Raw genomic sequence first — 115343 nt, forward strand, 5'->3', positions numbered from 1 at the left:
TCTGGCAGCCTGAGTTCACAGATAAAACACTCTCCAGGAAAACCGGGGCGGTTCAAACAGCCACTGCAAATTTTTGCTGTCGTGCCTGGTCTACTAATCGTAAAAATTGATCGCGGAAATATTCGCCCAGCAGAATTCGCGGTAAAAACTGGCGATCGTGCAAGGTTTCTTTTTTAACGCCATAACGCTGGAGATGGCTGGCTTCTTGCTTTTGTAGCCATTCGAGATATGTACAATAAATCGGCGGTATTTCAATACTGGCAATATTTGCCAGCATCAGTTTTGAGTTTTCCTCATCACTGTATGGCATCCCGACACCGGCTTCGTCAGCCTGCTCGAAGATAGAAATAGAAAGTGGAGTTTGTTGCTGTAGAAGCGAGAATAAGGTGTAGATCCCCGTAGGCCCGGCACCTACAATAGCAATTTTTTTCATTGTTACTTACCTGTACGCATTCTTTCGAATTTAGTGTTATCAGATAAGTTTGGTTGAAATTTTTAGAATTTGTGAAATTTCAGACAGGGATGAAAAGGGCGCTAACCGCCCTTGGTTAAAATCTGTCAGGCGAGTTTTGCCTGATTGATTTGACTCAGTGGCTCATTGACATCGAAAACTTTGGCGACAACTTCCTCAACGCCGAGATTTTTCAGTCGGGCAGTATGTTTTTCCAGATAGGCAAGGGCGCTTTTTTCATCAGTGAAAAGGTAGATCCCACCGGCTTCGTGGTTCTTTTCACTTTCTGTCCATACCTTCCACAGAAAACCAGGTTCCTGATTAATCGACTCAGCAAGCGGTTTAAGCTGCTCAGCCATTGCGTCGCCAAATGGGCCATTAAAAGCAAAATGAAGTTGTAACAAAGTTGCCATAGCGATTCTCCTTCTGATAACGCATACGAAGACAGTGTAAATCTTTTAACGTATTGGATACAGAGAAGAAACAGAGGGAAAAAGGAGAAGACCAGATTAAGAAAATCTGGTGCGTCCGAGTGGACTCGAACCACCGACCCCCACCATGTCAAGGTGGTGCTCTAACCAACTGAGCTACGGACGCAGGATGGTGCGTTCAATTGGACTCGAACCAACGACCCCCACCATGTCAAGGTGGTGCTCTAACCAACTGAGCTATGAACGCAACGTTGTAGGTGACAACGGGGACGAATATTAGCGGCAGAGTGGGAAGGTGGCAAGAGGCAAAACGTATTTTTCTGCGGTATTTCGACCGTTTGCAGAGCTTTTAAGCAAATTGGCTATATTTTGTTGATTTGCAAGGGCGATTTTTATTCAGGATCGCATTTACATCTGACACAACCCAATAATCTGTGTATCAGAGTTTAAACAGAGTTGTTTGCCACTATCTCAAAATCTGTCGTGGATAAATCCTCCGTAGCCTTTACACTTAGTTAGCAATAAAGGCACACAGATGCAGCAAAGGAATAAATCATGGGATCTGATGCGAAAAACTTGATGAGCGACGGGAACGTGCAAATTGTTAAGACCGGCGAGGTCATTGGCGCGACGCAACTTACTGAAGGTGAGTTAATTGTTGAAGCTGGCGCAAGAGCCGAAAATACCGTGGTCACGGGGGCCGGTTGGTTGAAAGTGGCAACCGGTGGGATCGCCAAATGCACACAGTACGGCAACAATGGCACGCTATCGGTCAGTGACGGTGCCATTGCCACAGACATTGTTCAGTCCGAGGGAGGCGCAATTAGTCTCTCTACGCTCGCTACGGTTAATGGCCGCCATCCAGAAGGTAAATTTAGCGTTGATCAAGGTTATGCCTGCGGTTTGTTGCTGGAAAATGGCGGTAACCTGCGTGTACTGGAAGGCCATCGCGCGGAAAAAATCATTCTCGATCAAGAGGGCGGCCTGTTGGTCAACGGGACGACCTCTGAGGTTGTGGTAGATGAAGGTGGTGAATTGTTGGTGTATCCAGGTGGAGAAGCCAGTAATTGTGAGATCAATCAGGGCGGCGTTTTTATGCTGGCGGGGAAAGCCAGTGATACGTTGCTTGCTGGTGGCACAATGAATAATCTCGGTGGTGAAGACTCTAACACAATTGTTGAGAATGGAGCCATTTATCGTCTGGGGACGGATGGCCTTCAGCTCTATAGTTCCGGTAAGACGCAAAACTTGTCCGTTAATGTAGGTGGTCGGGCTGAAGTGCATGCTGGTACGCTGGAAAACGCGGTAATACAAGGTGGGACAGTGATCTTGTTGTCACCCACCAGCGCGGACGAAAATTTTGTCGTAGAGGAAGATCGCGCACCGGTTGAACTGACCGGGAGTGTTGCATTACTGGACGGCGCTTCAATGATTATTGGCTATGGTGCAGATCTGCAACAATCAACGATTACTGTACAGCAGGGCGGCGTGTTGATTCTCGATGGCAGCACGGTAAGAGGTGACAACGTCACTTTAAATGTGGGCAACATTAATCTCGATGGCGGGAAAGTGTGGTTGATCACTTCTGCGGCAACGCATGTGCAACTGAAAGTTAAACGCCTGCGCGGAGAGGGAACGATTTGCCTGCAAACCAGTGCGAAAGAGATTTCACCTGACTTCATCAATGTTAAAGGGGAAGTTAACGGTGATATACACGTTGAGATAACCGATGCCAGTCGGCAAACTTTGTGTAACGCACTGAAATTACAGCCAGACGAAGACGGGATTGGTGCAACGCTCCAGCCTGCGTAAAAACACAGGCGCAACCCGTGAAGGTTGCGCCTTGTCTTTATTAGCGGGACGCTCGTTGCAGAATGATGGCTGACGGCAGACGTTGCAGGAAACGCATTCGCAGCATCATCATAATAGCTGCCGATGTCAGGCCGATAATAAACCCTATCCAGAAGCCTGCTGGCCCCATAGGCTCAACAACCAGATCGGTCAGTGCCAGAATATAGCCGCTTGGCAAGCCCAGCACCCAGTAAGCCGTAAAGGTGATATAGAAAATGGAGCGCGTATCTTTATATCCACGCAAAATCCCACTGCCAATGACCTGGATTGAGTCAGAAATCTGATATACCGCCGCCAGCAACATCAAATGCGCAGCCAGCGTTACAACCTCGGGATTATCGTTGTACAACAGGGCGATTTGCTCCCGCAGTGAAACCGTGAATATGGCCGTCAGGGTTGCCATACAGACACCCACCATAAGCCCGGTCCGCGCAGCGGTTTGCGCATCCAGCGTTGAGCCCTGACCCAGACGATAACCTACGCGGATGGTTACCGCTGCCGCCAGCGACATGGGAAGTACGAACATCAGTGAACTAAAGTTCAGGGCAATCTGATGTCCTGCGACATCAACAATACCTAGCGGAGACACTAACAGAGCCACGACGGCAAACAGCGTTACTTCAAAGAACAGCGCCAGCGCAATTGGCAAACCGAGTTGAATCAGTCGTTTCATAACCGCAGGATCGGGCTTCGCGGTGCCTTTTTCGTTACGAATATCGCGCATCGAGCGGGCGCGTTTAATGTAAGAAACCATGGCAAGGAACATAACCCAATACACCGCTGCAGTAGCCACGCCACAACCAACGCCACCGAGCTCAGGCATACCGAAATGACCATAAATAAAGATATAGTTCACCGGAATGTTCACCAGCAGGCCGATAAAGCCCATCACCATACCCGGCTTGGTTTTTGCCAGACCTTCACACTGGTTACGGGCAACCTGGAAGAAAAGATAGCCCGGCGCGCCCCATAGCAACGCACGCAGATAACCCACGGCTTTGTCCGCCAGAGCCGGATCGATATTTTCCATGGAGCGGATAATGTAGCCTGCATTCCACAGCACCAGCATAATGAGAACGGAAACAAAACCCGCCAGCCAGAAACCTTGTCGCACCTGATGCGCAATGCGCTCACGTCGACCGGAACCATTTAATTGCGCGATAACCGGCGTTAATGCCAGCAGCAGCCCGTGACCAAAGAGGATCGCCGGAAGCCAGATAGAAGTACCGATAGCGACCGCCGCCATGTCGGTGGCACTATAGCCGCCCGCCATCACGGTATCGACAAAACCCATCGCAGTTTGGGCGATTTGCGCGAGAATCACCGGGATTGCTAATGCTAATAACAGACGCGCTTCACTGATATACTTCTGCACGTGAACACCTTTTATTTGTAGTTATATGAGAGACTAAAAAGCCGCCTGAATGGGCAGCAAAAAGAAGAAGCAGGGGAAATTCAGTCTATTGTAGCGAGGATTTATTAATTCTCCAGTGAAAAAATAGCCATTCTTACCCCTTCACTGGTAAGGGCGTTTTCCACCTGCTATTGTGCTGAACAGAATGTCTTAACTGATTTCAGGAGTTGTGAGTATGTTTACGGGGATTGTACAGGGCACCGCAAAACTGGTGTCGATTGACGAGAAACCAAATTTTCGCACACATGTGGTTGAGTTACCTGACTACATGCTGGACGGGCTGGAAACCGGTGCGTCCGTGGCGCATAACGGTTGCTGCCTGACCGTAACGGAAATTAACGGCAACCATGTCAGTTTTGACCTGATGAAAGAAACGTTACGCATTACTAATCTTGGCGATTTAAATGTGGGGGATTGGGTAAACGTTGAGCGTGCGGCGAAATTCAGCGATGAAATTGGCGGACACTTAATGTCAGGTCATATTATGACCACCGCTGAAGTGGCGAAAATATTAACCTCGGAAAATAATCGTCAGATCTGGTTTAAAGTCCAGGATAGTCAGTTGATGAAATATATCCTGTACAAAGGATTTATTGGCATCGACGGTATTAGCCTGACCGTCGGCGAAGTCACGCCAACGCGTTTTTGCGTCCATTTAATTCCGGAAACACTGGAACGCACTACCCTTGGGAAGAAAAAACTCGGCGCACGCGTCAACATTGAAATCGATCCACAAACTCAGGCAGTGGTAGATACGGTAGAACGTGTGCTGGCGGCACGAGAAAATGCCATGAATCAACCAGGTACAGAAGCCTGATCTGAAATCGCCCCCGGAGAGGGGGCGATAGAATAGCCTCTAGCGAGCGACTCGAAGGCCGTTTTCAACACCGCGTGAGAACACGACCTGCCAGAGCTGAATATCACGGGCGCGGAAAGCACCTGCACAGGCATTCAGATAATAGGTAAACATCCGTTTAAAGCGTTCACTGTAGTTATCCGCAATTTCTGGCCATGCGGCGAGGAATCGTTCATACCACGCCATCAACGTAGTATCGTAATCAGCACCGAAGTTATGCCAGTCTTCCATCACAAAGTGGGGTTCGCTGGACTGAGCAATCTGGCGTACAGAGGGCAGGCAACCGTTCGGGAAAATATATTTATTAATCCAGGGATCAACATTCAGATCGGTTTTTTTCGAACCGATAGTATGGAGCAGGAATATACCTTCCGGTTTCAAATTACGATCCACCACCGCAAAATAGGTATCGTAATTTTTCGGTCCGACGTGCTCGAACATCCCCACAGAAACAATACGATCAAACTGGTCGTTCAGGTCACGATAATCTTGCAGCAAAATGGTGACATCCAGGCCTTCACAGCGTTCCTGAGCCATTTTTTGCTGTTCAGCAGAAATGGTGACGCCCACCACGCTTACGTCATAGTTAGACGCCATGTAATGCGCCAGTCCGCCCCAGCCGCAGCCAATATCCAGTACGCGCATCCCTGGTTTTAACTGCAATTTTTCACAAATCATTTTGAGCTTCGCCTGCTGGGCAGATTCCAGATTATCGGCATCTTTCCAGTAAGCGCAGGAATATTGCATGAACGGATCAAGCATGCGACTGAATAAGTCATTACCCAAATCGTAATGCTCTTTGCCGACTATCCAGGCACGTTTTTTACTCTGCAGATTGAAGAGACGAGCGCTGGCAATACGCAGCGTGTCTTTGAAATGATGGGGGAGTTGGTTCTCGAGACCTGCGCGTAAGACTTTGCTAAAAAACATATCCAGTCGGTCACATTCCCACCAGCCATCCATATAACTTTCGCCTAACCCCAACGATCCTTCCTGCAGAACGCGTTTAAAAAAATCGGGGTTTTTGACACGAATATCCGCCGGGGCAGAACCGTTAATGGCTATACCGGCACGGCTAAGTAATTCGTTGGCGATACGGTACCAGTTGTCATCCGGTACACTGACTTCTTCTATACACGATGAACTCATAGTTTCTCCATCACTGGTCGGTGATCAGAACCTTAAAACAGCGTAGACGCTTTTTGGGCTTTGTGAGAAATCTCGCAGAAAAAACCGCGAGTCTATAATCCGACGTAGAACAGAGGGAAAGGAGGAACCCTTGCCGAAATGACCATCCATAGTGAGTCGGGAACGATCCTGTCCCCGTAAAAACATAATATTTATCGTAGCTTTAACAACTCGAAATTAGTATAGGCCGCTAATTTCAATCATACAACAAAATTTTGTTAGCAGCCTAAGTATAAGCATATCGATATAGATCAGTGTGATTCGCTATGAGCGACTTCGGCATTGCCATGATTCTGGCAGTCTACTTCTTCACAACGTTGCATCATGTAACCCAGAGCGACCAGCACTACTGTTGATAACATCACGCTGGTGGTGGTGAGCAATGGCGTGCTGATACTGATAAGCCAGGAAACTACCAGACTTGCGAGGAAGCACAGACCCAGTTGTAGAGTGTTCTGCAACGCTGCGGCGCGACCAGTTGCATGTGGGAAAGGACGCAGTGCCTGGGCGACAACAATCGGGTAGATCGCGCCGTTGGCAATCGCCATCACACAGAATGGGATCAGGATTTCGGCCAGCGACACATGGCTAATGAAGCCCGCAGCCCAGGTCGCAATGACGCTGACAGCAAACAGCACCAGCAACCACGGTAATAACTGCTTGCCTTGCCATTTTTGTAGTGCGGCGCGACAGCCATAGCCACCAATCAGAAACGCGATAGTTTGCGGGACATAACTTAAACCAATCACTGCCGGGCTGTAACCCATTTCGCTAAGGATGAACGGTGAACCGGTCAGCCATGCAAAAAAACTGGCTGAACAGGCCGCGTAAATCAGCACATTGCCACGATAGGTTTTTGAACGCAGTAAGTCGGTAAAGGTCAACGCATCCTGACTATTGTTACGGGCCTTCGTCGTGGGTTTAAGCCAGAAAATAGGCAGAATCAGCACCACGGTAATGGCAAACAGTGTGGCGAAAATCGCCTGCCAGGAAAAATGGACCAGAAGCCAACTTCCTAAAAGAGGAGCCAGTGCCGGAGATAGACCTACTAGCGGCATGATGGTCGCAAAAATACGGTTAACTTTCTGTGAAGGATAATAATCCGTCACTAACGCTTGCCAGATAACCGCCGCGGCGCAGACACCTACAGCCTGTACAAAACGCAATACCAGCAGCGTGGCGGCGTTTTCTACCCACAGCATCCCCAGACTACCTAACGCAAAAATTGTCAGGCCGATTAATAATACCGGTTTACGACCATAACGGTCGGAGAGCGGCCCCCACAGAAGCTGGGCTGCGGCAAATCCGGCAAGGAACAGACTAAGGCTGGCACTGACAGCAGACGCAGGCGTTTGCAGGTCGGCCTGTATGGCGGCGAAAGCAGGCAGATACATATCGGTTGCCAGAAAACCGAGTACGCTCAAACCTGCCAGCCAGACTAAAAATCTTTTCCCAGGTTGCATGTATATTCTCTAAATCTCTCAATTAAACACCGCCGCAAAGTGTAGGGAGTGAAATTAGTGTTGTGAAACGGTAATATTTGATGACTGGTTTCAAAAATTTTGCAGGCAGACTATGTGGTCAGAATATTCACTCGAAGTTGTTGATGCGGTAGCGCGTAATGGTAGTTTTAGCGCTGCAGCCCAGGAGTTGCATCGCGTTCCTTCTGCGGTCAGCTATACCGTGCGTCAGCTGGAAGAGTGGCTGGCGGTGCCGCTGTTTGAACGACGTCACCGTGATGTGGAACTGACCGCTGCCGGCGCGTGGTTTCTCAAAGAAGGGCGCTCTGTTGTCAAAAAAATGCAGATCACTCGGCAGCAATGTCAGCAGATAGCGAACGGCTGGCGCGGTCAGTTAGCTATCGCAGTGGATAATATTGTCAGGCCAGAACGTACACGGCAGATGATCGTTGATTTTTATCGCCATTTTGATGATGTCGAACTTCTTGTCTTTCAGGAAGTGTTCAACGGTGTCTGGGATGCGCTTTCCGACGGGCGCGTGGAACTGGCGATTGGCGCAACACGCGCGATTCCGGTAGGCGGTCGTTATGCCTTCCGGGATATGGGGATGCTAAGCTGGAGTTGCGTTGTTGCCAGCCACCACCCGCTGGCGTTGATGGATGGCCCGTTCAGCGATGATACGTTGCGCAACTGGCCGTCATTGGTGCGCGAAGACACCTCGCGAACGCTACCTAAACGTATTACCTGGTTGCTGGATAACCAAAAAAGACTTGTCGTGCCTGACTGGGAATCATCGGCAACCTGTATCTCGGCAGGATTATGCATAGGGATGGTGCCAACACATTTCGCCAAACCGTGGCTTAATGAGGGGAAGTGGGTAGCATTAGAACTGGAAAACCCCTTTCCGGATTCGGCATGTTGTCTGACATGGCAGCAAAATGATATGTCGCCTGCGTTAACCTGGTTGCTTGAGTATCTCGGCGATAGTGAGACGCTGAATAAGGAGTGGCTGCGGGAGCCGGAAGAGACTCCCGCAACGGGTGATTAACGACGATAGTCTCGGAACGGGCCGTCAGCCACGGAGCGGCGTTCAATCAAGCGCGGATGCACTTCAATGGACTGCGGTTCTTCACGTTTGTTGACGATACGATCCAACAGCATGTTGAACGCTGTTTCACCCAGCGAATCTTTTGGCTGATGGATCGTGGTCAGCGCCGGCGTAAAATAGCGGGCGTTGCGCACGTTATCATAACCGATCAGCGAAACATCCTGCGGGACGCGCAGACCCATTTCATCAGCAGCACAAAGTGCGCCCATTGCCATGATATCGCCACCACAGAAGACGGCAGTAGGGCGATGCGGCTGCGACAGTATTTGCTGCATGGCGCGATAACCGGATTCAGGTTCAAAGTCACCCTGTACAATCCAGCTTTCCGGCACCTTGATCATCGCTTCTTCCATCGCCTTCATAAAACCGGCAAGGCGGCCTGCGCCAGTGTTACGTTCCAGCGGGCCGGGGATAACGCCGATTTCGCGGTGACCGCGTTCAATCAGATAACGCCCGGCCATGTAGCCGCCTTCGAACGCGTTATCAATGACCGCATCGGTGAAGTCAGCTTTTGCTTCACCCCAGTCCATCACCACCATTGGGATATGGCGATACTCTTCCAGCATCGCCAGCAACGGCTCTGGGTACTCAGAACACATCACCAGCAGACCATCGACGCGTTTTTGCGCCATCATCGACAGATAAGCCCGCTGTTTCTCAAGATTGTTCCACGCATTACCCAGAATCAGGGTGTAACCTTTCTGGAAGCAATTTTTTTCAACCGCTTCAATGATCTCGGCAAAATAGGCCGCTTCGCTGCTGGTCGCCAGCAAACCGATAGACTTGGTGTGGTTAACCTTCAGGCTACGCGCCACCGCGCTAGGGGAGTAGTGTAATTCTTTGATCGCTGCCCACACGGCGTTGCGCGTTTCTTCAGCGACGAAACGTGTTTTGTTGATTACGTGTGACACAGTTGTAGTGGAAACGTTTGCTCGTTTCGCTACATCTTTTATTGTTGCCATTCCATTTCACTCCAGACCCTAACTTCAGCTCCTGCAAAATCGCAAGGTAAACGTTTGCCTTTACACACCTTACGCACAACAAAAGTGTTGCGGTACGCCGGAAAAACGACACGGAGCGTCAGGAAGGGGTCAATGGCCAGTACGCAAATAGTGTAAGCGTGGAATTTTGGCCGATCTTGACGAAAAGGGGAAGTGGTAAAAACACTTATCATTATAAATGACGGGAGATTTTTTCATCACAGTGTGTAAAAATGCGTAATATCACTTTTTGTGTGGTAATAAAAAAGGAGAAAACTTGATGAGCACCGACCTTAAATTTTCACTGGTAACAACGATTATCGTCCTCGGTTTGATCGTGGCCGTGGGTTTGACTGCCGCGCTGCACTGATTTCCTCTCGAGGGAGCGCGTTCTCCCTCGCATCTCCTTCCTGTTTGTTAGCAAAATGGCAAAAGTGTTTTCTCTTTTTGTTATTTTCATTTTTTTGTGATTGCTGTCATGCTTTCGCCACTTTAATGAATATCGCGTAATGACGCGAAGAGGTGGAGATAAGGCATGAAAATTAACTATCCGTTGCTGGCGCTGGCGATTGGCGCGTTTGGTATCGGGACAACGGAGTTCTCGCCAATGGGCTTGTTGCCCGTCATTGCGCGCGGTGTGGATGTCTCGATTCCCGCTGCCGGAATGTTAATCAGTGCCTATGCAGTTGGCGTAATGGTTGGCGCGCCGCTGATGACGCTTCTACTTTCTCATCGTGCCCGCCGCAGTGCGTTGATTTTCCTGATGGCGATTTTCACGCTCGGCAACGTACTTTCCGCCATCGCGCCGGATTATATGACCCTGATGCTTTCACGCATTTTGACCAGCCTGAATCACGGAGCATTTTTTGGTTTGGGTTCAGTCGTGGCCGCAAGCGTGGTGCCAAAACATAAACAGGCCAGCGCAGTTGCCACTATGTTTATGGGGTTAACCCTGGCAAATATCGGTGGCGTGCCGGCGGCGACCTGGTTGGGTGAAACCATCGGCTGGCGGATGTCATTTCTGGCAACGGCGGGGCTGGGAGTGATTTCAATGGTAAGTCTGTTCTTCTCATTACCTAAAGGTGGTGCAGGGGCACGACCTGAAGTGAAAAAAGAGCTGGCGGTATTAATGCGTCCGCAGGTGCTGTCTGCATTGCTGACGACGGTGCTGGGAGCTGGCGCTATGTTTACCCTCTACACCTATATCTCTCCGGTACTGCAAAGTATTACCCACGCAACACCGGTGTTCGTCACGGCAATGCTGGTGCTGATTGGTGTCGGGTTCTCTATTGGGAACTATCTCGGTGGCAAACTGGCAGATCGTTCAGTTAACGGCACGTTGAAAGGCTTTTTGTTGCTGCTGATGGTGATTATGCTGGCAATCCCGTTCCTGGCCCGCAATGAGTTCGGCGCAGCTATTAGCATGGTGGTGTGGGGAGCTGCAACCTTTGCGGTCGTACCGCCGTTACAGATGCGCGTGATGCGTGTCGCCAGTGAAGCGCCTGGTCTGTCTTCATCAGTCAATATTGGTGCCTTTAATCTTGGAAATGCGCTGGGAGCAGCTGCTGGTGGTGCGGTAATTTCCGCTGGGCTGGGATACAGTTTTGTGCCGGTGATGGGGGCGATTGTCGCGGGACTGGCATTATTGCTGGCGTTTATGTCAGCCAGAAAACAACCTGAGGCAGTTTGCGTTGCCAACAGCTAATTAAACAAAAACGCAGAAGGATAACCTTCTGCGTTACAGTTGCTGGCAACGTGCGATTTATCTTGCCGGATGCGGTGTTAACGCTTCATCCGAGTTGGCATGGTAAGCGAAGCGCATCAGGCAATGTTGCATTTGCCATCAGTTATTATGCAGCGAGATTTTTTGCTACGAATTCCCAGTTCACCAGCGCCCAGAAGTGCTCCAGATAGCCAGGACGTGCATTGCGATAGTCGATGTAATAAGCGTGTTCCCAGACATCAACGGTCAGCAGTGGAGTCGCATCGGTGGTCAGCGGAGTACCCGCGTTAGAGGTTGAAACGATAGCCAGTTTGCCATCGCTGTTTTTCACCAGCCAGGTCCAGCCAGAACCAAAGTTTTTGATTGCTGCATCAGTAAACTGTGCTTTGAAATCGGCAAAGCTGCCAAAAGATGCGGCGATAGCTTCAGCGACTTTTCCAGTCGGTTCGCCACCCGCGTTCGGTGCCAGGCAGTTCCAGTAGAAAGTATGGTTCCAGACCTGAGCTGCGTTGTTGAATACGCCACCTTCAGAGCTGCGAATAATCTCTTCCAGTGATTTACCTTCAAACGCGGTACCTTTAATCAGGTTGTTCAGGTTAGTGACATAAGTCTGATGATGCTTGCCGTAGTGATACTCGATGGTTTCCGCAGAAATGTGCGGTGCCAGAGCATCTTTAGCATATGGTAGTGCAGGTAATTCGAATGACATTGCTACTCTCCTTTATTATTAATTTGCATACGTACAATAGCCTTATTGTGCGTATGGATAGGGTAGCAAATTAAAAGGTGAGACAAAAGATGAACTTACCCTGTTGCCGTAACAACAGGGTAAAGTTTTAGCGAAGTGTTTTTGGGGTCATTACCCGGCGAGCGCCAACATAGTGGCGCTGCCAGTAGTCTTCACTGAGAGAAGTGATTTGAATTTCCTGACCCGTACGCGGTGACTGAATAAATTTGCCGTTGCCGACATACACGCCGACATGATCGGCTGTACCGCGTCCCTGAGTACGGAAGAAGACCAGGTCGCCGTTTTTCAGTTCACTACGTTCGATAGGTGCTGCATCACGCAGGTGATACATTTCATTCGCCGTACGCGGAATACGAATTTTCACCAAATCTTTATAAGCGTAATAAACCAGGCCGCTGCAATCAAAACCGGTACGCGGTGAGCTGCCACCCCAACGATATGGCTTACCAATTTGCTGCATCAGTTTATTCATTGCCACTTTTGTGGCTTTTTGCACCTTCGCTTTGTGTGCGTCGGCAAGGGTTCCTGACGCGGCATTTTTGACTTTCACACAATGCGATTTATAGCCCTTACGTTTGGTACACTTTTCGGTAAAGCTGGCTGAGGCCGTTTTATTGACGACGTGTTTGCTGCGAGTTTTGGCGTTTTTAGAAGCGGTAATGGAAGATTTTTTAACGGAAGAAGCGGTTTTGCTTTTGGTCGTACTTTTACTGGCGGCTTTTTTCGCTGTTTTCTGGCTGGCTTTCTGGGTCTTTTTGGTGGTTGCCGTACTTTTCTTTTTATCTGCTTTTTTGGTGATATGAGTGGTAGCAGAACTCTCCCTGGCTTGCTTTGAAGCATGGGCCATAGGCGTTAAAGGCAGGGTGGTAAAAAGTAAAGCACAGAGCGTGATCGAAATACGGTTTATCCGCGCCACTGAGCGTCCCTCTGTTAAGGCAGGTCTATCATGCCTGCGTCTGATTTACAAAACTTGATAATTCTAATGCATAGAAGAAGAGAAAGTTAATAGCTTTTATTGTTAAAAAATACGTTTCGTCGGCGAGCGCAAAAAAATGCAGCAGCGGAAGCTAAAAATGGTTATAAATACGCCAGTTTGCCGTGCATAAGGGAAGAAACGAATATTTGAAATGCAACAAATAGAACAAAGGGATAAAATAGCAAAAGCGTGATGAAAATGTTATTTTCCGATGCCGCACTGACCCGCTACAATGTCAGATTACTGCCGTAAAGAAGTTTGAGGAAGCAAGACAATGAGCACCACTATCGAAAAAATCCAACGCCAGATTGCTGAAAACCCGATCCTGCTGTACATGAAAGGTTCACCGAAACTGCCGAGCTGCGGTTTCTCTGCCCAGGCAGTCCAGGCGCTTGCCGCATGTGGCGAACGTTTTGCCTATGTTGATATCCTGCAGAATCCGGACATTCGTGCGGAACTGCCGAAATATGCTAACTGGCCGACCTTCCCGCAACTGTGGGTTGACGGCGAGCTGGTCGGCGGTTGTGATATCGTGATCGAAATGTATCAGCGTGGCGAACTGCAGCAGCTGATCAAAGAAACTGCCGCTAAATACAAGTCTGAAGAGCCGGACGCTGAATAATCCGTCCTGCAATACTGACGGATGCGAACGGGCATCCGTCAGTCCTTTCTCTATCCCCAATCCAGTCCTTGTGGCGAACTTGAAAATCCCGCCTCACGCAGCAGCGTAAACATCGGCGTTTGCCGGACCGGTAGGTCATTCACTTCTGTTAGCGTAAAGCGCAGCCGTGGTTCGCGACGCAGTGCGGTAGTCAGCGCGTGGAAAATCTCTGGGGCGAGTAATTCCTCTTTTTCCTGCCAGACCAGCATTTTTTTGCCACCTTGAGCCAGATAGAGTAACAATTTGCCGCCAGAAACGACCACCAGCGCACCCGCCCGACGCGTTGGTATCAGCGTTGCCGGATGTGCAGGCCAGGGCAGAAGATTTCCCCATGCATTAGCCGGATCGTTGGCAGAGAGCGCCACTGGTGTATAGTGGCGCGTTTGCGTGGCTTGTGTCGCCAGATCGCGCAATCGGTCAATAGTCAGACGTTCAGCGAATTGCGCGCCACCCAGACCTTCTACAAAACGACCTCGCATAATTCGCCCGGAGTCTTCCATACTTCGACAAAGCGTTTGCATCGATGGAAACCCGCCAGGGATATTTTCGGCTATCACCGCCTGACGACTGATGATGCCGTAGCGGTCGAGCATATTTTCCGCCAGCGCCAGCATCCTTTCGGTATCGTTTAGTGGCTCCACCTGCAATAACGACCAGCGTCCAGCCAGATTTGGTGTGTTGTAAGATAGCAGCGGCGAGACGGGTTGCGCATAGACAGGACGTCCACGACGAGCCCGGTGGCTGCGACGAGTTGAGGTGCGTGTGTTGGTACTGCTGCGGGTGAGGGCGCGTAACGGTGCCCAAATGTCGCTGGTGATGACGCCTTGCCAGACCAGCGCCCATAACGCCTCTTGCAGGGCTGAGGGATCAACCGATTCGTCGATTTTATCGCGTATCCGTTGGCTGATTTGTTGTGCAAACCAGGCTCCTCCGTCAGCCAGAACCGTGACTATCGCTTGCTGCAGCGCCGAACGATTCGCCTGATTCGCTTCGGCGGGAGTGAACGATTCTGCGGCATATTCCTGTAGATGCAGTGCCACCAGACCGTCATCTTCACCCAGTTTTTTTTGCCCCGACCAGATAACCGCACCGGTTGCCAGTAATTCATCGAGCATTTCTGGCGAATAGTCGCGTACGCGGGCAGGCAGGATCTGGCTTTCCCAGAGTGAGGCGGGTAAACCGACTCCGGCAAGCTGTTCGATCACCCGCATGACGCCATCCACGCCCTCATAAACGCCTGGCGATGTTGAGGCAAAGAGTGCCGGGCTACCATCGGTGGCGGGTAATACGCCCTGACGTTCCAGCAGCAATCGCGCATAGGTCGTGGCCGCAACGGGACGTGTCGCTTCTCTGGCGACTTGCAGCGAGCGCAAACGCAGACGACGAAATACTTCATCGCTCACCCAGATGTCTTGTTGCAGATTCATCACAAGCCCCTGTTCGCGCAGTTGCTGAAGTTGCTCTTCGACAATGGCAATACCGAGACTAAACTCATGAGCCAGTTGTTCAGACGTGACCAGAGCATGAGCCCGGAGATAGCGCAGAAAGAGGTCGCGAAGCGGGTAACTGACTCGGTGCAAATAAATCTCTGGCAGTGACTCTGGTAGTCGTACGCCGAGGGCATCGCGCAGCCTGGCGGCATCATCCATACAGGCAAGACGCTCCTGCCCGCTAATCATCGTCGGGAAGATTCGTTTAACTGCAAGAAGATTTTCCAGATACGACGCAATCTCTTCACTGCTGCCTGTATGCCGTTGCGCCAGGTCTTCAACGGTCATTGGCCCCAGTTCGCGCAGCAGGTCGAACAATCCTTCTTCACCTTTCGCTCTTCTACCAGAAGCCAGTCGTTGCAACTCTTCTTCCACCTGGCGAATGACCTGCGGGTCGAGTAATTCCCCCGGATCGACCTGTCCGAGTAGATTGCGCAGTAACTCGCTGTCCAGCGACAGTACAGATGCCCGGCGCTCTGCCAGCGGGGCGTCGCTCTGGTACATAAATTCCGCGACATAGCCGAACAATAAACTGGCGGCGAAAGGCGAAGGCGTAGTAGTCGTTACATCGGATATTTGAATTTCGCCACCGTTCAGGCGACGCATCAAACGTTCCAGCGCGGGAAGATCATAAACATCTTGCAGACATTCGCGCAGGGTTTCGAGAATGACCGGAAAATCCGGATATCCCTGAGCGATTTCCAGCAACTGACTGGCGCGCAGCCGTTGTTGCCAGAGCGGGGTGCGATGGCCCGGCGTGCGGCCCGGCATTAATAATGCCCGCGCGGCGCATTCGCGAAAACGGGCGGCGAAAAGTGCCGAGCTGCCTACCGCCTCGCGGACAATTTGCAGCAACTTTTCTGGTTCAAACAAAAAAATCGCGGCATCGGGCAATTTACCATCGGTGTCAGGAATGCGCGCAACAATGCCGTCATCACTGGCAACCACAGACGCGTCAGCGCCCCATAGTGCATGTATTCGCCCGGCAATCGCCAGCGCCCAGGGTTCATGCACGCGTCTTCCATAGGGAGAATGCAAAATAATACGCCAGTCGCCAATTTCATCACGGCACCGTTCGAGGACCAGATGACGACTACCCGGAACAATACCCGTCGCGTTGCGCTGCTCGTCAATCAGCCCCTGAATATTGGCGATCGTATTTTCTTCTGCCAACCACGGGGGAATATTCCCGGAAAAGAACGCGCCATCCGCCAGTAAATGGAGAAAATCGCCGATCATCTCGCCTAATTCTGCCGGACGTCCGTTACCTTCACCACGCCAGAAGGGAAGGCGGGCAGAACGACCTGGAGCAGGAGTCACAATCACCTGATCGCGGGTGATTTGCTGGATCCGCCATGAGGTAGCGCCGAGAGTGATAATGTCGTTCACCCGCGACTCATATACCATCTCCTCATCCAGTTCACCCACCCGCCGCGAACCGGCCTGTTCTTCACCTTCGGGTAATAACACGCTATACATGCCACGATCCGGAATGGTGCCACCGCTGGTAACCGCCAACAGCTGAGCGCCAGGTCGGGCGGTCAATATCCCGGTCTCCCTGTTCCAGACCAGTTTTGGTCGAAAAGCAGAAAAATCGCCAGAGGGATAGCGCCCGGAAAGCATATCCAGCGTGGCGTCAAAAACACGTCTTGGCAGATCTTTCCACGGTGCGGCACGGCGTACGCGGGAGTACCATTCGTCTGCCTGTAATGCATCCATCGCCGCGGCGGCAACGGTCTGCTGCGCAAGGACGTCGAGTGGATTATGCGGTGGCGTCAGGTTTTCCAGCCTGCCTGTTAACATACACTCAACAATGACTGCGGAATCGACTAAGTCACGTCGGGTTCGGGGGAAAAAAAGCCCTTTGGAGATACCACCTACCTGGTGTCCGGCACGTCCAATGCGTTGTAACCCACTGGCAACAGAAAGCGGCGTTGCCACCTGAATTACCAGATCCACCGCGCCCATATCAATCCCCAGTTCGAGACTGGAGGTTGCGACCACGCAGCGTAATTCACCCGATTTCAGCGCCTGTTCGGTGATTGCTCGTTGTTCTTTAGACACGGAGCCGTGGTGTGAGCGGGCAATAAAAATGTCGCTACTTTGTACACGGTTAGAGGTTGCGCCGGAGGTCGACTCGAAATGGGCCGCATCAACGGCGATAGACGGGGAACGCTGTAAGCGTGCGGCGTAAAGCTCATTCAATCGTGCCGTCAGTTTTTCCGCCAGCCCGCGTGAATTAGTAAAGACAATGGTCGAGCGATGGCGCAAAACTTCATCAAGGATACCCGTTTCAATATATGGCCAGATGGAGCCTTCTCGGCCGGCATGGCTGTCTTCGCCGGTGCCGCTGGCAACCGATGAGACATCATCCATATTGGCGACCGGTACGACAATCCGTATCTGCGGATGGCGCATTGCGGGCGGGTTGACTACCGTAACCGGGCGATCGCCACCAAGAAATGCTGCCACATCGCTGGCTGAGCGTACAGTGGCAGAAAGGCCAATTCGCTGTGCTGAGGTGTGGAGCAGCGCATCGAGCCGCTCCAGACTTAACGCCAGATGCGCACCACGTTTACTGCCCGCTACGGCGTGGACTTCATCAATAATTACCGTTTCGACGCCGCGTAGCGTTTCGCGCGCGCGGGAGGTCAGCATCAGATAGAGTGATTCGGGTGTGGTGATCAGAATATCCGGCGGATTACGGGTGAGTTTGCTGCGTTCCTGTGCAGGCGTATCGCCAGTACGGATCCCCACGCGAAGATTGACTTCCGTTTCGCCGCGCCGCCGTCGTTCATCGGCAATACCCTGTAACGGGATCTGCAAGTTGCGCTGAACGTCGGTGCCCAGAGCTTTGATCGGTGAAATATAGAGAATGCGTGAGGTTTTACGCTTATGCGCCTCGCGGGTATCTTCGCCGCCTTCGCGGAAGAGCTGATCGAGGGCGTAGAGAAATGCTGCCAGCGTTTTCCCGGAGCCAGTCGGTGCAATCACCAGCGCATGTTCGCCTCGCGCCGCCACATGCCAGGTTTGCGACTGGACAGCGGTCGGCTGTTTAAAGGCGCGAAGAAACCAGTCGCGGGTCGCCGGTGAAAACACGTCCGGCAGGGGCGATGAAGGGTTTAGATTATCTGCCATTAACGCTATTCCCCGTGAATATCATGCATGATGCGTGGAATAGCCTCACTATAGATGCCTGAATCATTGCATGTCATCAGGCATCGACTCGATTACACCTCTTCGGCGGCAGGTAGCGGCCAGCCTCCCAGACGTTTCCAGCGGTTGACGATTTCACAAAACAGCACAGCAGTGCGTTCGGTGTCGTACAGCGCGGAGTGCGCCTGGGTGCTGTCGAAGTCCATGCCAGCGGTCTGGCAAGCCTTTGACAATACGGTTTGTCCGAGTGCCAGCCCGGCCAGTGCAGCAGTGTCAAAAGTGGCGAAAGGGTGGAACGGGTTACGTTTCAGTGAGGCGCGTTCTGCGGCGGCCATCATAAAGCTGTGATCGAAATTGGCGTTGTGCGCCACCATAATGGCGCGGTTACAGCCGCTCGCTTTAATGCCTTTACGTACAACTTTAAAAATTTCGTGCAGCGCCTCGTATTCGCTGACCGCGCCGCGATCGGGATCGTTCGGGTCAATGCCGTTGAAGGCGAGGGCCTCTGGCTGCAAATTTGCGCCGACAAATGGTTCGACGTGGAAATGTAATGTGGTGTCCGGCATCAGCCAGCCTTGTTCATCCATTTTCAGGGTGATGGCGGCAATCTCAAGCAGCGCATCGGTTTTGGCGTTAAATCCGGCTGTTTCAACATCGATCACAACAGGATAAAAACCACGAAAACGGTCGCACAGACCGGTAAGTTGAGCGTTATCGGACATCTGATTCTCTTAATACGGATAAATTGCAGCGCGCATTATGACAAATATTACTTGTCGATGCAGTAAAGATGCGGGCGCGATGAGTTCACGCCCGGCAGGAGATTAGTTGCCCAGACCGCGACCGGCGTCTTTCTCTTCGATTAATTCAATTTTGTAACCGTCCGGATCTTCCACAAACGCGATAACCGTAGTGCCGCCTTTTACCGGACCCGCTTCACGGGTGACGTTACCGCCGTTCTGACGGATTTTTTCGCACGCTTCAGCGGCGTTATCTACGCTAAGCGCGATGTGACCATAAGCAGTGCCGAGTTCGTATTTATCCACGCCCCAGTTGTAGGTCAGTTCAATCACCGCTTCTTCGGTTTCCGGGCCATAGCCAACAAACGCCAGTGAGTATTTGTATTCCGGGTTTTCGCTGGTACGCAGCAGTTTCATGCCCAGTACTTTGGTATAAAAATCGATGGAGCGTTGCAGATCGCCAACGCGCAGCATGGTATGAAGAAGACGCATCTTTATATCCTCAAAATGGCTAACAGATTCAAAATGTTGTTTTAGTATAGCGGCGGCTTTGCGCCGCTCGCAATGTTGGATTACAGCGTCGGGTAATCGGTATAGCCTTCCGCGCCGCCACCGTAGAAACTTTCGGCACGCTGTGGGTTAAGCTCAGCTTTGCGCTGCAAGCGGGCAACCAGATCCGGGTTCGCAATCCAGTCACGACCAAATGCCACCGCATCAATTAACCCTTTGCCGATCAGCGTTTCAGCTTTTTCTACCGTGTATGCCCCTGCGCCGATAATCGGACCGTGGAAACGGGCACGTACTTTTTCGCGGAACGCATCAGTATACGGTTCACCTCCCGCCCAATCTGGTTCTGACATATGCAGATAAGCAATGCCGCGTTTGCCCAGTTGTTCAATCAGATACAGTGCATCGACTTCTTCATTTGGGCCATTATCCGTGTTCTGGAAAGTACCGATTGGCGAAACACGAATGCCAATGCGATCGGCACCCCATTCTTCAATCCCGGCATCGACCACTTCCAGCACCAGACGTGCGCGATTTTCCACGCTGCCGCCGTACTGATCGGTACGATGGTTTGAAGAAGGAGAAAGGAACTGATGCAGTAAATAACCGTGAGCAGAGTGTAGCTCCACCAGATCAAACCCAGCTTCACGGGCGTTAGCGATGGCCTGGCGGAAATCATTGACGATGCCCGGAATCTCTTCCCGTTCCTGCACGTGGCATGGATGTTTCAACGCGGATCGCCTGACCTTTTTCATCGCGCAGAGAAGTACGCGTTCCCGCGCTAAGTGCAGAAGGCGCTACCGGTGCCTGACCGCCAGGCTGCAGGCTGGCGTGAGAAATTCGCCCCGTGTGCCAAAGCTGCACGGCCATGTGACCATTTTCAGCATGGACTCCCGCGGTGATTTTTTTCCATGCGGCAATTTGCTCCGGGCTATGGATGCCAGGCGCACCGGCATATCCTTTTGCCTGGGCAGAAATTTGCGTGGCTTCGCTAATAATCAAACCGGCACTGGCTCGTTGGCGATAGTATTCCGCCATCAACGGGGTAGGGATGTCACCCGGTTCAATACTGCGCAGACGCGTCAGCGGTGCCATAAAAATACGGTTTGCCGCCGTGATCGCGCCCACTTTCAGTGGGGAATACAGTTTTTCAGATGACATAAAGGCTCCCGGTGGTCTGGTGATAAAAAATGCCTGCTAAACGGCAGGCGTCGCAATAATGGTTTTTACATGGGCCAGCGCGTTTTCCAGTGGCTCGAAACTGCGCGAAATTTTGGCCTGCAAATTCGCGCCAAGCCACAGTGCGTAAAGCACTTGTGCCTGTTGCAGCGGTTCGCCACAAAAGGTTAAACAATGGTTCTCACGGCCATTTTCCAGCGCCTGAGAGAGCAGGGCGATTACGCCGCGAGCCCCTTTATCCATCGCGCTGCGCATATCTTCTGACAGATCGCACACTTCGGCAGAGAGTTTTACTGTCAGGCAACCACTGATGGTTCCATGTTGGCAAAACTGGTTCAGTGTTTGCTGGTAATAAGCCAGTATGCGGTCGCGGTAGTTACCTTCGCCGGATTGCAGCAACTCCGTCAGTCGCTGGTGATATGCGGCGTAATGGCGCTCAAGCATGGCAACGCCAAACGCTTCTTTAGAGTGAAAGTAGTGATAGAAGGACCCTTTCGGCACTTCAGCCGTTTTTAGTAATTCGCTTAGCCCCATCCCGGTGAATCCACGTTGCAAGCAAAGTTGCTCGCCCGTCGCCAGGAGATGTTCGCGAGTATCATGTTCGGTGTGTTTGTTCATGCGTTGGAGTGTAGTAGACCAGTCGGTCTAGTGCAAGCAAAGTTGCTACTTTGGGCATTAACAGCTTCAATAGTGGTAATAATCTTATCTGAGGAGGGCGAAGTGGCGGAGCAATTAGAGTTCTTTCCCGTCCAGAGCCCGTGCCGGGGAATTTGCCAGTCTGACGAACGCGGATTTTGTCGCGGCTGTTTTCGTAGCCGTGATGAGCGTTTTAACTGGAATAAAATGAGCGATGGCGAAAAACAAGAGGTGCTACGTCTTTGTCGGCAGCGGTTAATGCGCAAATTACGTGCAAATAAGCCAGCGTCATCAGACGAACCGGAGCAACCATCACTCTTTTGAGCCTAATCTTGCGTATACTCCTCTCATATCTGATAAGAGGAAGCGATTATGGTTCAGCGTATTACTATTGCGCCGCAAGGCCCGGAGTTTTCCCGTTTTGTGATGGGCTACTGGCGATTGATGGACTGGAATATGTCCGCCCGCCAGCTGGTCAGCTTTATTGAAGAGCATCTGGATCTCGGCGTAACTACCGTGGACCACGCTGATATTTATGGCGGCTATCAGTGCGAAGCGGCGTTTGGCGAGGCGCTGAAACTGGCACCTCATCTGCGTGAACGGATGGAAATTGTCAGCAAATGCGGTATCGCGACGACCGCGCGTGAAGAAAACGTCATTGGTCATTATATTACTGACCGCGATCACATCATTAAGAGCGCCGAACAGTCGCTGATTAATCTCGCGACCGATCATCTGGATCTGCTGTTGATCCACCGCCCGGACCCGTTAATGGATGCCGATGAAGTGGCGGACGCGTTTAAACACCTGCATCAGAGCGGCAAAGTTCGCCATTTTGGCGTATCGAACTTTACGCCTGCGCAATTTGCGCTGTTGCAATCACGCCTGCCGTTTACCCTTGCCACTAATCAGGTGGAAATATCCCCGGTGCATCAGCCGTTACTGCTGGATGGCACGCTCGACCAACTGCAACAACTGCGTGTTCGTCCGATGGCGTGGTCTTGCCTTGGTGGTGGTCGTCTGTTTAATGATGATTATTTCCAGCCTCTGCGTGATGAACTGGCTGTGGTGGCGGAGGAGTTAAACGCGGGCTCTATTGAACAGGTGGTTTACGCCTGGGTTTTACGTTTACCGTCGCAGCCGCTGCCGATAATCGGCTCCGGTAAAATTGAGCGCGTGCGAGCAGCTGTTGAAGCAGAAACCCTGAAAATGACTCGCCAACAATGGTTCCGTATCCGTAAAGCGGCACTGGGTTACGACGTACCGTAAGCACTTTTAGGAATAGCCGCCGTTCAAAAATGTGTCACTGGTTTACACTTATTCAGGAATGCACAATGAACGGAGGTCCTATGAAACGTTTTAGTCTGGCTATTCTGGCGCTGGTTGTTGCTACCGGCGCGCAAGCTGCCAGTGAAAAAGTCGAGATGAACCTCGTCACGTCGCAAGGGGTTGGGCAGTCAATTGGTAGCGTCACCATTACTGAAACCGATAAAGGTCTGGAGTTTTCGCCCGATCTGAAAGCATTACCCCCCGGTGAACATGGCTTCCATATTCATGCCAAAGGAAGCTGCCAGCCAGCTACCAAAGATGGCAAAGCCACAGCGGCGGAATCCGCAGGCGGGCATCTTGATCCACAAAATACCGGTAAACATGAAGGGCCAGAAGGTGCTGGGCACTTAGGCGATCTGCCTGCGCTGGTTGTCAATAATGACGGCAAAGCAACCGATGCCGTCATCGCGCCTCGTCTGAAATCACTGGATCAAGTCAAAGATAAAGCGCTGATGATCCACGTTGGTGGCGATAATATGTCCGATCAACCTAAACCGCTGGGCGGTGGCGGTGAACGCTATGCCTGCGGTGTAATTAAGTAATTAAGAGGCCAGCGTACCTTGCGGCGGAGCTTGCTCAAGTTGCGAAAGCGAGCAGTACAGCCGCCAGACAATTGCCGCCAGCTCCTGGGCGGCAGGTTGATGATGACGGGCAAGGCTGTCGCAAATCCGCTGTAATTCTGCAAGTGTGGCCGCCAGTGATTTTTGCTGAACGCCACGCTCACTCATCACTCCACGTAACAATGAAATACAGTTATCCCGTACTCGCGATAACGGATCGGAACGCGATTCCCATTCGCGCAATTGCCAGACAACATGAGAACAGTTCAACAACACCACCCCCCAGCGTAATAACCAACGGCGAGCCAGCGCATCCTGGCTGTTACTTAACTGACTGACGTGATGATAAGTGAGTGATTCAAAATCGCTTTCACTCAGTGTTGGATGGCGGCTTAGCTGATCGACAAAATCCCGGCGCAGCGCGCGAATATGACGACGGCTTTTACGAGCATCCGACCCTGGACGCAAAATGGCGAACGCTAACCACGCCAGCGCGACACCAACGATTTTTGCCAAATTATCGTTAAGAAAATCAGCAAAATCATACACCGGGGGATTAGTGACAGCGATAAACGACCCCATAAATACAATCAGTTGCCCCCACAGTGCGGCAAATTTGGGCATCTGCAATTTAAGAAGCTGCATCGTCGCCAGCAGTGGAAAGAGAAACAGTAAAAATTGCCACAGATCGCTAATCTGGACCATCAGGCCAAATTTGACCACAAAGCTAAATAGCGAAAGTAACACTAGCGTGCGCATTAGCAGTGACAAGGACTTAAACGGTGCCGTGACGGCGGAGTAGAGTACGCAGCTAATTGCGGCCAGTGTTAATGCATTGGCACCGGCATCCCATTGTGAAGCGATACTCCATGCGCCAATTATCATCAATGTACAAAATGTTCGTAGTCCGCTCCACATAGCTTCGGCGTTATCGGTATGACGTGCCAGGCCGGATGTCCGTGGGAGTTTGGCATGATCATCTACGCCGCTTTGCAGACGATGTAATTCCTGACTGCTTTGCAGATAAAGATGGCAAAAATAGCGTAGTCGCTGCCAGAAGGCGACGTGCCGGTAGTCGGCGACGTTGGTCGGGCGTAGCGGGGCAATAATACGTGCGACGGTGTAAACATCTGTTTGCGAACTGGCGAGCGCCGTCAGCAACTGTTCGAGAATTTCTCGTGTGGCACCTGGCGGTGAGGGCCAGTTGAGCAACATACGTCGCAGGCTGGAAATGACGCTGGTCATACGTAATTGCTGGTGGAGCAGCGCATTAAGGCGCGCGTTTTGCTGGCGAAAACGATAGTGACTCCAGAAAGCCTGGATTCGTAGCAAATTCATGGTCAGTATCTGCCCAATCACCCCTTCATGCGCTGTACGAATGGCATCGGTTGTTTCAGGTTGCCAGAGCAAACTGGCATGTTCCAGTAATCGGGCATGCATGTTTTTCAATGCGGTTAAAAGGGCCGTAGCATCGGAACTGCTCGGCAGGATCATCATCATCATGCCACCGCACAAAATACCGACTATCACCTCGCAAACGCGCGCCTGAGCAATATCCCACAGCTGGCTGGCCTCAGTAATATTGACCATCGGAAAGGCGATGATGGCAGCCGTGTAACCCGCCAGTTGAAATGCATACGCGACGTTATTCGTGAAGTGCGCACAGGCCCAGGTACAAAAGCCAATCCATGCTGACATACTCAATAGAAAAAACCACGGCTCGTTGAGCGTATGTCCGGCAAGAAGCAATGCCGCGATGGCTCCCAGCAAACTACCCGCGATGCGTCCGAGGCTTTTGCTGATGACACCGCCAACGGTGGGGAAGCTAACCACCGCTGCCGAGGTCATCGCCCAATAGGGCTCATCGAGATTTAAATAATAGGCAACTGTCAGCGCCAGACACATGGCAAGGGTATTACGTAACGCATAACGCCATTGCGCCAGCGTTGCCCTGAACCAGGGCAAATTGCGCAAGGACCATGACGATGCGTTCATTATTCACCTACGGCAATGCTACAGGTGGTGCCCGACACCAGCGTGACATCGCCTGGGACTTTGTCCAGCGCAAAGCGGACCGGAACACGTTGGGCGAGGCGAACCCAGGGGACGTTAGGTTTCACATCCGGAATAAGGCTTGAGTCACTTTCAACGCTCTGATCATAAATCGCCCGACCGATACTGGAAACGTGACCCTGTAACGTTTTGTTATCACTATAGAGGGTAATTTGTGCTGGTGCCCCTTCACGGATATGGCGCAATTTGGTTTCTTCAAAATAACCAATGACGTAAAACGAGTGGCTGTCGACAAGGGCAAACAGCGGTTTCCCGGTGTCAGCGTAATCGCCGATGCGGGTAGTAAGATTAGTCACCCATCCGCTCACCGGGGCGCGAATTTCCGTTTGCGCCAGTTGCCATTGTGCCTGTTTCAACGTCGCCTGTGCGGCATCAACACTGGCCTGCATCGCTTTAACATTGAGGTTAGCGGTATCGAGTTCTTCGGCAGAAATAAAATTTTGTGAGAGATGGCGACGACGATTCGCTTCGTTATTGGCTTTTGCGAGGTCAGATTGCGCTTTCGCCAGCTGAGCCTGTGCGTTCAGCTCGGCGATCTGAAAGGGCGTTTTATCGATCGTGAGCAGAAGATCCCCCGCGTTAACCAGCTGGTTGTCTTTTATATTCAGCTCAACAATACGTCCCGACACCTGTGGGGTGATAGAAACCTGTTCTGCGCGTATTTTCCCGTCGCGTGTCCACGGAGATTGCATGTAATAATTCCACAGCCACCATCCGGCAAGAACCGCAACTACCGCTACAATGATTGTTGAGAAATACTTAATTGTTTTAATTGACATAGTTACCACGCAATCAGTATTGCCAGGGCAAGGCAAACGCAAATCGCAAACAGCGATAAATCCATTAACAAGGGATGCCAGATGTCACCGGCGTAGATCCAGCCACGAAGCAGGCGGTGTACGACAAGCCAGATGACGAATCCAAACGCGAAGGCTTTGAAAAACGGAGGAAAGTAGACGGACGCACCGAACACCAGATCTTGTAAGGGCAATCCTGTTGCATTGAGCATAAACTTCACAAAGTAGATTCCTTTACGACCGAATATATTGCGTTAGATTAATAAATATTCTTTAAGTGCGAAAAATTTACGCGCAATTTCTGAAAAATATGTCTGACGGTAACCAAATGCAGCAATACATTTGTTTTAGCAATACAATTGCTGCACACTATTCTAAAAGCCGCATAATATCTTAGCAAGCTAATTATAAGGAGATGAAATTGGAATCGCCACTAGGTTCTGATCTGGCACGGTTGGTGCGCATATGGCGTGCTCTGATAGACCATCGCCTGAAACCGCTGGAGTTAACACAAACCCATTGGGTTACGTTACACAATATCCATCAGTTACCTCCAGACCAGTCGCAAATTCAACTGGCAAAAGCGATTGGCATCGAGCAGCCATCACTGGTCCGTACTCTGGACCAACTGGAAGAAAAAGGGTTAATTTCGCGTCAAACTTGTGCCAGCGATCGTCGGGCTAAACGTATTAAACTGACGGAAAAGGCAGAGCCGCTGATCAGCGAAATGGAAGCTGTTATTAACAAAACCCGCGCGGAAATTTTACATGGCATCTCCGCAGAGGAACTGGAACAACTGATTAAGCTCATCGCAAAACTTGAGCATAATATCATTGAGTTACAGGCCAAAGGGTGAAATAAAGGGGGCGTGTGGTCAGTAACCTGACCACACGCAAACTTATTTAGCGCGGGGAAACGGTCACCTGACTGCCATTGCTGGCCAGTACGACACGTTGGCCCGGAGAGAAACGAGTGTTGCCTTGTTTCTGTACCACCATGATGGTATTACCATCGTCTTTACGAATTTCCAGCTCGACACCCTGCGTTTTGTTCATTGCACTCTGTACGCCCTGACCGGCTACGCCACCTGCAACAGCGCCTGCAGCAGTAGCCAGAGAACGCCCGGTTCCGCCACCAACAGTATTCCCCAGGAAACCACCAAGAACAGCACCGCCAATTGCGCCGATAACGTTGGAATCATCACCGCCCTGAATCTGTACCGGACGTACGTTAACGATGGTGCCATAGCTGACATTCTGTACTTGTTTCGCTTCAGAAGCGGTATAAACATCCCCTGACAGGGTGTCGTTATTAACACAACCGACAAGAGACAGACCTACCATTGAAACAACCAATACGCGTTTAATCATTGAAAAATCTCCTGTTCACCATGAAACGCCACGCAAGCATCCCTCATGGTCAAAGTATATGGCATATGTGAATCCATGGTTACATGTTCTACCAAATATGAGCAAATCATAATGAAAGTAGGATCAACCAATTATAAACAAAACATTCATGATGATTATTGATTTGAAGATAATGTTTTACTACCAACGGTAAAAATCGGTCATTCCGCATAGTATTCACGAAAAGTTTATGTTTGAGTGGTGCGCAAACGTCAGATTGAAAAAGGATGAACTATGAAATCGGGCCGCTTTATTGGCGTTATGTCAGGCACCAGCCTTGATGGTGTTGATGTTGTGTTGGCGACAATTGATGAACACCGGGTCGCACAGCTGGCAAGTTTGAGCTGGCCGATCCCGGTGTCTCTGAAACAGGCTGTACTGGATATTTGCCAGGGCCAGCAGCTTACACTTTCGCAGTTTGGACAGCTTGATACTCAACTCGGGCGACTTTTTGCTGATGCGATCAATGCCTTGCTTAAGGAACAAAACCTGCAGGCGAAAGATATCGTTGCGATCGGCTGTCACGGTCAAACCGTCTGGCATGAACCGACGGGCGTGGCACCACACACTTTACAGATTGGCGATAACAATCAAATTGTGGCACGCACCGGAATTACGGTTGTCGGTGATTTTCGCCGTCGAGATATTGCCTTGGGAGGACAAGGCGCACCGCTGGTACCTGCGTTCCATCATGCGCTGCTGGCTCATCCAACCGAGCGACGAATGGTGCTCAATATTGGTGGCATCGCCAATCTGTCACTGCTCATTCCTGGGCAGCCGGTAGGGGGCTACGATACCGGCCCTGGTAACATGCTGATGGATGCCTGGATCTGGCGTCAGGCAGGTAAACCTTACGATAAAGATGCCGAGTGGGCACGGGCGGGTAAAGTCATTCTCCCACTGCTGCAAAATATGCTCAGCGACCCGTATTTCTCGCAACCTGCACCGAAAAGCACCGGACGCGAATACTTTAACTACGGCTGGCTGGAGCGCCATTTGCGCCATTTTCCGGGTGTTGATCCCCGTGATGTACAGGCGACACTGGCAGAACTCACCGCCGTGACCATTTCTGAACAAGTTTTGTTGAGCGGTGGCTGCGAACGATTGATGGTATGTGGTGGAGGAAGTCGTAATCCGCTACTCGTGGCGCGTCTGGCGGCATTACTGCCAGGCATAGAAGTCACCACCACCGATGCCGTTGGCATTAGTGGCGATGACATGGAAGCATTGGCTTTCGCCTGGCTTGCCTGGCGGACGCTGGCGGGATTACCAGGAAATCTGCCTTCCGTCACTGGCGCAAGCCAGGAGACGGTACTGGGGGCTATTTTCCCCGCTAACCTGTGATATCAGAGTTAACTGAATTTTTCTTACCGCGTCTGCCGTTACACTTGGAACGTTAGGGAGGGCGTATTGCCCTCCGGACCAGGAAAGTCTTCGGGATATGTCTATGAAAAAACTGTTACTGATCTGTTTGCCGGTCCTTCTCACCGGCTGTAGCGCGTTCAATCAACTGGTTGAGCGCATGCAAACCGATACGCTGGAATACCAGTGTGATGAAAAACCGTTGACGGTCAAACTGAATAATCCGCGCCAGGAAGTCAGTTTTGTTTACGATAATCAACTACTGCATCTCAAACAGGGCATTTCTGCGTCTGGTGCACGTTACACCGACGGTATCTATGTTTTCTGGTCGAAAGGCGAGGAAGCGACTGTCTATAAACGCGACCGCATCGTACTGAATAACTGTCAGTTACAAAATCCACAGCGTTGAGATTTTTCCAGGGGCGGCGCACAATAGCGTCACCCACTGACAATCCGTAAAGAAAACCATGTCTGATAACGACGAATTGCAGCAAATCGCGCATCTGCGCCGTGAATACACCAAAGGCGGATTACGCCGCCGCGATCTTCCCGCCGATCCATTAACCCTTTTTGAACGCTGGCTCTCTCAGGCGTGTGAAGCCAAACTGGCGGACCCTACCGCGATGGTGGTCGCTACCGTGGATGAACATGGTCAGCCTTATCAGCGCATCGTTTTACTCAAACATTACGACGAAAAAGGCATGGTGTTTTACACCAACCTTGGCAGCCGAAAAGCACATCAAATCGAAAATAATCCGCGTGTTAGCCTGTTGTTCCCGTGGCATACCCTTGAGCGCCAGGTGATGGTGACCGGTAAAGCGGAACGACTTTCGACTCTCGAAGTGATGAAATATTTTCATAGTCGCCCACGTGATAGCCAGATTGGTGCATGGGTTTCGAAGCAGTCCAGTCGCATTTCTGCCCGCGGTATCCTTGAAAGTAAATTCCTGGAGCTGAAGCAGAAGTTTCAACAGGGCGAAGTGCCATTGCCGAGTTTTTGGGGCGGTTTTCGCGTCAGCCTTGAACAGATTGAGTTCTGGCAGGGCGGTGAGCATCGCCTGCATGACCGCTTTTTGTACCAGCGTGAAAATGATGCGTGGAAGATTGATCGTCTTGCCCCCTGAAAAGATGCAAAAATCTTGCTTTAATCGCTGGTACTCCTGATTCTGGCACTTTATTCTATGTCTCTTTCGCATCTGGCGAAAAGTCGTGTACCGGCAAAGGTGCAGTCGTTATATACATGGAGATTTTGATGGCAAGCAGTAACTTGATTAAACAATTGCAAGAGCGGGGGCTGGTAGCCCAGGTGACGGACGAGGAAGCGTTAGCAGAGCGACTGGCGCAAGGCCCGATCGCGCTCTATTGCGGCTTCGATCCTACCGCTGACAGCTTGCATTTGGGGCATCTTGTTCCATTGTTATGCCTGAAACGCTTCCAGCAGGCGGGCCACAAGCCGGTTGCGCTGGTAGGCGGCGCGACGGGGCTGATTGGCGACCCGAGCTTCAAAGCTGCTGAGCGTAAGCTGAACACCGAAGAAACTGTTCAGGAATGGGTGGACAAAATCCGCAAGCAGGTTGCCCCGTTCCTCGATTTCGACTGTGGAGAAAACTCTGCTATCGCGGCGAACAACTATGACTGGTTCGGCAATATGAATGTGCTGACCTTCCTGCGCGATATTGGCAAACACTTCTCCGTTAACCAGATGATCAACAAAGAAGCGGTTAAGCAGCGTCTCAACCGTGAAGATCAGGGGATTTCGTTCACTGAGTTTTCCTACAACCTGTTGCAGGGTTATGACTTCGCCTGTCTGAACAAACAGTACGGTGTGGTGCTGCAAATTGGTGGTTCTGACCAGTGGGGTAACATCACTTCTGGTATCGACCTGACCCGTCGTCTGCATCAGAATCAGGTGTTTGGCCTGACCGTTCCGCTGATCACCAAAGCAGACGGCACCAAATTTGGTAAAACTGAAGGCGGCGCAGTCTGGTTGGATCCGAAGAAAACCAGCCCGTACAAATTCTACCAATTCTGGATCAACACTGCGGATGCGGACGTTTACCGCTTCCTGAAGTTCTTCACCTTTATGAGCATTGAAGAGATCAACGCGCTGGAAGAAGAAGATAAAAACAGTGGTAAAGCACCGCGCGCCCAGTATGTACTGGCGGAACAGGTGACACGTCTGGTTCACGGTGAAGAAGGTTTGCAGGCGGCAAAACGTATTACCGAATGCCTGTTCAGCGGTTCCTTGAGTGCGCTGAGTGAAGCGGACTTCGAACAGCTGGCGCAGGACGGCGTACCGATGGTTGAGATGGAAAAAGGCGCAGACCTGATGCAGGCGCTGGTCGATTCTGAACTGCAACCTTCCCGTGGTCAAGCTCGTAAAACTATCGCCTCCAATGCCATCACCATTAACGGTGAAAAACAGTCCGATCCTGAATACTTCTTTAAAGAAGAAGATCGTCTGTTTGGTCGTTTTACCTTACTGCGTCGCGGCAAAAAGAATTACTGTCTGATTTGCTGGAAATAATGCATTAAGTGGAAAGGGGGAGTGAGAAATCACTCCCCCTGGTTTTTATACAGGGAACATGATGAAAAATATTCTCGCTATCCAGTCTCACGTTGTTTATGGTCATGCGGGTAACAGTGCGGCAGAGTTTCCGATGCGCCGCCTGGGCGCGAACGTCTGGCCGTTGAACACCGTTCAATTTTCTAATCACACTCAATACGGCAAATGGACTGGCTGCGTGATGCCGCCCAGCCATTTAACCGAAATTGTGCAAGGCATTGCCGCCATTGATAAATTACACACCTGTGATGCCGTATTAAGTGGCTATCTGGGTTCGGCGGAGCAGGGTGAACATATCCTCGGTATCGTTCGTCAGGTGAAAGCAGCGAATCCGCAGGCGAAATATTTTTGCGATCCGGTAATGGGTCATCCGGAAAAAGGCTGTATCGTTGCACCGGGTGTCGCAGAGTTTCATGTGCGTCACGGTTTGCCTGCCAGCGATATCATTGCGCCGAATCTGGTTGAGCTGGAGATACTCTGTGAGCATCCGGTAAATAACGTCGAAGAAGCGGTTCTGGCAGCGCGTGAACTCATTGCGCAAGGGCCACAAATTGTGTTGGTTAAACACCTGGCGCGGGCTGGCTACAGCCGTGACCGTTTTGAAATGCTGCTGGTTACCGCCGATGAAGCCTGGCATATCAGCCGTCCGCTGGTGGATTTTGGTATGCGCCAACCGGTAGGTGTCGGTGATGTGACGAGCGGTTTACTGCTGGTGAAACTGCTTCAGGGGGCAACGCTGCAGGAGGCCCTGGAACATGTGACCGCTGCAGTATACGAAATCATGGTGACCACCAAAGCAATGCAGGAATATGAGCTGCAAGTGGTTGCTGCTCAGGATCGTATTGCCAAACCAGAACATTATTTCAGCGCAACAAAGCTCTGAAATATCTCATTTCGGCCCACAACAACCTGTGGGCCGATGGCTATTACTTTAAGCCTTCCGCTGACAGCGCGTCTTGTACTTCCGGACGTTCAGCCATACGTTGCATAAATGCCGCGATGTGCTCTAACCCTTCCAGATTCAGTTTCACCGCGTATGCCCAGCGCAGAACCGTAAACAGATAGGCATCGGCAATCGTAAATCGTTGCCCGCAGATCCAGTGCTCATCCTTCAGTGCATCGTTCACATATTGCAGTTTCTTCTCCAGCTGCGCGCGAACAGTGGGTTTGTACTCTTCCGGTGTATCAGGACGAAACAGAGGCGTGAAACCTTTATGCAGCTCGGTGGCGATGTAATTCAGCCATTCGATGGTTTTATAGCGGGAAATACTGTTTACCGGTGCCAGCAACTGGCGGTCGGGGACGCTGTCGGCAAGATACTGCATAATTGCTACGCCTTCCGTCAGCAAAGTACCATCGTCCAGCAGCAATGCAGGCACCTGTCCCTTAGGGTTAACGGCAAAGTAATCGTCACCGTTTTCGAGACGTTTTTTCATTAAATCCACACTGACGAGCGTAAAATCCTTTCCGCTCTCACGCAGGGTGATATGGGAAGCGAGAGAGCAGGCGCCCGGTTTGTAGAACAATTTCATCGGTAACTCCTTTTGTCTGTGGTTTAAAGTATGGTAGTGCGTTGCTGAACAAAAAAAAAGCCGCTAACGAAAAGTTAGCGGCTTGTAAAAGAGTTTCCCTGAATTTTACGCTACAGCAGCTTTCGCCGCTTTGTCTGCAGCGTCATCCTGCGTCATGCGGTGCAGTTTCGGCGCGGTCAGCAGCATCAGTACTGCAATAACGGCAGTAGCGACACCAATCTGCAAGAATACGCGACCATAGACTTCCAGTGACATCAGTGGATCGGTAACGTTATCCGGCACAGCCATCATACCCGCAACATAACCACCAATCAGGTTTGCACCGGCAGTGGTCAGGAACCAGCTACCCATAATGAAGCCCATCAGACGCTGCGGAACGAGTTGTGCAACCATTGCCAGACCCAGACCAGAGATCATAAGTTCCCCGATACTCTGCAGGCCATAGCTTGCGACCAGCCAGCTTACAGACACGATACCTGCGTCAGACGCGAATTTTGCACCCAGCGGCAGAATCAGGAACGCACCAGAACACATCACCATACCGATTGCAAACTTAGTTGGCATCGGCAGGGTATCGCCCATCTTGTTATAGATAGCGGCCAGAATCGGGCTACCAATGATGATCCAGAACGGGTTCAGTGCCTGATACTGCTCAGGTTCTACGGCCAGGCCCAGAATGGTGTGTTCAACGTTACGAATCGCAAAGAAGTTCAGTGACGTTGGCATCTGGCTGTACAGCACGAAGAAGATAATGGCTTCGAGCATCAGGATGAAGGCAACGATCATTTTACGACGCGCAGCACCTTTCATCGCGAAGGCTTCTTTACCGAAGATAACCACGATACCAAAGGCAACAACGCCCAGCGCCATACGCGCAACTTCCTGATTGTGCAGCAGCCAGGTGGCGATAGCGATCAGCGCCACAACACCAATAATGGTCAGCAGCAGGTTACGGTAGTTGATAGGCTCGAAGTCTGGTTTTGAACCGTACTGTTTAACCCAGCGTTGGCAGAAGGCGAAGTTAACGATAGTGATCAGCAGACCGACTACGCTCAACGCAAACGCAACACTCCAGCCGTATTTCGCGGCCAGCCACGGGGTGGCGATCATAGAGAAGAAAGAGCCGATGTTGACGGACATGTAGTACATGGTGAATGCACCGTCCAGACGCGGGTCGTTTTTCTCATAGCATGTAGAAAGCAGAGAAGACGGGTTAGCTTTAAACAGGCCGTTACCGACCGCAATAGCCGCCATACCCATATAAACGATACCGGCGTCGTGACCAGACCAGGCAACCAGAGCATAACCAATCGCCAGCACAATAGCGCCAAGCATAATTACGCGTTTAGTACCCAGTACTTTGTCACCTAACCAGCCGCCGATAGCGACCAGACCATAAACCAGAGCACTAAAGGAAGAGAAAAGGGTGATTGAATCCGCTTCAGACATACCCAGTTGTTTAACCAGGTAAACAGCCATAATTCCTTGTAGGCCGTAATAACCAAAACGTTCCCATAACTCAATCGAGAAGATGAGATAGAACGCCTTCGGTTGTTTGAAAGCGTTCAAACTGACGCTTTCAGTTGGTTTTTGGTTTGCAGTGGACACTTTTACCTCTTTTTTTACATCCCATATTAACGGGGGTGCTTTCTCGCGTTATGCCTAAAAAACATACGCGCAATTGTTATAGTGGGAGGGGAAACGGCAGGTAATGTTCACTATCTTGCACTTTCAGACAAGTCCTTTGTAATAATCTGTTACATATAACTGAGGCGGGGAATTCAACCATTCCGGGAAATGTTATCCAGCGTTAAATTTTTCAAAAAACGTAACGGCAGATTTTTTCACTACCCTGAGAGGGGGATGATGGCTTAACGGCGATATGTTCTGCTATTTAGCGTTTTTCCTAGTGAGATAGTCCAGTTTCTGAAAAATAGCCAGTGTAATGTTTTGTAGGTCAATATTTGTTGCGTGTGTAAATTTAAATGATTTTAACCTAGTTCTTGCAATGTTTTTACATTGCCACAGCATCGTGATCTTGATCACGAATGAATAGAAAATTTCGCTATTAAAAAAACAATTAACCTGCATTTTTGGTTATCCGCAAACGGATTACCTGATGATAACGCTAAGCAATGGCATCATTGACGTTAAAAAGATGTTTTAAAAGAGGATAAAGAAAGGTTATCAATGGGGTAATCGGTGTTACCCCTTTTCTTCAGATGTCAACTTTCTCTTTGTATTCACAAAGATCTTCAATAATACAAGAGCCACAGCGAGGCTTGCGGGCAATACAGGTATAACGCCCGTGCAGGATCAACCAATGGTGGCAGTCGACTTTAAACTCTGCCGGAACCACTTTCAGTAGCTTTTCTTCTACCTGTTCGACGTTTTTCCCCGGCGCAAATTGAGTACGATTACAAACGCGGAAAATGTGCGTGTCGACAGCAATAGTCGGCCAGCCGAATGCGGTGTTTAATACGACGTTGGCTGTTTTACGACCTACACCAGGCAGGGCTTCAAGCGCAGCACGATCTTCAGGCACCTCGCCATTATGCTGTTCCAGTAAGATACGGCAGGTTTTGATGATATTTTCTGCTTTGCTGTTATAAAGGCCAATAGTTTTGATATAGTTTTTCACCCCTTCGACGCCCAGCTCAAGCATCGCTGCAGGCGTATTCGCTACCGGGTAAAGTTTTGCCGTCGCCTTATTAACGCTGACATCGGTGGCCTGAGCGGAAAGCAGCACGGCAATCAGCAATTCAAAAGGCGAACTGAAATTAAGCTCAGTAGTGGGATGAGGATTGTTCTCACGCAGGCGGGTGAGGATCTCCAGGCGTTTTGCTTTGTTCATCAGACATTCCCTGTTTCACCGTTTGGCAATGCACCTTCGGCAGCTGCTTCAGCACGGCGCTTTTTCATTCTTTCATCAATCAGGTATTTTCCTGCCAGCATCAGTCCCAGGCCAATAAATGCACCTGGTGGCAGCATTGCCAGCAGGAAAGGGGAGTCGGTGTGGAAAATCTCCACGCGTAATACTTTGGCCCAGCTACCTAACAGCGCATCTGCACCGTCAAACAACGTGCCATTGCCGATAATTTCGCGTAGTGAACCCAGCACGAACATGGCGCAGGTTGCGCCCATACCAATTGAAAAGCCGTCCAGTGCCGAAAGCGCCGGACCTTTTTTTGCGGCGAAGGCTTCAGCGCGGCCCACAACGATACAGTTAGTGACAATCAGCGGAATAAAAATCCCTAACGATTGATACAGACCAAAGGCGTAGGCGTTGATCAGCATCTGTACAGCGCTGACCACCGAGGCGATGATCATCACGTAAATGGGAATGCGGATCTCGGCTGGGGTCCAGTGGCGCAGCGTCGAAATGGTCAGATTGGTCAGCGTCAGCACCAGCGTTGTCGCAAGTCCTAAACCCAGGGCGTTGGTGGCAGTGGACGTGACCGCCAGCAGCGGACAAAGGCCGAGCAACTGGACCAGCGCAGAGTTGTTTTTCCACAACCCCTGAACAATAACGTCTTTAATTTCGCTCACGCTTTATTCTCCACAGGCAGGAAGTTGAGAAAGTTGTGCCGGTAACGTCTGCGCGTACAATCCGGCGCGTTTTACCGCATTTACCACCGCGCGCGGAGTAATCGTCGCGCCGGTGAACTGGTCGAAATCACCACCATCTTTCTTCACCGCCCAGTGCGCATCATCCGCACCACTGATTTTTTTACCCGCAAAATGGGTGATCCAGTCAGAAAGGCGCAGTTCGATTTTATCGCCAAGCCCTGGCGTTTCGTGGTGCTCTGTCACGCGCGTGCCTAGTACCGTGCCGTTAAAATCGGCTCCCACCAGCAGCTGAATCGCACCAGAATAGCCATCTGGCGCGGTTGCTTCCAGAACGGCGGCTACCGGTTTGTCATCCTGTTTGGCGATGTAAACCCGATGCTCACCTTTACCTAACTCTGGCGCAGTTACCAGATAGCAACTCTGTGCCAGCGCATTGTTATAGCGTTCGGCTGGCAGCACCTGATCAAATAACGCCTTTTGTTGCAGACTGGCCTGTTCAGCAATTGTCGTTTTGGTCATCTGGTTGATGGCCGCAGTTAACCCTGTAGAACCCGCTGCAAATAGTGCCAGTGTAATGCCGTGTTTTCGGATAGTTTTCAGCATGGTTTACCCTTTGCGATGGCCGTAGACGCGCGGACGCGTGTAGTAATCGATCAGAGGAACCGTGATGTTCGCCAGCAGGACGGCAAAAGCCACGCCGTCAGGATAGCCGCCGAAACTGCGGATCAACCAGACTAATAAACCCGCCAGCGCGCCGAAAATAAGACGACCACGATTGGTCGTAGAAGCGGTAACCGGGTCAGTCAAAATAAAGAATGCGCCGAGCATGGTCGCTCCAGACAGCAGATGAATTTGCGGTGCTGCCAGTGTTTCTGGTGAGAACAACCAGCCCAACGTTGCGCATAACGCCAGCGTTACTAAGAAGCTGAGGGGAATATGCCAGCGAATCGCTTTCTGCCATAGCAACCACACGCCGCCAGCCAGCCAGGCGAGATTCACCCATTGCCAGCCTGCACCCGCGAGAATACCGCTGTAGATAGGATATTGCATAATCTGTTCAACCGAATGACCGGCGCGGACAGAGGTTTTGAATGTATCCAGCGGTGTTGCCTGACTTATGCCATCAATACCTAAGCGTAGTGTGTTCATATCATTGCCACTGGTGGTATGACCGCTGAAAATAACCTGTACGGCGTCGATAAAACCAGGGATGTTGACCGCAATGTCATGCGGCGGTAACCAGCTGGTCATCTGCACCGGGAAGGAGATCAGTAAGACCACATAACCAATCATTGCCGGATTAAACGGGTTTTGCCCCAGACCGCCATACAACTGTTTAGCGATGATCACCGCAAACACCGTACCCAGTACGACCATCCACCATGGCGCGAGGGGGGGAATACTTACCGCCAGCAATAAGCCTGTCAGCAATGCTGAGTTATCTTTCAACGTTGCGGCTACTGATTGCTTGCGTAGTTTGAGTACGAGAGCTTCGGCTAACAGAGCACTGACCGACGCCAACAGGATCTGAACGAGAGTACCCCAACCAAAAAACCACACTTGCGCTGCGATTCCTGGCACGGCTGCGAGCAACACCAACAGCATAATGCGCGATGTTTGGCGCTGGTTATGGGTATAAGGGGAGCTAGCTATTCTGAATACCATTTAGTCCTCGTTTACAACCTTTTGCTGGGCGGCTTTTTTGGCCTGAACGCGGGCAATAGCCGCGGCAACTGCCGCTTTGCGCGGATCAACCTGTTCTTCTGGTACCGCATTAGCCTGTTGCTGTTCCCGCTTGCGTGCTTTGGCGCGTGCAATAGCCGCTTCGACGGCAGCTTTGCGCGGATCAACCTGTTCTTCTGGCTCCGCATTAGCCTGTTGCTGTTCCAGTTTGCGCGCTTTGGCACGGGCAATAGCGGCTTCGACGGCAGCTTTGCGCGGATCGACCTGTTGTTCTGGTTCCGCATTAGCCTGTTGCTGTTCCAGCTTGCGTGCTTTGGCACGGGCAATAGCGGCTTCGACGGCGGCTTTTCGCGGATCGACCTGTTCTTCTGGTTCCGCATTAGCCTGTTGCTGTTCCAGCTTGCGCGCTTTGGCGCGGGCGATAGCGGCTTCAACTGCGGTTTTACGTGGATCAGCAACGGTTGCTGCGTCGTTAGTTTGCTGCAGTTCTGCCTGTTTCGCTCTGGCTTGCGCTTTACGGGCTTCCCGTGCTGCAATAATTGCGCTGTTATCCGGGCGTTCGCCCGCTTTAATCACAATAGGCTGTGTAGCCTGGGCCTGTTTCTCTTTCACCCGCGCCAGAGCGGCAGCAATCGCATCTTTATCTTTGGCTGCAGGTTGAACGGCTGCGCTCTTATGTCGTTCAAGGCGAGCCGCTTTTTCGCGCTCCAGACGAGCCTGGCGCGCTTCGAAACGCGCTTTGGCTTCTGCGGCGCGCTTTTCTTCCTGACGAATAGCCGCAATTTCAGCTTTTTCCTGACGGAAATATTGCACCAGGGGAATATTGCTCGGGCAAACCCACGCGCAAGCCCCACATTCAATGCAGTCGGCAATGTTATGCGAGGTGGCTTTATCGTGTTGCTGACCTTTGCTGAACCAGTACAACTGTTGCGGCAAAAGATCCGCAGGGCAGGCGTCAGCACAGGCGCTACAACGGATGCAATTTTGTTCTTCCTGTGGTTCGCCAAGCTCATTGGCAGAGGGAGCCAACAGACAGTTGGTAATCTTTACGACCGGGACATCCAGCCATGGCAAGGTAAAGCCCATTAGCGGGCCGCCCATAATCACCATTTGATCGGCAGAGGGGCAGAATCCGGCATCATTCAATAAATGACGCACTGGCGTACCCAGCCGTGCCCAGACGTTGCCCGGGCGTGCGATTGCTTCGCCAGTCAGGGTCACGACACGCTCGGTAATCGGTTCGCCATCGATAACGGCACGTTTCACTGCATAAGCAGTGCCGACGTTTTGCATTAATACGCCGATATCGGATGAACGCCCGCCATGTGGAACCTGCTTCCCGGTCAGAATGTAGGTTAATTGTTTAGCACCGCCAGAAGGATATTTGGTTGGAATCACCCGCAGAGAAATATCGTGAGAGTCCGCCAGCACCGCGCGCAGCATGGAAATCGCCTGCGGTTTGTTATCTTCAATGCCGATAAGAATTTCGCGTGGCTGCAGAATATGCGCAAGAATGCGAATACCCTCTACGACCTGAGCCGCGCAATCCTGCATCAAACGGTCATCGGCGGTAATGTACGGCTCGCACTCAGCAGCGTTGATAATCAACGTTTCAATCTTATCTCCGCCGCCCTGCAATTTAACGCCTGTCGGGAATCCCGCACCACCCAGCCCGGCAACACCAAACTGATGAATGCGCTCGATTAACTCTTCGCGACTGCGAGAGCGATAATCGTCCCAGCCGTCGCGCGGGATCCAGCAGTCTTCGCCATCGGCATCAATAATCACGCTTAATTCAGCTAAAGCTGAAGGATGAGCCGTAGAGTGGGGCGCAATAGCCGTAACGGTACCCGAGGTGGGCGCGTGAACTGGCAGCATTTTGCCGCGTCCACGGGTAAGCGGCTGGCCGCGCAGTACTTTATCGCCGACGCTAACGCACAACTCACCTTCAGCGCCAATATGTTGTTTCAGTGGTATGACAAAACGCTGCGCCAGTGGTACCTGGCGCAGGGGCGTACCGTTGGACTGGGTTTTCATCTCCGGTGGATGGATGCCGCCGTTGAAATCCCAGATTTTATTTTTTCTGAATGCAGAGAATAACTTAAGCATGGTGTTCCACGGGAATGATACGCACGGGAATGGTGTTCAGATCCCATTTCCAGGAGTCAGGTGTTTCTGCAACCGGTTGCAACGAGATGCAGTGCGTCGGGCACGGATCAACACATAAATTGCAGCCCGTACAGAGATCACTCATTACCGTATGCATGGCGCGGGTAGCGCCAACGATGGCGTCTACCGGACACGCCTGAATACATTTAGTGCAGCCAATACAGTTATTTTCATCAATAAACGCCACCATCCGCGCAGGCGTTAGCTCTTGCGCTTCGCCATCCAGCGGCTGTGGCTCGACATTAAGCAACTCAGCAATTTTTAGCATCACAGCTTCGCCACCTGGGGCGCAGCGGTTAATTTTTTCACCGTTACAGCTGATGGCTTCCGCGTAGGGGCGACAGCCGGGATAACCGCATTGACCACACTGGCTCTGCGGTAAGATTTCGTCAATTTTCTCAACGACCGGATCGTCTTCCACCGCAAAACGGCGGGAGGCATAACCCAGAATGGCGCCGAACGCCAGGCCCAGCAGGCTCACGGCGGCAACGGCAATCCAGATAGCATTCATTACAACTTCACCAAACCACTAAAGCCCATAAAGGCCAGAGACATAAGACCTGCGGTAATTAACGCAATGGCATTACCGCGAAAAGGTGCCGGGACATCAGCCACAGCAAGGCGTTCGCGGATGGCGGCGAAGAGCACCATCACCAGCGAGAAACCGACAGCGGCGGAAAAACCGTACAGCGCCGACTGCAAGAAATTGTGCCCGAGATTGATATTCAGCAACGCCACGCCGAGCACTGCACAGTTGGTGGTGATAAGCGGCAAAAAAATCCCCAGCAGACGGTAAAGCACCGGGCTGGTTTTGCGCACCACCATCTCGGTGAACTGCACAACCACAGCAATCACCAGAATAAACGCCAGGGTGCGCAGGTAAATCAGATTAAGCGGGATCAAAATCCACGTATCGATAAGCCAGGCGCAAATAGACGCCAGCGTCATCACAAACGTTGTAGCCAGCCCCATGCCCATCGCGGTTTCCAGCTTTTTGGAAACCCCCATAAACGGACAGAGACCGAGAAACTTGACCAGTACAAAGTTATTGACCAGTACAGTTCCGACAAACAGTAACAGGTAGTCAGTCATTTTTCGGCCTGAAATAAAAAAGCCGCCTATTATCCGTTAATCCAGAGCAGGCGACAACAGGTTAACTGTAAGGTTATTACGGATTCACAAACGTCGCTTTCACCCGCGACGAGCGTTTAAAATAGGGGACGATCAATGCGGTTGCCAACAAAGTAAACAGTAACTGGCGAACGGCTATGCCATCTTCCACGGGTGAAAAAGCGAACGCTTTTACTGCCAGCAATACGGAAATAAGCAGCCAGATAATATAGTGTTTAGGAACACAACGCCGACGTTTAAAGAAAGCGATGGTCAACCACAGTGTGTAATACCACATGGCGATAGCGGTAATAAAAGAAACGCCCCATAAGATTTGTGTCGTCAGTGCTTGTTCGCCGAGCGTTTGAAATGTTTGCGGAGAAGATAACGCAGCGGTATACAGCAACAACGCCAGCGTCGTACTTAACAGAGCGACTAAAAGCCAGGCCAATGGGCCAAGCAACCAGCCTCCAATACGTTGTGGCGTTGTGGTGGTCATAGGTTCTCCATAATAGCGACGCAAACAGGCAAATCTAATTTTAGGGGCGTTATTATAAGGCTTTTATAACCGATCGCTACTTTCTTTATTGGACATAGTGCCAGACGGACTTCGGTACCTGGCCGAGGTCAAACAAACGCCCGCCAGAAACCAGCTCTGCGCGACGGTGATCGGCAGCACGATACATATTGATCAGTTCCTGATCGTCCGTCAGGGTGTAATTAAGATGGTCGTAGAGTTTTTCCAGACTTTCGAGTGAACTGATTTTGCGAAATTTTAATAAGTAGTCCTGAACAGTCATAAAAGGTCCATAAAATAATTAATACCAAAGGGGTAGGTATTATTAGTGATGATAAAATTTCACCAAAAGTGAACGTTTGTATTATTACATTAATAAGAATGCGCTGATGGTAAATATTCAGGGATGAAAAACTGCTCTGAAAAGAGTAACGCGCTTTACTATCCCTGACAATCATCAACAACATCGAACAAGATAATAAATTCCTGGTTTAATATCCGACAAGTTAAAACATGCACCCGGTCGGGCAGCATGTCGCTCTACAAGAGTAGAGCTTACTTGTGTTGTACCGTAGCACTCTGTTCAGGTGGCTGATAGTTGTCAATGTGACTCGCCACGCCAATAAGAATGACTGAAACGACAAGAACGATCCAACCTGTTAATTCAATAAGACGATTCATTACAGCCCACATCTCTGTTGATTGATCCATTAACTTCAGGGGGTAAATGTTACTTAGCAATAATAGCTCCAGCAAGATTTTTACTGAGGTTTTTGCGATATTTAGCTTTTGTCGTTGGAAAATTCGCTATTTTTTTGACTTAAGTTAAACAACATCCCTTATTGCTGGCAGGTTATTAAACTGTTGAGCGAGGGTAAAGGATAGTGTCAAATAGCCATCATACTTCAATGAGAGGCAATGACATGAGCGACAACATCCGTGTTGGGTTGATTGGGTATGGTTATGCGAGCAAAACCTTCCATGCGCCCCTGATTGCGGGCACGCCCGGGCTGGAACTGGCGGTAATCTCCAGCAGCGATGAAACAAAAGTAATAGCCGACTGGCCAACGGTTACGGTTGTCTCTGAGCCGAAGCATCTGTTTAACGATCCCAACATAGACCTGATTGTCATCCCTACACCCAACGATACCCATTTCCCGTTAGCCAAAGCGGCTCTTGAGGCGGGTAAACATGTGGTCGTTGATAAACCCTTTACCGTGACACTGTCACAAGCACGAGAGCTGGAAGCGCTGGCAAAAAGCCTGGGGCGTGTGCTGTCTGTATTCCATAACCGTCGCTGGGATAGCGATTTCCTGACGCTAAAAGGTTTGCTCGCGGAAGGCGTACTGGGTGAAGTTGCTTACTTTGAGTCTCATTTTGACCGCTTCCGTCCGCAGGTGCGCGATCGTTGGCGTGAACAGGGCGGCCCTGGCAGCGGTATCTGGTACGATTTAGCACCGCATCTTCTTGATCAGGCCATTACGCTATTTGGTTTACCGGTTAGCATGACGGTAGATTTGGCACAGTTACGGCCCGGAGCGCAGTCGACTGATTATTTCCACGCCATCTTGTCCTATCCGCAGCGGCGAGTCATTTTACACGGCACCATGCTGGCAGCCGCTGAGTCAGCACGTTATATCGTGCATGGATCCCGAGGCAGTTATGTGAAATATGGCCTCGATCCACAGGAAGAACGTCTGAAAAATGGCGAGCGTCTGCCGCAGGAAGACTGGGGCTACGATATGCGTGATGGCGTACTTACCCGCGTGGAAGGTGAGGAACGTGTCGAAGAAACGCTGTTGACAGTGCCGGGGAATTATCCGGCTTACTATGCGGCTATTCGTGATGCGTTAAATGGCGATGGTGAAAATCCGGTTCCGGCAAGTCAGGCAATCCAGGTAATGGAGTTGATTGAGCTGGGCATCGAATCCGCCAAACATCGCGCGACTTTGTGCCTTGCGTGAAAAGGGGATGGTGCAATTAGCACCATCCATTTTTGTTACTTCGCGGCGACTTTTTCTCGCAGTGCGCGTTTTTCCTCTGGGCTGAGGAAAGCCATTTCCAGACCATTAATCTGCGCCTGGCGGATTTGCTCGCGGGATAACCCAGCAGCTGGCGCGGCAACGGTATATTCGTGAATGATATCCACTCCCTGTACGCCGGGATCGTCAGTGTTAATGCTGGCACGAATGCCATGCTCAAGGAACGTTTTCAGCGGATGTGCCGCCAGCTCTGCCACGGTGCTGGTCTGAATATTGGAGGTCAGACAGGATTCAATACCAATTTCCTGCTCGGCGAGAAAATCCATCAGCGCCCGATCTTCAATGGCTTTTACGCCATGTCCAATACGCTCCGCCCCCAGTTCACGAATCGCCTGCCAGATGCTTTCCGGCCCGGCAGCTTCGCCTGCATGGACGGTAATATGCCAGCCCGCATCACGCGCGCGGTTGAAGTGAGAAAGGAACAGACTTCCCGGGAAACCAAGTTCATCACCGGCTAAATCAAGTGCGGTAATCTGGTCACGGTGGGCTAAAAAGGCCTCCAGTTCTTGCTGACAGGCGGCTTCACCGAAGGTCCGGCTCATAATGCCGATAAGCTTCGCCTGCACACCAAAGGTGCGGCAACCTTCACGTACGCCATCGATCACCGCTTCGACAACACCCGCTACAGGCAGCTGATGTGCCATTGCCATGTAGCCCGGTGAAAAACGCAGCTCGACATAGTGCAGGCCGTTACGGGCTGCATCTTCAATGTTTTCAAATGCCACGCGGCGGCAAGCATCAAGAGAGGCGAGAACTTTAACGCCCCAGTCAAGTTTGGTCAGAAAGCTCACAAGATCGGGTTCGTTGGCAATGACCTGAACGTGGGGAATCAGTGTTTCTAGGGATTGTGCAGGAAGCGAGATATTATACTGGCGGCCAAGTTCAAGAATGGTCTGGGGACGAATGTTGCCATCAAGGTGGCGATGGATATCAGTTAATGGCAGGGTGGTATCAATCATGGTCGCACTCTTTTTCTGGATATAAAAGTGCGCACCATTATAAAAACAAAGCAGGGTAAAAATCCACGATTGCGCAACGATTTTTTACGTTGCGCAATTGGGGTTAACGAACAGCGCGGATGGCGTTAATTAATCCAGCAACACCTTTTTCCAGTTTCGAACGCGGGCAGCCGGCATTGAGACGAACAAAACCACGACCTTCTTCACCGTAGGTATACCCCGGCATGATCGCGACCTTCTCTTGCTCGATAAGCGCTTTTTGCAACGCGTTGTCGTCAATATTCAACGGACGTAGATCAAGCCAGGCCAGATAAGTGGATTGCGGGATCTGCCAATTGAGTTCAGGGAACGCGGCGTTCATTTTATCTGCAATATACGTCAGGTTATCTTTCAGATAGACGCGTAAGGCATCCAGCCACGGCGCGCCTTGCTGATAGGCGGCGATATGGGCAGTTAACGCCAGTACTGAAGGGGAAGAAAGGCCATCACGTCCTTTCAGTGCCGATAAATAGGCATCACGGCTGCTGCTATTTTCTATAATCCCGTAAGCACCGGTCAGGGCGGGAATATTGAAACTTTTCGATCCCGACGTCAGCAACGCCCAGTCTCCCCGCGCCACATTACTCCATGGAATATGCGGCTGCTCGCCCCAGACCATATCCATATGGATTTCATCGGAAATAACCCGCACACCATGACGCTCGCACAGGTCAGCCATGATCTCCAGCTCATCGCACGTCCACACTTTCCCGGTAGGATTCTGTGGGCTACACAGGAGCATAATTTTACATTCTGGTTTCGCCAACACGGCTTCCAGCTTGCCCATATCGCAAAACCAGCCGTCAGCCCGCTTCTCTAAAGCGACGGGCATTACTGTGCGCTGGTTACCTTCAATGGCCTTGTAAAATGCGTCATAGGCGGGTGTGTGGATCACCACACCTTCACCTTTTTCAGACCACTGACGAATCAGTTCCGAGACCATGTAGATAACAGAAGGGCCATACACCACCGACTGCGTATCAATTGCGGTGTAATGCTGGGTGGAAAACCAGTGGGCAATAGCCGCGAGAAACTCATCGTTTTTCCAGCGGCTATAGCCAAACACGCCGTGCATCAGGCGCTGATTCAGCGCCTCGATAATGCAGGGGGCAGTGGCAAAATCCATGTCTGAAATCGTGAACGGTAACAGGTCAGCAGTGCCGAAACGGTCAGCGACATAATCCCACTGCGTACACCATGTGCCATGACGATCCACGACCTTTGAAAAATCGAACATATCTTATCCTTATGCCTGGACAGTATGCATCAGACCGGCCATTTCATCTTTTACTGACTGAACTTGTGGCCCGATAACAACCTGCAGGTTATGTTGATTAAGTTGTACTACGCCAATTGCCCGATTGTCCTTCAGTGCCTGCACATTAACAAGCGACATATCTTTCACAGACAAACGCAGACGGGTAATGCAGTTATCGAGGCTGACAATATTGTCGGCACCGCCTAAGGCTTCGAGGATTGCCGGAACGTTGTAACCTGATTTACCCGGCGCACCGGCAACGGCTTTTTCGATTGAGCTGGCAACTTCGCTATCGCGCCCCGGGGTTTTCAGATTGAAGCGGGTGATAGCGAAACGGAAGATGACGTAGTAAACGACAAACCAGATTGCCGCCACCACTGGCACCATGTACCACTTGGTTGACAGACCATGCAAAATACCGAACACCACGAAGTCGATGATATTGCCGTCGGTATTACCGATGGTGACGCCGAGCACCGACATGACAGTGAAGCCGAGGCCGGTTAACAGCGCGTGGATGACATACAGAACTGGCGCTACGAACAGGAACAGGAATTCCAGCGGTTCGGTCGTGCCGCCAACGACACAGGCGATCAGGCCAGAAATCAGCAGCCCTTTAATTTTATGGCGATTTTCCGGGCGCGCGCAGTGATACATAGCTAACGCTGCACCTGGCAGACCGCCGAGAAACGCAGGCATTTTGCCTTGCGAAAGGAAACGCGTGGCGCTTTCAGAAAAACCGTGAGTGGTCGGGCAACTCAATTGCGCCTGGAAGATGGTCAGTGCGCCGCTGACGGTTTGACCGCAGACTTCCTGCGTGCCGCCTGCGTCGGTAAAGCGAATTAATGCCACCAGAATGTGATGAAGACCAAACGGCAACAGCAGACGTTCACCGGTACCAAACAGCATCGGTCCGAAATCACCCGCGCTGTTTATCATATGGCCTAAGCCGCTAATACCCATGGCGAAAATCGGCCAGACTAACGGAATCACCAGACCGACAAGGCCCATCACCAGCGAGGAGATGATTGGCACGAAGCGCGTACCGCCGAAGAATGCCAGCGCATCCGGCAGGCGGATATTATGGAAACGCTCATGGAGCATCCAGACGATAATACCGGCGATCACCGCACCGAGGATCCCTGTATCGATCGACTGGATCCCAAGAATGCTCTGAATGTTATTGGCTTTCAGAACCGCGGCGTCCGTGGTTGGCAGAATGCCTTTATTGGTCAACCAGAAGTTTACCGCGAGATTCATTACCGCATAACCGACAAAGCCAGCAAATGCCGCTACACCTTTGTTTTCGCGTGCCAGGCCCAGCGGGATGGCGATACAGAACATGACTGGCAGGAAACTAAAAGCAAACGAGCCAATCTTACTCATCCAGGTAAAGATAGCCTGCAACACGGGGTTGCCCAGGACCGGGATCAGGGTGATGACATCGTGGCTACTAAGGGAACTACCAATGCCGAGCATAATGCCGCAGAACGACAATAATGCCACGGGTAGCATGAAGGTTTTGCCTAACTGCTGGAAGAACTCCCACAGCGTGACTTTCGGTGCTGTTTTCGCCGTCATAAAACGACTCCTCGTAGAGAACAATCTGGATTCAGTAAATTGCGCGAGAAGATAAAACGTTTTATCAAATTTTAGTGAGGCACAAATCACATTACGCAACGATAATAGCGGGTATAAGATAAATAAAAGGTAAAACGTTTTATCTGTCACATAATCAGGGAGTAGGTCATCTGCATGGCTACCGCCAAAAAAATAACCATTCATGATGTTGCGCTGGCTGCGGGCGTGTCGGTAAGTACCGTTTCGCTGGTGCTAAGTGGCAAAGGGCGAATCTCTACCGCCACAGGAGAACGCGTTAACGCCGCCATTGAAGAGCTGGGATTTGTGCGCAACCGTCAGGCGTCGGCGCTGCGCGGCGGGCAAAGCGGCGTCATTGGTTTGATCGTCCGTGATTTATCTGCGCCGTTTTACGCCGAATTAACGGCCGGATTGACGGAAGCTCTGGAAGCGCAGGGACGGATGGTTTTTTTGCTTCACGGCGGTAAAGACGGCGAGCAGCTGGCACAACGGTTTTCACTGTTACTGAATCAGGGGGTCGATGGTGTGGTAATTGCCGGGGCTGCAGGAAGCAGCGATGACCTGCGACGGATGGCAGAAGAAAAAGCTATCCCGGTGATTTTCGCTTCCCGTGCCAGTTATCTTGATGACGTTGATACGGTTCGCCCGGACAACATGCAGGCTGCACAGTTGTTGACGGAGCATCTCATTCGCAATGGGCATCAGCGTATCGCCTGGCTGGGAGGGCAAAGTTCCTCATTAACCCGGGCAGAACGGGTGGGGGGCTATTGTGCGACTCTACTAAAATTTGGCCTGCCGTTTCACAGCGATTGGGTGCTGGAGTGCACTTCCAGCCAGAAGCAAGCCGCGGAAGCTATCACGGCGCTTTTACGTCATAACCCGACCATCAGCGCCGTGGTTTGCTATAACGAAACTATTGCGATGGGGGCATGGTTTGGTTTGCTGAAAGCAGGGAGGCAAAGCGGGGAAAGCGGAGTCGATCGTTACTTTGAGCAACAGGTTTCGTTGGCGGCATTTACCGATGCAACGCCAACCACACTTGATGATATACCCGTTACCTGGGCCAGCACGCCAGCGCGGGAACTTGGTACCACACTTGCGGATCGCATGATGCAAAAAATCACCCATGAAGAGACGCATTCACGCAATCTTATTATTCCCGCCCGGCTCATTGCGGCGAAATAATCCTCTCTTTATCTGCTATACCTGGTAGTGTCCTTTCCTCAAGGTTAATGATAAAAAATGTGGCACACAGGCGGTGCCTTTTATTTTTACTGAAGTTCACAGGAGGTTTATGTGTTTAATTCTGACAACCTGAGACTCGACGGAAAATGCGCCATCATTACAGGTGCGGGTGCAGGTATTGGTAAAGAAATCGCCATTACATTCGCGACAGCTGGCGCATCTGTGGTGGTCAGTGATATTAACGCCGATGCAGCTAATCATGTTGTAGATGAAATTCAACAACTGGGTGGTCAGGCATTTGCCTGCCGCTGCGATATTACTTCCGAACAGGAACTCTCTGCACTGGCAGACTTTGCCGTCAGTAAGCTGGGTAAAGTTGATATCCTGGTTAACAACGCCGGTGGCGGTGGTCCTAAACCGTTTGATATGCCAATGGCAGATTTTCGCCGCGCTTATGAACTGAATGTATTTTCTTTTTTCCATCTGTCACAACTTGTTGCGCCAGAAATGGAAAAAAATGGCGGTGGCGTTATTCTGACCATTACTTCTATGGCGGCAGAAAATAAAAATATCAACATGACCTCCTATGCATCATCTAAAGCTGCGGCCAGTCATCTGGTCAGAAATATGGCGTTTGACCTGGGTGAAAAAAATATTCGGGTGAATGGCATTGCGCCGGGGGCAATATTAACCGATGCCCTGAAATCAGTTATTACACCAGAAATTGAACAAAAAATGTTACAGCACACGCCGATCAGACGTCTGGGCCAACCGCAAGATATTGCTAACGCGGCGCTATTCCTTTGCTCGCCTGCAGCCAGCTGGGTAAGCGGACAAATTCTCACCGTCTCCGGTGGTGGGGTACAGGAGCTCAATTAATACACTAACGGACCGGTAAACAACCGTCCGTGTTGTTTACCGGGATAAACTCATCAACGTCTCTGCTAAACAACTGGCAACCAAATCACGGATATTGGTTAACCAATTTACGAGTGAAAAGTATACGAATAGAGTGTGCCTTCGCACTATTCAACAGCAATGATAGGCGCTCACCTGACAACGCGGTAAACTAGTTATTCACGCTAACTATAATGGTTTAATGATGGATAACATGCAGACTGAAGCACAACCGACACGGACCCGGATCCTCAATGCTGCCAGAGAGATTTTTTCAGAAAATGGATTTCACAGTGCCTCGATGAAAGCCATCTGTAAATCTTGCGCCATTAGTCCCGGGACGCTCTATCACCATTTCATCTCCAAAGAAGCCTTGATTCAGGCGATTATCTTACAGGACCAGGAGAGGGCGCTGGCCCGTTTCCGGGAACCGATTGAAGGGATTCATTTCGTTGACTACATGGTCGAGTCTATTGTCTCTCTCACCCATGAGGCCTTTGGGCAACGGGCGCTGGTGGTCGAAATTATGGCGGAAGGGATGCGTAACCCACAGGTCGCCGCCATGCTTAAAAATAAGCATATGACGATCACGGAATTTGTTGCCCAGCGGATGCGTGATGCCCAGCAAAAAGGCGAGATAAGCCCAGACATCAACACGGCAATGACTTCACGTTTACTGCTGGATCTGACCTACGGTGTACTGGCCGATATCGAAGCGGAAGATCTGGCGCGTGAAGCGTCGTTTGCTCAGGGATTACGCGCGATGATTGGCGGTATCTTAACCGCATCCTGATTCTCTCTCTTTCCGCGGGCTGGTGACAACTGAGCCCGCGTTTCATATCGTAATTTCTCTGTGCAAAAATTATCCTTCCCGGGTTCGGAGAATTCCCCCCAAAATATTCGTCGTAGCCATATGTCATGAGAGTTTATCGTTTTTAAGATACTCGAACGAACGTTCGATTGCTTATTTTATGGCTTCTGTCAACGCTGTTTTAAAGATTAATGCGATCTATATCACGCTGTGGGTATTGCAGTTTTTGGTTTTTTGATCGCGGTGTCAGTTCTTTTTATTTCCATTTCTCTTCCATGGGTTTCTCACAGATAACTGTGTGCAACACAGAATTGGTTAACTAATCAGATTAAAGGTTGACCAGTATTTTTATCTTAATGAGGAGTCCCTTATGTTACGTCCTGTAGAAACCCCAACCCGTGAAATCAAAAAACTCGACGGCCTGTGGGCATTCAGTCTGGATCGCGAAAACTGTGGAATTGATCAGCGTTGGTGGGAAAGCGCGTTACAAGAAAGCCGGGCAATTGCTGTGCCGGGCAGTTTTAACGATCAGTTCGCCGATGCAGATATTCGTAATTATGTGGGCAACGTCTGGTATCAGCGCGAAGTCTTTATACCGAAAGGTTGGGCGGGCCAGCGTATTGTACTGCGTTTCGATGCGGTCACTCATTACGGCAAAGTGTGGGTAAATAATCAGGAAGTGATGGAGCATCAGGGCGGCTATACGCCATTTGAAGCTGATGTCACGCCGTATGTTATTGCCGGGAAAAGTGTACGTATCACTGTTTGTGTGAACAACGAACTGAACTGGCAGACTATCCCGCCGGGAATGGTGATTACCGACGAAAACGGCAAGAAAAAGCAGTCTTACTTTCATGATTTCTTTAACTACGCCGGGATCCATCGCAGCGTAATGCTCTACACCACGCCGAATACCTGGGTGGACGATATCACCGTGGTGACGCATGTCGCGCAAGACTGTAACCACGCGTCTGTTGACTGGCAGGTGGTGGCAAATGGTGATGTCAGCGTTGAACTGCGTGATGCGGATCAACAGGTGGTTGCAACTGGACAAGGCACCAGCGGGACTTTGCAAGTGGTGAATCCGCACCTCTGGCAACCGGGTGAAGGTTATCTCTATGAACTGTGCGTCACAGCCAAAAGCCAGACAGAGTGTGATATCTACCCGCTGCGCGTCGGCATCCGGTCAGTGGCAGTGAAGGGCGAGCAGTTCCTGATTAACCACAAACCGTTCTATTTTACTGGCTTTGGTCGTCATGAAGATGCGGATTTGCGTGGCAAAGGATTCGATAACGTGCTGATGGTGCACGATCACGCATTAATGGACTGGATTGGGGCCAACTCCTACCGTACCTCGCATTACCCTTACGCTGAAGAGATGCTCGACTGGGCAGATGAACATGGCATCGTGGTGATTGATGAAACTGCAGCTGTAGGCTTTAACCTCTCTTTAGGCATTGGTTTCGAAGCGGGCAACAAGCCGAAAGAACTGTACAGCGAAGAGGCAGTCAACGGAGAAACCCAGCAGGCGCACTTACAGGCGATTAAAGAGCTGATTGCGCGTGACAAAAACCACCCAAGCGTGGTGATGTGGAGTATTGCCAACGAACCGGATACCCGTCCGCAAGGTGCACGGGAATATTTCGCGCCACTGGCGGAAGCAACGCGTAAACTCGACCCGACGCGTCCGATCACCTGCGTCAATGTAATGTTCTGCGACGCTCACACCGATACCATCAGCGATCTCTTTGATGTGCTGTGTCTGAACCGTTATTACGGTTGGTATGTCCAAAGCGGCGATTTGGAAACGGCAGAGAAGGTACTGGAAAAAGAACTGCTGGCCTGGCAGGAGAAACTGCATCAGCCGATTATCGTCACCGAATACGGCGTGGATACGTTAGCCGGGCTGCACTCAATGTACACCGACATGTGGAGTGAAGAGTATCAGTGTGCATGGCTGGATATGTATCACCGCGTCTTTGATCGAGTCAGCGCCGTCGTCGGTGAACAGGTATGGAATTTCGCCGATTTTGCGACCTCACAAGGCATATTGCGCGTTGGCGGTAACAAGAAAGGGATCTTCACCCGCGACCGCAAACCGAAGTCGGCGGCTTTTCTGCTGCAAAAACGCTGGACTGGCATGAACTTCGGTGAAAAACCGCAGCAGGGAGGCAAACAATGAATCAACAACTCTCCTGGCGCACCATCGTCGGCTACAGCCTCGGTGACGTCGCCAATAACTTCGCCTTCGCAATGGGGGCGCTCTTCCTGTTGAGTTACTACACCGACGTCGCTGGCGTCGGTGCCGCTGCGGCGGGCACCATGCTGTTACTGGTGCGGGTATTCGATGCCTTCGCCGACGTCTTTGCCGGACGAGTGGTGGACAGTGTGAATACCCGCTGGGGAAAATTCCGCCCGTTTTTACTCTTCGGTACTGCGCCGTTAATGATCTTCAGTGTGCTGGTATTCTGGGTGCCGACCGACTGGAGCCATAGCAGCAAAGTAGTGTATGCATATTTGACCTACATGGGCCTCGGGCTTTGCTACAGCCTGGTGAATATCCCTTATGGTTCACTTGCTACCGCGATGACCCAACAACCACAATCCCGCGCCCGTCTGGGCGCGGCTCGCGGGATTGCCGCTTCATTGACCTTTGTCTGTCTGGCATTTCTGATAGGACCGAGCATTAAGAACTCCAGTCCGGAAGAGATGGTGTCGGTATACCATTTCTGGACGATTGTGCTGGCGATTGCCGGAATGGTGCTTTACTTCATCTGCTTCAAATCGACGCGTGAGAATGTGGTACGTATCGTGGCGCAGCCGTCATTGAAGATCAGTCTGCAAACCCTGAAACGGAATCGCCCGCTGTTTATGTTGTGCATCGGTGCGCTGTGTGTGCTGATTTCGACCTTCGCGGTCAGCGCCTCGTCGTTGTTCTACGTGCGCTATGTGTTAAATGATACCGGGCTGTTCACTGTGCTGGTACTGGTGCAAAACCTGGTCGGTACTGTGGCATCGGCACCGCTGGTGCCGGGGATGGTCGCGAGGATCGGTAAAAAGAATACCTTCCTGATTGGCGCTTTGCTGGGAACCTGCGGTTATCTGCTGTTCTTCTGGGTTTCGGTCTGGTCACTGCCGGTGGCGTTGGTTGCGTTGGCCATCGCTTCAATTGGTCAGGGCGTTACCATGACCGTGATGTGGGCACTGGAAGCTGATACTGTAGAATACGGTGAATACCTGACCGGCGTGCGAATAGAAGGGCTCACCTATTCACTATTCTCATTTACCCGTAAATGCGGTCAGGCAATCGGAGGTTCAATTCCTGCCTTTATTTTGGGATTAAGCGGATATATTGCCAATCAGGTGCAAACGCCGGAAGTTATTATGGGCATCCGCACATCAATTGCCTTAGTACCTTGCGGATTTATGCTGCTGGCATTCGTCATTATCTGGTTTTATCCTCTCACGGATAAAAAATTCAAAGAAATCGTGGTTGAAATTGATAATCGTAAAAAAATGCAGCAGCAATTAATCACCGATATCACTAATTAATATTCAATAAAAATAATCAGAACATCAAAGGTGCAACTATGAGAAAAATAGTGGCCATGGCCGTTATTTGCCTGACGGCTGCCTCTGGCCTTACCTCTGCTTACGCGGCGCAACTGGCTGACGATGAAGCGGGACTACGCATCAGACTGAAAAACGAATTGCGCAGGGCGGATAAGCCCAGTGCTGGCGCGGGAAGAGATATTTACGCATGGGTACAGGGAGGATTGCTCGATTTCAATAGTGGTTATTATTCCAATATTATTGGCGTTGAAGGCGGGGCGTATTATGTTTATAAATTAGGTGCTCGTGCTGATATGAGTACCCGGTGGTATCTTGATGGTGATAAAAGTTTTGGCTTTGCCCTGGGTGCAGTAAAAATAAAACCCAGTGAAAATAGCCTGCTTAAATTAGGTCGCTTCGGGACGGATTATAGTTATGGTAGCTTACCTTATCGTATTCCGTTAATTGCTGGCAGTTCGCAACGTACATTACCGACAGTTTCTGAAGGAGCATTAGGTTACTGGGCTTTAACGCCAAATATTGATCTGTGGGGAATGTGGCGGTCACGAGTATTTTTATGGACCGATTCAACAACCGGTATTCGTGATGAAGGGGTTTATAACAGCCAGACGGGAAAATACGATAAACATCGCGCACGTTCTTTTTTAGCCGCCAGTTGGCATGATGATACCAGTCGCTATTCTCTGGGGGCATCGGTACAGAAAGATGTTTCCAATCAGATACAAAGTATTCTCGAGAAAAGCATACCGCTCGACCCGAATTATACGTTGAAAGGGGAGTTGCTCGGCTTTTACGCGCAACTCGAAGGTTTAAGTCGTAATACCAGCCAGCCCAATGAAACGGCGTTGGTTAGTGGACAATTGACCTGGAATGCGCCGTGGGGAAGCGTATTTGGCAGTGGTGGTTATTTGCGCCATGCAATGAATGGTGCCGTGGTGGACACCGACATTGGCTATCCCTTTTCATTAAGCCTTGATCGTAACCGTGAAGGAATGCAGTCCTGGCAATTGGGCGTCAATTATCGTTTAACTCCGCAATTTACGCTGACATTTGCACCGATTGTGACTCGCGGCTATGAATCCAGTAAACGAGATGTGCGGATTGAAAGCGCGGGTATCTTAGGTGGTATGAACTATCGGGTCAGCGAAGGGCCGTTACAAGGGATGAATTTCTTTCTTGCTGCCGATAAAGGGCGAGAAAAGCGCGATGGCAGTGCGCTGGGCGATCGCCTGAATTACTGGGATGTGAAAATGAGTATTCAGTATGACTTTATGCTGAAGTAAGAAATAACGCCGGAGAGAAAAATCTCCGGCATTTTGGCTGTGAATTACTGCTGCGGAATAGCGGGTACAGCCGGAACGTTTAATGCCGGCATCGCAAACATGCCAACAAAATCTTCCAGTGGCATTTTCTGCCCGTTTAACGTGATCTGACCGTTAGCATATTGCAGGCTGGTGGTGATGGTATTGTCCTGCAAGGTGGTCAGACGGAACATCTGCCCCATTGCTGATGCACCTTCAACTTGCTGTTTCGCCAGTTTTTTCGCTTGATCTTCCTGATAACCTTCCAGCTTCGCTACCTGAGTCATCAACTCAGTTGCCATATCCACCGGAATGGTCAGTTTCGCATCCAGAGATTTAACCGAGCGGTCTACTTCCTGTGCCAGCGTTTGCGGCGCTTCTTTTGTCGTTGCCGGATCTTTCAGGAACAGCGACAGATTCAACGCACTTTCACCCTGACTGTTTTTCCAGCTTAACGGCGCGATAGTAATCACCGGATCGCCTTTCAACATCAGCGGCAGGGCGCTAAAGAAGGCTTCCGTCACTTTCTCCTGATAAAGTTCGGGATTGTTGGCAATCTCTGGCTGTGCCAGAAGCGCCTGAGTTTGCGCGTTATATTGCTGACTAAACTGATGCCAGGCTTCGCCATCAATCTGGCCGACTTTTAAAGTCAGCTTGCCGCTGCCCAGATCCTGATTCTGTACCTTAAGGCTATTTAGCGAGTAATCCAGTTGGCTATTGATCGTTTTACCGTCATTGACCAGATCCGATTTACCGCTGATCTCCATGCCTTCCAGCAGTGCCAGTTCTTTGCCTTCCACTGAAATGGTCATTTTCTCCAGCGACAGTTTTTGGTTTCCTACGCGCTCACCAAAACTTGCCAGCGTGCTGGAACCGTCGGTTTTCAGATTATTAAAGGTCAACTGCACTTTCTGGTTGTATTCGTTAACCGCGTCTACCCGACCACTTTGCGCCTCCCCTGAAAGGGAGATAGTTTTACCGTCTCTGTCAGCATTTAACTGGAACTCGCCGCCGCTAAAGGCGACTTTTTCATCCTTTTGCTCGTAATTCAGTGGCTTGAGCGAAATATCGGAACTGGAATCACCGCTATAACCAATGCGGGAGTTAATCTCAAAAGGCGTTTCACCCTTTGCCATATCAAACAGTGGCTTGCTTACTTCGTTATTGACCAGCGTGGTTTGAATTGATGCCATAGACGGGATCAGGTTCAGTTTTTTAAGCTGGGCAAAGGGGAAGGGGCCATGATCAACTGATTCGTTGAAGATGACGCTCTGACCACTTTTAATCCACGGATTTTCTTTTCCGGCAACGGGTTTCACCAACAGCTGCAACTGGCTGCTGAATACGCCGCGATGATAGTTTTGATAACTTACTTCCAGGTTGGATTCAGGAGCTGTCAGTTTGAGTTGCGCGTTCGCCTGCGCGACCATGTCTTCGAGATGGGTTTCTATCTTCTTGCCTGTATACCATGCGCCGCCTGTCCAGACTACGCCTAGCGCAACAATGACGCCTACCGCTACCAGCGATTTATTCATAATGATTATCCATAAAATGAAATCAGGCGGACTGGCCGCCTGAAGGTGTTATAAGCCTTTAATAAGCTTAGCAAGAGATGTTAATTTTTTCAGTAAGCTCTTACAGCTTGTTGTAAACACGCGCTAAACGGCCGTGGCCTTTGACAGTCACCGGTGATTCGTTGGCGGCAATAAACGCTGATTCACCCGGTTTAAGCTGTAACTGCTGAGAACCTTTACACAGCGTTGCATCGCCTTCGACGCAGAACAAAATGGCGGCACTCTGCTGGCTGATGGTGGTTTCTTCTTCGCTAAGGTCATGCAACGAGAAGGCAAAATCATCCACAGGAATCGGGAAGTCCAGTTCTGCACCTTGTTTCACCGGCTGGGTCAACAACTGGTTAGCCGGTTTGGCTTCGAACTTCACGTTGGCAACCAGTTCCGGAATATCAATGTATTTAGGCGTCAGACCTGCACGCAGCACGTTATCGGAGTTCGCCATCACTTCCAGCGCCACGCCTTGCAGGTAAGCGTGCGGCGTTTCAGCGAACAGGAACATCGCTTCGCCAGGATTCAATTTCACCACATTCAGCAACAGCGGGGAGAACAGACCGCTGTCATCCGGGTAAAATTCAGAAATTAAACGAATCGTTTGCCACGGTTCACCCTGCTGACTGTCGAGGGCCGATTTTAAAATCGCCAGCGCGCGGGATTTTTCTTCCCCCTGCATATTCAGCAGGCTGGCGAACAGTTCGCTTAAACGTTCGGCATCAGGCTGTTGTAAAAAGTGAGCAATCGCCGGATGTGCACCTGCGACTGGCTGGAGTAGGGAGACAATCTCGGAAAACTCACGAAACGCGTTCATCGCAAGGAAAGGCGTCAGCGCAAAAACCAGCTCCGGCTTGTGGTTAGGATCTTTATAGTTACGCTCGGCGGCATCCAACGGAATACCTGCGGCATTTTCTTTGGCAAAACCGATTTCAGAATTGCGTTTGTTTGGATGAACCTGAATGGAGAGCGGCTGTGCTGCGCATAATACTTTGAACAGGAAAGGCAGTTCGCCAAAGCGTTTGGCAACGGCCTCTCCGAGCAGAGTCGATTTATCACTCTCAATCACATCACGCAGTGAAACGATATCTCCGGCGGCATTCTGCACTCGTGAACTGCTTTTCGGATGTGCGCCCATCCACAGCTCGGCCATCGGCTGGCTGGACGGATTTTCCATACCATAAAGTTCAGTCAACGCCGTTTTGCTGCCCCAGGCATAGTTTTGCACTGAGTTAATGAGTTTTTGCATGATCAATCCCTGTTTTAATGTGGAAATTAATCCCGCTATTAAAGCAAGAATCCTACGGGAAGTAACCTGGAGCCGCAAAAAGTCGTACTAGTCTCAGTTTTTGTTAAAAAAGTGTGTAGGATATTGTTACTCGCTTTTAACAGGGCAACGGAACACCCGCCCAGAGCATAACCAAACCAGGCAGTAAGTGAGAGAACAATGTCAAACAAACCCTTTCATTATCAGGCTCCTTTTCCACTCAAAAAAGATGATACTGAGTATTACCTGCTAACCAGCGAACACGTTAGCGTATCTGAATTTGAAGGGCAGGAGATTTTGAAAGTCGCACCCGAAGCGTTAACTTTGTTGGCGCGTCAAGCGTTTCATGATGCGTCATTTATGCTGCGTCCGGCTCACCAACAACAGGTGGCCGACATTCTGCGTGACCCGGAAGCCAGCGAAAATGATAAATATGTGGCGCTGCAATTCCTGCGTAACTCCGACATCGCGGCAAAAGGCGTTCTGCCAACCTGTCAGGATACCGGCACCGCGATTATTGTTGGTAAAAAAGGGCAGCGTGTATGGACCGGTGGCGGTGATGAAGCAGCGCTGGCGCGCGGTGTCTATAACACTTATATCGAGGATAATCTGCGCTACTCGCAAAACGCGCCGCTGGATATGTATAAAGAGGTGAATACCGGCACTAACTTACCAGCGCAGATCGATCTTTATGCCGTTGATGGTGACGAGTACAAGTTCCTCTGTATCGCCAAAGGTGGCGGTTCGGCAAACAAGACGTATCTCTATCAGGAAACCAAAGCGTTACTGACGCCGGGGAAACTGAAAAATTACCTGGTTGAGAAGATGCGCACGCTGGGTACGGCGGCCTGTCCTCCGTATCATATTGCGTTCGTTATTGGTGGAACTTCTGCAGAAACGAATCTTAAAACGGTGAAACTGGCTTCCGCTAAATACTATGATGAACTGCCAACGGAAGGAAATGAGCACGGTCAGGCGTTCCGCGATGTGGAACTTGAAAAAGAATTGCTGATCGAAGCGCAAAATCTTGGTCTGGGTGCGCAGTTTGGTGGTAAATACTTCGCTCACGACATCCGCGTGATTCGCCTGCCACGTCACGGCGCATCCTGCCCGGTCGGTATGGGCGTCTCCTGTTCTGCTGACCGTAATATCAAAGCGAAGATCAACCGTCAGGGGATCTGGATCGAAAAACTGGAACATAATCCAGGCAAATATATCCCGGAAGAGCTGCGCAAAGCGGGAGAAGGCGAAGCGGTGCGCGTTGACCTTAACCGTCCGATGAAAGAGATCCTCGCACAGTTGTCGCAGTATCCCGTTTCTACACGCTTATCGCTGAATGGCACGATTATCGTCGGTCGTGATATTGCTCACGCCAAACTGAAAGAGCGGATGGATAACGGTGAAGGGCTGCCGCAGTACATCAAAGATCATCCGATTTACTATGCGGGTCCGGCCAAAACGCCGGAAGGTTATGCCTCCGGTTCTCTTGGCCCAACGACCGCCGGACGGATGGATTCTTATGTCGATCAACTGCAAGCGCAGGGCGGCAGTATGATCATGCTGGCGAAAGGCAACCGCAGCCAGCAGGTGACGGATGCCTGTAAAAAACACGGCGGTTTCTACCTCGGTAGTATCGGTGGTCCGGCAGCAGTATTGGCGCAGGGAAGTATTAAGAGCCTGGAATGTGTTGAATATCCGGAACTGGGAATGGAAGCCATCTGGAAAATTGAAGTAGAAGATTTCCCGGCGTTTATCCTTGTGGATGATAAAGGAAATGACTTCTTCCAGCAGATACAACTCACACAGTGCACCCGCTGTGTGAAATAAACAGAGCCGCCCTTCGGGGCGGTTTTTTTACATGGCACGAAAGACCAAACATTTGTTATCAAATAGTAAATAATGAGTGAGCTAAAAGTTGCTTAACGAAAGCAAAACAGAAAGAAAAAATTAATCAGGTGAGGAGCAGGCCATGAATACAGTACGCAGCGAAAAAGATTCGATGGGGGCGATTGATGTCCCGGCAGATAAGCTGTGGGGCGCACAAACTCAACGCTCGCTGGAGCATTTCCGCATTTCGACGGAGAAAATGCCCAACTCACTGATTCATGCGCTGGCGCTAACCAAGCGCGCAGCGGCAAAAGTTAATGAAGATTTAGGCTTGCTGTCTGAAGAGAAAGCGAGCGCCATTCGGCAGGCGGCGGATGAAGTATTGGCAGGACAGCATGACGACGAATTCCCGCTGGCAATCTGGCAGACCGGCTCCGGCACGCAAAGTAATATGAACATGAACGAAGTGCTGGCTAATCGGGCCAGTGAATTACTTGGCGGCGTGCGCGGGATGGAGCGTAAAGTTCACCCTAACGACGACGTGAACAAAAGCCAAAGTTCCAATGATGTCTTTCCGACGGCGATGCACGTTGCGGCGCTACTGGCGCTGCGCAAGCAACTCATTCCGCAGCTTAAAACCCTGACACAGACGCTGAATGAGAAATCGCGCGCATTTGCCGATATCGTCAAAATTGGTCGTACCCACTTGCAGGATGCCACGCCGCTAACACTGGGGCAGGAGATTTCCGGCTGGGTAGCGATGCTGGAGCATAATCTCAAACATATCGAATACAGCCTGCCGCATGTAGCGGAACTGGCTATGGGCGGTACAGCTGTGGGTACTGGACTAAATACCCATCCGGAGTATGCGCGTCGCGTGGCAGATGAACTGGCAGTCATTACCTGCGCACCGTTTGTTACCGCGCCGAACAAATTTGAAGCGCTGGCGACCTGTGATGCCCTGGTTCAGGCGCACGGCGCGTTGAAAGGGTTGGCTGCGTCACTGATGAAAATTGCCAATGATGTCCGCTGGCTGGCCTCAGGCCCGCGCTGCGGAATTGGTGAAATCTCAATCCCGGAAAATGAGCCGGGCAGCTCAATCATGCCGGGGAAAGTGAACCCAACCCAGTGTGAGGCATTAACCATGCTCTGCTGTCAGGTGATGGGGAACGACGTGGCGATCAACATGGGGGGCGCTTCCGGTAACTTTGAACTGAACGTCTTCCGTCCGATGGTGATCCACAATTTCCTGCAATCGGTGCGCTTGCTGGCAGATGGCATGGAAAGTTTCAACAAACACTGCGCAGTGGGAATTGAACCGAATCGTGAGCGAATCAATCAATTACTCAATGAATCGCTGATGCTGGTGACTGCGCTCAACACTCACATTGGTTATGACAAAGCCGCCGAGATCGCCAAAAAAGCGCATAAAGAAGGGCTGACCTTAAAAGCTGCGGCCCTTGCGCTGGGGTATCTTAGCGAAGCCGAGTTTGACAGCTGGGTACGGCCAGAACAGATGGTCGGCAGTATGAAAGCAGGGCGTTAATCTGCAACATACAGGTGCAGCCGGGGAATGATCAAACGAAGCGGCTGCGCCTGTGGTTTATAACGGTGTTGCACATTGTCGGCATCGTAATTTAACAACTCCCCAACGTCCGGCACGCCCGCGCCATTATCCCGATTAATCAGCGCAATAAGCGGCGTAGGGCAAGCGTGTTGTACTTGTTTTTGATCTCCCTTGTACCAGACGCGGGCAATCGGCTGCACCTTCACCGGACGTTTGATTTTTAACTTCGCGTCCTGTGGCAGGGTAGCAATATCCTGATACTCTCTCTCCAGTTTTCGTTGCCACTCCTCGCGCGTCCACGGTGCGACACTGCGCGGTGATTTCAGGCTTTTTTCCAGCTGTGCCAGGACTTCATCACGATGCAAATTCTTAATGATATGTTTATTGGCCCAGCCAAAACGTAAAGTGGCGGGGTCGTGCAGAACAGTGAGCGTTCGGTAAGCATTAAGGGTGATCAGCCCCGGCAAATGACGATGCACCCATTCAAAACGCGCCGCTGTGGGAAGTTCTGACTCAACCGTGACGATATGCTCGAACGTAGTCTTGAGTTGATTGATGTGCTGAATATGACTGACCAACGCTGCTTGCGAAAGGTTATCGACCTGGTAACACAACACGCCAGGCAGTCGAACAGCAGCCTTGCTGCTGCGATTTTCGGACTGTTGCTGAATAAACAAATGGCGGAAATGACGTATCGCCAGCGCCTGCGCCTCTTTGCCGAGATGTTGCTTTACCTCAATACGATTAAGCGGATTATGCTCATCCTCTTTTTTCACCTCCGGTAAAGAGAACACGCGGGCAACCAGCAATTTGTGCTGTTCTAGCTCAGCGGCAAATGCAGCTAGCTCTTGTTCCATCTGGCGAAAGGTAGTGTTGAGTCGGTCTAGGAGATCGTAACGCGCCATAATATTAACCACTTTAGTTACAACATACTTTATTTTATAACACAGTATCGACAGCCTGACCACCGTGCGCGTAGTGTCAGGCAGAGGTAAATTGCGGGATGTTATGCCATAACGGCCAGCTAAACGAGAAGCGGGCACCCCCCAGTTCGCTGGTGTCACAATTAACCGTACCGCCCATTGCTAGTGCTATAGAGTGGACAATTGCCAGCCCTAGCCCACAGCCGCCGGTTGCGCGATCCCGGCTGGGGTCGAGGCGAACAAAAGGTTCAAAGATGTGTTCGCGATTTTCTGGGGCGATCCCTGGGCCATCATCCTCAACAATTAATGTCGCTCTATTTCCCGACAGTAGTAGGCTAGTTTCAACCGTTGAGTGACAGTAGCGCAGGGCGTTATTGAGCAAATTATCCAGCACGCGCTCCATTAAGCGCATATCCAACGCCGCATAATGGCCTTGCGCGAGCGTTTTAATCCGTACCGTTTTATCGGGCGTTACTGCCTGAATGTCTGCCAGATGCGTTGACAGCCACAACGGCAGGTCTGGTTCGCTAAGATGAAGCTCGTTTTGTGGGCGATCGAGTCGGGCATAAGTCAGCAACTCTTCAATTAAAGCTTCAAGTTGACTGATATCGCGATTCAACGCCTGGGATTCGGCGACGCTCAGGTTATCGCTCATCTCCAGTCGATAACGCAGGCGCACTAACGGTGTTCGCAGTTCATGAGCGATACCGTCGATAAGCTGTTTTTTACTGGCAATCAAGGCGTTGATATTGTCCGCCATCTGGTTAAATGCGACACCAAGTCGTTCAAAGCTTGAACCCTCATCAAAGTGGATACGCTCATTGAGATGCCCATCGCCAAATCGTTGCGCCGCTGCTTCCAGTTTTAACATATCCTGCCAGTGCGGACGCATCCAGATAAACACCGGAAAGGCGAGGGAAATGGCAATAAAAGCGATCAGGGCGATATCCAGTAATCGCATCTGATGGAGGTAATAAAGATAAGGAACAGGACCAACTGCCAGCACGTAGTGGCTGCGCGGGATGCGTTGCAAAAAAGTGTACTGATCGTCCAGGGCGACAATTTCGCCGCCACGCAGCCGGTGCATGGAAATATCATCAAGATGATATTTACTCAGCGGCTCGACACGCAGATCGAAAGAGAGATTTAAATCCATCTCCTTCAGCGTCTTACCCCAATCGTGTGGGGGGATCTCACGCAATTCGCTGCGCATCAGATACAGCGAACTGTTCATCAAATCATCCAGCGACTGTTTGCCCGCGCGTTCGGCGGTAAATTTGTACACCAGCCCAACCAGCAGAGACATCACCAGAAAGCAGACAAACAATAACAGGTAAAACTGGATAAACAGTTTTTTCATCGCTTATTCCCATGCATGAGGCGCAAAAAGATAGCCTTTGTTACGCACAGTTTTAATGCGATAAGGTTCTGCGGCGTTATCGAGCAGTTTTTTTCTTAACCGCGAAATAGCCACGTCCACGCTACGATCCAGTCCGTCATAACTGACGCCGCGTAAGTTCTTCAGCAATGCATCGCGGTCCATGATTTGCCCGGCATGAGTGGCTAATTCCCACAATAATTCGAAATCAGCCGTCGAGAGCGAGATTTCAGCATTAGCCAGAGTGACTACGCGGTTGATGGGATCGATGGTCAACGTGCCGAAATGCAGGGCTTTGTAGGGAGTCAGCGTCGTTTCCTGAAGACCTTTGGTCAGTGTGGCTTGCTCATTCTGACGCAAATGCAAACGTAAACGCGCTAACAAAACAGCAGGGGGCGTCGTTTTGAGAATATAGTCGCAGGCACCCATTTCTAGTGCCAGGATGTGGTTCATATCGCTATCGAGAGAGGTTAGAAGAACAATCGGTCCGGACCACTTTGCGCGTAAATCACGACAAATGGTCATGCCGTCCTTGCCTGGTAGCATGATATCGAGTAACACCAAATCCGGATTTTCTCGCAGAATAGTTTCTTCGGCCTGGTCGCCGCGCGGCTCTACGGTAACCTGCATATCATGTTTTGCCAGGTACGCGGCAATCAGTGAACCGACTTCCGCATCATCTTCCACAAATACGATAGTGTTCATATTATTCACGGTAGATATAAAAACGTCACAATACACCGCGCTGTTTTTACTTACTATCAATCGTTTCTAAACAAGTTTTCATCAGGTATTCTACTGGTGACTTGTTATGGAAGTGTTAAGGTAAAAAGATGGGGCTGGTAATCAAAGCCGCGCTCGGTGCGCTGGTAGTGCTGTTGATTGGTGTATTAGCAAAAACGAAAAATTATTATATCGCCGGACTGATTCCGCTTTTTCCGACTTTTGCGCTCATCGCGCATTATATTGTTGCCAGCGAACGCGGCATTGAAGCCTTACGTGCAACAATCATTTTTAGTATGTGGTCGATAATTCCCTATTTTGTTTACCTGGTGTCGCTGTGGTATTTCACCGGAATTATGCGCTTGCCCGCCGCTTTTATCGGTTCTGTAGTGTGCTGGGGACTAAGCGCATGGGTGTTGATTATATGCTGGATTAAGCTGCATTAACGCAGATGACGACCGCCATCAAGAGGGAAACTGCGTCCGGTGACAAAGCAGCTGGTAAGTAAGTAATCGACCAGGTCGATCACTTCTTTCTCGCCAGGCGCGGTTTTCATCAGTGATTTATTCAGCGCCTGTTGTCGATATTCGGCATCATCATGCTCATTAAACAGGATCAGCGATGGCGCAATAGAATTCACTTTCACTTCCGGTGCCAGCTTGCGGGCAAACGAGCGGGTCATATTATCCAGTGCCGCTTTGCTTGCAGCATAGGCAATATGTTTGTCGCTACCGCGCTCCACCACATAATCGGTAAAGTGAATGATATCGCTGGCGGCGTGTCCGTGCCCACGCAGTAATCTTTCTAGCGCATGGTTGAGCAGGTATGGGGTATTAACGTGGATCTGCATCATGCAAGCCAGTACGTCGGTGAGTGGCATACCTGGTTTTTCTGCCATCCACGCACTGGCATTGTGCAACACCGCACGCAGGCCGTGGGTGCTTTTTAGCACTTCATCGGCAAACGCCATCACACCGTCGTTGGTCGAAAAATCAGCCTGAATACACAGCGCACCCGCATTCATCAGCCCATCAATGGCAGGATAGTGTGTCCGATAGCTGACTATCACCGGTTGCTTTTGATTAATGAAATGCCATGCGAGGGCGAGGCCGATGCGACGGCCGCCTCCAGTAATTAATATTGGCAAGGGCTGGGTTTTACCCATCGTTATCTCCTTTGCTATCCAACGATGGGATGAACGTTATCCCACCAGCATCCAGGTCGCCGGAACTGAGGCAATTAACAGCATGCCAATCAGCACCATTTCCTGACGATTCAGTACATTATCATGTGTATGCGTTTTACGCGCGTACAGGAAGACCAGTAGCCCTGGCGCATACAGAACGACGGACAACAGCAGATGCATTGGACCAGAGGCGTACAATAACCATAAGCCATAAATGCAGGCACCGACACCTACCGCTTTATGCAGTGGACGGGTTGCAATTTTCAGCAAGAACGCGCCGACCAGGAAATAAGGTACCAGAATCATTTCTGAGGCGATGGTCAGCAACGTGTTGTAATCGGAACCGGTCAGCCAGATCAGTACCAGACAAATTTGCACGCAGATATTGGTCAGCCACAGTGAGGCGGATGGCGCGGCTTGTGCGTTCTGGCGCGCAAAAATGCGCGGGAATGCTTTATGGGTGGCTGCCAGGAACGGAACTTCTGCCGCCATGATGGTCCAGCTTAAGTACGCACCGCAAACGGAAACGATCAAACCGGCAGCGATGATGATTTCGCCCCACGGTCCCATCATTTCCACCATCAGACCGGCCATTGACGGGTTACGAATTTCAGCCAGTTCAGGACGTGCTACCACGCCCAGCGAAAGCAGGGTTACCAGCAAGTAAACGCCCAGAGCGGAGAGAACCGCCAGCAGTGTTGCTTTACCTACATCACGTTTATTACGCGCACGCGCCGAAACGACCACAGCACCTTCCACACCAATGAAAACCCACAGAGTGATCAGCATGGTGTTTTTCACCTGTTCCCATACCGGTACGCCAAGTGCAAGGCCAGTAAAGTCGAGCTTGAAGGTGTCCAGTTTGAACATCATCATCGCCAGCACAATAAACAGGCCCAGCGGCAACAATTTTGCCAGTGTCGCCACCAGGTTAATGCTGGCAGCGGTTTGTACCCCGCGCAGGATCAAAAAGTGAACAATCCACAATAAAGCCGAGGCACCGACGATCGATTGCCAGGTATTGCCATCGCCAAACAGACGCAATTCCGGCGTGTCCGTAAAAAAGCTTAACGCGGAAAAAACGATCACCAGATAGGAGACGTTGGCGATAACCGCGCACAGCCAGTACCCCCATGCGGAACAAAAGCCGATTAACTCACCAAACCCTTCGCGGGCATAGGTAAAGATGCCGCCGTCAAGCTCGGGGCGAATGCGTGTGAGGATCAGCATGGCAAAGGCCAGCAATAAAATGCCAGCACCAGTAATGCTCCAGCCGATGAGCAGTGCTGCCGGGCTGGCAACTGCCGCCATATTTTGCGGCAGACTGAAAACACCCGCGCCCAGCATTGAGCTTAATACCAGCGCGGTGAGTGCGCTCAGTCCCAGTTTCTTTTCCATCGATATCCAGTGGTTAAAACGTGATTAGAAGAATAAATATTAGGGCAAAACGCATAAAAATGGAGTTTGCCACTGAAGCGCGGGATTTTACGAAGAGATGTGTCTGCATGCAATGGTCGTGGGGAAATTTGTGACTAAAAATGCGAAAGGCGGCATTAAGCCGCCTTATAGTGGTAACTGAATAGTTATTTATACAGATCTGCGCTAACGGTGAGGTTATTACCACGTTCCTGCCACTGGCGGGTGATGTGGTAATACTTAGCGCCTTTCTTCGCGGCACGTTTCGCAACCTGATAGGAGACTTCGGTCATGTTGCCATAGTTGCCAGAGAATTTGATGCTGTCGAATGGAACCATCATCGCTGCTGTTGCTTTGTTCAGTTCTTCGACTTTGGTACCATCAGGAAGCGTGACAGTGTAACGCCCGCCTTTTGATGACTGGGTTTCAAAGAAGCGACCAACTTCAGAACTTGGTGATGCGGTTGTCGCAACCCCTGGGATCTCTACTTTCTTCGCTGCTTCGCCACCCGCAGCCAGAGCTGCACGTCCCGCTTCGGAATCTGCCGGGATCACATCCGGGCTTTGTACGACGCGTTTCTTAGCATCTTTTTTATAGATGAACGCTGTAATGCGCTGGTTACCGCCCTGGTTAGCATCGATTTGACGAACAATGTAGAAAGCGTAAGCGCCTTTCGCTTTTGCCGCTTTGGTGATGGCGTCATTGACTTCAGGCTGGCTACGATAGAAGCCCTGAACGGTAACCGTATCAAACGGTTCAATCAGAACGGCCTGATCTTTTGGCAGTTCGACAACACCGTTGATAACGCGATTACTTGTTTCTTCGGCTTTTTCAGCATCGGCTTTATAGAGGTCAGCGACCACACGCCAGTTACCGCTGTTACCAAAATCAGAAGTGTCGACAACATAAAAAGAGGCGGCACCTTCTTTATCAGCGCGACGAGAAACGGCTTTCACCGCTTCGCCAATAGCATTAAAACGACCGGTAACCACTACACGGTCAAAAGGTTTAACCGCTGCCGCTTGCTCCGGTGTCAGTTCTGTTGCTGCGTTAACGGAAAAGGCCGTAGCAGAAAGCAGTGCCGACGCCAGGAGGGTGTTCTTAAGCTTCATAAAAATAATCCTTCGCCTTGCGCAAACCAGGTACTGGTATTGTTATTAACGAGAAACGTGGCTGATTATTGCATTTAAACGGTGTAACTGTCTGCGTCATTTTTCATATCACATTCCTTAAGCCAATTTTAATCCTGTTCAAATGACGGTCTATGCTTAAAAAACAGCCGTATCAGCATCAATACTACTGAAGCAACTGAATTGTATAAGTTAATTTAATGTTAAGTAATGATTCGTGCCGGGGCGATATCACGTTTTACCTGTCCACCGAAGATAATTATCAGTCTTTATCTAGCGTTCTAAGGTGTTTATCCCACTATCACGGCTGAATCGTTAATATTTTGCGAGTTCACGCCGAAATACTGATTTTTGGCGCTAGATCACAGGCATAATTTTCAGTACGTTATAGGGCGTTTGTTACTAATTTATTTTAACGGAGTAACATTTAGCTCGTACATGAGCGGCTTGTGTGGATCCTGACACAGGCAAACCATCATCAATAAAACCGATGGAAGGGAATATCATGCGAATTGGCATACCAAGAGAACGGTTAACCAATGAAACCCGTGTTGCAGCAACGCCAAAAACAGTGGAACAGCTGCTGAAACTGGGTTTTACCGTCGCGGTAGAGAGCGGCGCGGGTCAACTGGCAAGTTTTGACGATAAAGCGTTTGTGCAAGCGGGCGCCGAAATTGTAGAAGGGAATAACGTCTGGCAGTCAGAGATCATTCTGAAGGTCAATGCGCCGTTAGATGATGAAATTGCGTTACTGAATCCAGGGACAACGCTGGTGAGTTTTATCTGGCCTGCGCAGAATCCGGAATTAATGCAAAAACTTGCGGAACGTAACGTGACCGTGATGGCGATGGACTCTGTGCCGCGTATCTCACGCGCACAATCGCTTGACGCACTCAGTTCGATGGCGAACATCGCTGGTTATCGCGCCATTGTTGAAGCGGCACATGAATTTGGGCGCTTCTTTACCGGGCAAATCACGGCGGCAGGGAAAGTGCCACCGGCAAAAGTGATGGTGATTGGTGCGGGTGTTGCAGGTCTGGCCGCCATTGGCGCAGCCAATAGTCTCGGCGCGATTGTGCGTGCATTCGACACCCGCCCGGAAGTGAAAGAACAAGTTCAAAGTATGGGCGCGGAATTCCTCGAGCTGGACTTTAAAGAGGAAGCGGGCAGCGGCGATGGCTATGCCAAAGTGATGTCGGATGCGTTCATCAAAGCGGAAATGGAGCTCTTTGCCGCCCAGGCAAAAGAGGTCGATATCATTGTCACCACCGCGCTTATTCCAGGCAAACCAGCGCCGAAGCTGATTACCCGTGAGATGGTTGACTCCATGAAGTCGGGCAGTGTGATTGTCGACCTGGCAGCCCAAAACGGCGGCAACTGTGAATACACCGTACCGGGTGAAATTTTCACTACGGAAAATGGTGTCAAAGTGATTGGTTATACCGATCTTCCGGGCCGTCTGCCGACGCAATCCTCACAGCTTTACGGCACTAACCTCGTTAATCTGCTGAAACTGTTGTGCAAAGAGAAAGACGGCAACATCACGGTTGATTTTGATGATGTGGTGATTCGCGGTGTGACCGTGATCCGTGCTGGCGAAATTACCTGGCCGGCACCGCCGATTCAGGTATCAGCTCAGCCGCAGGCGGCACAAAAAGCGGCACCGGAAGTGAAAACTGAGGAAAAATGTACCTGCTCACCGTGGCGTAAATACGCGTTGATGGCGCTGGCAATTATCCTTTTCGGCTGGCTGGCAAGCGTTGCGCCGAAAGAGTTTCTTGGGCACTTCACCGTTTTCGCGCTGGCGTGCGTTGTCGGCTATTACGTGGTGTGGAATGTTTCGCACGCGCTGCATACACCGTTGATGTCGGTCACCAACGCGATTTCAGGGATTATTGTTGTCGGAGCACTGTTGCAGATTGGCCAGGGCGGCTGGGTTAGCTTCCTTAGTTTTATCGCGGTGCTTATAGCCAGCATTAATATTTTCGGTGGCTTCACCGTGACTCAGCGCATGCTGAAAATGTTCCGCAAAAATTAAGGGGTAACATATGTCTGGAGGATTAGTTACAGCTGCATACATTGTTGCCGCGATCCTGTTTATCTTCAGTCTGGCCGGGCTTTCGAAACATGAAACGTCTCGCCAGGGTAACAACTTCGGTATCGCCGGGATGGCGATTGCGTTAATCGCAACCATCTTTGGACCGGATACGGGTAATGTTGGCTGGATCTTGTTGGCGATGGTCATCGGTGGGGCAATTGGTATCCGCCTGGCGAAGAAAGTTGAAATGACCGAAATGCCAGAACTGGTGGCAATCCTGCATAGCTTCGTGGGTCTGGCAGCAGTACTGGTTGGTTTTAACAGCTATCTGCATCATGACGCGGGAATGGAACCGATTCTGGTCAATATTCACCTGACGGAAGTGTTCCTCGGTATCTTCATCGGGGCGGTAACGTTCACGGGGTCGGTGGTGGCGTTCGGCAAACTGTGTGGCAAGATTTCGTCTAAACCGTTGATGCTGCCAAACCGTCACAAAATGAACCTGGCGGCTCTGGTCGTTTCCTTCCTGCTGCTGATTGTATTTGTTCGCACGGACAGCGTCGGCCTGCAAGTGCTGGCATTGCTGATAATGACCGCCATTGCGCTGGTATTTGGCTGGCATTTAGTCGCCTCCATCGGTGGTGCAGATATGCCAGTCGTCGTGTCAATGCTGAACTCATACTCTGGTTGGGCGGCAGCTGCAGCGGGCTTTATGCTTAGCAACGACCTGCTGATCGTGACCGGCGCGCTGGTCGGTTCTTCGGGGGCAATCCTTTCTTACATTATGTGTAAGGCGATGAACCGTTCCTTTATCAGCGTTATTGCGGGTGGTTTCGGCACCGACGGCTCTTCTACTGGTGATGATCAGGAAGTGGGTGAGCACCGCGAAATCACCGCAGAAGAGACAGCGGAATTACTGAAAAACTCCCATTCAGTGATCATTACTCCGGGGTACGGCATGGCAGTCGCGCAGGCGCAATATCCTGTCGCTGAAATTACCGAGAAACTGCGCGCTCGTGGTATCAATGTGCGTTTCGGTATCCACCCGGTTGCGGGGCGTTTGCCTGGGCATATGAACGTATTGCTGGCTGAAGCAAAAGTACCGTATGACATCGTACTGGAAATGGACGAGATCAACGATGACTTCGCTGATACCGATACCGTACTGGTGATTGGTGCTAACGATACGGTTAACCCGGCGGCGCAGGATGATCCGAAGAGTCCGATTGCTGGTATGCCTGTGCTGGAAGTGTGGAAAGCGCAGAACGTGATTGTCTTTAAACGTTCGATGAACACTGGCTATGCTGGTGTGCAAAACCCGCTGTTCTTCAAGGAAAACACCCACATGCTGTTTGGTGACGCCAAAGCCAGCGTGGATGCAATCCTGAAAGCTCTGTAACGCTGACGGCCTCTTCGGAGGCCGTCACTCTTTATTGAGATCGCTTAACAGAACGGCGATGCTTTGACCTCCTGCTGATTGTTCAAGGGCAATTTTGACAATAATTGTCAACGGCACGGAAAGCAGCATACCCACCGGTCCTAACAACCATCCCCAAAAAATCAACGACAGAAATACCACCAATGTGGAAAGCCCCAGCCCACGCCCCATGATCCGCGGCTCCAGAATATTGCCGAAGACCAGATTAATCAGCAGATATCCCGCCAGCACCAGCAACGCTTCGTAGAAGCCATTAAACACCAGTACCTGAGCGATAGGGGGGATTGCCGCGAGGACTGAACCAATATTCGGGATGTAATTAAGCGCAAAGGCCAGCAATCCCCAGACAAAAGCGAAGCGAACATCGAGTGCGGCGAGCATCGCCCAGGCGACCAGGCCGGTGATGATGCTGATGGCTGTTTTCAGCACCAGATAATGAGACACACTGTCAATCGCACGCTGAATCGCCGCCATCCCTTCAACCGGACGCGCCATCATTTGCTGAAATTTTCCGGGCAATTGTGGCACTTCGAGCAGCATAAACAACACCGTCAGCAGCAATAAAAATATTGATGACATGGCATTAGATAACTGCGTCAGTAGATTGGTGAGCAACGTCATCGCCGCGTTCGGATCAATGTAATGCGCCAGTTGGTCAACTGAGACGTCAATCCCTACGCGTTGCAACAACGGTTCAAGAGCTTGCAGCGGCGTCATAATAGAGTTGCGATATTGCGGTAACGTCCGCGTCAACTCGTTGAGCGCGGAACCCAGATAAGCTAACAGCAACACCATCGCCATCACGATGATGGTCATCAAAATCGACACCGCCAGTACACGCGGCACTCGCCAGCGGACCATGTGTTGCACCAGCGGGTTAAGAATAACAGCAATAAATAATGCGAGAATAAACGGCACGATGATCTCGGCGGCAAAACGGATACCACAGAGAATAATGACCAGCATTCCTAACATAATGACGATTTTTAGACCATTGAGCGTGATGATCGGCTTTGCCATGCTTGTCCCCGTTTTTTCTTCCTTTGCTAATAATAATGTCTTTTTCGTTCCGTCATCATAACGAAAATCAATCCGCTCGGGTAAAGAAGTGAAAATATTTTGAGTTAATTCTTAAGCTATGATACAAATCAGGCGTGTTCAACTACCGAGGACAATTATCATCCGCGATGATGAGAAGCAACACTGCGGATAATTGTAATATTATGGACAATTTGTTCAGGACGTTATTTTCTACATTTACCCATCTTCGTACCTCATCCACTATTTTGCTCGTAGGTGAGCAGCACTGGCGCAACGCGCTTTAGTCCTTTCTTCTGCCTAACCTTGCGCTATGCGCGGGGCTTGATCACTTTGCTCTGGTTTCGCTGAATTGAGCGAAAGATAAAATAATTCTCTTGCAGGAGAAGGACGATGTATATTTATTGGATTTTATTAGGTCTGGCTATTGCTACGGAAATTACCGGCACGCTGTCAATGAAATGGGCGAGCGTCAGTGAGGGTAATGGCGGTTTTATTTTAATGCTGGTGATGATTTCTCTGTCGTATATATTTCTCTCCTTCGCCGTTAAAAAAATCGCCTTAGGCGTAGCTTATGCGCTGTGGGAAGGTATCGGTATTTTATTGATTACCTTGTTTAGCGTTTTGTTATTCGATGAAAGTTTATCGCTGATGAAAATTGCCGGGTTAACGACCCTGGTGGCTGGGATTGTATTAATCAAATCAGGTACCCGTAAAGCGTGTAAACCTGAGCCGGAGGTGAACCATGGCGCAGTTTGAATGGGTACACGCCGTCTGGCTGGCATTGGCAATCGTGCTGGAAATCGTTGCTAATGTCTTTTTGAAATTTTCTGACGGCTTTCGTCGCAAAATCTATGGTTTGCTCTCCCTGGCGGCGGTGTTGGCTGCCTTTAGTGCGCTTTCTCAAGCCGTTAAAGGGATTGACTTGTCTGTAGCCTATGCATTGTGGGGCGGATTTGGTATTGCCGCCACGTTAGTCGCAGGTTGGGTTTTGTTTGGTCAACGTTTAAATCGCAAAGGCTGGATTGGTCTGGTCTTGCTGTTGGCTGGAATGATTATGGTGAAGTTTGCCTGATGAACACGCTGCCCGTGCTGTCGGGCAGCGTTTGAATGCTATTTTTGCAAAAGTTGGTCTAGCTTGTCGCGAAAACCAGTGACAGAAATGGCCCGGTTATCGGCACGCCAGCGATCTTTCGCGGCAGGAGCCGAACTTTGCACGCCAATTAACTGCCAGCCGTCATCGGTATGCAACATCAGTGGCGAACCGCTATCACCCGGCAAAGTATCGCACTGATGCGACATCACCGACGTTTGCGCCCAGCCAGTTACTTCGCAATTTTGATGACTGTATAGCGTATCGAGGTGATCTTCAGGATATCCCGCTTGAGTCACTTTTCGACCTGCCGCTTTTAATGCGGCGGTAAGTGCGGCTTTATCTCCCGCAAATAACGGCAACGGTGTAATGCCAGAAGGGGGATTACGTAGCACAATCAAACCGAAGTCCCACGGCGCAGCTGCGGGAGGAACAATCCAACCATCCCCATCTGCTTTTAACCGCTTTCCCAGTGTCGGGTCAACGCGGCCTTCTATGTCGTGGATCTCATAGCGCCAAAGACCTTTATTTGACACAAAACGCAGCGCCACCGCTTTATCGGCTTTACCCTTTGGCGGCGTCAATAAACAGTGTCCTGCCGTTAATGCCAGATTGGGTGCAATCAGCGTCGCCGTACATAAATTGCCGCTGGCCGTTTCCAGTTGCCCAACCGCATCCCACGGTGATTGGGTCGTGTCATTCACTGGCACACGATCATCATGACCAAAAAACAGGGTGCTGACCTCATCGTTTGCCGATTTGGCAACGTCTGGTTTATCTGCAAACACAAAAGCAGACGTCAAACTAATTGCACCCAACACTACAGCAATGGTTGTACGCATATCACACTCTGGTGGGTAATTATGATTATTAAAAGTAAACCCTCATAAATACTATAGACGGGACGGGATGAAAGTGGGAGTAAAATCAGATAACTACGATCAGGAAAGATAAAAACGGGTGGCAATCAGTGCGCATAAAATAAGGATGATAAGAATGAACTCAAAGCGATAACGGCCCACCATACTACCCTCCGCTAAAGGCGGTGCTAAACGTTACCCGCTTAGCACCGTAATTTTCAGGCGCGAGGGGGCGCGCCAGCATTACTGTTGAAAACTTACGCTGCGGGTTGTGCAGCAGGTTTTGCCGGTTGCTGATGGCTGTGTTTCTTGGCGTGTTTCTTCGCTGCCTGCGCTTTTTGTTCAGGGGCTTTCTGTTCAGCTTTCGCATTTTTATGATGCTTTTTAGCCGCCTGCGCTTTCTGGGCAGGTGCTGCTTTATGCTGTTTTTTATGATGTGTAGTTTTCGCCGGCGCTGCTTTGGTGGTCGTCGCAGTCGGAGCAGGTGTGGTCGCAGTCTCTGCAGCAAAGGCGGCAGAAGACAGACCCATAGCAGCGGCAACAACCAGAGCTAATACTTTTTTCATTGTCATACCCTCAATTTGTTTTTTCATTTAACCCCACTGCGGGGCCGTTGAAATAACTATATCCCTGGGAATGGCAGACTTCCGTGAGTGGTTGGTTTCAGCGTGTAACGATATGTACAATAGCAGAACAAATTACAGAATTGATAATAACGTATTGTGACTTAAGGAAAATTCAGCTACCAATAATAGTAGTCTTGATCGGGTTAACTATTTTACTACGTACAAAGCAGTACAATACCTGCGCATCAGTAATAAATGACACACAGCAAAATGAATCCGTTTCTTTGGATATTTATAATCCTGATGACACTAGATGCGCTGCGGGAATTGGCTGGCGCTTCGTCTATTTTAGGATGGCTATTAACGTTGGTTTGAGCAGGCAATAAGTCCGGATGGGTATTTACCGCAGTCCGGACTTATTTTTAGGCGTGCAGACGACGATGCAAACGCGTCCCGACCAGTAGAGCAATGACCAGCATCAGAGCAATAAATGCGCCGACGCCGTACCAGCCATAGTTATGCCAGAAAACACCACCCAGCGTCCCGGCAATACTCGACCCCAGATAGTAACTGAACAGATACAGCGAGGAGGCCTGGCCTTTAGCGCGTTTTGCGCGGGGGCCGATCCAGCTGCTGGCAACTGAGTGGGCTGCGAAGAATCCGGCTGAGAAGAGTAACATTCCGGCAAAGATTAGCCACAGCGAGCTGAATAAGGTCATCAGTAAACCAAACAGCATAACCCCCGTCGAAAACAACATCACTGGACCGCGCCCATAGCGGGTGGTCATGGTTCCGGCTTTGGGTGAGCTCCATGTACCGGTCAAATAAGCCAGCGATAATAAGCCAACCACGGCCTGACTGACATGCCAGGGGGAAAGCATCAACCGATAGCCGATGTAATTAAACAGCGTGACGAACGACCCCATCAGCAAAAAGCCTTCTGCGAACAATAACGGCAATCCCCGGTCACGCCAGTGCAGACGAAAGTTGATAAATAACGTCTTTGGTCGCAGGGAAGTCGGGCGAAAATGGCGTGATTCCGGGAGGATTTTCCAGAACATCAACGCCGAGGCCAGCGCGAAACAGCCGATAGCCGCCAGAGCAATTCGCCAGTTGAAAAAGTCCGTGAAGACACCGCTAATTAAGCGTCCGCTCATGCCGCCAATTGAGTTGCCGCTGATATACAACCCCATCGAAAAGGCCACGAAACTGGGGTGGATTTCCTCGCTAAGATAAGTCATGCCAACAGCTGCCACGCCACTTAACGAAAGCCCAATCAAGGCGCGCATAATCAAAATGCCGTGCCAGCTGGTCATCATTGTCGAAAGTAACGTACAAATGGAGGCCAACAGTAGCGCCGTGACCATCACTGGTTTGCGACCAATGGCATCGGATAGCGGGCCAGTAAACAGCAAACCGATAGCCAACATCGCCGTTGAAATGGACAGTGAAATACTACTGTTCGCAGGCGTTAAGCCAAACTCCTGCGAAAGCACCGGAAGGATAGGTTGCACACAATAGAGAAGTGCGAAGGTTGCCAGTCCGGCAGAGAAAAGCGCCAGGGTGACGCGCATAAATTGCGGCGTACCGCGTTTAATAAATTGATTTGGCTGAGAAATGCTTTGCTTGTCAGTGACGCTTGCCGGAGCGCCATCAACAGTTGTAGTACGGCTCACTTGAAATCCTTGCTAAATATGCCTGTGGATCAGGCTTATGAATAGATTAGGAAAATCGAATTGTTCTGTCTAATATATTAATAATCTCAAATAAGATGTTTTAAATATGAATATTGAACTTCGTCATCTGCGTTACTTTGTTGCTGTTGCGGAAGAGCTGCATTTCGGGCGCGCCGCTGCCCGCCTGAATATTTCGCAACCACCGCTAAGTCAGCAGATTCAGGCGCTGGAGCAACAAATTGGTGCCCGACTGCTGGCAAGGACCAATCGCAGTGTATTGCTGACGGAAGCAGGAAAACAGTTTCTTGCAGATAGTAGGCAAATCCTGTCTATGGTGGATGACGCTGCCGCTCGCGCTGAAAGGCTGCATCAGGGCGAAGCGGGGGAGTTGCGCATTGGTTTTACTTCGTCCGCTCCTTTTATTCGGGCGGTGTCCGATACGTTATCGCTGTTTCGTCGTGATTATCCCGATGTCCATTTACAAACCCGCGAAATGAACACTCGCGAGCAAATCGCTCCGCTCATTGAAGGAACGCTGGATATGGGATTGCTGCGTAACACAGCGTTACCGGAGACGCTTGAACACGCAGTCATCGTCCATGAACCGCTTATGGCGATGATCCCGCACGATCATCCCCTGGCAAATAACCCGAGTGTAACGCTGGCTGAACTGGCGAAAGAACCCTTTGTCTTTTTTGATCCGCACGTAGGGACAGGGCTGTATGACGATATTCTCGGGCTGATGAGACGTTACAATTTGACGCCCGTCATCACTCAGGAGGTGGGTGAGGCAATGACCATCATCGGTCTGGTTTCCGCTGGTCTGGGTGTTTCAATTTTGCCTGCGTCATTTAAACGTGTTCAGCTCAACGAAATGCGCTGGGTGCCGATTGCTGAAGAGGATGCGGTTTCTGAAATGTGGTTGGTCTGGCCGAAACACCATGAACAAAGTCCGGCTGCGCGTAACTTTCGTATTCATCTGCTGAATGCTCTCAGGTGAGGGAAATTTCAGCGAAAAAGCCCGAAAAATGTGCTGTTAATCACATGCCTAAGTAAAAATTTGACGACACGTATTGAAGTGCTTCACCATAGCCTACAGATTATTTCGGAGCGCGAAAATATAGGGAGTATGCGGTGGTTGCTGAAAACCAGCCTGGGCACATTGATCAAATAAAGCAGACCAACGCGGGCGCGGTTTATCGCCTGATTGATCAGCTTGGTCCAGTCTCGCGTATCGATCTTTCCCGTCTGGCGCAACTGGCTCCTGCCAGTATCACCAAAATTGTCCGTGAGATGCTCGAAGCACACCTGGTGCAAGAGCTGGAAATCAAAGAAGCGGGGAACCGTGGCCGTCCGGCGGTGGGGCTGGTGGTTGAAACTGAAGCCTGGCACTATCTTTCTCTGCGCATTAGTCGCGGGGAGATTTTCCTTGCTTTGCGCGATCTGAGCAGCAAACTGGTGGTGGAGGAGTCGCAGGAACTGGCGTTAAAAGATGACTCGCCATTGTTGGATCGTATCATTTCCCATATCGATCAGTTTTTTATCCGCCATCAGAAAAAACTTGAGCGTCTGACTTCTATTGCCATTACCTTGCCGGGAATTATTGATACGGAAAATGGTATTGTACATCGCATGCCGTTCTACGAGGATGTAAAAGAGATGCCGCTCGGCGAGGCGCTGGAGCAGCATACCGGCGTACCGGTTTATATTCAGCATGATATCAGCGCATGGACGATGGCTGAGGCCTTGTTTGGTGCCTCACGCGGGGCGCGCGATGTGATTCAGGTGGTTATCGATCACAACGTGGGGGCGGGCGTCATTACCGATGGTCATCTGCTACACGCAGGCAGCAGTAGCCTCGTGGAGATTGGTCACACGCAGGTCGACCCATATGGGAAACGCTGTTATTGCGGGAATCACGGCTGCCTCGAAACCATTGCCAGTGTGGACAGTATTCTTGAGTTGGCACAGCTGCGTCTCAATCAATCCATGAGCTCGATGTTACACGGACAGCCGTTAACCGTTGACTCATTGTGTCAGGCGGCATTGCACGGCGATCTGCTGGCAAAAGACATCATTACCGGGGTAGGCGCACATGTTGGGCGCATTCTTGCCATCATGGTGAATTTATTTAACCCACAAAAAATACTGATTGGCTCACCGTTAAGTAAAGCGGCAGATATCCTCTTCCCGGTCATCTCGGATAGCATCCGTCAGCAGGCCCTTCCTGCGTATAGTCAGCACATTAGCGTTGAGAGTACCCAGTTTTCTAACCAGGGTACGATGGCGGGCGCTGCGCTGGTAAAAGACGCGATGTATAACGGTTCTTTGTTGATTCGTCTGTTGCAGGGTTAACATTTTTTAACTGTTCTACCAAAATTTGCGCTATCTCAATTTGGGCCAGGAAAGCATAACTTAGACTTTCAAGGTTAATTATTTTCCTGGTTTATATTTGTGAAGCATAACGGTGGACTTAGTGATGCTGAAGCGTTTCTTTATTACAGGTACAGACACTTCTGTAGGGAAAACGGTGGTTTCCCGCGCATTGCTACAAGCGTTAGCCTCCCAGGGAAAAACGGTTGCGGGATATAAACCCGTAGCGAAGGGGAGCAAAGAGACACCCGAAGGGCTGCGTAATAAAGATGCCCTGGTGTTGCAGAGTGTTTCAACCATCGAACTGCCTTATGAAGCAGTTAATCCTATCGCGTTAAGCGAAGAAGAAAGTAGCGTGGCGCATAGTTGCCCAATCAATTACACCCTCATTTCAAACGGCCTGGCAAACCTGACCGATAAAGTCGATCATGTGGTGGTCGAAGGTACTGGCGGTTGGCGCAGTCTGATGAATGATTTGCGTCCGCTCTCTGAATGGGTGGTGCAGGAACAACTACCGGTGTTGATGGTTGTCGGTATTCAGGAAGGTTGCATTAACCATGCACTTCTGACAGCTCAGGCGATTGCCAACGACGGGCTGCCGCTCATTGGCTGGGTGGCTAACCGAATCAACCCAGGACTGGCGCATTATGCGGAAATCATTGATGTGCTGGGTAAAAAACTTCCAGCACCGCTCATTGGTGAACTGCCTTATTTACCGCGCGCCGAACAGCGTGAACTGGGGCAATACATCCGCTTAGCTATGCTGCGCAGTGTGCTGGCGGTAGATAGAGTCACGGTGTAACGTCCGCGAAATTACCGACGCAATTACGCAGGCAATCAATAAACCGGGGAGTAGCTGATACTCCCCGGTCATTTCACATATCATCAACGTCGACATAATCGGCGCGTGCGTGGTCGCCGCCAACAGTGTCGCCATCCCGGTCAATCCGAGTAAAAGCGTAATTTCTTCGCTATCAGGAAACCATAACCCCAGGCTACGCCCATACAACATGCCAATGGCAAGACCGATAAAGAGTGTCGGTGTAAACACACCACCAGGCGCGCCGGAACCGCTACTTGCCAGAACGGCAAACAGTTTGCAAAGGAAGATCCCGGCAATGATCATTAACAGTGGCGGGGCGGTTAAAAAGGATTGTACGGTGCTATAGCCGTTGCCCCACACGGCAGGGGTGAACAGAGAAAGCAGACCCACGATCAACCCGCCGAGTGCCAGTTGACAGGGGGGCGCAAGTTTGAGACTTACAAATCCACGATGACTGGCGTTCATTAACGTTAACAACACTGGTCCGCATAGACCTGCCAGCACACCTGTACTGATAATCAGCGCATAGTCACGAGCCTGAACCGTCACTGAGAGTTGTACGCTGTAGAGTAACGCGTCGCTATGATTAATCAGATTGCTAACCAGCAACGCCACGACGGCGGAAATAATCACCGGGCCGAGAGAGGCCAACATCATAGTGCCAAACAGCACTTCGGCTATAAATAAACTGCCAGCAAGCGGGGCGCGGTAAGCCGCAGCCATTCCCGCCGCAGCTCCACAGGCAATCCATAATTTCCACTCCTGGCGTGACGTAAAACGCTGAGCAAAACAGGAGGCGGCAAGGGCAGCTAAAAGAATCATCGCACCTTCGCGACCAATTGCGCTGCCGCTAGTTACTACCAGCAGAGAGGCAAGCGATTTAACCAGGCTTGCTGCGTAATCGAATTTACCATCGGTTTGCAACGCTTCCATGTAATCGGTCGGCGCATGAGGGCGTTGCTGGGTAAATTTCTGCCAGCCCATCAGCAACAAACCCGCCGCCAGTCCGCCGAGCGCCGGAGTTAGCAGCCGTCGCCACGGAGAAAGATTCGTCGCTGCATTGACCAGACTGCCGGAGTCATTATTGAGGAACAGCCATTCCAGTAGCAGCATCGCGTGACGAAACGCGGCAACGGCAAAGGCCGCAAGAATACCGACTATTATTGCGATAAGCAGACGGCGGAACATAGTGCGCAGATCCGGATAGCTGTGTAGATGGTGCATGAGCAGAAATGGACAATGAAACACGAGCGACTATTTTGCGGCAAAACAGGTTATCGGCAAAAGCAGTGCGTGCTTAAAGCGATAAAATACGTGACGTTGTAACGTATTGTTGCCGAATAACGCGTGATTGTCGCCATCCGGCAATATTGCGGCAACTTTATCGAAACAGTGGTTTAACCGCGACAGGAATCAACAGTTGTGATTGCCATTGCGCCAGCGTTAAGCGAGCCAGTTCACCCAGCGCACGGTAGAAAGGGTGTTCTGCTTTTTCGATAAAAACGTCAAGAAATCGTGTTGACCACGGAAAAAGGTGCCATGCCAGCAATTCTTCGCATTCTGTCTTGCGACCATTCTCCGCCAACCACGCAGCCATCAACAGCAGTGAACCAAAATGATCTTCCGGTTCGTTTTGCTTCATTTCAAACTGAATGCCTTTCTCGCGCATCCACTGACGAAGTGCCAATGTTGAATCGCCAAACAGCACAGATTCGCGATCCAGCCAGACCGACCCCCACGGCGGAGACGGCAGTGCCCACGGGCCGACAAACAAACGCTGCCAGGCCTGGGCGCGAGTCTCTTCACTCTGTGCCTGAAAAGCCGTCACCAGCGGCGCTAATGACGCTTCTGGTAGAGGCCACTGAGTTTCCCAGCCGTCACTGGTGAGTACCGCAACCAGAGGTGCGGCTTCTGCACTCTCTGGAGCGTAATAAAACAGCGCGCCCAACACGCGCGCCGCGACAGAAAAATTATCTTGCTGTGAAAAATGGGTCATTCCTAACATCCTGAAATGTGCGGGTTGCCCCGCACCAATTTGTTAACCTGCAATAGCCATTCCTACCGTCATGTGCAGGCCATAAAAGAGCACACGCCCGATCATCTCACCGCCGAGTATGAGGATTAGCCCCAGAATAAGTCCGGCAACGTGAGGTTCACGGCGACGAATGAGCGGACAAAGCCAGCATCCTAGACCTGTGCATAACAATACCACACGCCAGACCTGTAAGGAGGCGTAATCTGGTACCAGTGCGCTGGCTTGTTGCACGGATGAGTGAATAGACGCCAGAGACAAACCTTGCAGCACAATCACCCCGGCACAAGCGATCAGCGCCAGAACGCTAATGATGGCAAATGGTGTGGTATTAAATGTAACGCGAGCTGCCCGCAGAATTGCGGCAGCAAGTATTGGACCGCTCAACAATACCGTCAGGAAGAAAGCCAGCGTAGTGTAACCGTTATGCCAGGTTGGCACGGTGTCGATTTGATACACGCAGGTCATCATCCAGACGAAAATGACGCCGAGCGCCATGCTGACAAGTAACCAGAGTTTCCCCAACGCTTGCGGCATTTTACCGATGACCGCCACCAGCCACCATAGTCCGCCAACGGCAAAAAATATGGAACCGGCAGCAATCTCGTTACTCAGACCAGAAGCTCCGATTCGATTCAGCGAGTTAAACGCTCGCAGTGGCGATCCCAGGTGCATGACAGAGGCAATAAACCCGATGCCCATCAACAGCCAGAGGAAAAACATGCCACGGACAATACGCTGACGGTCTGCGTCATTTTTGCTGGCGAACCAGCCAATTCCGCTAACAATCAGCGCGCCTACTACGCATTGGCCCAATACGGTAAAGATAACCAGTGGCCATTCGTGCCATCCATTTCCCATTTTACACTTCCTCCGGATTAGCCAGGTAACCAGTGGTATCGCCGGTCGGGCGGCTGTTGGCGTTAGGTTTGATAACAATATTGGGTTTTGTGAAATGCGCGCGCGGAAGTGGCGCGACGGCAGCCAGAGTGCCGTGCTTCTGGCGCAGCTCTTCAATTGGACCGAATTCAAGTGCACGCAGCGGGCAGGATTCGACACATATGGGTTCTTTCCCCTCGGCGACGCGCGAATAACAACCATCGCACTTCGTCATGTGCCCTTTTTCAGCATTGTACTGTGGCGCGCCGTACGGACAAGCCATGTGGCAGTAGCGGCAGCCGATACAAACATCTTCATCAACCACCACAAAGCCATCTTCACGCTTATGCATTGCGCCGCTGGGGCAGACTTTTGTACATGCGGGGTCATCGCAATGGTTACAGGAGATGGAGAGATAATAAGCGAACACGTTCTGGTGCCAGACGCCATTATCTTCCTGCCAGTCGCCGCCAGCATATTCATAAACACGGCGGAAACTGACTTCCGGGCCAAGATCTTTAAAATCTTTGCACGCCAGTTCGCAGGTTTTACAGCCAGTACAGCGGCTGGAATCGATAAAAAATCCATATTGTGTGGTCATGGGCTACTCCTTAAACCTTTTCGATCTGGACGAGATTGCTGTGCGACGGGTTTCCCTTTGCCAGCGGTGAAGGGCGGTGAGAGGTCAGAATATTGATACTGCCGCCGTGATCGACCCGGTCACCAAACATATCCGCTTTAAGCCACGCACCTTGCCCGATGGCGGTAACGCCAGGCAGAATACGCGGAGTCACTTTTGCGACAATGCGCATTTCTCCATTATTGTTAAATACCCGCACTGTATCGCCATGACGGATACCGCGTGCCTGAGCATCAATGGGGTTGATCCACACCTCTTGTGGGCAGGCCTGCTGTAACACATCAATATTGCCGTAGCTGGAGTGGGTACGTGCTTTGTAGTGGAAGCCCGTTAGCTGCAGTGGATAGGTTTTCCGCAGGGGATCGTCCCAGCCATCAAAACCTGGGGTATACGCAGGAAGGGGATGAATAATTTCATCTTTTTTCAATTCCCAGGTATCCGCAATCGTCGCCAGTCGTTCAGAATAAATTTCGATTTTCCCCGAAGGTGTTTTCAACGGGTTTGCCTGTGGATCTTCACGGAATGCGCGGAAAGCGACGTAATGTTCTTCCGGGCATTTTTTCTTAAAGATCCCGGTCGTTTTCATCTCCTCGTAGTCCGGCATCTCAGGGTTACGTTCCTTCGTTTTCGCATGGAGATATTTGATCCATTCATGCTGGCTGCGACCTTCAGTAAAAGTTTGATAAACGTCTGGTCCTAAGCGTTTCGCGACTTCACTCAGCATCCAGTAGATGGGTTTGCGTTCAAATTTTGCCGAGGTGGCGGGTTGGGCGAGGATCACATAGCCCATATTCCCGGCAGATTCATGAGAGATAAGGTCTTCTTGCTCTGTTGGCATCAGGTCGGGCAACAGGATATCGCAATACTTAGCCGAGGCCGTCATGAAGTGGTCAATGCCAACAATCATCTCGCACTTGCTGTCATCCTGAAGCACCTCATGGGTGTGATTGATGTCGCCATGTTGATTGATCAATGTGTTACTGGCGTAGCACCATAAAAACTTGATGGGGACATCCAGTTTTTCTTTTCCACGAATACCATCACGGGTCGCGGTCATTTCCGTACCGTGGTCGATGGCATCTGTCCATGTAAAGACGGAAATCTGCGTTTTAACAGGATTATCAAGCATCGGGAACCATTCGACCCCCAGATCCCAGCTACCTTCGCGTACACCTGAGTTGCCGCCGTTTATGCCGACGTTACCGGTGAGAACGGAAAGCATGGCAATAGCGCGGGACGTTTGCTCGCCGTTGGAGTGTCGTTGTGGCCCCCAACCCTGACAAATATAAGCAGGTTTTGCTGAACCGATCTCTCGTGCCAACTGGATAATTTTTTCTTCCGGGATGCTGGTGATTTTTGCTGCCCATTCCGGCGTTTTAGCAATGCCGTCAGGCCCTTCGCCCAGAATATAGGCTTTATAATGTGCGTTACGTGGTGCGCTGGGGGGCAGCGTTTTTTCATCGTAACCAACACAATATTTGTCGAGAAATGGCTGATCGATCATATTTTCAGTAATCAGCACCCAGGCAATCGCACAGGCCAGTGCACCATCAGTACCAGGGCGAATGGGCAGCCATTCATCTTCACGCCCGGCAGCTGTGTCGTTATAACGTGGATCGATGACGATCATGCGTGCGTTTGAACGTTCGCGGGCTTGCTCGACGTAGTAAGTGACACCACCGCCGCTCATCCGGGTTTCTGCCGGGTTATTTCCGAACATAACGACCAGCTTCGTATTGGCGATATCATCCGGGCTGTTGCCATCATTGGCACCGAACATATAACTCATTGCGGCACTGATCTGTGCGGTACTGTAGCTGCCATAGCGACTGAGAAAACCACCACAAGAGTTCATCAGACGGTACGGGACGTTTGAGTTGGTGATGTTTCCGCCATCTACGCCTGTTCCGTACAGGACATGTACAGCCTCATTGCCGTAATCTTTTAGGATCCGCCGAAGATTATCACTGATGGTATCCAGGGCTTCGTTCCAACTTATCCGTTCAAATTTACCTTCACCGCGCTTGCCGACGCGCTTCATGGGATATTTCAGCCGATCAGGATGATTCATCCGTCGGCGGATAGAGCGCCCGCGTAAACAGGCCCGAACCTGATGATTACCGTAAACGTCGTCACCTGTCGTATCAGACTCCACCCAGTACACAGTGTCATCTTTCACATGCAAACGTAACAGACAGCGGCTCCCGCAGTTAACGGTGCAGGAACTCCAGACCGCTTTCTCTTCTACCGGAGCCTCTGCCGCTCGGACCATTTGGGAAAATGGCAGTGTGAAAGCACTGCTTGCTAGCGCGAGACTGCCAAGAGCGGAGGTTTTCACCAGACTTCTACGGCTGATTTCAGCCGACATGAGCGCCTCTGTGGTATGGATTTTCATCATTACTCACTTATTGCTTTTCAAGCAAAATGTCATGCCATAATTTATGGTTGTAGTGGGTTATATTTTTTCGATCTCGACCAGATTAGTGTGCTGCGGGTTTCCCTTCGCCAGTGGTGAAGGGCGCAGAGTGGTTAGCGTATTCACACAGCCGCCGTGGTCGATTTTATCGCCAGACATATTGGCCTCGTGCCAGGCTCCCTGGCCCATAGCGCTAACTCCAGGGAGAATGCGTGGTGTCACTTTGGCTGGTAGCCGAACTTCGCCACGATGGTTAAACACTCGCACCATATCGCCGTTGGCAATCCCACGTTTCTGTGCATCTATAGGGTTGATCCACACTTCCTGACGGCAGGCTGCCTTCAGGACATCAATGTTGCCGTAGGTCGAGTGAGTACGGGATTTGTAATGGAAACCAAACAGTTGTAGCGGGAAGGTACTACGTTCAGGGGCGTCCCAGCCTTCAAAGGTTGAGGCATAAACCGGCAGTGGGCTTATCACTTCATCTTTTTCCAGTTCCCAGGTACGGGCAATTTCCGCCAGTTTGCTGGAATAAATTTCAATCTTACCGGAAGGCGTTTTAAGTGGATTTGTCTCGGGGTCGTCACGAAATGCTTTGTAGGCGATAAAATGACCATTGGGATCCTTACGCTTATAGATACCCATTTTTTTCAGTTCGTCGTAAGACGGTAATGCCGGATCTTTGGCAAGCATTTTGGCGTACAGATGTTGTAACCATTGTTCCTGAGTGCGGCCTTCAGTGAATTTTTGATAGACGTCAGGGCCAAGACGTTTCGCGACTTCACTTAGGATCCAGTAAATCGGTTTGCGTTCGAATTTTTCGCTGGTGACTGGCTGGAGGAAAATGAGATATCCCATGTTACCGGCGTAATCGTTAGGAATAATATCTTCCTGCTCAACGGTCATCAGGTCTGGCAGCAGAATGTCGGCATATTTTGCCGATGAGGTCATAAAGTTTTCGATGACCACAATCATTTCGCATTTCGATTCGTCCTGCAGAATTTCATGCGTTTTGTTAATGTCAGAATGCTGATTAACCAGGGTATTTCCCGCGTAGTTCCAGATGAACTTAATGGGCACATCCAGTTTATCTTTGCCGCGGACGCCGTCGCGGATTGCCGTCATTTGCGGGCCATGATCGATAGCATCTGTCCAGCTGAAGCAGGAGATTGACGTTTTGACCGGATTATCCAGCACCGGCAGGCGTTCTATGGTAATGGTATAGGTCGATTCACGCGCGCCACTATTCCCGCCGCTGATGCCGACATTGCCCGTCAGAATAGGCAACATCGCAATAGCGCGTGCAGTCAGCTCGCCGTTTGCCTGGCGTTGCGGTCCCCAGCCCTGGCAGATATAAGCGGGTTTTGCTGTGCCAATTTCACGCGCCAGTTTGATGATACGGTCCACCGGGATACCGGTAATTTGCGAAGCCCACTGCGGCGTTTTCGCTGTTTTGTCGTCTCCTTCACCAAGAATATAGGCTTTATAGTGACCATTTTTTGGTGCATCTGCGGGTAAGGTTTTTTCGTCATAGCCGACGCAGTATTTATCGAGAAAAGGTTGATCAACGAGATTTTCGTTAATCAATACCCAGGCAATACCCGCAACCAGCGCGGCATCGGTGCCTGGGCGAATAGGAAGCCATTCGTCTTCACGACCGGCAGCCGTATCGGTATATCGCGGATCGATAACAATCATTTTTGCGTTCGATTTCTCGCGCGCTTTTTCAAGAAGATAAGTGATGCCACCGCCGCTCATGCGGGTTTCTGCCGGGTTGTTACCAAACATCACGACCAGCTTGCTGTTTTCAATATCCGTGGTGCTGTTGCCATCATTACTGCCGTAGGTGTAGGGCATGGCACAGGAAATTTGCGCGGTGCTGTAGGAGCCATACTGATTGAGTGAACCGCCGTAGCAGTTCATCAGGCGTTTGACCGCCGAGGCTGATGGTGAAGAGCGGGTCATATTGCCGCCAACAATCCCCGAAGAGTACTGAATATATACAGCCTCATTGCCATATTGTTCGACGGTTTTTTTCAGGCTACTGGCGATAGTATCCAGGGCTTCATCCCAGCTAATCCGTTCGAATTTGCCTTCGCCACGTTTGCCCACGCGTTTCATTGGGTAATTCAAGCGATCGGGATGATTAATACGTCGACGGATGGACCGACCGCGCAAACAGGCGCGTACTTGATGATTGCCATACTCGTCGTTGCCGGTGTTGTCAGTTTCCACCCAGGTGACTTCATTATCTTTAACATGTAGACGAAGTGCACAGCGGCTACCACAGTTGACGGAACAGGCACCCCAGACCACTTTTTCGCTGGCCTGTTGTACCGCTGCCGCTGCACTGCGCAGGGTGAACGGTAAAGAAAAACCGCCTGCAGCCAGCGCCAGAGAACCTATCGCGGTAGATTTAACGAGTGTTCTGCGGCTGATGCCCACCATTTGTTCATTTTTGGACATAACTCACTCCCTGTTCTTTATCGTTATATAAAAGTTTATATATTGAATATTTAGCGCGCTAACAATAGAGGGAGTCTACCCATTTTGGGTTAAGAATTATTAATCCATATCAATAGAAGGGTATGAGTAATAAGGAGGGATTATGTTGTATGTTCATATCGCCGGACCTGTTGAATCCGGCGTTCAGTCGATAATGTGTTACTGCGGTTCGGCAGGCGCGCCATCCTGGGTAGACTGCGCGGGAGCAGAGAGGTTACCGCTGGTGGTGCGGGTATAGAGAATTTTATGCGTATCATTAGCACAATGCCCGACGACCTGGGAATCAGGCTGATCAACCTGGTCATTGGGTACAATACTTAACGTGAAGCTGCTTTCAGGTACGCCATTATTGATAATACGCTGTGATATATCGCTCTTTATGCGCTCACAGGAAACCGGGACGGCGAGTACCGCGGGTGAGGCGAGGGCGAGCAGAAGCGCGGCACAGCAAGTTGAGAGTTTCATCATAAGCTCCTTACGCGAATATAACTTCTTTAAGCATAGCATTTAACGTGTAAAGTACTGTATTTGCTACTATGATTGAGAATCATCTCTACTGTCTGGTGACTGTTGTGAAATACAAATTACTACCATGCTTACTCGCGATATTACTCACAGGATGTGACCGCACAGAGGTAACACTTTCATTTACCCCTGAGATGGCCAGTTTCTCTAATGAATTCGATTTTGATCCGCTGCGTGGTCCGGTAAAAGATTTCACTCAGACATTAATGGATGAGCAAGGGGAAGTAACGAAGCGTGTTTCGGGGACTTTGTCGGAAGAAGGCTGTTTTGATTCACTCGAATTATTGGATCTGGAAAATAATACCGTGGTTGCCCTGGTATTGGACGCCAATTATTACCGTGATGCCCAGACACTGGAGAAAAGAGTACGTTTACAGGGAAAATGCCAGCTAGCAGAATTACCTTCTGCCGGGGTGAGTTGGGAAACCGATGATAATGGCTTCGTGATTAAAGCCAGCAGCCAACAAATGCAGATGGAATATCGCTATGATGATCAGGGTTATCCGCTGGGTAAAACCACGAAAAGTAACGACAAAACATTATCTGTCAGCGCTACGCCATCAACGGATCCGATCAAAAAATTAGATTACACAGCGGTTACTTTACTGAATAATCAACGGGTTGGTAATGTAAAACAGAGCTGTGAATATGACAGTCACGCCAATCCGGTAGACTGTCAGCTAATCATTGTTGATGAAGGAGTAAAACCCGCCGTCGAACGGGTTTACACCATCAAAAATACTATCGATTATTATTAATGCTATTGTGCGGTCGGCTTCAGGAGAGTCTGACCCGGTGTTTTGTGCTCTGCCAGATACTGATGCTGGAATATGCACATGCGAATGGCATTCCGATATTGACCATTAATAAAGAACTCATGCATCAATTCACCTTCAACCGTAAAGCCAAGCTTGCGGTAAATGTGAATCGCTTTTTCATTCTCTTTATCGACGATCAGATACAGCTTATAGAGATTGAGAACGGTGAAGCCATAGTCCATTGCTAATTTTGCGGCACGCGTTGCCAGACCTTTCCCCTGATATTCCGGGGAGATAATTATCTGAAATTCTGCGCGGCGATGAACATGGTTAATTTCCACCAGCTCCACCAGACCGGCTTTTTCGCCGTCACATTCCACCACAAAGCGCCGTTCGCTCTGATCGTGAATATGCTTATCGTACAGATCAGAGAGTTCAACAAAGGCTTCGTAGGGTTCCTCGAACCAGTAACGCATCACACTGGCGTTATTGTCGAGTTGATGTACATAGCGTAAATCTTCACGCTCCAGCGGGCGTAGCTTAACACTGTGGGCGCTTGGCATAACGTGTCCTTACATTCCTTAAATCAATAACAGGTTAGGGGGTAATAACGCGGCCAGTTCGACGGTCCAGGCAGCGCAAAGTATTTGGCTCCCAGTAGGCATTGATGTTGGCGCTTTGCTCACATTTATCGCGGTTATCAAAAGCGGCGTCGGCTTTATCCCACTCTTTTTCAGTGCGTTTATTCACTTTCTGGCGCAGATTGCGCGTGTCATTCCATTGCTCTTTTTCCATAGCGGCGTGCTGGCGGCTTTGTGCACTGTCGCCAGACTCAATCACCAGTTTGTTAGTTTCGGCATGAACAGTTGTGCTCAATGCCAGTGTGCAAGGCAGCAGAAAAGCGAGCAGGCCAATTCGTTTGCTGAGAGTAATTTTCATAATTCATTCCCTGTATGAATGATTAAAGGTGATTCTACACCATCCACTGCGAACGCAAAACGTACCAGGAGGATGTTTATATTGATGATATTATGTCGTCCTATAACTATACATGATGTCAATAAGTGACAAAGATGATTAAAACAACGTTACTGTTTTTTGCTACTGCGCTGTGTGAAATTATTGGATGCTTTCTGCCCTGGTTGTGGTTAAAACGAAACGCCAGTATCTGGCTGTTGCTTCCGGCGGGGATTTCTCTGGCACTGTTTGTCTGGTTGTTAACGTTGCATCCTGCGGCGAGTGGGCGTGTTTACGCGGCTTATGGTGGCGTTTATATCTGCACGGCGTTAATTTGGCTGCGCGTTGTGGATGGCGTGAAACTGAGTCTTTATGACTGGACGGGGGCGTTGATTGCGCTTTGCGGCATGTTGATCATTGTTGCGGGCTGGGGGCGCGCGTAAGGACATAAATCCATTTTATCAATAAGATACAAGGAAGTGTCAGCTGACAAAAGGTATTCTATTTCATCTTTTGTCAACCATTCACGGCGCAAATATACGCCTTTTTTTGTGATCACTCCGGCTTTTTTTGATCTTCATACTTGTATGGTAGTAGCTCAGTTGCGTAGATTTCATGCATCACGACAAGCGATGCAAGGAATCGAACATGAAGATCGTAAAGGCTGAAGTTTTTGTTACCTGTCCGGGGCGTAATTTCGTCACATTAAAAATCACCACTGAGGACGGTATTACGGGCCTTGGGGATGCCACCCTCAATGGACGTGAGCTTTCCGTGGCCTCTTATTTGCAGGATCACCTTTGTCCGCAGCTTATTGGTCGCGATGCACAGCGTATCGAAGATATCTGGCAGTATTTTTATAAAGGTGCTTACTGGCGTCGCGGTCCGGTGACGATGTCGGCCATTTCAGCGGTTGATATGGCGCTGTGGGATATTAAAGCCAAAGCTGCCAACATGCCGCTTTACCAGTTACTCGGCGGCGCGTCTCGTGAAGGGGTGATGGTTTATTGCCATACCACCGGTCACAGTATTGATGAAGCTCTGGATGATTATGCCCGTCATCAGGAGCTGGGATTCAAAGCCATCCGCGTGCAGTGCGGAATCCCTGGTATGAAAACCACCTACGGCATGTCGAAAGGCAAAGGTCTGGCTTATGAACCCGCAACCAAAGGACAGTGGCCGGAAGAGCAGCTGTGGTCGACGGAGAAATACCTCGATTTCATGCCGAAATTGTTTGACGCGGTACGTAACAAGTTTGGTTTTAATGAACATTTGCTGCATGACATGCACCATCGCTTAACGCCTATTGAAGCGGCGCGCTTTGGTAAAAGCATTGAAAATTATCGCATGTTCTGGATGGAAGACCCGACGCCTGCGGAAAACCAGGAATGCTTCCGCCTGATTCGCCAACACACCGTCACGCCAATTGCAGTGGGTGAAGTCTTCAACAGCATTTGGGACTGCAAACAGCTGATTGAAGAACAACTTATCGACTATATCCGCACCACGCTGACTCACGCGGGGGGGATTACCGGTATGCGCCGGATTGCCGATTTTGCTTCGTTGTATCAGGTACGTACTGGCTCACACGGTCCTTCCGATTTGTCACCAGTCTGCATGGCTGCGGCGCTGCACTTTGATCTGTGGGTCCCCAATTTCGGTGTCCAGGAATACATGGGCTATTCCGAACAAATGCTCGAAGTCTTCCCGCACAACTGGATTTTCGATAACGGCTATATGCATCCGGGCGATAAACCAGGTCTTGGCATCGAGTTTGATGAAAAGCTGGCGGCGAAATATCCCTATGAACCTGCTTATCTGCCAGTCGCACGTCTGGAAGATGGCACGCTGTGGAACTGGTAAGGAGTAAGATAATGAAAAGCATTTTAATTGAAAAACCGAATCAACTGGCAATTATCGAACGCGAAATACCCACCCCGTCAGCGGGTGAAGTACGAGTAAAAGTGAAACTTGCCGGAATTTGTGGTTCAGATAGCCATATTTATCGTGGGCATAATCCTTTTGCGAAATATCCGCGCGTCATTGGACATGAATTCTTTGGCGTCATTGATGCAGTGGGTGAAGGCGTGGAAAGCGACAGAGTCGGTGAACGCGTTGCTGTCGATCCGGTGGTCAGCTGTGGGCATTGCTATCCGTGCTCTATAGGTAAGCCGAACGTTTGTACGACACTGGCTGTATTAGGTGTGCACGCTGACGGTGGTTTCAGTGAATATGCCGTGGTGCCGGCAAAAAATGCGTGGAAAATTCCTGAAGCAGTGGCCGATCAATATGCGGTGATGATCGAACCTTTTACCATTGCGGCTAACGTTACCGGTCATGGTCACCGACTGAAAATGATACCGTTCTGGTTTACGGTGCAGGTCCAATCGGCCTGACAATCGTTCAGGTATTAAAAGGCGTCTATAACGTTAAGAATGTGATTGTTGCCGATCGCATTGATGAACGACTGGAAAAAGCGAAAGAGAGCGGGGCAGACTGGGCGATTAATAACAGCCAGACACCGCTTGGCGAGATTTTCGCTGAAAAAGGCATAAAGCCGACATTAATTATCGATGCGGCTTGTCATCCTTCAATCCTGAAAGAAGCCGTAACGCTGGCTTCTCCAGCGGCACGTATTGTATTGATGGGCTTCTCCAGTGAACCGTCTGAAGTGATTCAGCAAGGAATTACCGGAAAAGAACTCTCTATTTTCTCTTCACGCTTAAATGCAAATAAATTCCCGGTCGTTATCGACTGGTTAAGTAAAGGGTTAATTAAACCAGAAAAACTAATTACCCATACGTTTGATTTCCAGCATGTTGCTGATGCCATTAGTTTATTTGAACAGGATCAAAAGCATTGCTGCAAAGTCTTACTCACTTTTTCTGAATAATACCAATAACGGCGAGTAAGTAGTACGCATCTTACCTCTTTTTTAGAGATAACCATTATGACAATAGAAAAACACGAAAGAAGCACTAAGGATTTGGTGAAAGCAGCAGTATCGGGATGGCTGGGCACTGCGCTTGAATTCATGGATTTCCAGTTATATTCGCTCGGCGCAGCGTTAGTGTTTCATGAAATATTTTTTCCTGAATCATCAACGGCAATGGCGTTAATTCTGGCAATGGGAACCTACGGTGCAGGTTATGTGGCGCGTATTGTCGGAGCATTTATTTTCGGCAAAATGGGCGACAGAATCGGGCGTAAAAAAGTGCTCTTTATTACTATCACTATGATGGGGATCTGCACCACCTTAATTGGTGTGCTGCCGACCTATGCACAAATTGGTGTGTTTGCGCCAATTTTGCTGGTGACGCTGCGTATTATTCAGGGGCTGGGGGCAGGCGCGGAAATTTCCGGTGCCGGTACGATGCTGGCGGAATATGCGCCAAAAGGTAAGCGCGGAATTATCTCCTCATTTGTTGCTATGGGGACTAACTGCGGAACCTTGAGCGCAACGGCAATCTGGGCCTTTATGTTCTTCATTCTCAGTAAAGAGGAACTGTTGGCGTGGGGATGGCGTATACCGTTTCTGGCGAGCGTTGTCGTGATGGTCTTTGCTATCTGGTTGCGTATGAATCTGAAAGAAAGCCCGGTCTTTGAGAAGGTTAACGACAGCAACCAACCGACAGCAAAACCTGCACCTGCTGGTAGCATGTTCCAGAGCAAATCCTTCTGGCTGGCAACAGGGCTGCGTTTTGGTCAGGCTGGTAACTCAGGTTTAATTCAGACTTTCCTTGCAGGCTATTTAGTGCAGACGTTATTGTTTAACAAAGCAATTCCAACAGATGCATTGATGATCAGTTCGATTCTCGGCTTTATGACCATTCCGTTCCTTGGTTGGTTATCCGATAAAATTGGTCGCCGGATCCCGTATATTATTATGAATACCTCTGCGATTGTGCTGGCGTGGCCAATGCTTTCTATCATCGTAGATAAAAGCTATGCCCCGAGCACCATTATGGTTGCACTGATTGTGATTCATAACTGTGCGGTGCTGGGATTATTTGCTCTGGAAAACATTACCATGGCAGAAATGTTCGGCTGTAAAAATCGCTTTACCCGGATGGCCATTTCTAAAGAAATTGGTGGTCTTATCGCTTCCGGTTTTGGTCCTATCCTGGCGGGTATTTTCTGCACCATGACGGAATCCTGGTATCCGATCGCCATTATGATCATGGCATATTCAGTGATTGGTTTAATCTCTGCGCTGAAAATGCCAGAAGTGAAAGACCGTGATTTAAGTGCACAGGAAGATGCCGCGGAAGATCAACCGCGTGTTGTAACAGCTGCGCAACCTTCAAGAAGTCTGTAAATCCTCCATCCCTTCTCTTACCGGAGAGGGGATTTTTTATTCATATAACAAAACATGCAGCTTGCCATATTTAAATTTAAGGAATTGTTATGGGAAATAATTTGTTATCAGCAAAAGCGACGCTCCCTGTTTATGATCGTAATAACCTGGCCCCAAGAATTGTTCATTTAGGCTTTGGTGCATTTCACCGTGCGCATCAGGGCGTGTATGCCGATATTCTTGCTACGGAACATTTCAGTGACTGGGGATATTATGAGGTCAATTTAATCGGCGGCGAACAGCAAATTGCCGATTTACAACAGCAAGATAATCTTTATACCGTTGCGGAAATGTCGGCCGATGCGTGGACGGCTCGCGTCGTTGGCGTCGTTAAAAAAGCCTTGCACATACAAATAGATGGCTTAGAAACCGTGCTGGCTGCGATGTGTGAACCGCAAATCGCGATTGTCTCTCTGACAATCACCGAAAAAGGGTATTTCCACTCTCCGGCGACCGGACAGTTAATGCTCGATCACCCGATGGTCGTTGCCGACGTGCAAAATCCCCACCAGCCGAAAACTGCAACAGGGGTGATTGTTGAGGCGCTGGCTCGCCGTAAAGCGGCAGGACTTCCCGCATTTACCGTCATGTCATGTGACAACATGCCAGAAAACGGTCATGTTATGCGTGACGTTGTCACTTCCTACGCGCAAGCTGTTGATGTAAAACTGGCACAATGGATCGAAGAAAACGTGACTTTCCCATCAACAATGGTGGACCGTATTGTGCCCGCAGTGACAGAGGATACGCTGGCGAAAATCGAACAACTTACCGGTGTGCGCGATCCTGCTGGCGTTGCCTGTGAACCTTTCCGCCAGTGGGTAATAGAAGATAACTTTGTTGCCGGACGTCCGGAATGGGAAAAAGCGGGAGCCGAACTGGTTAGTGATGTGCTGCCTTATGAAGAGATGAAGTTGCGCATGCTCAACGGCAGTCATTCATTCCTGGCGTATCTGGGATATCTTGCGGGATATCAGCACATTAATGACTGCATGGAAGATGAAAATTATCGCCGTGCGGCACATGCCTTGATGTTGCAGGAACAGGCGCCGACGCTGAAAGTGCAGGGCGTGGATCTGCAAAATTATGCGGATCGACTAATTGAACGCTACAGTAATCCAGCGTTACGCCATCGAACCTGGCAGATTGCGATGGATGGCAGTCAGAAACTTCCGCAGCGTATGCTGGATTCCATTCGCTGGCATCTAAAACAGGGCAGCAAGTTCGATCTGCTGGCGCTGGGCGTCGCGGGTTGGATGCGTTATGTCGGTGGTATTGATGAACAGGGAAATCTGATAGAAATCAGTGACCCACTGTTACCTGTTATTCAGAAAGCTGTACAAAGTAGTGCCGAAGGGAAAGCGCGCGTCCAGTCATTGCTGGCGATTAAGGCGATCTTTGGTGATGATTTACCGGGCAATAGCTTGTTTACTGCAAAAGTGACGGAAGTGTACTTGTCGTTATTAGCGCATGGCGCGAAAGCGACCGTGGCGAAATATTCCGTGAAGTAAAAAAAGCAATGCCGCCATCGGCGGCATTCACACGCTTAGTTCATGCCGAGACGAATCAGGTCTAGTGGTGCCAGTTTCTCTTCACAACCTTCAACAACTACGGTTTTTCCGCGGCGGATTTGCTCAGCGGTCAGACCTTCAGTATCAATCGACAGGATCTTGCCAGTGTGACCGGTGCCGCTAACCATAACACGGCTGCCAGTGGTGATTGCGTTACGGTTACGATCGTAGGTCGTCATAGGTGTTTTCTCCTTTCTGATTTACAGTCGAAGCCCACGTAACGGGCGCAATATAAATACTCCTGTCGAGTGAAATATTTTTTGTTTTTGATCAAGCTCACATCTTTTTTGATGCATGCATGAGCCATATGACGGAGGGAAAAACTCTCACCCCGGATGGGATGAGAGGAAATGAATTACTCTTCGCTAAACCAGTCGCTGTTTTCCTGGCGGATCTGGCGCACGGATTCGCTGATTTCCTGCAAATGTTGCGTCATTGCACGTTCTACCGCATCGCCATCACGTTTTTGCAGGGCAGAGAAAATCTCAAGATGCTGGCGTAACAGCATTTCTGGTGGCGAAACGTGGTCGAAACTCATATAGCGCACGCGATCAACGGTCGCTTTCAGGTTCTCAATGGTATCCCACGCCAGTTGACAGTCAGCAATCTCAGTCAGGAGTTGATGGAAGTTGTCATCAAGTTCAAAAAAATCATCCAGTTGCTTGCGCTCAATGGCAATGCGTTGCTGGTGAAGATTTTGTTCCAGTTGGTAGCACTGGCTTTCGGTAATCATGCTCGCCGCCCGACGCGCCACCGCGCACTCAATGGCCTGACGGATAAAACTGCCGTTGTGCACCTGGGCCATGGAAATTTTGTTGACGTAGCTGCCACGCTGCGGACGAATTTGAATCAGGCCGTTTTCCGCCAGTTTAATAAAGGCTTCACGAACCGGCTGGCGTGACACATTGAAACGAACAGAAACTTCTTTTTCCGACAACGGTGTGCCTGGTGCAATCAGGCAATGGACAATGTCGCGGCGAAGAATACGATAAATCTGCTGATTGACAGGCTGTGTGGGATTAAGTTGCGTTTCGACGGTCATTCGTTCTTGCTTGTGAGTGAGTTAACTCCATGAGTCTACCACTTTTTTGTGACAAGCAATAACCCGGCAGTTACGCCGGGTATAAAAATTACTGACGGTGGACATTCAGTCCGGCATAGCTTTGGGTAACCGGCATCATTTCCAGGGTATTGATATTGACGTGAGCAGGCAGCGTTGACACCCACCAGACGGCTTCGCTGACATCTTCTGGCGTCAATGCAACGGTGTTTTGATAGGTTTTTTCGGCTTTACCGTCATCACCTTTAAAGCGGACATTAGAAAACTCGGTGCCACCCACCAGTCCCGGTTCGATGTCTGTGACACGTACTGCCGTACCGTGCAGATCTGTGCGTAGATTAAGGCTGAACTGACGAACAAACGCTTTCGTCGCACCATAAACGTTACCACCAGCATACGGCCAGCTGCCTGCCGTGGAGCCAATGTTAATGATATGACCATGATTACGTTCAACCATACCCGGTAAGACGGCCCGCGTCATATATACCAGGCCTTTGTTGTTGGTATCAATCATCGTTTCCCAGTCTTCAACGCTGGCTTTATGCGCAGGCTCCATGCCCAGCGCCAGACCGGCATTGTTTACCAGGATATCAATATTGCACCACTCGGCAGGAAGCGATGCCAGCATCTCTTCAATAGCGGCGCGATTACGAACGTCCAGTTGGGCGATATACAGATTATCACCCAGTTCGTCTTTTAACTCCTGCAACCGCTCCTGGCGACGGCCAGTGGCGATAACTTTATGCCCTTGTTGAATAAAACGACGAGTAATGCATTCACCAAAACCTGCCGTTGCTCCAGTTACTAAAACGATCATCTCACTGTTCCTCAACGCTTTTGTGTGTCAATAACATAGCACGTGATGCTTAAGAGCGGGTAATACTGGTTTGCAAGATTGCACTCCGTTATCAGTAAGCCTACGCTATGGAACACCTCGCGTTCAGGAGAAGAAAATGACAACAATGAATCCTTTCCTTGTGCAAAGCACACTGCCGTATCTGGCTCCCCATTTTGATCAAATTGCCAATCATCACTATCGCCCGGCATTCGATGAGGGAATGCAGCAAAAGCGGGCAGAAATTGCTGCCATCGCGCTCAACCCGCAAACACCTGATTTCAACAATACTATTCTGGCACTGGAGCAGAGTGGGGAACTGCTGACCCGCGTCACCAGCGTTTTTTTTGCGATGACTGCGGCGCATACCAATGATGAATTACAGCGTCTTGATGAGCAGTTTTCCGCTGAACTGGCAGAACTGGCTAATGATATCTATCTGAACGGTGAATTATTCGCGCGAGTAGATGCTGTCTGGCAGCGACGTGAATCCGAGGGGCTTGATAGTGAATCCATTCGCCTGGTGGAGGTTATTCATCAACGTTTTGTCCTTGCCGGAGCCAAACTTGCACAAGCTGATAAAGCAAAATTAAAAGTTCTTAATACAGAAGCTGCGACCCTGACCAGCCAGTTTAACCAGCGGTTACTTGCGGCAAATAAATCCGGCGGTCTGGTTCTGGACGATATTGCGCAACTGGCTGGGATGAGCGAACAGGAGATTGCGCTGGCGGCAGAGGCGGCTCGCGAGAAAGGTCTGGATAACAAATGGCTTATTCCGCTGCTGAATACCACCCAGCAACCGGCGCTTGCTGAACTTCGCGATCGCGCGACGCGTGAAAAACTATTCACTGCGGGCTGGACGCGGGCAGAAAAAAATGACGCTAACGATACCCGTGCCATTATTCAACGGCTTGTGGAGATCCGCGCGCAGCAGGCAAAACTGCTTGGTTTCCCTCATTATGCTGCATGGAAAATCGCCGATCAGATGGCAAAAACGCCTGAAGCAGCACTCAACTTTATGCGGGAAATTGTTCCAGCGGCGCGTCAACGTGCGAGCGATGAATTAGCCTCCATACAGGCGGTTATTGATAAGCAGCAGGGCGGGTTTAGCGCGCAGCCGTGGGACTGGGCATTTTATGCCGAACAGGTACGGCGGGAGAAATTTGATCTTGATGAGGCGCAGCTCAAGCCATATTTTGAATTAAACACGGTGTTGAATGAAGGTGTATTCTGGACCGCGAATCAGCTCTTCGGTATTAAGTTTGTCGAACGTTTTGATATTCCTGTCTACCATCCTGACGTTCGTGTGTGGGAAATTTTTGATCATAATGGCGTGGGGCTGGCGTTATTTTACGGTGATTTCTTCGCCCGTGATTCAAAAAGCGGCGGTGCATGGATGGGCAATTTTGTTGAGCAATCAACGCTGAATGAAACGCATCCGGTAATTTATAACGTCTGCAATTATCAGAAACCCGCTGCCGGTGAGCCTGCGTTGTTACTCTGGGATGATGTCATAACCTTATTCCATGAATTTGGTCATACGCTGCACGGCCTCTTTGCCCGCCAGCGTTATGCTACGCTTTCCGGCACCAACACGCCGCGTGATTTTGTCGAATTTCCGTCGCAAATCAACGAACACTGGGCAACGCATCCGCAGGTATTCGCTCGCTACGCCCGGCATTATCAGAGCGGGGCAGCAATGCCTGACGAACTGCAACAGAAAATGCTTAATGCCAGCCTGTTCAACAAAGGGTATGAGATGAGCGAACTGCTTAGCGCCGCACTTCTCGATATGCGCTGGCATTGCCTGGAAGAAAACGAAGCAATGCAGGATGTCGATGATTTCGAATTGCGGGCGCTGGTGGCGGAAAATATGGATCTTCCCGCTATACCGCCACGCTATCGCAGCAGTTATTTCGCCCATATTTTTGGTGGTGGATATGCCGCAGGTTATTACGCTTATCTGTGGACACAAATGTTGGCCGATGATGGTTACCAGTGGTTTGTTGAGCAGGGCGGATTAACGCGTGAAAATGGGCTGCGTTTTCGCGAGGCGATCCTTTCCAGAGGTAACAGCGAAGATCTGGAACGCCTGTATCGACAATGGCGCGGTAAGGCACCTCAGATTATGCCGATGCTGCAACATCGTGGCTTGAACATATAAACACCACCAATGGCTGGCCTGGAGATATCGCTAGACCAGCCTGGTTATAGCAGTAATTGCAGCAGCTGGGCGAGGGCAAACCTCACCGCTAAAGCTAATACCGTTTCGCAGTCGCCAGCAAAATGCATAACCGCAGTGTAGTTCTGGCCTTTAATATGCCACGCGAACCAGACGGTACCCGCTGGCGTACCATCTTCACCGCCCTCCGGTCCGCCGTAGCCGGTAATGGCAATACTGACATCAGCATCCGCACGCTCTATGGCACCGGTTGCCATTTCTGCTGCCACTTTCTCACTCACCGCAGAATATCGTTCAAGAGATTGCTGGCTTACGCTGAGGATTTTCATCTTTGCCTGATCGGTGAAAGTAACAAATCCTGCACCGTAAAATTTGGGTGTATCTTCAGCTGCACACAGGGCGCTAGCCAACTTACCGCCGGTGCATGATTCGGCGGTAGTTAAGCGTAATTGATCCGCGATAAGTCTTTGACTCAACGCGGATGTCAGGTTTTCAATAGTGTCGGTATCTGCGAGTTGTACAATTTTATCTTTATTAATGTTCACTGTTTTTTGTCCACGCTATTATATGTAAAGGTGATTTGCTTTTTCTGTATGCTCGTCCAATATAATAATTTTCAAACATATAAATCCGATTATTCTGAAAATATGTTTAAGACTCTTCAATCTTCTTAACTTTAGTGAGTTAAATTCTCTGAATATTTGACAGCTAGTTGGCTGATTTTAAATGCCTTATAACAATTGGCAGTATTCTTATTTGGCAATTATAAAAATAGCAACCAGACTTAATAAGTCAAACCATACGCAATTAAGGAGTTAGTATGAAATTTCAGGCCATTGTATTAGCAAGTTTTCTTGTCATGCCTTATGCGTTGGCAGATGACCAGGGCGGTTTAAAACAGGATGCAGCGCCACCACCGCCTCATGCAATAGAAGATGGCTATCGCGGAACCGATGATGCAAAAAAAATGACCGTTGATTTCGCAAAAACCATGCACGATGGCGCTTCGGTTTCACTACGCGGTAATTTGATTTCTCACAAAGGAGAGGACCGTTACGTTTTTCGCGATAAGAGCGGTGAAATTAATGTTGTTATTCCTGCGGCAGTCTGGATAAGAAAAGCGCGCCGGCCGTCGTTCGGGTCACTCATTTGCAGAAATAAAAATAAATTAGCCTGATGGCCTGAACTACTGGGCCATTAGGGTATTGGGTTATGCTATTTGTCATCCTTTTAATTGCGATAATGCAGAGTTAATTTATAGAATTAAACACTTTTTTATCTGCTGATTTTGTTTTAAATCACAATGTTATCTCAGAGATGGCTCATAACTTCGGATTTCTATGAAAATATTGACGTAATTTTGCTTTTCTCTCGTTAGAATAGCGCGCACAAGGAACTGTGAAAAAGGAGTGGCAATGATCAAGAAGACAACGGAAATTGATGCCATCTTGTTAAATCTCAATAAGGCTATCGATGCCCATTACCAGTGGCTGGTAAGTATGTTTCACAGCGTGGTCGCGAGAGATGCCAGTAAGCCAGAAATAACGGATAACCATTCTTATGGACTGTGCCAGTTTGGTCGGTGGATTGATCATCTGGGGCCACTCGATAACGATGAATTACCTTACGTTCGGCTAATGGATTCTGCCCATCAACATATGCATAACTGTGGTCGGGAATTAATGCTGGCTATTGTTGAAAATCACTGGCAGGACGCGCATTTCGACGCCTTTCAGGAAGGGTTGCTTTCTTTTACTGCGGCATTAACCGATTACAAAATTTATTTGCTGACGATCCGTAGCAATATGGATGTTTTGACGGGATTGCCGGGTCGTCGGGTTCTTGATGAATCCTTTGATCATCAGTTACGCAATGCTGAACCTCTGAATCTTTATTTAATGTTGTTGGATATTGACCGATTTAAATTGGTTAATGATACCTACGGGCATTTAATCGGCGATGTAGTATTACGCACCCTCGCAACTTACTTAGCCAATTGGACGCGCGATTACGAAACGGTTTATCGCTACGGGGGCGAAGAATTTATCATTATTGTCAAAGCGACTAATGATGAAGAAGCATGTCGTGCAGGTGTCAGAATTTGCCAGTTAGTCGATAACCATGCCATCACACATTCTGAAGGGCATATCAACATTACCGTGACTGCTGGTGTGAGTCGTGCATTTCCTGAAGAGCCTCTGGATGTGGTCATTGGAAGAGCGGACAGGGCAATGTATGAGGGTAAGCAAACCGGCAGGAATCGCTGCATGTTTATTGACGAACAAAATGTGATTAACCGAGTTTAAGCTCCGTTTAACATTCATTGAGAAAACTGATGCTACTGTGTCAACGATCCGTTATCAGTGCAGGAAAATGCCTGTTAGCGTAAAAGCAAAACACAAATCTATCCATGCAAGCATTCACCGCCGGTTTACTGGCGGTTTTTTTTCGCCGTCATAAAAATCAGGCCCCTTGTACACAGTTGTAACAAGGGGCCGGTTAGGTGAGGGATTATCTCCGTTCATTAGTCATCCCATTTGTGGCTGAAATACGCGGCCAGAAAACCAGAAAATAAAATTATTCCCAGTACGGCCATAAAAACATTCATATTACCCAGCATTATTTGCCTCCGTTTATGGTGTGGTGTGTTTCCTCGCTTACCTTAATTTTCATCTCAATGAGAAAGATATTAGCAGAGGTAACCTAAACGAAGGCTGAATTAAATTTTTATTGTGTTCGACTTAAATCAACAAAGCGCGGGCTGCCCCCACGGTCTTGCACGAATCCCTTTTAACATCAGCACCCACGCAGCAATGATCACCAACGCTAAGATGATAAACAACGTGGAAGGGGGCATGTTCGTGAGCACCACTCCGCTGACTAATGGATTAACTGCTGCGCCAAGCCAGCCCAGTGACTGGGCGGAAAAATAGCTGGCTTTCATTCCTGGCGGCGCAATATGGTCAATCAACATATACTCGCCCGGCGCATAAATGATTTCACCGACAGTAAATACCGCAGCTGACATACCCCACAATAGCAGGCTGTTGCCGGAAAAAATAAAACCGACCAGCCCAATGACGAAACAGAGGGTGCCTGCTGTCATCAGCGCGCGGATGTTAGCCGGGTTAAGGCGGCGGCCCACGGAATATTGCAACGTAACCACCATGGCAGCATTCACCGGAAGAACAACCGCGACTACCTTTTCGGCAAAATCCCCATCAGCAATCACCATCACATATTGTGAAATGCATGAAGCAAATGCGCCGCTAACAAAAGAAGCCAGAAAGCCAGAGCAGGTAAACCACAACAGTGCTTTATCTTGTAATAAAACTTTAGGCGACCAGACACTGCCCGTTTCTGTAACGATGATTTTCTCGTTGCGCTTTACCCAAATTTGAATGAAAAGCATGGGAAACGCGGAACAGATAGCAGCCAGCCAAAAAGGCAGATTGATGCTCTGCATGACCAACAGCGTGCCGAGCGGCGGACCGATGGTCCAGCCAATGTTTAACATGGTGTAGTTGATTGAGAAAATCTTCGTTTTGCTGGTGGACGAAATATTGTCGGCAAACCAGGCTTTCAGCACGGTAGCAAAAACGGAGTAGGCGCAGTTAATAAGGGCAAAAAAGAGCACCACTAGCGTCACGTTATTCACTAAAGGAATGGCAATAAAACCGCTAGCGAAGGCGGTAATTGACAGTAACATATAGCGTTTCTTGTCGAACTTATCCGCCAGGATACCAAAACCGAGGCTAAAAACGACGCCAATAGTGAGCGCAATTGTCATCGCATAACCGATTAGATCGACACTCAGGCTGTACTGGCGACTCAAGTAAATGGTCATAAATGGCAGCGTAGCGCCGCGTCCGATGGTTAATAACAACGACGAGGCAAGAAGGGCGCTGGTAGAGCGTCGTAGGGATAAGTTCATTTGTCTGTCCGGCAGTGCGTTTCGTTATGTTTTGTTTTAGAGATGTAAAGAAATAGCATGGCAAAAATCCGAAGTATAGCGACTTATTTGCGCATTAATGCCGTCGTAACCGGCGACTAACGAATCAACTGTTAAAGAAAAGTAAATTCAGCTAAGTTGATTGCTTACAAAAGATGAAATTCAGAGGCGGTAGAATGTCGCGAAAAGATGGGGTGTTGGCGCTACTGGTAGTGGTCGTATGGGGGCTAAATTTTGTGGTCATCAAAGTGGGGCTTCATAACATGCCACCGCTGATGCTGGCCGGTTTGCGCTTTATGCTGGTCGCTTTTCCGGCCATCTTTTTTGTCGCTCGACCGAAAGTACCACTGAATTTGCTGCTGGGGTATGGATTAACCATCAGTTTTGCGCAGTTTGCCTTTCTGTTTTGCGCCATTAACTTTGGTATGCCTGCTGGACTGGCTTCGCTGGTGTTACAGGCACAGGCGTTTTTTACTATCGTGCTTGGCGCGTTTACTTTCGGGGAGCGACTGCATGGCAAACAATTGGCGGGGATCGCCTTAGCGATTTTTGGCGTACTGGTGTTAATCGAAGATAGTCTGAACGGTCAGCATGTGGCGATGTTCGGCTTTATGTTGACCCTGGCGGCAGCATTTAGTTGGGCGTGTGGCAACATCTTCAATAAAAAGATCATGTCGCACTCAACGCGTCCGGCAGTGATGTCGCTGGTCATCTGGAGCGCATTAATCCCGATCATTCCTTTCTTTGTTGCCTCGCTGATTCTCGATGGTTCCGCAACCATGATTCACAGTCTGGTTACTATCGATATGACCACTATCTTGTCTCTCATGTATCTGGCATTTGTGGCGACAATCGTTGGTTATGGGATCTGGGGGACGTTACTGGGACGCTATGAAACCTGGCGGGTTGCACCGTTATCGTTACTGGTGCCTGTAGTTGGACTGGCAAGTGCGGCACTATTGCTGGATGAACGCTTAACGGGTCTGCAATTTTTCGGTGCGGTACTCATTATGACCGGGCTGTATATCAATGTATTTGGCTTGCGGTGGCGTAAAGCGGTAAAAGTGGGAAGTTAATAAGCCCCGAGATGTCGGGGCCAGAACAAACTACATAGCGTGTTGATTATAATAGGGCACGCCGAGCGCATCCGACTTATCACTGCCAGTACCCATGTGATTTAAATCAAACGGTGGTTGTTCCTGCGATGGGGGAACAACCACGACATTAGCACAGGAAGTAACAACCGGGTGCGTGGTTTGTTCCGCAACGCCCTGCGTGGAAAAGAGAATAAGCGCAGCTGCTATTGCGGATAAAAGTGGTTTCATGATTGCCTCAGTGACGTTGTCACGTTATCAACTAGCTGTTGTAATGATTTAATGGATGTAAAAAGCGCGATTCGCCCTGCATATTGGTCATCCGGTATTTATGTGGCGGAACATCAAAGTAATTTTTGAAGGTTCGGGTCAGAGTTTGTTGCGACTCGAAGCCATATCGTTCTGCCAGATAGAGTATCGGCTCGTTACTTTCCTTCAGCTTTTGCGCGATTTCCGTCATCTTACGGCTGCGGATGTATTGGCCTAATGAATGACCGGTTTCTTTTTTAAACATTCGTTGCAGGTGCCATTTGGAGTAACCCGAACGCTCTGACACTTTCTCCAGTGACAGTGGCGATTCCAGGTTGTCCTCGATCCAGTCCAAAATGCTATGAATGGTAATAGCGTCAGTATTGCGTCTGGACATCGTCATACCTCTTTTTTTGTTTACGGCAGGACTTTCTTAAGCAAATGCTCAAGTGTTGCCACTTCGTCCGCCGTCAGGTTTTTTGTTAATTCTTGATGCAGGTCCTGGCCAACTAATTGATGGCATTGTTCACATATTGCCGCGCCGCTGGTGGTAAGTTTTACCAGCACGCCGCGCTTATCATTCGGGTTCGGCAACCTTTCCACCCAGCCTTTACAAACCAGGCGATCCAGCATACGGGTCAGCGCTCCCAGGTCGACCGACAACACTTTTTTCAGTTCAACCGGAGTAATACACGACGCGCAGCGGATAGAGCAGAGCACCTTAAACTGTGCCGCGGTAATATCCAGCGGAGACAGATACTCGTTAAGCAGGCGATCTTTCTTCTGATTAACCATATGGATTAAGCGACCCAATGGAATAATTTCATTGAACAGATCGCTGGTACTTTTCACATTAGTTGCCCTGGCAAGTAATTAGTTGCAGGGGATAATATTGCCCAGGCAAGTATAAGTCAAATGAATGAATTGACCGATGCCACGTTTTGCTAAATCGGTTCAAGTTTTGGTCAATGCGATTTAAGGCTAGCTAAAGAGTGACACTTTATCGTTGTTTACCCCTTATACTTTTCGCTGATAACCCAGATACACAGGATAACAACCACTAATGTTAGATTTGTTTAAAGCAATAGGCCTGGGGCTGGTGGTGTTACTGCCGTTAGCTAACCCATTAACAACTGTCGCGTTATTTCTTGGTCTGGCAGGCAACATGAACAGTGCCGAACGTAATCGTCAGTCGTTGATGGCCTCGGTGTACGTCTTTGCCATCATGATGGTGGCGTATTACGCCGGGCAACTGGTGATGGATACATTTGGCATTTCGATTCCCGGTCTGCGAATTGCAGGCGGCTTAATCGTCGCGTTTATCGGTTTTCGGATGCTCTTTCCGCAACAGAAAGCGATTGATTCACCGGAAGCGAAAAGCAAGTCGGAAGAGCTGGAAGATGAACCCAGCGCCAATATTGCCTTTGTACCTCTGGCAATGCCTAGTACCGCCGGTCCGGGAACCATTGCGATGATTATTAGCTCGGCGTCCACTGTGCGTCAGAGTTCAACCTTCGCTGATTGGGTACTGATGGCTGCGCCGCCGCTGATCTTTTTCCTGGTGGCGGTTATTTTGTGGGGAAGTCTACGCAGCTCTGGCGCAATTATGCGGCTGGTGGGCAAGGGGGGAATTGAAGCGATCTCCCGTCTGATGGGATTCCTGCTGGTATGTATGGGTGTGCAGTTTATTATTAACGGCATACTGGAAATCATTAAAACGTATCATTAAAAAAGGCCCAAATGGGCCTTTCAACTATTGCGTCTGTTCTTCGAGTGTCACTGGCCAGCGGCGAAAAATGATGATTGACCATACTAACGCGGCAAAAGCAGGCACCGCGCCCACATAACCAATCATCGACATTGACCAGTGCAGACTGACCTGATTACCTACCAACGCGCCAGCGCCGATTCCAATATTAAATATTCCCGAGAATAGCGCCATCGCGACGTCGGTGGCATCTGGTGCCAGCGCCAGCACTTTAACCTGCATACCAAGCCCGATGATCATCATTGCGATCCCCCAGAAAATACTCAGCACCCCGAGGTGTATTTCACTGTTCGCCGCAGGTAGCAGTAATGCAAGGCAGACCAGCAACAGCGCAATCGCCGTACTCACCAACGTAGACGCATACTGATTGCCCAGTTTACCGAAAATAACGCTGCCAATAATGCCTGCACCACCGAGTAATAACAGTAATGCCGTGGCAAAGTTGGCGCTGAATCCCGCAATGTTTTGCACAAAAGGCTCGATATAGCTGTATGCCGTGTAATGGGCGGTGACAACCACCACAGTTAACAAATAAATGCTCATCAATGCCGGGCGGCGGAACAATAGCGGAAGGCTTTTCAACGACCCTGAATGCTCGCTGGGGAGTAAGGGAAGTAACTTAATCAGGCACAGAAGGGTGATAAATGCCCCGATACCGATCGCGAAGAAGGTCATACGCCAACCGAAATACTGCCCCACAATGCGCCCGAGAGGTAAACCTAATACCATCGCCAGAGCTGTACCGGTGGCAATTAAACTCAATGCCTGTGCTCGCTTTCCGGCCGGAGCCATACGGATCGCCAGAGACGCCGTAATCGACCAGAAAATCGCATGTGCAAAAGCTACACCAATGCGACTGATCACCAGAACGGTAAAGCTCCACGACAAAAAAGACAGTACATGGCTGGCAATAAACACCACAAACAGGCAGATCAGTAATTTGCGGCGTTCAACCTGGCTTGTCATTAGCATAAAAGGCAATGACATTAGCGCCACTACCCATGCATAAATGGTTAACATGATACCGACTTGAGCGGTTTGCATATGGAAACTTTGTGCGATGTCAGAAAGCAGGCCAACAGGGACAAATTCGGTAGTATTGAAGATGAAAGCGGCGACTGCCAGCGTAACGACCCGTAGCCACGCCACTTTGCGGGAAACAGTGTTTGTTGTCATAACAGATTATCGGGTGAGTTGCGAAAAGTAATGAAATGATCTTAAAACGGTTAATGATGTGAATACAATGCATTTGTGATCTAGATCGCGTTTTTCGTTTCTCTGACGCTGATTCTGTTCCGCGTCAGAGAGTCGGTAACATCACATTTTAATGACGATCAGGAAGGTCTGGCGTTTTGGTGGCTGATGGTAAAGGTGGCCTCACAGGGGAACGAGGCCTGTTGTCCAGTAGTTCTTCGTTACTAATTTTGGGCGGAATTTCATTTTTTACAAAAAGTTTTAAAATCTTGCGTGCCATACGATGGATACTTTTATCTTCACTTAATAATGCCGGTATCAACACATCATTCAGGTCATTTTCATTAGGTTTCATAAAAATTTGAAAGTGCAATAACATATTTGTAAAAAATAAGAATAGACTCTGAAAGTGAGGTATTTCTTTGTTTGATAAAAGCGATAAAAAGCAGATACAAACTTCAGGTAGTACTTGTTTGTTAGAACCTAATGAATCCATGAGGTTTTGTAATAACTCCTCTTTTAATGGGCTATCCTTTATGTCGTAGATGGCGGTGATTAAGTTTGGGTTTTTATTCGCGAACCACCTGTGGACCTGCGGCTTATTCCATAGTCGGGGGAGTATGACAAAATTACCACGAGAGATAAAGTTCAGTACGAATAAATCAAACTGACGTAAGTAATCTGCAGCGGTATGATGCTCAGGAGGAAGAGGTTCAATATGTGGAGTATGAGACCTTTTGATGGGGACGCCGGGGCTGATCATTGGAAATTGTTCAATAAAGTCATTAAGAAACAGAAAGAGCACACGCTCGACGCCGGTCTGAAAGGCCCGACCCATAGTGACAGGCTTTGGGTCGGGAGCACAATAAATATTAATTTCCCCATCGTGGCGAAAATTATCTAAATAAATAGGGCTTAAATTTATTACTACCTGAAATTCAATGTTTTCTTTATGTCTTCCATTCTTAACAGGATAAGTGAGTTTAAATTGAACCTTTTCATTGTATAGCGTGTCGTTATCTCGGAAAGTTGTCCTCTGTATATAAGATAGGTTATCAAGATTATTGAATATCTTTTTGGTGTTTGAATTGATGTTTAAAGACGTGCGCCACTCCTCATCACATATTATAATGCTGAGCGCATCAATAAAATCCTTCAAAACTTCTTTTACCTGAGGTGCAATATTGCGAACGGGAAAATCATCAGGAAGTGAGATGAAATTGCTGATGCTTACTGGCGTAACCATATTTGCCCCATATAGTCATAAGTCATCGGAACATCACTATATAGAGCATATGAGCTGCAAGAACTATCAAAAATAGCTCATTGGGAAGACTGTTTTGCTGAGTCAGGCACATCGAGCAGTTGAATAAACGCTTCAAGAGGACGCGTTTTCGCACCGCGACGCCAGACCAGCCAGGTTGTTAACCAACGCCATTGCTCAGCCAACGGCCACGCTTCAACCTGGTGATGCCCCGGCATACTTTCCAGCATTGAGCGTGGGATAAGTGCAATGCCCGCACCCGCAACCACACAGGCTAACATACCGTGATACGACTCCATTTCATGGATGGTCCCCGGCGCTGCACCGTCGGCATGAAACCAGCTTTCAAAGTGGCGACGATATGAACAATTGGCACGGAATGCATAAATGTTACAGCCATTAACCTGACTGGCGCGGGTTACTGGTGCATGTCCTTGTGGCGTGACAATCATCAACTCCTCGCGGTAGACCGGTATTCCATCAATAGCAGTATGGTTAATGGGCCCATCAATAAATGCCGCATTCAGTTTTCCCTCCAACACACCTTCCAGCATGGTGCCGGAAGGACCGGTGGAAAGCGAAAACTGAATTTTGGGATAACGACGGTTAAACTCCGCCAGCGTGGGCGGAATGCGCACTGCTGCGGTGCTTTCCAGCGAACCAAGAGAAAATAAACCTTGCGGCTCATCGCCAGCGACAACGCTCCGCGCTTCATCCACTAACGCGAGAATTTGTTGGCTATAGCGTAAAAAGTTATGCCCGGCAGGCGAGAGACGTAAACGCTGATTCTCGCGAATAAACAGATCAACCCCCAGTTCTGTTTCCAGCTGGCGTAGACGGGTAGTGAGATTCGACGGCACGCGATGCACTTTTGCTGCAGCCTGGGTAATGCTGCCAGCTTCGGCAACCGCGTTGAACATCTCCAGTTGGGTCAGATCCATGGCATTCTCAATTCGTGAATAAGTGGCTTAATATTATTCATTTTCAAGCAAGAGTAAATCTGCGTATCTTTTTACCATAACCCATAAAGGAGATACCCCGATGACCATTACTCCGGCAACCCATGCAATTTCGATAAATCCTGCCACTGGTGAACAACTTTCTGTGCTGCCGTGGGCTGGCGCTGACGATATAGAAAACGCACTTCAGCTGGCGGCAGCAGGCTTTCGCGACTGGCGCGAGACAAATATAGATTATCGTGCTGAAAAACTGCGTGATATCTGTAAGGCTCTGCGCGCCCGTAGCGAAGAAATGGCGCAAATGATCACCCGTGAAATGGGCAAACCGATCAACCAGGCGCGTGCTGAAGTGGCGAAATCGGCGAATTTGTGTGACTGGTATGCAGAACATGGTCCGGCGATGCTGAAGGCGGAACCTACGCTGGTGGAAAATCAGCAGGCGGTTATTGAGTATCGACCGTTGGGGACGATTCTGGCGATTATGCCGTGGAATTTTCCGTTATGGCAGGTGATGCGTGGCGCTGTTCCCATCATTCTTGCAGGTAACGGCTACTTACTTAAACATGCGCCGAATGTGATGGGCTGTGCACAGCTCATTGCCCAGGTGTTTAAAGATGCGGGGATCCCGCAAGGCGTATATGGCTGGCTGAATGCTGACAACGACGGTGTCAGTCAGATGATTAAAGACTCGCGCATTGCTGCTGTCACAGTGACCGGAAGTGTTCGTGCGGGAGCAGTTATTGGCGCACAGGCTGGAGCGGCACTGAAAAAATGTGTACTGGAACTGGGCGGTTCGGATCCGTTTATTGTGCTTAACGATGCCGATCTGGAACTTGCGGTGAAAGCGGCGGTAGCCGGACGTTATCAGAATACCGGACAGGTTTGTGCGGCGGCAAAACGCTTTATTATCGAAGAGGGAATTGCTTCGGCATTTACCGAACGTTTTGTGGCAGCTGCGGCAGCCTTGAAAATGGGCGATCCCCGTGACGAAGAGAACGCTCTCGGACCAATGGCTCGTTTTGATTTACGTGATGAGCTGCATCATCAGGTGGAGAAAACCCTGGCGCAGGGTGCGCGTTTGTTACTGGGCGGGGAAAAGATGGCTGGGGCAGGTAACTACTATCCGCCGACGGTTCTGGCGAATGTTACCCCAGAAATGACTGCGTTTCGGGAAGAGATGTTTGGCCCCGTTGCGGCAATCACTATTGCAAAGGATGCAGAACATGCGCTGGAACTGGCTAATGATAGCGAGTTCGGTCTTTCAGCGACCATTTTCACCACCGACGAAACACGGGCCAGACAGATGGCGGCACATCTGGAATGCGGTGGGGTGTTTATCAATGGTTATTGTGCCAGTGATGCGCGAGTTGCCTTTGGTGGCGTGAAGAAGAGTGGCTTTGGTCGTGAACTTTCCCATTTCGGTTTACATGAGTTCTGTAATATCCAGACGGTGTGGAAAGACCGGATCTGACGCTACATATTCAGCTCTGATATACTCGCAGGTCTTTTCAGACCTGCGGTCCAGGAGTAGAAAGTGGCAGTCGCCATGGATAATGCAATTTTAGAAAACATCTTGCGGCAAGTGCGGCCGCTCATTGGTCAGGGTAAAGTCGCGGATTATATTCCGGCGTTGGCTACGGTTGATGGTTCCCGACTGGGCATAGCTATCTGTACCGTTGACGGACAGCTTTTTCAGGCCGGAGACGCGCAAGAACGTTTTTCCATTCAGTCTATTTCCAAAGTGCTGAGTCTCGTTGTCGCCATGCGTCATTACTCCGAAGAGGAAATCTGGCAACGCGTCGGCAAAGATCCGTCTGGATCACCGTTCAATTCTTTAGTGCAACTGGAAATGGAGCAGGGTATTCCGCGTAATCCGTTTATTAATGCCGGTGCGCTGGTGGTCTGCGATATGTTGCAAGGGCGATTAAGCGCACCACGGCAACGTATGCTGGAAGTCGTGCGCGGCTTAAGCGGTGTGTCTGATATTTCCTACGATACGGTGGTAGCGCGTTCCGAATTTGAACATTCCGCGCGAAATGCGGCTATCGCCTGGCTGATGAAGTCGTTTGGCAATTTCCATCATGATGTGACAACTGTTCTGCAAAACTACTTTCATTACTGCGCTCTGAAAATGAGCTGTGTAGAGCTGGCCCGGACGTTTGTCTTTCTGGCTAATCAGGGGAAAGCTATTCATATTGATGAACCTGTGGTGACGCCAATGCAGGCGCGGCAAATTAACGCGCTGATGGCGACCAGTGGTATGTACCAGAACGCGGGGGAGTTTGCCTGGCGGGTGGGACTACCGGCAAAATCTGGCGTTGGTGGCGGTATTGTGGCGATTGTTCCGCATGAAATGGCCATCGCAGTCTGGAGCCCGGAACTGGATGATGCCGGTAACTCGCTTGCGGGCATTGCTGTCCTTGAACAATTGACGAAACAATTAGGGCGTTCGGTTTATTAATGCAGTCTCTCGATCCACTCTTCGCGCGTTTATCCCGTTCAAAATTTCGCTCTCGCTTTCGTTTGGGTGTGAAAGAGCGTCAGTATTGTCTGGAGAAAGGCGCGCCAGTCATCGAACAACATGCGGCGGATTTTGTCTCTAAACGTCTTGCTCCGGCATTACCGGCTAACGACGGTAAGCAAACCCCCATGCGCGGGCATCCGGTGTTTATCGCTCAGCACGCCACTGCAACCTGTTGTCGCGGTTGTCTGGCTAAGTGGCATAACATTCCGCAGGGTGTTTCGTTAAGCGAGGAACAACAACGTTATATCGTGTCGGTAATCTATCACTGGTTGGTTATACAGATGAATCAGCCATGATAATTGCGGAAAACGATAAAATAGCATTCCCAGGATATCTTTATTTGCCGCCGCTGTCAGCGAACATGCTATCCTTTATGAGAATTTACTTATTACGTTGAGATAATTGCCACCCGCAATTGTATGGACAGATAATTAATGCATGTACAGCCCATTTCAACTTTCCGTTTGTTCCAGGAAGGTCATCTGCTACGTAATAGCATCGCTATTTTTGTGCTAACCACGCTGTTCTATTTTATTGGTGCAGAGTTACGGCTGGTTCACGAACTTTCTCTTTTCTGGCCGCTGAATGGCGTAATGGCGGGGGTGTTTGCCCGCTATGTCTGGCTTAATCGACTGCATTACTATGCGATCAGTTATGTGGCAATGCTGGTTTATGATGCCATAACCACCGAATGGGGGCTGGTTTCACTGGCTATCAATTTCTCCAATATGATGTTTATTGTTACCGTCGCCTTACTGGTCGCGCGGGATAAGCGTCTGGGGAAAAATAAGTACGAGCCAGTAAGTGCCTTACGGCTATTTAATTACTGTCTGATTGCCGCA

At 50.0% G+C, this 115343-nt stretch carries 112 protein-coding genes, 2 tRNA genes and 4 pseudogenes (1 of these 118 running past the window's edge); 49 read left to right on the plus strand and 69 right to left on the minus strand.

Annotated elements, in window-relative coordinates; all coding sequences use genetic code 11:
* Positions 1–55: 55 nt before the first annotated feature.
* The 4 genes and pseudogenes from HEN33_RS04705 to HEN33_RS04720 form a co-directional block, all read right to left on the minus strand.
* Positions 56–433 (minus strand): annotated as a pseudogene (locus tag HEN33_RS04705) (FAD/NAD(P)-binding protein); the annotation flags it as partial.
* A gap of 125 nt (positions 434–558) precedes the next feature.
* Positions 559–864 (minus strand): monooxygenase, encoded by a 306-nt coding sequence (locus HEN33_RS04710; protein WP_000212657.1) that lies wholly within the window; start codon positions 862–864, stop codon positions 559–561.
* 107 nt (positions 865–971) lie between these two features.
* Positions 972–1048: transfer RNA gene (locus tag HEN33_RS04715), tRNA-Val, on the minus strand.
* Between the two features lie 4 nt (positions 1049–1052).
* Positions 1053–1129: transfer RNA gene (locus HEN33_RS04720), tRNA-Val, on the minus strand.
* A 308-nt stretch (positions 1130–1437) separates the two neighbouring features.
* Between HEN33_RS04720 and HEN33_RS04725 the strand changes: the two genes are divergently transcribed.
* The gene (locus HEN33_RS04725; RefSeq protein WP_176262992.1) at positions 1438–2694 is read left to right on the plus strand and encodes an AIDA repeat-containing protein; all 1257 of its coding nucleotides are present in this window, start codon (positions 1438–1440) and stop codon (positions 2692–2694) included.
* A gap of 40 nt (positions 2695–2734) precedes the next feature.
* On the opposite strand, the gene mdtK is transcribed toward HEN33_RS04725, so the two are convergent.
* Entirely contained in the window at positions 2735–4108 is a 1374-nt protein-coding gene (gene mdtK / locus HEN33_RS04730) for a multidrug efflux MATE transporter MdtK (protein ID WP_001174940.1), read from the minus strand.
* A 214-nt stretch (positions 4109–4322) separates the two neighbouring features.
* Here mdtK and HEN33_RS04735 point away from each other — a divergent pair, with 214 nt between their 5' ends.
* On the plus strand, positions 4323–4964 hold the full coding sequence (locus HEN33_RS04735) for a riboflavin synthase (RefSeq protein WP_000493965.1): 642 nt from the start codon (positions 4323–4325) through the stop codon (positions 4962–4964).
* A gap of 39 nt (positions 4965–5003) precedes the next feature.
* On the opposite strand, the gene cfa is transcribed toward HEN33_RS04735, so the two are convergent.
* Both cfa and punC read right to left on the minus strand, forming a co-directional pair.
* The gene (cfa, locus tag HEN33_RS04740; protein WP_000098911.1) at positions 5004–6152 is read right to left on the minus strand and encodes a cyclopropane fatty acyl phospholipid synthase; all 1149 of its coding nucleotides are present in this window, start codon (positions 6150–6152) and stop codon (positions 5004–5006) included.
* A 290-nt stretch (positions 6153–6442) separates the two neighbouring features.
* Positions 6443–7654: a purine nucleoside transporter PunC gene (punC, locus tag HEN33_RS04745; protein ID WP_032303133.1), complete on the minus strand. Its 1212-nt coding sequence runs from the start codon at positions 7652–7654 to the stop codon at positions 6443–6445.
* Positions 7655–7766: 112 nt separating this feature from the next.
* On the opposite strand from punC, the gene punR reads away from it, so the two are divergent.
* Positions 7767–8699, plus strand: a complete 933-nt coding sequence (gene punR / locus HEN33_RS04750; protein WP_000269493.1) for a DNA-binding transcriptional activator PunR — start codon at positions 7767–7769, stop codon at positions 8697–8699.
* On the opposite strand, the gene purR is transcribed toward punR, so the two are convergent.
* Positions 8696–9721 carry an HTH-type transcriptional repressor PurR gene (purR, locus tag HEN33_RS04755; protein WP_000190982.1) on the minus strand — a complete coding sequence of 342 codons (1026 nt, stop codon included), beginning with the start codon at positions 9719–9721 and terminating at the stop codon, positions 8696–8698. The two genes, punR and purR, sit on opposite strands and share 4 nt — an antisense overlap.
* Positions 9722–10019: 298 nt before the next feature.
* On the opposite strand from purR, the gene cydH reads away from it, so the two are divergent.
* Positions 10020–10109 carry a cytochrome bd-I accessory subunit CydH gene (gene cydH / locus HEN33_RS04760; protein ID WP_000102278.1) on the plus strand — a complete coding sequence of 30 codons (90 nt, stop codon included), beginning with the start codon at positions 10020–10022 and terminating at the stop codon, positions 10107–10109.
* Positions 10110–10274: 165 nt separating this feature from the next.
* Entirely contained in the window at positions 10275–11444 is a 1170-nt protein-coding gene (locus HEN33_RS04765; protein ID WP_176262993.1) for an MFS transporter, read from the plus strand.
* Between the two features lie 145 nt (positions 11445–11589).
* On the opposite strand, the gene sodB is transcribed toward HEN33_RS04765, so the two are convergent.
* Together sodB and mepH are read right to left on the minus strand one after the other, a co-directional pair.
* Complete coding sequence (gene sodB, locus HEN33_RS04770; RefSeq protein ID WP_000007283.1) at positions 11590–12171, minus strand: superoxide dismutase [Fe]; 582 nt, start codon at positions 12169–12171, stop codon at positions 11590–11592.
* Positions 12172–12298: 127 nt separating this feature from the next.
* Positions 12299–13126, minus strand: coding sequence for a peptidoglycan DD-endopeptidase MepH (gene mepH / locus HEN33_RS04775; protein WP_000101187.1), 828 nt, complete (start codon positions 13124–13126; stop codon positions 12299–12301).
* A 334-nt stretch (positions 13127–13460) separates the two neighbouring features.
* On the opposite strand from mepH, the gene grxD reads away from it, so the two are divergent.
* The gene (gene grxD, locus HEN33_RS04780) at positions 13461–13808 is read left to right on the plus strand and encodes a monothiol glutaredoxin 4 (protein ID WP_000108172.1); all 348 of its coding nucleotides are present in this window, start codon (positions 13461–13463) and stop codon (positions 13806–13808) included.
* Between the two features lie 50 nt (positions 13809–13858).
* On the opposite strand, the gene HEN33_RS04785 is transcribed toward grxD, so the two are convergent.
* From HEN33_RS04785 to nemR, 5 genes and pseudogenes are all read right to left on the minus strand, one after another.
* Complete coding sequence (locus HEN33_RS04785) at positions 13859–18475, minus strand: ATP-dependent helicase (protein ID WP_176262994.1); 4617 nt, start codon at positions 18473–18475, stop codon at positions 13859–13861.
* 92 nt (positions 18476–18567) lie between these two features.
* The gene (rnt, locus tag HEN33_RS04790; protein WP_001282281.1) at positions 18568–19215 is read right to left on the minus strand and encodes a ribonuclease T; all 648 of its coding nucleotides are present in this window, start codon (positions 19213–19215) and stop codon (positions 18568–18570) included.
* A 102-nt stretch (positions 19216–19317) separates the two neighbouring features.
* The gene (gene gloA / locus HEN33_RS04795) at positions 19318–19725 is read right to left on the minus strand and encodes a lactoylglutathione lyase (RefSeq protein ID WP_001237796.1); all 408 of its coding nucleotides are present in this window, start codon (positions 19723–19725) and stop codon (positions 19318–19320) included.
* An 80-nt stretch (positions 19726–19805) separates the two neighbouring features.
* Positions 19806–20901 (minus strand): annotated as a pseudogene (gene nemA / locus HEN33_RS04800) (N-ethylmaleimide reductase).
* Between the two features lie 36 nt (positions 20902–20937).
* Complete coding sequence (nemR, locus tag HEN33_RS04805) at positions 20938–21537, minus strand: DNA-binding transcriptional regulator NemR (protein ID WP_105271116.1); 600 nt, start codon at positions 21535–21537, stop codon at positions 20938–20940.
* Positions 21538–21639: 102 nt separating this feature from the next.
* On the opposite strand from nemR, the gene HEN33_RS04810 reads away from it, so the two are divergent.
* From HEN33_RS04810 to sodC, 3 genes are all read left to right on the plus strand, one after another.
* The gene (locus tag HEN33_RS04810; RefSeq protein ID WP_000840481.1) at positions 21640–21879 is read left to right on the plus strand and encodes a DUF1289 domain-containing protein; all 240 of its coding nucleotides are present in this window, start codon (positions 21640–21642) and stop codon (positions 21877–21879) included.
* 48 nt (positions 21880–21927) lie between these two features.
* Complete coding sequence (locus HEN33_RS04815; RefSeq protein WP_000250656.1) at positions 21928–22824, plus strand: aldo/keto reductase; 897 nt, start codon at positions 21928–21930, stop codon at positions 22822–22824.
* Positions 22825–22904: 80 nt separating this feature from the next.
* On the plus strand, positions 22905–23426 hold the full coding sequence (sodC, locus tag HEN33_RS04820) for a superoxide dismutase [Cu-Zn] SodC (RefSeq protein ID WP_001353183.1): 522 nt from the start codon (positions 22905–22907) through the stop codon (positions 23424–23426).
* On the opposite strand, the gene HEN33_RS04825 is transcribed toward sodC, so the two are convergent.
* From HEN33_RS04825 to HEN33_RS04835, 3 genes are read right to left on the minus strand one after another with little or no spacing between them, the layout of a single operon-like run.
* Positions 23427–25439 (minus strand): FUSC family protein, encoded by a 2013-nt coding sequence (locus tag HEN33_RS04825; RefSeq protein WP_176262995.1) that lies wholly within the window; start codon positions 25437–25439, stop codon positions 23427–23429. It abuts the gene before it with no gap.
* On the minus strand, positions 25439–26296 hold the full coding sequence (locus HEN33_RS04830) for an efflux RND transporter periplasmic adaptor subunit (protein WP_024212231.1): 858 nt from the start codon (positions 26294–26296) through the stop codon (positions 25439–25441). Before HEN33_RS04830 ends, HEN33_RS04825 begins: the two co-directional genes overlap by 1 nt.
* A gap of 2 nt (positions 26297–26298) precedes the next feature.
* Positions 26299–26535: a DUF1656 domain-containing protein gene (locus HEN33_RS04835; RefSeq protein WP_000670998.1), complete on the minus strand. Its 237-nt coding sequence runs from the start codon at positions 26533–26535 to the stop codon at positions 26299–26301.
* 200 nt (positions 26536–26735) lie between these two features.
* Between HEN33_RS04835 and slyA the strand changes: the two genes are divergently transcribed.
* Entirely contained in the window at positions 26736–27170 is a 435-nt protein-coding gene (slyA, locus tag HEN33_RS04840; RefSeq protein ID WP_000445640.1) for a transcriptional regulator SlyA, read from the plus strand.
* Between the two features lie 46 nt (positions 27171–27216).
* Here slyA and slyB read toward each other — a convergent pair whose 3' ends face one another.
* Positions 27217–27684 carry an outer membrane lipoprotein SlyB gene (slyB, locus tag HEN33_RS04845; RefSeq protein WP_000597196.1) on the minus strand — a complete coding sequence of 156 codons (468 nt, stop codon included), beginning with the start codon at positions 27682–27684 and terminating at the stop codon, positions 27217–27219.
* Between the two features lie 273 nt (positions 27685–27957).
* On the opposite strand from slyB, the gene anmK reads away from it, so the two are divergent.
* From anmK to pdxY, 5 genes are all read left to right on the plus strand, one after another.
* Positions 27958–29067, plus strand: a complete 1110-nt coding sequence (gene anmK / locus HEN33_RS04850; RefSeq protein ID WP_176262996.1) for an anhydro-N-acetylmuramic acid kinase — start codon at positions 27958–27960, stop codon at positions 29065–29067.
* A gap of 97 nt (positions 29068–29164) precedes the next feature.
* On the plus strand, positions 29165–29494 hold the full coding sequence (mliC, locus tag HEN33_RS04855) for a C-type lysozyme inhibitor (protein WP_000061974.1): 330 nt from the start codon (positions 29165–29167) through the stop codon (positions 29492–29494).
* A gap of 58 nt (positions 29495–29552) precedes the next feature.
* Positions 29553–30209: a pyridoxamine 5'-phosphate oxidase gene (pdxH, locus tag HEN33_RS04860; protein WP_176262997.1), complete on the plus strand. Its 657-nt coding sequence runs from the start codon at positions 29553–29555 to the stop codon at positions 30207–30209.
* Positions 30210–30337: 128 nt separating this feature from the next.
* A complete protein-coding gene (tyrS, locus tag HEN33_RS04865) occupies positions 30338–31612 on the plus strand; it encodes a tyrosine--tRNA ligase (RefSeq protein WP_001295400.1) in 1275 nt (424 codons plus the stop codon).
* A gap of 61 nt (positions 31613–31673) precedes the next feature.
* Positions 31674–32534 carry a pyridoxal kinase PdxY gene (pdxY, locus tag HEN33_RS04870; protein ID WP_001302086.1) on the plus strand — a complete coding sequence of 287 codons (861 nt, stop codon included), beginning with the start codon at positions 31674–31676 and terminating at the stop codon, positions 32532–32534.
* A 43-nt stretch (positions 32535–32577) separates the two neighbouring features.
* Here the strand turns inward: pdxY and gstA are convergent, their stop codons facing one another.
* From gstA to blr, 12 genes are all read right to left on the minus strand, one after another.
* Positions 32578–33183: a glutathione transferase GstA gene (gene gstA, locus HEN33_RS04875; protein ID WP_000765742.1), complete on the minus strand. Its 606-nt coding sequence runs from the start codon at positions 33181–33183 to the stop codon at positions 32578–32580.
* 105 nt (positions 33184–33288) lie between these two features.
* On the minus strand, positions 33289–34791 hold the full coding sequence (gene dtpA / locus HEN33_RS04880) for a dipeptide/tripeptide permease DtpA (protein WP_000100942.1): 1503 nt from the start codon (positions 34789–34791) through the stop codon (positions 33289–33291).
* Between the two features lie 610 nt (positions 34792–35401).
* On the minus strand, positions 35402–36037 hold the full coding sequence (gene nth / locus HEN33_RS04885; protein WP_103253684.1) for an endonuclease III: 636 nt from the start codon (positions 36035–36037) through the stop codon (positions 35402–35404).
* Positions 36037–36732 carry an electron transport complex subunit RsxE gene (gene rsxE / locus HEN33_RS04890; protein ID WP_032303119.1) on the minus strand — a complete coding sequence of 232 codons (696 nt, stop codon included), beginning with the start codon at positions 36730–36732 and terminating at the stop codon, positions 36037–36039. The genes nth and rsxE overlap by 1 nt, the downstream gene beginning before the upstream one ends.
* Positions 36733–36735: 3 nt before the next feature.
* Positions 36736–37356, minus strand: a complete 621-nt coding sequence (gene rsxG / locus HEN33_RS04895; protein ID WP_000920784.1) for an electron transport complex subunit RsxG — start codon at positions 37354–37356, stop codon at positions 36736–36738.
* A gap of 3 nt (positions 37357–37359) precedes the next feature.
* Entirely contained in the window at positions 37360–38418 is a 1059-nt protein-coding gene (gene rsxD / locus HEN33_RS04900; RefSeq protein WP_176262998.1) for an electron transport complex subunit RsxD, read from the minus strand.
* Positions 38419–40545 carry an electron transport complex subunit RsxC gene (rsxC, locus tag HEN33_RS04905; RefSeq protein ID WP_183083417.1) on the minus strand — a complete coding sequence of 709 codons (2127 nt, stop codon included), beginning with the start codon at positions 40543–40545 and terminating at the stop codon, positions 38419–38421.
* Positions 40538–41116: an electron transport complex subunit RsxB gene (gene rsxB, locus HEN33_RS04910; protein WP_000991806.1), complete on the minus strand. Its 579-nt coding sequence runs from the start codon at positions 41114–41116 to the stop codon at positions 40538–40540. The genes rsxC and rsxB overlap by 8 nt, the downstream gene beginning before the upstream one ends.
* Positions 41116–41697 (minus strand): electron transport complex subunit RsxA, encoded by a 582-nt coding sequence (rsxA, locus tag HEN33_RS04915; RefSeq protein ID WP_000133193.1) that lies wholly within the window; start codon positions 41695–41697, stop codon positions 41116–41118. Before rsxA ends, rsxB begins: the two co-directional genes overlap by 1 nt.
* A 76-nt stretch (positions 41698–41773) precedes the next feature.
* Positions 41774–42214, minus strand: a complete 441-nt coding sequence (locus HEN33_RS04920) for a DUF2569 domain-containing protein (RefSeq protein WP_001306099.1) — start codon at positions 42212–42214, stop codon at positions 41774–41776.
* An 85-nt stretch (positions 42215–42299) separates the two neighbouring features.
* On the minus strand, positions 42300–42515 hold the full coding sequence (ydgT, locus tag HEN33_RS04925; RefSeq protein WP_000217950.1) for a transcription modulator YdgT: 216 nt from the start codon (positions 42513–42515) through the stop codon (positions 42300–42302).
* Between the two features lie 272 nt (positions 42516–42787).
* Positions 42788–42913, minus strand: a complete 126-nt coding sequence (blr, locus tag HEN33_RS04930; RefSeq protein WP_176263035.1) for a division septum protein Blr — start codon at positions 42911–42913, stop codon at positions 42788–42790.
* Between the two features lie 242 nt (positions 42914–43155).
* Between blr and HEN33_RS04935 the strand changes: the two genes are divergently transcribed.
* On the plus strand, positions 43156–44196 hold the full coding sequence (locus tag HEN33_RS04935; RefSeq protein ID WP_176263000.1) for an oxidoreductase: 1041 nt from the start codon (positions 43156–43158) through the stop codon (positions 44194–44196).
* Positions 44197–44231: 35 nt separating this feature from the next.
* Here the strand turns inward: HEN33_RS04935 and add are convergent, their stop codons facing one another.
* The 3 genes from add to malX form a co-directional block, all read right to left on the minus strand.
* Complete coding sequence (add, locus tag HEN33_RS04940) at positions 44232–45233, minus strand: adenosine deaminase (RefSeq protein WP_176263001.1); 1002 nt, start codon at positions 45231–45233, stop codon at positions 44232–44234.
* 103 nt (positions 45234–45336) lie between these two features.
* Positions 45337–46509 (minus strand): bifunctional maltose regulon transcriptional repressor/cystathionine beta-lyase MalY, encoded by a 1173-nt coding sequence (malY, locus tag HEN33_RS04945; RefSeq protein ID WP_000459390.1) that lies wholly within the window; start codon positions 46507–46509, stop codon positions 45337–45339.
* Positions 46510–46518: 9 nt separating this feature from the next.
* Positions 46519–48111 carry a PTS maltose transporter subunit IICB gene (gene malX / locus HEN33_RS04950; protein ID WP_000125609.1) on the minus strand — a complete coding sequence of 531 codons (1593 nt, stop codon included), beginning with the start codon at positions 48109–48111 and terminating at the stop codon, positions 46519–46521.
* 174 nt (positions 48112–48285) lie between these two features.
* On the opposite strand from malX, the gene malI reads away from it, so the two are divergent.
* The 6 genes from malI (at position 48286) to uidC (ending at position 55878) form a co-directional block, all read left to right on the plus strand.
* Positions 48286–49314: a mal regulon transcriptional regulator MalI gene (malI, locus tag HEN33_RS04955; RefSeq protein WP_000179513.1), complete on the plus strand. Its 1029-nt coding sequence runs from the start codon at positions 48286–48288 to the stop codon at positions 49312–49314.
* A 111-nt stretch (positions 49315–49425) separates the two neighbouring features.
* A complete protein-coding gene (hdhA, locus tag HEN33_RS04960; protein WP_000483362.1) occupies positions 49426–50193 on the plus strand; it encodes a 7-alpha-hydroxysteroid dehydrogenase in 768 nt (255 codons plus the stop codon).
* A gap of 220 nt (positions 50194–50413) precedes the next feature.
* Positions 50414–51004: a DNA-binding transcriptional regulator UidR gene (gene uidR / locus HEN33_RS04965; protein WP_000969092.1), complete on the plus strand. Its 591-nt coding sequence runs from the start codon at positions 50414–50416 to the stop codon at positions 51002–51004.
* 388 nt (positions 51005–51392) lie between these two features.
* Positions 51393–53204, plus strand: coding sequence for a beta-glucuronidase (gene uidA, locus HEN33_RS04970; RefSeq protein ID WP_176263002.1), 1812 nt, complete (start codon positions 51393–51395; stop codon positions 53202–53204).
* On the plus strand, positions 53201–54574 hold the full coding sequence (uidB, locus tag HEN33_RS04975; protein WP_105278793.1) for a glucuronide transporter: 1374 nt from the start codon (positions 53201–53203) through the stop codon (positions 54572–54574). The genes uidA and uidB overlap by 4 nt, the downstream gene beginning before the upstream one ends.
* Before the next feature lie 38 nt (positions 54575–54612).
* Entirely contained in the window at positions 54613–55878 is a 1266-nt protein-coding gene (gene uidC, locus HEN33_RS04980; protein ID WP_176263003.1) for a glucuronide uptake porin UidC, read from the plus strand.
* 44 nt (positions 55879–55922) lie between these two features.
* Here uidC and HEN33_RS04985 read toward each other — a convergent pair whose 3' ends face one another.
* Both HEN33_RS04985 and manA read right to left on the minus strand, forming a co-directional pair.
* Positions 55923–57431, minus strand: a complete 1509-nt coding sequence (locus HEN33_RS04985) for a YdgA family protein (protein WP_176263004.1) — start codon at positions 57429–57431, stop codon at positions 55923–55925.
* A gap of 100 nt (positions 57432–57531) precedes the next feature.
* A complete protein-coding gene (gene manA, locus HEN33_RS04990) occupies positions 57532–58707 on the minus strand; it encodes a mannose-6-phosphate isomerase (RefSeq protein WP_176263005.1) in 1176 nt (391 codons plus the stop codon).
* Between the two features lie 198 nt (positions 58708–58905).
* Between manA and fumB the strand changes: the two genes are divergently transcribed.
* Together fumB and fumC are read left to right on the plus strand one after the other, a co-directional pair.
* The gene (gene fumB / locus HEN33_RS04995; RefSeq protein ID WP_000066639.1) at positions 58906–60552 is read left to right on the plus strand and encodes a class I fumarate hydratase; all 1647 of its coding nucleotides are present in this window, start codon (positions 58906–58908) and stop codon (positions 60550–60552) included.
* Between the two features lie 142 nt (positions 60553–60694).
* Complete coding sequence (gene fumC / locus HEN33_RS05000) at positions 60695–62098, plus strand: class II fumarate hydratase (RefSeq protein WP_176263006.1); 1404 nt, start codon at positions 60695–60697, stop codon at positions 62096–62098.
* On the opposite strand, the gene tus is transcribed toward fumC, so the two are convergent.
* The 3 genes from tus to rstA all read right to left on the minus strand — a co-directional run bounded on the left by tus (position 62095) and on the right by rstA (position 65125).
* Complete coding sequence (tus, locus tag HEN33_RS05005) at positions 62095–63024, minus strand: DNA replication terminus site-binding protein (protein ID WP_176263007.1); 930 nt, start codon at positions 63022–63024, stop codon at positions 62095–62097. The two genes, fumC and tus, sit on opposite strands and share 4 nt — an antisense overlap.
* A 76-nt stretch (positions 63025–63100) precedes the next feature.
* Positions 63101–64402 (minus strand): two-component system sensor histidine kinase RstB, encoded by a 1302-nt coding sequence (gene rstB / locus HEN33_RS05010; protein ID WP_176263008.1) that lies wholly within the window; start codon positions 64400–64402, stop codon positions 63101–63103.
* Positions 64403–64405: 3 nt separating this feature from the next.
* Positions 64406–65125 carry a two-component system response regulator RstA gene (rstA, locus tag HEN33_RS05015; protein ID WP_001092512.1) on the minus strand — a complete coding sequence of 240 codons (720 nt, stop codon included), beginning with the start codon at positions 65123–65125 and terminating at the stop codon, positions 64406–64408.
* 128 nt (positions 65126–65253) lie between these two features.
* On the opposite strand from rstA, the gene HEN33_RS05020 reads away from it, so the two are divergent.
* Complete coding sequence (locus HEN33_RS05020; protein ID WP_000524867.1) at positions 65254–65589, plus strand: GlpM family protein; 336 nt, start codon at positions 65254–65256, stop codon at positions 65587–65589.
* Here the strand turns inward: HEN33_RS05020 and folM are convergent.
* The 3 genes from folM to ydgH form a co-directional block, all read right to left on the minus strand.
* A complete protein-coding gene (folM, locus tag HEN33_RS05025; RefSeq protein WP_176263009.1) occupies positions 65586–66308 on the minus strand; it encodes a dihydromonapterin reductase in 723 nt (240 codons plus the stop codon). The genes HEN33_RS05020 and folM overlap by 4 nt on opposite strands.
* A gap of 36 nt (positions 66309–66344) precedes the next feature.
* A complete protein-coding gene (locus HEN33_RS05030; RefSeq protein WP_000412394.1) occupies positions 66345–67727 on the minus strand; it encodes an amino acid permease in 1383 nt (460 codons plus the stop codon).
* Between the two features lie 185 nt (positions 67728–67912).
* Complete coding sequence (gene ydgH / locus HEN33_RS05035; RefSeq protein ID WP_000769317.1) at positions 67913–68857, minus strand: DUF1471 family protein YdgH; 945 nt, start codon at positions 68855–68857, stop codon at positions 67913–67915.
* 523 nt (positions 68858–69380) lie between these two features.
* On the opposite strand from ydgH, the gene pntA reads away from it, so the two are divergent.
* Both pntA and pntB read left to right on the plus strand, forming a co-directional pair.
* Positions 69381–70913, plus strand: coding sequence for a Re/Si-specific NAD(P)(+) transhydrogenase subunit alpha (gene pntA / locus HEN33_RS05040; protein WP_001219378.1), 1533 nt, complete (start codon positions 69381–69383; stop codon positions 70911–70913).
* Positions 70914–70923: 10 nt separating this feature from the next.
* Positions 70924–72312, plus strand: coding sequence for a Re/Si-specific NAD(P)(+) transhydrogenase subunit beta (gene pntB, locus HEN33_RS05045; RefSeq protein WP_000014044.1), 1389 nt, complete (start codon positions 70924–70926; stop codon positions 72310–72312).
* Between the two features lie 24 nt (positions 72313–72336).
* Here pntB and tqsA read toward each other — a convergent pair whose 3' ends face one another.
* On the minus strand, positions 72337–73371 hold the full coding sequence (gene tqsA / locus HEN33_RS05050; protein ID WP_001118237.1) for an AI-2 transporter TqsA: 1035 nt from the start codon (positions 73369–73371) through the stop codon (positions 72337–72339).
* A gap of 134 nt (positions 73372–73505) precedes the next feature.
* Here tqsA and HEN33_RS27070 point away from each other — a divergent pair, with 134 nt between their 5' ends.
* The 3 genes from HEN33_RS27070 to mdtI all read left to right on the plus strand — a co-directional run bounded on the left by HEN33_RS27070 (position 73506) and on the right by mdtI (position 74464).
* Positions 73506–73676, plus strand: a complete 171-nt coding sequence (locus HEN33_RS27070) for a protein YdgV (protein ID WP_085948401.1) — start codon at positions 73506–73508, stop codon at positions 73674–73676.
* 106 nt (positions 73677–73782) lie between these two features.
* Positions 73783–74148, plus strand: coding sequence for a multidrug/spermidine efflux SMR transporter subunit MdtJ (mdtJ, locus tag HEN33_RS05055; RefSeq protein WP_000276155.1), 366 nt, complete (start codon positions 73783–73785; stop codon positions 74146–74148).
* The gene (mdtI, locus tag HEN33_RS05060; RefSeq protein ID WP_000046674.1) at positions 74135–74464 is read left to right on the plus strand and encodes a multidrug/spermidine efflux SMR transporter subunit MdtI; all 330 of its coding nucleotides are present in this window, start codon (positions 74135–74137) and stop codon (positions 74462–74464) included. The genes mdtJ and mdtI overlap by 14 nt, the downstream gene beginning before the upstream one ends.
* Before the next feature lie 38 nt (positions 74465–74502).
* Here mdtI and HEN33_RS05065 read toward each other — a convergent pair whose 3' ends face one another.
* From HEN33_RS05065 to asr, 3 genes are all read right to left on the minus strand, one after another.
* On the minus strand, positions 74503–75324 hold the full coding sequence (locus HEN33_RS05065; RefSeq protein WP_001260847.1) for a trypsin-like serine peptidase: 822 nt from the start codon (positions 75322–75324) through the stop codon (positions 74503–74505).
* Between the two features lie 99 nt (positions 75325–75423).
* On the minus strand, positions 75424–75507 hold the full coding sequence (locus tag HEN33_RS05070) for a hypothetical protein (protein ID WP_000233092.1): 84 nt from the start codon (positions 75505–75507) through the stop codon (positions 75424–75426).
* A 92-nt stretch (positions 75508–75599) separates the two neighbouring features.
* A complete protein-coding gene (gene asr, locus HEN33_RS05075; protein ID WP_001362115.1) occupies positions 75600–75908 on the minus strand; it encodes an acid resistance repetitive basic protein Asr in 309 nt (102 codons plus the stop codon).
* A gap of 270 nt (positions 75909–76178) precedes the next feature.
* Between asr and HEN33_RS27075 the strand changes: the two genes are divergently transcribed.
* A complete protein-coding gene (locus HEN33_RS27075) occupies positions 76179–76283 on the plus strand; it encodes a KPN_01571 family protein (protein WP_350224092.1) in 105 nt (34 codons plus the stop codon).
* 47 nt (positions 76284–76330) lie between these two features.
* Here the strand turns inward: HEN33_RS27075 and HEN33_RS05080 are convergent, their stop codons facing one another.
* Positions 76331–77584 (minus strand): MFS transporter, encoded by a 1254-nt coding sequence (locus HEN33_RS05080; protein WP_176263010.1) that lies wholly within the window; start codon positions 77582–77584, stop codon positions 76331–76333.
* Positions 77585–77690: 106 nt separating this feature from the next.
* On the opposite strand from HEN33_RS05080, the gene HEN33_RS05085 reads away from it, so the two are divergent.
* The 3 genes from HEN33_RS05085 to bioD all read left to right on the plus strand — a co-directional run bounded on the left by HEN33_RS05085 (position 77691) and on the right by bioD (position 80759).
* Positions 77691–78584 carry a LysR family transcriptional regulator gene (locus HEN33_RS05085; protein ID WP_001019560.1) on the plus strand — a complete coding sequence of 298 codons (894 nt, stop codon included), beginning with the start codon at positions 77691–77693 and terminating at the stop codon, positions 78582–78584.
* A gap of 134 nt (positions 78585–78718) precedes the next feature.
* Positions 78719–79939 (plus strand): sugar metabolism global transcriptional regulator Mlc, encoded by a 1221-nt coding sequence (gene mlc, locus HEN33_RS05090; protein ID WP_105267470.1) that lies wholly within the window; start codon positions 78719–78721, stop codon positions 79937–79939.
* 124 nt (positions 79940–80063) lie between these two features.
* Complete coding sequence (bioD, locus tag HEN33_RS05095; RefSeq protein WP_000919226.1) at positions 80064–80759, plus strand: dethiobiotin synthase; 696 nt, start codon at positions 80064–80066, stop codon at positions 80757–80759.
* Here the strand turns inward: bioD and clcB are convergent.
* The 7 genes from clcB to HEN33_RS05130 all read right to left on the minus strand — a co-directional run bounded on the left by clcB (position 80712) and on the right by HEN33_RS05130 (position 89717).
* A complete protein-coding gene (clcB, locus tag HEN33_RS05100; RefSeq protein WP_176263011.1) occupies positions 80712–82004 on the minus strand; it encodes a voltage-gated ClC-type chloride channel ClcB in 1293 nt (430 codons plus the stop codon). The genes bioD and clcB overlap by 48 nt on opposite strands.
* Positions 82005–82161: 157 nt before the next feature.
* Positions 82162–82776, minus strand: coding sequence for a Tat proofreading chaperone DmsD (dmsD, locus tag HEN33_RS05105; protein WP_032184289.1), 615 nt, complete (start codon positions 82774–82776; stop codon positions 82162–82164).
* 42 nt (positions 82777–82818) lie between these two features.
* Entirely contained in the window at positions 82819–83673 is an 855-nt protein-coding gene (gene ynfH, locus HEN33_RS05110) for a selenate reductase membrane anchor subunit YnfH (RefSeq protein WP_105277002.1), read from the minus strand.
* 1 nt (position 83674) lies between these two features.
* Positions 83675–84292, minus strand: coding sequence for a DMSO reductase like molybdoenzyme iron-sulfur subunit YnfG (gene ynfG / locus HEN33_RS05115; protein WP_176263012.1), 618 nt, complete (start codon positions 84290–84292; stop codon positions 83675–83677).
* 10 nt (positions 84293–84302) lie between these two features.
* Positions 84303–86726: a selenate/tellurate reductase subunit YnfF gene (ynfF, locus tag HEN33_RS05120; RefSeq protein WP_176263036.1), complete on the minus strand. Its 2424-nt coding sequence runs from the start codon at positions 86724–86726 to the stop codon at positions 84303–84305.
* A 60-nt stretch (positions 86727–86786) separates the two neighbouring features.
* Positions 86787–89213: a selenate/tellurate reductase subunit YnfE gene (gene ynfE, locus HEN33_RS05125; RefSeq protein WP_176263013.1), complete on the minus strand. Its 2427-nt coding sequence runs from the start codon at positions 89211–89213 to the stop codon at positions 86787–86789.
* Positions 89214–89411: 198 nt separating this feature from the next.
* Positions 89412–89717, minus strand: coding sequence for a DUF1161 domain-containing protein (locus tag HEN33_RS05130; RefSeq protein ID WP_105278778.1), 306 nt, complete (start codon positions 89715–89717; stop codon positions 89412–89414).
* Positions 89718–89824: 107 nt separating this feature from the next.
* Here HEN33_RS05130 and HEN33_RS05135 point away from each other — a divergent pair, with 107 nt between their 5' ends.
* Positions 89825–90535: a YnfC family lipoprotein gene (locus HEN33_RS05135; RefSeq protein WP_074394117.1), complete on the plus strand. Its 711-nt coding sequence runs from the start codon at positions 89825–89827 to the stop codon at positions 90533–90535.
* A gap of 2 nt (positions 90536–90537) precedes the next feature.
* On the opposite strand, the gene speG is transcribed toward HEN33_RS05135, so the two are convergent.
* Complete coding sequence (speG, locus tag HEN33_RS05140) at positions 90538–91098, minus strand: spermidine N1-acetyltransferase (RefSeq protein WP_001138584.1); 561 nt, start codon at positions 91096–91098, stop codon at positions 90538–90540.
* Between the two features lie 34 nt (positions 91099–91132).
* Complete coding sequence (locus HEN33_RS05145; RefSeq protein ID WP_000705207.1) at positions 91133–91474, minus strand: DUF1283 family protein; 342 nt, start codon at positions 91472–91474, stop codon at positions 91133–91135.
* 134 nt (positions 91475–91608) lie between these two features.
* On the opposite strand from HEN33_RS05145, the gene HEN33_RS05150 reads away from it, so the two are divergent.
* From HEN33_RS05150 to HEN33_RS05170, 5 genes and pseudogenes are all read left to right on the plus strand, one after another.
* Entirely contained in the window at positions 91609–91935 is a 327-nt protein-coding gene (locus HEN33_RS05150) for a YnfA family protein (protein ID WP_176263037.1), read from the plus strand.
* Positions 91936–92140: 205 nt separating this feature from the next.
* A complete protein-coding gene (rspA, locus tag HEN33_RS05155) occupies positions 92141–93355 on the plus strand; it encodes a starvation-sensing protein RspA (RefSeq protein WP_176263014.1) in 1215 nt (404 codons plus the stop codon).
* Between the two features lie 11 nt (positions 93356–93366).
* Positions 93367–94385: pseudogene (locus HEN33_RS05160) on the plus strand (Zn-dependent oxidoreductase).
* 57 nt (positions 94386–94442) lie between these two features.
* Positions 94443–95810, plus strand: coding sequence for an MHS family MFS transporter YdfJ (ydfJ, locus tag HEN33_RS05165; protein ID WP_176263015.1), 1368 nt, complete (start codon positions 94443–94445; stop codon positions 95808–95810).
* An 89-nt stretch (positions 95811–95899) separates the two neighbouring features.
* A complete protein-coding gene (locus HEN33_RS05170) occupies positions 95900–97360 on the plus strand; it encodes a mannitol dehydrogenase family protein (RefSeq protein ID WP_105272068.1) in 1461 nt (486 codons plus the stop codon).
* 35 nt (positions 97361–97395) lie between these two features.
* On the opposite strand, the gene ydfZ is transcribed toward HEN33_RS05170, so the two are convergent.
* The 3 genes from ydfZ to ydfG form a co-directional block, all read right to left on the minus strand.
* Positions 97396–97599: a putative selenium delivery protein YdfZ gene (gene ydfZ / locus HEN33_RS05175; RefSeq protein WP_000214712.1), complete on the minus strand. Its 204-nt coding sequence runs from the start codon at positions 97597–97599 to the stop codon at positions 97396–97398.
* Between the two features lie 176 nt (positions 97600–97775).
* Positions 97776–98462, minus strand: a complete 687-nt coding sequence (gene rspR, locus HEN33_RS05180) for a DNA-binding transcriptional regulator rspR (RefSeq protein WP_105272069.1) — start codon at positions 98460–98462, stop codon at positions 97776–97778.
* An 88-nt stretch (positions 98463–98550) separates the two neighbouring features.
* Entirely contained in the window at positions 98551–99297 is a 747-nt protein-coding gene (gene ydfG / locus HEN33_RS05185; RefSeq protein ID WP_000636571.1) for a bifunctional NADP-dependent 3-hydroxy acid dehydrogenase/3-hydroxypropionate dehydrogenase YdfG, read from the minus strand.
* A 136-nt stretch (positions 99298–99433) separates the two neighbouring features.
* On the opposite strand from ydfG, the gene dcp reads away from it, so the two are divergent.
* Positions 99434–101479, plus strand: a complete 2046-nt coding sequence (gene dcp, locus HEN33_RS05190; RefSeq protein WP_176263016.1) for a peptidyl-dipeptidase Dcp — start codon at positions 99434–99436, stop codon at positions 101477–101479.
* Between the two features lie 44 nt (positions 101480–101523).
* Here the strand turns inward: dcp and HEN33_RS05195 are convergent, their stop codons facing one another.
* Positions 101524–102042, minus strand: a complete 519-nt coding sequence (locus HEN33_RS05195; RefSeq protein ID WP_001024558.1) for a 2-oxo-tetronate isomerase — start codon at positions 102040–102042, stop codon at positions 101524–101526.
* 275 nt (positions 102043–102317) lie between these two features.
* Between HEN33_RS05195 and HEN33_RS05200 the strand changes: the two are divergent.
* Positions 102318–102658 (plus strand): annotated as a pseudogene (locus tag HEN33_RS05200) (YdeI family stress tolerance OB fold protein).
* 254 nt (positions 102659–102912) lie between these two features.
* Entirely contained in the window at positions 102913–103803 is an 891-nt protein-coding gene (dgcZ, locus tag HEN33_RS05205; RefSeq protein WP_176263018.1) for a diguanylate cyclase DgcZ, read from the plus strand.
* A gap of 114 nt (positions 103804–103917) precedes the next feature.
* On the opposite strand, the gene mgtT is transcribed toward dgcZ, so the two are convergent.
* The 3 genes from mgtT to ydeE all read right to left on the minus strand — a co-directional run bounded on the left by mgtT (position 103918) and on the right by ydeE (position 105431).
* On the minus strand, positions 103918–104022 hold the full coding sequence (gene mgtT, locus HEN33_RS26295) for a hypothetical protein (protein WP_212734532.1): 105 nt from the start codon (positions 104020–104022) through the stop codon (positions 103918–103920).
* Entirely contained in the window at positions 104022–104117 is a 96-nt protein-coding gene (gene mgtS, locus HEN33_RS05210) for a protein MgtS (RefSeq protein ID WP_000901367.1), read from the minus strand. The genes mgtT and mgtS overlap by 1 nt, the downstream gene beginning before the upstream one ends.
* Positions 104118–104243: 126 nt before the next feature.
* Entirely contained in the window at positions 104244–105431 is a 1188-nt protein-coding gene (ydeE, locus tag HEN33_RS05215; protein WP_176263019.1) for an efflux MFS transporter YdeE, read from the minus strand.
* A gap of 194 nt (positions 105432–105625) precedes the next feature.
* Between ydeE and eamA the strand changes: the two genes are divergently transcribed.
* Positions 105626–106525 carry an O-acetylserine/cysteine exporter gene (gene eamA / locus HEN33_RS05220; RefSeq protein ID WP_176263020.1) on the plus strand — a complete coding sequence of 300 codons (900 nt, stop codon included), beginning with the start codon at positions 105626–105628 and terminating at the stop codon, positions 106523–106525.
* Positions 106526–106555: 30 nt separating this feature from the next.
* On the opposite strand, the gene marB is transcribed toward eamA, so the two are convergent.
* From marB to marR, 3 genes are read right to left on the minus strand one after another with little or no spacing between them, the layout of a single operon-like run.
* Positions 106556–106774 carry a multiple antibiotic resistance protein MarB gene (gene marB / locus HEN33_RS05225; RefSeq protein ID WP_176263021.1) on the minus strand — a complete coding sequence of 73 codons (219 nt, stop codon included), beginning with the start codon at positions 106772–106774 and terminating at the stop codon, positions 106556–106558.
* A gap of 31 nt (positions 106775–106805) precedes the next feature.
* Positions 106806–107189: an MDR efflux pump AcrAB transcriptional activator MarA gene (marA, locus tag HEN33_RS05230; RefSeq protein ID WP_000091199.1), complete on the minus strand. Its 384-nt coding sequence runs from the start codon at positions 107187–107189 to the stop codon at positions 106806–106808.
* Positions 107190–107209: 20 nt separating this feature from the next.
* Positions 107210–107644 (minus strand): multiple antibiotic resistance transcriptional regulator MarR, encoded by a 435-nt coding sequence (gene marR, locus HEN33_RS05235; RefSeq protein ID WP_000843424.1) that lies wholly within the window; start codon positions 107642–107644, stop codon positions 107210–107212.
* 211 nt (positions 107645–107855) lie between these two features.
* On the opposite strand from marR, the gene marC reads away from it, so the two are divergent.
* Entirely contained in the window at positions 107856–108521 is a 666-nt protein-coding gene (gene marC, locus HEN33_RS05240) for an NAAT family transporter MarC (protein WP_000885028.1), read from the plus strand.
* A 24-nt stretch (positions 108522–108545) separates the two neighbouring features.
* Here marC and ydeA read toward each other — a convergent pair whose 3' ends face one another.
* From ydeA to ptrR, 3 genes are all read right to left on the minus strand, one after another.
* Positions 108546–109736 (minus strand): L-arabinose MFS transporter, encoded by a 1191-nt coding sequence (ydeA, locus tag HEN33_RS05245; protein ID WP_176263022.1) that lies wholly within the window; start codon positions 109734–109736, stop codon positions 108546–108548.
* 148 nt (positions 109737–109884) lie between these two features.
* Positions 109885–111000, minus strand: a complete 1116-nt coding sequence (yneK, locus tag HEN33_RS05250; RefSeq protein WP_000258549.1) for a putative protein YneK — start codon at positions 110998–111000, stop codon at positions 109885–109887.
* Between the two features lie 77 nt (positions 111001–111077).
* A complete protein-coding gene (gene ptrR, locus HEN33_RS05255; RefSeq protein WP_105288419.1) occupies positions 111078–111959 on the minus strand; it encodes a putrescine utilization regulator PtrR in 882 nt (293 codons plus the stop codon).
* Between the two features lie 100 nt (positions 111960–112059).
* Between ptrR and sad the strand changes: the two genes are divergently transcribed.
* The 4 genes from sad to HEN33_RS05275 all read left to right on the plus strand — a co-directional run.
* Complete coding sequence (gene sad, locus HEN33_RS05260; protein WP_176263023.1) at positions 112060–113448, plus strand: succinate-semialdehyde dehydrogenase; 1389 nt, start codon at positions 112060–112062, stop codon at positions 113446–113448.
* A 63-nt stretch (positions 113449–113511) separates the two neighbouring features.
* Positions 113512–114438, plus strand: coding sequence for a glutaminase B (gene glsB, locus HEN33_RS05265; RefSeq protein WP_000257409.1), 927 nt, complete (start codon positions 113512–113514; stop codon positions 114436–114438).
* Positions 114438–114797 carry a DUF4186 domain-containing protein gene (locus HEN33_RS05270; RefSeq protein ID WP_001191038.1) on the plus strand — a complete coding sequence of 120 codons (360 nt, stop codon included), beginning with the start codon at positions 114438–114440 and terminating at the stop codon, positions 114795–114797. The genes glsB and HEN33_RS05270 overlap by 1 nt, the downstream gene beginning before the upstream one ends.
* A 138-nt stretch (positions 114798–114935) precedes the next feature.
* Positions 114936–115343, plus strand: the 5' portion of a protein-coding gene (locus HEN33_RS05275; protein ID WP_123057639.1) for a sensor domain-containing diguanylate cyclase. 1011 nt of this gene lie beyond the right edge of the window; only the first 408 of its 1419 coding nucleotides appear in the window; the start codon lies at positions 114936–114938; its stop codon lies beyond the right edge, outside the window.

This window comes from Escherichia sp. 94.0001, assembly GCF_013369155.2.
GTDB lineage: Bacteria > Pseudomonadota > Gammaproteobacteria > Enterobacterales > Enterobacteriaceae > Escherichia > Escherichia coli_F.

Excerpts from the sequence above, each read along its gene's own strand:
- HEN33_RS04710 (WP_000212657.1), bottom strand. The coding sequence starts at position 864 with ATGGCAACTTTGTTACAACTTCATTTTGCTTTTAATGGCCCATTTGGC.
- HEN33_RS04725 (WP_176262992.1), top strand. The coding sequence starts at position 1,438 with ATGGGATCTGATGCGAAAAACTTGATGAGCGACGGGAACGTGCAAATT.
- HEN33_RS04735 (WP_000493965.1), top strand. The coding sequence starts at position 4,323 with ATGTTTACGGGGATTGTACAGGGCACCGCAAAACTGGTGTCGATTGAC.
- cfa (WP_000098911.1), bottom strand. The coding sequence starts at position 6,152 with ATGAGTTCATCGTGTATAGAAGAAGTCAGTGTACCGGATGACAACTGG.
- punC (WP_032303133.1), bottom strand. The coding sequence starts at position 7,654 with ATGCAACCTGGGAAAAGATTTTTAGTCTGGCTGGCAGGTTTGAGCGTA.
- punR (WP_000269493.1), top strand. The coding sequence starts at position 7,767 with ATGTGGTCAGAATATTCACTCGAAGTTGTTGATGCGGTAGCGCGTAAT.
- purR (WP_000190982.1), bottom strand. The coding sequence starts at position 9,721 with ATGGCAACAATAAAAGATGTAGCGAAACGAGCAAACGTTTCCACTACA.
- cydH (WP_000102278.1), top strand. The coding sequence starts at position 10,020 with ATGAGCACCGACCTTAAATTTTCACTGGTAACAACGATTATCGTCCTC.
- HEN33_RS04765 (WP_176262993.1), top strand. The coding sequence starts at position 10,275 with ATGAAAATTAACTATCCGTTGCTGGCGCTGGCGATTGGCGCGTTTGGT.
- sodB (WP_000007283.1), bottom strand. The coding sequence starts at position 12,171 with ATGTCATTCGAATTACCTGCACTACCATATGCTAAAGATGCTCTGGCA.
- grxD (WP_000108172.1), top strand. The coding sequence starts at position 13,461 with ATGAGCACCACTATCGAAAAAATCCAACGCCAGATTGCTGAAAACCCG.
- HEN33_RS04785 (WP_176262994.1), bottom strand. The coding sequence starts at position 18,475 with ATGGCAGATAATCTAAACCCTTCATCGCCCCTGCCGGACGTGTTTTCA.
- rnt (WP_001282281.1), bottom strand. The coding sequence starts at position 19,215 with ATGTCCGATAACGCTCAACTTACCGGTCTGTGCGACCGTTTTCGTGGT.
- gloA (WP_001237796.1), bottom strand. The coding sequence starts at position 19,725 with ATGCGTCTTCTTCATACCATGCTGCGCGTTGGCGATCTGCAACGCTCC.
- nemR (WP_105271116.1), bottom strand. The coding sequence starts at position 21,537 with ATGAACAAACACACCGAACATGATACTCGCGAACATCTCCTGGCGACG.
- HEN33_RS04815 (WP_000250656.1), top strand. The coding sequence starts at position 21,928 with ATGGTTCAGCGTATTACTATTGCGCCGCAAGGCCCGGAGTTTTCCCGT.
- sodC (WP_001353183.1), top strand. The coding sequence starts at position 22,905 with ATGAAACGTTTTAGTCTGGCTATTCTGGCGCTGGTTGTTGCTACCGGC.
- HEN33_RS04825 (WP_176262995.1), bottom strand. The coding sequence starts at position 25,439 with ATGAACGCATCGTCATGGTCCTTGCGCAATTTGCCCTGGTTCAGGGCA.
- HEN33_RS04830 (WP_024212231.1), bottom strand. The coding sequence starts at position 26,296 with ATGTCAATTAAAACAATTAAGTATTTCTCAACAATCATTGTAGCGGTA.
- slyB (WP_000597196.1), bottom strand. The coding sequence starts at position 27,684 with ATGATTAAACGCGTATTGGTTGTTTCAATGGTAGGTCTGTCTCTTGTC.
- anmK (WP_176262996.1), top strand. The coding sequence starts at position 27,958 with ATGAAATCGGGCCGCTTTATTGGCGTTATGTCAGGCACCAGCCTTGAT.
- mliC (WP_000061974.1), top strand. The coding sequence starts at position 29,165 with ATGTCTATGAAAAAACTGTTACTGATCTGTTTGCCGGTCCTTCTCACC.
- pdxH (WP_176262997.1), top strand. The coding sequence starts at position 29,553 with ATGTCTGATAACGACGAATTGCAGCAAATCGCGCATCTGCGCCGTGAA.
- tyrS (WP_001295400.1), top strand. The coding sequence starts at position 30,338 with ATGGCAAGCAGTAACTTGATTAAACAATTGCAAGAGCGGGGGCTGGTA.
- pdxY (WP_001302086.1), top strand. The coding sequence starts at position 31,674 with ATGAAAAATATTCTCGCTATCCAGTCTCACGTTGTTTATGGTCATGCG.
- gstA (WP_000765742.1), bottom strand. The coding sequence starts at position 33,183 with ATGAAATTGTTCTACAAACCGGGCGCCTGCTCTCTCGCTTCCCATATC.
- nth (WP_103253684.1), bottom strand. The coding sequence starts at position 36,037 with ATGAACAAAGCAAAACGCCTGGAGATCCTCACCCGCCTGCGTGAGAAC.
- rsxG (WP_000920784.1), bottom strand. The coding sequence starts at position 37,356 with ATGCTGAAAACTATCCGAAAACACGGCATTACACTGGCACTATTTGCA.
- rsxD (WP_176262998.1), bottom strand. The coding sequence starts at position 38,418 with ATGGTATTCAGAATAGCTAGCTCCCCTTATACCCATAACCAGCGCCAA.
- rsxC (WP_183083417.1), bottom strand. The coding sequence starts at position 40,545 with ATGCTTAAGTTATTCTCTGCATTCAGAAAAAATAAAATCTGGGATTTC.
- rsxB (WP_000991806.1), bottom strand. The coding sequence starts at position 41,116 with ATGAATGCTATCTGGATTGCCGTTGCCGCCGTGAGCCTGCTGGGCCTG.
- rsxA (WP_000133193.1), bottom strand. The coding sequence starts at position 41,697 with ATGACTGACTACCTGTTACTGTTTGTCGGAACTGTACTGGTCAATAAC.
- HEN33_RS04920 (WP_001306099.1), bottom strand. The coding sequence starts at position 42,214 with ATGACCACCACAACGCCACAACGTATTGGAGGCTGGTTGCTTGGCCCA.
- ydgT (WP_000217950.1), bottom strand. The coding sequence starts at position 42,515 with ATGACTGTTCAGGACTACTTATTAAAATTTCGCAAAATCAGTTCACTC.
- blr (WP_176263035.1), bottom strand. The coding sequence starts at position 42,913 with ATGAATCGTCTTATTGAATTAACAGGTTGGATCGTTCTTGTCGTTTCA.
- HEN33_RS04935 (WP_176263000.1), top strand. The coding sequence starts at position 43,156 with ATGAGCGACAACATCCGTGTTGGGTTGATTGGGTATGGTTATGCGAGC.
- add (WP_176263001.1), bottom strand. The coding sequence starts at position 45,233 with ATGATTGATACCACCCTGCCATTAACTGATATCCATCGCCACCTTGAT.
- malY (WP_000459390.1), bottom strand. The coding sequence starts at position 46,509 with ATGTTCGATTTTTCAAAGGTCGTGGATCGTCATGGCACATGGTGTACG.
- malX (WP_000125609.1), bottom strand. The coding sequence starts at position 48,111 with ATGACGGCGAAAACAGCACCGAAAGTCACGCTGTGGGAGTTCTTCCAG.
- malI (WP_000179513.1), top strand. The coding sequence starts at position 48,286 with ATGGCTACCGCCAAAAAAATAACCATTCATGATGTTGCGCTGGCTGCG.
- uidR (WP_000969092.1), top strand. The coding sequence starts at position 50,414 with ATGATGGATAACATGCAGACTGAAGCACAACCGACACGGACCCGGATC.
- uidA (WP_176263002.1), top strand. The coding sequence starts at position 51,393 with ATGTTACGTCCTGTAGAAACCCCAACCCGTGAAATCAAAAAACTCGAC.
- uidB (WP_105278793.1), top strand. The coding sequence starts at position 53,201 with ATGAATCAACAACTCTCCTGGCGCACCATCGTCGGCTACAGCCTCGGT.
- uidC (WP_176263003.1), top strand. The coding sequence starts at position 54,613 with ATGAGAAAAATAGTGGCCATGGCCGTTATTTGCCTGACGGCTGCCTCT.
- HEN33_RS04985 (WP_176263004.1), bottom strand. The coding sequence starts at position 57,431 with ATGAATAAATCGCTGGTAGCGGTAGGCGTCATTGTTGCGCTAGGCGTA.
- manA (WP_176263005.1), bottom strand. The coding sequence starts at position 58,707 with ATGCAAAAACTCATTAACTCAGTGCAAAACTATGCCTGGGGCAGCAAA.
- fumB (WP_000066639.1), top strand. The coding sequence starts at position 58,906 with ATGTCAAACAAACCCTTTCATTATCAGGCTCCTTTTCCACTCAAAAAA.
- fumC (WP_176263006.1), top strand. The coding sequence starts at position 60,695 with ATGAATACAGTACGCAGCGAAAAAGATTCGATGGGGGCGATTGATGTC.
- tus (WP_176263007.1), bottom strand. The coding sequence starts at position 63,024 with ATGGCGCGTTACGATCTCCTAGACCGACTCAACACTACCTTTCGCCAG.
- rstB (WP_176263008.1), bottom strand. The coding sequence starts at position 64,402 with ATGAAAAAACTGTTTATCCAGTTTTACCTGTTATTGTTTGTCTGCTTT.
- rstA (WP_001092512.1), bottom strand. The coding sequence starts at position 65,125 with ATGAACACTATCGTATTTGTGGAAGATGATGCGGAAGTCGGTTCACTG.
- HEN33_RS05020 (WP_000524867.1), top strand. The coding sequence starts at position 65,254 with ATGGGGCTGGTAATCAAAGCCGCGCTCGGTGCGCTGGTAGTGCTGTTG.
- folM (WP_176263009.1), bottom strand. The coding sequence starts at position 66,308 with ATGGGTAAAACCCAGCCCTTGCCAATATTAATTACTGGAGGCGGCCGT.
- HEN33_RS05030 (WP_000412394.1), bottom strand. The coding sequence starts at position 67,727 with ATGGAAAAGAAACTGGGACTGAGCGCACTCACCGCGCTGGTATTAAGC.
- ydgH (WP_000769317.1), bottom strand. The coding sequence starts at position 68,857 with ATGAAGCTTAAGAACACCCTCCTGGCGTCGGCACTGCTTTCTGCTACG.
- pntA (WP_001219378.1), top strand. The coding sequence starts at position 69,381 with ATGCGAATTGGCATACCAAGAGAACGGTTAACCAATGAAACCCGTGTT.
- pntB (WP_000014044.1), top strand. The coding sequence starts at position 70,924 with ATGTCTGGAGGATTAGTTACAGCTGCATACATTGTTGCCGCGATCCTG.
- tqsA (WP_001118237.1), bottom strand. The coding sequence starts at position 73,371 with ATGGCAAAGCCGATCATCACGCTCAATGGTCTAAAAATCGTCATTATG.
- mdtJ (WP_000276155.1), top strand. The coding sequence starts at position 73,783 with ATGTATATTTATTGGATTTTATTAGGTCTGGCTATTGCTACGGAAATT.
- mdtI (WP_000046674.1), top strand. The coding sequence starts at position 74,135 with ATGGCGCAGTTTGAATGGGTACACGCCGTCTGGCTGGCATTGGCAATC.
- HEN33_RS05065 (WP_001260847.1), bottom strand. The coding sequence starts at position 75,324 with ATGCGTACAACCATTGCTGTAGTGTTGGGTGCAATTAGTTTGACGTCT.
- HEN33_RS05070 (WP_000233092.1), bottom strand. The coding sequence starts at position 75,507 with ATGGTGGGCCGTTATCGCTTTGAGTTCATTCTTATCATCCTTATTTTA.
- asr (WP_001362115.1), bottom strand. The coding sequence starts at position 75,908 with ATGAAAAAAGTATTAGCTCTGGTTGTTGCCGCTGCTATGGGTCTGTCT.
- HEN33_RS27075 (WP_350224092.1), top strand. The coding sequence starts at position 76,179 with ATGAATCCGTTTCTTTGGATATTTATAATCCTGATGACACTAGATGCG.
- HEN33_RS05085 (WP_001019560.1), top strand. The coding sequence starts at position 77,691 with ATGAATATTGAACTTCGTCATCTGCGTTACTTTGTTGCTGTTGCGGAA.
- bioD (WP_000919226.1), top strand. The coding sequence starts at position 80,064 with ATGCTGAAGCGTTTCTTTATTACAGGTACAGACACTTCTGTAGGGAAA.
- clcB (WP_176263011.1), bottom strand. The coding sequence starts at position 82,004 with ATGCACCATCTACACAGCTATCCGGATCTGCGCACTATGTTCCGCCGT.
- dmsD (WP_032184289.1), bottom strand. The coding sequence starts at position 82,776 with ATGACCCATTTTTCACAGCAAGATAATTTTTCTGTCGCGGCGCGCGTG.
- ynfH (WP_105277002.1), bottom strand. The coding sequence starts at position 83,673 with ATGGGAAATGGATGGCACGAATGGCCACTGGTTATCTTTACCGTATTG.
- ynfG (WP_176263012.1), bottom strand. The coding sequence starts at position 84,292 with ATGACCACACAATATGGATTTTTTATCGATTCCAGCCGCTGTACTGGC.
- ynfF (WP_176263036.1), bottom strand. The coding sequence starts at position 86,726 with ATGAAAATCCATACCACAGAGGCGCTCATGTCGGCTGAAATCAGCCGT.
- ynfE (WP_176263013.1), bottom strand. The coding sequence starts at position 89,213 with ATGTCCAAAAATGAACAAATGGTGGGCATCAGCCGCAGAACACTCGTT.
- HEN33_RS05130 (WP_105278778.1), bottom strand. The coding sequence starts at position 89,717 with ATGAAACTCTCAACTTGCTGTGCCGCGCTTCTGCTCGCCCTCGCCTCA.
- speG (WP_001138584.1), bottom strand. The coding sequence starts at position 91,098 with ATGCCAAGCGCCCACAGTGTTAAGCTACGCCCGCTGGAGCGTGAAGAT.
- HEN33_RS05145 (WP_000705207.1), bottom strand. The coding sequence starts at position 91,474 with ATGAAAATTACTCTCAGCAAACGAATTGGCCTGCTCGCTTTTCTGCTG.
- HEN33_RS05150 (WP_176263037.1), top strand. The coding sequence starts at position 91,609 with ATGATTAAAACAACGTTACTGTTTTTTGCTACTGCGCTGTGTGAAATT.
- rspA (WP_176263014.1), top strand. The coding sequence starts at position 92,141 with ATGAAGATCGTAAAGGCTGAAGTTTTTGTTACCTGTCCGGGGCGTAAT.
- ydfJ (WP_176263015.1), top strand. The coding sequence starts at position 94,443 with ATGACAATAGAAAAACACGAAAGAAGCACTAAGGATTTGGTGAAAGCA.
- HEN33_RS05170 (WP_105272068.1), top strand. The coding sequence starts at position 95,900 with ATGGGAAATAATTTGTTATCAGCAAAAGCGACGCTCCCTGTTTATGAT.
- ydfZ (WP_000214712.1), bottom strand. The coding sequence starts at position 97,599 with ATGACGACCTACGATCGTAACCGTAACGCAATCACCACTGGCAGCCGT.
- rspR (WP_105272069.1), bottom strand. The coding sequence starts at position 98,462 with ATGACCGTCGAAACGCAACTTAATCCCACACAGCCTGTCAATCAGCAG.
- ydfG (WP_000636571.1), bottom strand. The coding sequence starts at position 99,297 with ATGATCGTTTTAGTAACTGGAGCAACGGCAGGTTTTGGTGAATGCATT.
- dcp (WP_176263016.1), top strand. The coding sequence starts at position 99,434 with ATGACAACAATGAATCCTTTCCTTGTGCAAAGCACACTGCCGTATCTG.
- dgcZ (WP_176263018.1), top strand. The coding sequence starts at position 102,913 with ATGATCAAGAAGACAACGGAAATTGATGCCATCTTGTTAAATCTCAAT.
- mgtT (WP_212734532.1), bottom strand. The coding sequence starts at position 104,022 with ATGAACGGAGATAATCCCTCACCTAACCGGCCCCTTGTTACAACTGTG.
- mgtS (WP_000901367.1), bottom strand. The coding sequence starts at position 104,117 with ATGCTGGGTAATATGAATGTTTTTATGGCCGTACTGGGAATAATTTTA.
- ydeE (WP_176263019.1), bottom strand. The coding sequence starts at position 105,431 with ATGAACTTATCCCTACGACGCTCTACCAGCGCCCTTCTTGCCTCGTCG.
- eamA (WP_176263020.1), top strand. The coding sequence starts at position 105,626 with ATGTCGCGAAAAGATGGGGTGTTGGCGCTACTGGTAGTGGTCGTATGG.
- marB (WP_176263021.1), bottom strand. The coding sequence starts at position 106,774 with ATGAAACCACTTTTATCCGCAATAGCAGCTGCGCTTATTCTCTTTTCC.
- marA (WP_000091199.1), bottom strand. The coding sequence starts at position 107,189 with ATGTCCAGACGCAATACTGACGCTATTACCATTCATAGCATTTTGGAC.
- marC (WP_000885028.1), top strand. The coding sequence starts at position 107,856 with ATGTTAGATTTGTTTAAAGCAATAGGCCTGGGGCTGGTGGTGTTACTG.
- ydeA (WP_176263022.1), bottom strand. The coding sequence starts at position 109,736 with ATGACAACAAACACTGTTTCCCGCAAAGTGGCGTGGCTACGGGTCGTT.
- yneK (WP_000258549.1), bottom strand. The coding sequence starts at position 111,000 with ATGGTTACGCCAGTAAGCATCAGCAATTTCATCTCACTTCCTGATGAT.
- ptrR (WP_105288419.1), bottom strand. The coding sequence starts at position 111,959 with ATGGATCTGACCCAACTGGAGATGTTCAACGCGGTTGCCGAAGCTGGC.
- sad (WP_176263023.1), top strand. The coding sequence starts at position 112,060 with ATGACCATTACTCCGGCAACCCATGCAATTTCGATAAATCCTGCCACT.
- HEN33_RS05270 (WP_001191038.1), top strand. The coding sequence starts at position 114,438 with ATGCAGTCTCTCGATCCACTCTTCGCGCGTTTATCCCGTTCAAAATTT.